The organism is Methyloversatilis sp. XJ19-13, from assembly GCF_024580155.1.
Classification (GTDB): domain Bacteria; phylum Pseudomonadota; class Gammaproteobacteria; order Burkholderiales; family Rhodocyclaceae; genus Methyloversatilis.
In genome coordinates this window covers 277,923-393,265 of sequence record NZ_JANINH010000001.1, presented here as the reverse complement: position 1 = coordinate 393,265, position 115,343 = coordinate 277,923, and the positions used below count along the sequence as shown (strand labels likewise).

104 protein-coding genes (2 of these 104 cut by a window edge) are annotated in these 115,343 nt (G+C 64.6%); 47 read left to right on the top strand and 57 right to left on the bottom strand.

Annotated features, from left to right (window positions below; translation table 11 throughout):
- Both NMQ14_RS01960 and NMQ14_RS01955 read left to right on the top strand, forming a co-directional pair.
- On the top strand, positions 1-253 hold the final stretch of the coding sequence (locus NMQ14_RS01960) for a 2Fe-2S iron-sulfur cluster-binding protein (protein ID WP_373457171.1). 680 nt of this gene lie to the left of the window's left edge; the window shows 253 of its 933 coding nt (coding positions 681-933); its start codon lies beyond the left edge, outside the window; its stop codon occupies positions 251-253.
- Between the two features lie 73 nt (positions 254-326).
- Entirely contained in the window at positions 327-1,409 is a 1,083-nt protein-coding gene (locus NMQ14_RS01955) for an aromatic ring-hydroxylating dioxygenase subunit alpha (protein ID WP_257092980.1), read from the top strand.
- 498 nt (positions 1,410-1,907) lie between these two features.
- On the opposite strand, the gene NMQ14_RS01950 is transcribed toward NMQ14_RS01955, so the two are convergent.
- Both NMQ14_RS01950 and NMQ14_RS01945 read right to left on the bottom strand, forming a co-directional pair.
- Positions 1,908-3,635, bottom strand: coding sequence for a sigma-54-dependent Fis family transcriptional regulator (locus NMQ14_RS01950; RefSeq protein WP_257092979.1), 1,728 nt, complete (start codon positions 3,633-3,635; stop codon positions 1,908-1,910).
- A gap of 242 nt (positions 3,636-3,877) precedes the next feature.
- Complete coding sequence (locus tag NMQ14_RS01945) at positions 3,878-4,330, bottom strand: hypothetical protein (protein WP_257092978.1); 453 nt, start codon at positions 4,328-4,330, stop codon at positions 3,878-3,880.
- 412 nt (positions 4,331-4,742) lie between these two features.
- Here NMQ14_RS01945 and NMQ14_RS01940 point away from each other — a divergent pair, with 412 nt between their 5' ends.
- A complete protein-coding gene (locus NMQ14_RS01940; protein WP_257092976.1) occupies positions 4,743-5,162 on the top strand; it encodes a DsrE family protein in 420 nt (139 codons plus the stop codon).
- 52 nt (positions 5,163-5,214) lie between these two features.
- Positions 5,215-6,195, top strand: a complete 981-nt coding sequence (locus tag NMQ14_RS19680; RefSeq protein ID WP_306441017.1) for a DUF1499 domain-containing protein — start codon at positions 5,215-5,217, stop codon at positions 6,193-6,195.
- 200 nt (positions 6,196-6,395) lie between these two features.
- Here the strand turns inward: NMQ14_RS19680 and NMQ14_RS01925 are convergent, their stop codons facing one another.
- Positions 6,396-8,174, bottom strand: a complete 1,779-nt coding sequence (locus NMQ14_RS01925) for a sensor histidine kinase (protein WP_257092974.1) — start codon at positions 8,172-8,174, stop codon at positions 6,396-6,398.
- Positions 8,175-8,419: 245 nt separating this feature from the next.
- Here NMQ14_RS01925 and NMQ14_RS01920 point away from each other — a divergent pair, with 245 nt between their 5' ends.
- On the top strand, positions 8,420-9,112 hold the full coding sequence (locus NMQ14_RS01920; protein ID WP_257079425.1) for a prepilin-type N-terminal cleavage/methylation domain-containing protein: 693 nt from the start codon (positions 8,420-8,422) through the stop codon (positions 9,110-9,112).
- 37 nt (positions 9,113-9,149) lie between these two features.
- Here NMQ14_RS01920 and NMQ14_RS01915 read toward each other — a convergent pair whose 3' ends face one another.
- On the bottom strand, positions 9,150-11,120 hold the full coding sequence (locus tag NMQ14_RS01915; protein WP_257093221.1) for a monovalent cation:proton antiporter family protein: 1,971 nt from the start codon (positions 11,118-11,120) through the stop codon (positions 9,150-9,152).
- Positions 11,121-11,272: 152 nt separating this feature from the next.
- Between NMQ14_RS01915 and NMQ14_RS01910 the strand changes: the two genes are divergently transcribed.
- The 4 genes from NMQ14_RS01910 to lptA are packed head-to-tail and all read left to right on the top strand — an operon-like array spanning position 11,273 to position 13,969.
- Positions 11,273-12,262, top strand: coding sequence for an SIS domain-containing protein (locus tag NMQ14_RS01910; RefSeq protein ID WP_257092972.1), 990 nt, complete (start codon positions 11,273-11,275; stop codon positions 12,260-12,262).
- A 2-nt stretch (positions 12,263-12,264) separates the two neighbouring features.
- The gene (locus NMQ14_RS01905) at positions 12,265-12,795 is read left to right on the top strand and encodes an HAD family hydrolase (protein ID WP_257092970.1); all 531 of its coding nucleotides are present in this window, start codon (positions 12,265-12,267) and stop codon (positions 12,793-12,795) included.
- Positions 12,792-13,367, top strand: coding sequence for an LPS export ABC transporter periplasmic protein LptC (lptC, locus tag NMQ14_RS01900; RefSeq protein WP_257092968.1), 576 nt, complete (start codon positions 12,792-12,794; stop codon positions 13,365-13,367). The genes NMQ14_RS01905 and lptC overlap by 4 nt, the downstream gene beginning before the upstream one ends.
- On the top strand, positions 13,364-13,969 hold the full coding sequence (gene lptA, locus NMQ14_RS01895) for a lipopolysaccharide transport periplasmic protein LptA (protein WP_257092966.1): 606 nt from the start codon (positions 13,364-13,366) through the stop codon (positions 13,967-13,969). Before lptC ends, lptA begins: the two co-directional genes overlap by 4 nt.
- 9 nt (positions 13,970-13,978) lie before the next feature.
- Here lptA and NMQ14_RS01890 read toward each other — a convergent pair whose 3' ends face one another.
- Both NMQ14_RS01890 and NMQ14_RS01885 read right to left on the bottom strand, forming a co-directional pair.
- Positions 13,979-14,212, bottom strand: coding sequence for a cysteine-rich CWC family protein (locus tag NMQ14_RS01890; protein WP_257092964.1), 234 nt, complete (start codon positions 14,210-14,212; stop codon positions 13,979-13,981).
- The gene (locus NMQ14_RS01885; protein WP_257092962.1) at positions 14,209-15,744 is read right to left on the bottom strand and encodes a malonyl-CoA synthase; all 1,536 of its coding nucleotides are present in this window, start codon (positions 15,742-15,744) and stop codon (positions 14,209-14,211) included. The genes NMQ14_RS01890 and NMQ14_RS01885 overlap by 4 nt, the downstream gene beginning before the upstream one ends.
- A gap of 211 nt (positions 15,745-15,955) precedes the next feature.
- On the opposite strand from NMQ14_RS01885, the gene pqqA reads away from it, so the two are divergent.
- From pqqA to NMQ14_RS01870, 3 genes are all read left to right on the top strand, one after another.
- Complete coding sequence (gene pqqA, locus NMQ14_RS19675; RefSeq protein WP_083224124.1) at positions 15,956-16,030, top strand: pyrroloquinoline quinone precursor peptide PqqA; 75 nt, start codon at positions 15,956-15,958, stop codon at positions 16,028-16,030.
- Between the two features lie 144 nt (positions 16,031-16,174).
- Complete coding sequence (locus NMQ14_RS01875; protein WP_257092958.1) at positions 16,175-17,044, top strand: MBL fold metallo-hydrolase; 870 nt, start codon at positions 16,175-16,177, stop codon at positions 17,042-17,044.
- A complete protein-coding gene (locus tag NMQ14_RS01870) occupies positions 17,041-18,804 on the top strand; it encodes a sulfate permease (RefSeq protein ID WP_257092956.1) in 1,764 nt (587 codons plus the stop codon). Before NMQ14_RS01875 ends, NMQ14_RS01870 begins: the two co-directional genes overlap by 4 nt.
- On the opposite strand, the gene NMQ14_RS01865 is transcribed toward NMQ14_RS01870, so the two are convergent.
- On the bottom strand, positions 18,770-19,846 hold the full coding sequence (locus NMQ14_RS01865) for an ankyrin repeat domain-containing protein (protein ID WP_257092954.1): 1,077 nt from the start codon (positions 19,844-19,846) through the stop codon (positions 18,770-18,772). The two genes, NMQ14_RS01870 and NMQ14_RS01865, sit on opposite strands and share 35 nt — an antisense overlap.
- Positions 19,847-19,920: 74 nt before the next feature.
- On the opposite strand from NMQ14_RS01865, the gene NMQ14_RS01860 reads away from it, so the two are divergent.
- Positions 19,921-20,457, top strand: a complete 537-nt coding sequence (locus tag NMQ14_RS01860) for an energy transducer TonB (protein ID WP_257092952.1) — start codon at positions 19,921-19,923, stop codon at positions 20,455-20,457.
- A gap of 208 nt (positions 20,458-20,665) precedes the next feature.
- Here NMQ14_RS01860 and NMQ14_RS01855 read toward each other — a convergent pair whose 3' ends face one another.
- The 10 genes from NMQ14_RS01855 to glnA form a co-directional block, all read right to left on the bottom strand.
- Positions 20,666-20,836, bottom strand: coding sequence for a DNA gyrase inhibitor YacG (locus tag NMQ14_RS01855; protein WP_069040461.1), 171 nt, complete (start codon positions 20,834-20,836; stop codon positions 20,666-20,668).
- A 23-nt stretch (positions 20,837-20,859) separates the two neighbouring features.
- A complete protein-coding gene (gene zapD / locus NMQ14_RS01850) occupies positions 20,860-21,615 on the bottom strand; it encodes a cell division protein ZapD (RefSeq protein WP_257092950.1) in 756 nt (251 codons plus the stop codon).
- Positions 21,616-21,676: 61 nt separating this feature from the next.
- Positions 21,677-22,300: a dephospho-CoA kinase gene (gene coaE / locus NMQ14_RS01845; RefSeq protein ID WP_257092948.1), complete on the bottom strand. Its 624-nt coding sequence runs from the start codon at positions 22,298-22,300 to the stop codon at positions 21,677-21,679.
- Positions 22,297-22,971: an SPOR domain-containing protein gene (locus NMQ14_RS01840; RefSeq protein ID WP_257092946.1), complete on the bottom strand. Its 675-nt coding sequence runs from the start codon at positions 22,969-22,971 to the stop codon at positions 22,297-22,299. Before NMQ14_RS01840 ends, coaE begins: the two co-directional genes overlap by 4 nt.
- Positions 22,972-23,014: 43 nt before the next feature.
- Positions 23,015-23,755: a type III pantothenate kinase gene (locus tag NMQ14_RS01835; protein WP_257092944.1), complete on the bottom strand. Its 741-nt coding sequence runs from the start codon at positions 23,753-23,755 to the stop codon at positions 23,015-23,017.
- A 1-nt stretch (position 23,756) separates the two neighbouring features.
- Positions 23,757-24,560, bottom strand: a complete 804-nt coding sequence (locus tag NMQ14_RS01830; protein ID WP_257092942.1) for a biotin--[acetyl-CoA-carboxylase] ligase — start codon at positions 24,558-24,560, stop codon at positions 23,757-23,759.
- Positions 24,561-24,616: 56 nt separating this feature from the next.
- Complete coding sequence (gene ntrC / locus NMQ14_RS01825) at positions 24,617-26,032, bottom strand: nitrogen regulation protein NR(I) (protein WP_069038158.1); 1,416 nt, start codon at positions 26,030-26,032, stop codon at positions 24,617-24,619.
- Positions 26,029-27,132: a nitrogen regulation protein NR(II) gene (gene glnL, locus NMQ14_RS01820; protein WP_257092936.1), complete on the bottom strand. Its 1,104-nt coding sequence runs from the start codon at positions 27,130-27,132 to the stop codon at positions 26,029-26,031. Before glnL ends, ntrC begins: the two co-directional genes overlap by 4 nt.
- Before the next feature lie 72 nt (positions 27,133-27,204).
- Positions 27,205-27,684: a DUF4124 domain-containing protein gene (locus NMQ14_RS01815; RefSeq protein ID WP_257092934.1), complete on the bottom strand. Its 480-nt coding sequence runs from the start codon at positions 27,682-27,684 to the stop codon at positions 27,205-27,207.
- A gap of 157 nt (positions 27,685-27,841) precedes the next feature.
- On the bottom strand, positions 27,842-29,254 hold the full coding sequence (gene glnA / locus NMQ14_RS01810; protein WP_257092932.1) for a type I glutamate--ammonia ligase: 1,413 nt from the start codon (positions 29,252-29,254) through the stop codon (positions 27,842-27,844).
- A gap of 326 nt (positions 29,255-29,580) precedes the next feature.
- On the opposite strand from glnA, the gene NMQ14_RS01805 reads away from it, so the two are divergent.
- From NMQ14_RS01805 to NMQ14_RS01780, 6 genes are all read left to right on the top strand, one after another.
- Entirely contained in the window at positions 29,581-30,030 is a 450-nt protein-coding gene (locus NMQ14_RS01805) for a rhodanese-like domain-containing protein (protein WP_257092930.1), read from the top strand.
- Between the two features lie 10 nt (positions 30,031-30,040).
- Entirely contained in the window at positions 30,041-31,144 is a 1,104-nt protein-coding gene (gene nadA, locus NMQ14_RS01800; protein WP_257092928.1) for a quinolinate synthase NadA, read from the top strand.
- A gap of 13 nt (positions 31,145-31,157) precedes the next feature.
- Complete coding sequence (locus NMQ14_RS01795; protein WP_257092926.1) at positions 31,158-31,643, top strand: hypothetical protein; 486 nt, start codon at positions 31,158-31,160, stop codon at positions 31,641-31,643.
- Positions 31,640-32,395 (top strand): endonuclease/exonuclease/phosphatase family protein, encoded by a 756-nt coding sequence (locus tag NMQ14_RS01790; RefSeq protein WP_257092924.1) that lies wholly within the window; start codon positions 31,640-31,642, stop codon positions 32,393-32,395. The genes NMQ14_RS01795 and NMQ14_RS01790 overlap by 4 nt, the downstream gene beginning before the upstream one ends.
- A gap of 29 nt (positions 32,396-32,424) precedes the next feature.
- Positions 32,425-33,615, top strand: a complete 1,191-nt coding sequence (gene clsB, locus NMQ14_RS01785; RefSeq protein WP_257092922.1) for a cardiolipin synthase ClsB — start codon at positions 32,425-32,427, stop codon at positions 33,613-33,615.
- Between the two features lie 138 nt (positions 33,616-33,753).
- Positions 33,754-35,259 carry a CoA-acylating methylmalonate-semialdehyde dehydrogenase gene (locus tag NMQ14_RS01780; RefSeq protein ID WP_257092920.1) on the top strand — a complete coding sequence of 502 codons (1,506 nt, stop codon included), beginning with the start codon at positions 33,754-33,756 and terminating at the stop codon, positions 35,257-35,259.
- Positions 35,260-35,274: 15 nt separating this feature from the next.
- Here the strand turns inward: NMQ14_RS01780 and NMQ14_RS01775 are convergent, their stop codons facing one another.
- Entirely contained in the window at positions 35,275-35,820 is a 546-nt protein-coding gene (locus NMQ14_RS01775) for a hypothetical protein (RefSeq protein WP_257092918.1), read from the bottom strand.
- Between the two features lie 137 nt (positions 35,821-35,957).
- Here NMQ14_RS01775 and NMQ14_RS01770 point away from each other — a divergent pair, with 137 nt between their 5' ends.
- On the top strand, positions 35,958-36,536 hold the full coding sequence (locus tag NMQ14_RS01770) for a histidine phosphatase family protein (RefSeq protein WP_257092916.1): 579 nt from the start codon (positions 35,958-35,960) through the stop codon (positions 36,534-36,536).
- Between the two features lie 8 nt (positions 36,537-36,544).
- On the opposite strand, the gene NMQ14_RS01765 is transcribed toward NMQ14_RS01770, so the two are convergent.
- The 4 genes from NMQ14_RS01765 to NMQ14_RS01750 all read right to left on the bottom strand — a co-directional run bounded on the left by NMQ14_RS01765 (position 36,545) and on the right by NMQ14_RS01750 (position 39,057).
- Positions 36,545-37,087 (bottom strand): cytochrome P460 family protein, encoded by a 543-nt coding sequence (locus tag NMQ14_RS01765; RefSeq protein ID WP_257092914.1) that lies wholly within the window; start codon positions 37,085-37,087, stop codon positions 36,545-36,547.
- A gap of 111 nt (positions 37,088-37,198) precedes the next feature.
- The gene (locus NMQ14_RS01760) at positions 37,199-38,050 is read right to left on the bottom strand and encodes a DMT family transporter (protein WP_257093219.1); all 852 of its coding nucleotides are present in this window, start codon (positions 38,048-38,050) and stop codon (positions 37,199-37,201) included.
- Between the two features lie 46 nt (positions 38,051-38,096).
- Positions 38,097-38,474, bottom strand: a complete 378-nt coding sequence (locus NMQ14_RS01755; protein ID WP_257092912.1) for an SgcJ/EcaC family oxidoreductase — start codon at positions 38,472-38,474, stop codon at positions 38,097-38,099.
- Positions 38,475-38,553: 79 nt separating this feature from the next.
- Complete coding sequence (locus tag NMQ14_RS01750; RefSeq protein WP_257092909.1) at positions 38,554-39,057, bottom strand: MarR family winged helix-turn-helix transcriptional regulator; 504 nt, start codon at positions 39,055-39,057, stop codon at positions 38,554-38,556.
- A 148-nt stretch (positions 39,058-39,205) separates the two neighbouring features.
- Between NMQ14_RS01750 and NMQ14_RS01745 the strand changes: the two genes are divergently transcribed.
- Together NMQ14_RS01745 and NMQ14_RS01740 are read left to right on the top strand one after the other, a co-directional pair.
- On the top strand, positions 39,206-39,802 hold the full coding sequence (locus tag NMQ14_RS01745; RefSeq protein ID WP_257092907.1) for a DUF4126 domain-containing protein: 597 nt from the start codon (positions 39,206-39,208) through the stop codon (positions 39,800-39,802).
- 67 nt (positions 39,803-39,869) lie between these two features.
- Entirely contained in the window at positions 39,870-40,034 is a 165-nt protein-coding gene (locus tag NMQ14_RS01740) for a DUF3149 domain-containing protein (RefSeq protein ID WP_257092905.1), read from the top strand.
- On the opposite strand, the gene NMQ14_RS01735 is transcribed toward NMQ14_RS01740, so the two are convergent.
- From NMQ14_RS01735 to ettA, 6 genes are all read right to left on the bottom strand, one after another.
- Positions 40,016-40,687, bottom strand: coding sequence for a glutathione S-transferase family protein (locus tag NMQ14_RS01735; protein WP_257092902.1), 672 nt, complete (start codon positions 40,685-40,687; stop codon positions 40,016-40,018). The genes NMQ14_RS01740 and NMQ14_RS01735 overlap by 19 nt on opposite strands.
- Entirely contained in the window at positions 40,684-41,427 is a 744-nt protein-coding gene (locus NMQ14_RS01730; protein WP_257092900.1) for a zf-TFIIB domain-containing protein, read from the bottom strand. Before NMQ14_RS01730 ends, NMQ14_RS01735 begins: the two co-directional genes overlap by 4 nt.
- A gap of 85 nt (positions 41,428-41,512) precedes the next feature.
- A complete protein-coding gene (locus NMQ14_RS01725; RefSeq protein WP_257092898.1) occupies positions 41,513-43,453 on the bottom strand; it encodes a U32 family peptidase in 1,941 nt (646 codons plus the stop codon).
- Positions 43,454-43,556: 103 nt separating this feature from the next.
- Positions 43,557-44,498: a PEP-CTERM sorting domain-containing protein gene (locus NMQ14_RS01720; RefSeq protein ID WP_257092896.1), complete on the bottom strand. Its 942-nt coding sequence runs from the start codon at positions 44,496-44,498 to the stop codon at positions 43,557-43,559.
- An 83-nt stretch (positions 44,499-44,581) separates the two neighbouring features.
- Positions 44,582-46,120 (bottom strand): sensor domain-containing diguanylate cyclase, encoded by a 1,539-nt coding sequence (locus tag NMQ14_RS01715; protein WP_257092893.1) that lies wholly within the window; start codon positions 46,118-46,120, stop codon positions 44,582-44,584.
- 97 nt (positions 46,121-46,217) lie between these two features.
- Complete coding sequence (gene ettA, locus NMQ14_RS01710; RefSeq protein WP_257079385.1) at positions 46,218-47,882, bottom strand: energy-dependent translational throttle protein EttA; 1,665 nt, start codon at positions 47,880-47,882, stop codon at positions 46,218-46,220.
- Positions 47,883-48,041: 159 nt separating this feature from the next.
- On the opposite strand from ettA, the gene NMQ14_RS01705 reads away from it, so the two are divergent.
- Positions 48,042-48,197, top strand: a complete 156-nt coding sequence (locus NMQ14_RS01705) for a LiaI-LiaF-like domain-containing protein (RefSeq protein WP_190295055.1) — start codon at positions 48,042-48,044, stop codon at positions 48,195-48,197.
- Between the two features lie 43 nt (positions 48,198-48,240).
- Here the strand turns inward: NMQ14_RS01705 and NMQ14_RS01700 are convergent, their stop codons facing one another.
- The 4 genes from NMQ14_RS01700 to NMQ14_RS01680 all read right to left on the bottom strand — a co-directional run bounded on the left by NMQ14_RS01700 (position 48,241) and on the right by NMQ14_RS01680 (position 54,564).
- The gene (locus tag NMQ14_RS01700) at positions 48,241-49,674 is read right to left on the bottom strand and encodes a mannose-1-phosphate guanylyltransferase/mannose-6-phosphate isomerase (RefSeq protein WP_257092890.1); all 1,434 of its coding nucleotides are present in this window, start codon (positions 49,672-49,674) and stop codon (positions 48,241-48,243) included.
- 364 nt (positions 49,675-50,038) lie between these two features.
- Positions 50,039-51,364, bottom strand: a complete 1,326-nt coding sequence (locus tag NMQ14_RS19670; RefSeq protein WP_306441016.1) for a PAS domain-containing methyl-accepting chemotaxis protein — start codon at positions 51,362-51,364, stop codon at positions 50,039-50,041.
- A 147-nt stretch (positions 51,365-51,511) separates the two neighbouring features.
- Positions 51,512-52,654, bottom strand: coding sequence for a flagellar biosynthesis protein FlhB (gene flhB, locus NMQ14_RS01685; protein WP_257092888.1), 1,143 nt, complete (start codon positions 52,652-52,654; stop codon positions 51,512-51,514).
- A gap of 140 nt (positions 52,655-52,794) precedes the next feature.
- Positions 52,795-54,564 (bottom strand): ABC transporter ATP-binding protein, encoded by a 1,770-nt coding sequence (locus NMQ14_RS01680; RefSeq protein ID WP_257092886.1) that lies wholly within the window; start codon positions 54,562-54,564, stop codon positions 52,795-52,797.
- Positions 54,565-55,006: 442 nt separating this feature from the next.
- On the opposite strand from NMQ14_RS01680, the gene NMQ14_RS01675 reads away from it, so the two are divergent.
- From NMQ14_RS01675 to NMQ14_RS01665, 3 genes are read left to right on the top strand one after another with little or no spacing between them, the layout of a single operon-like run.
- Positions 55,007-57,151, top strand: coding sequence for a carboxy terminal-processing peptidase (locus tag NMQ14_RS01675; RefSeq protein ID WP_257092883.1), 2,145 nt, complete (start codon positions 55,007-55,009; stop codon positions 57,149-57,151).
- A 48-nt stretch (positions 57,152-57,199) separates the two neighbouring features.
- Positions 57,200-57,493, top strand: a complete 294-nt coding sequence (locus NMQ14_RS01670) for an alpha/beta hydrolase (protein ID WP_257092882.1) — start codon at positions 57,200-57,202, stop codon at positions 57,491-57,493.
- The gene (locus NMQ14_RS01665) at positions 57,387-57,728 is read left to right on the top strand and encodes an RBBP9/YdeN family alpha/beta hydrolase (RefSeq protein ID WP_373457165.1); all 342 of its coding nucleotides are present in this window, start codon (positions 57,387-57,389) and stop codon (positions 57,726-57,728) included. The genes NMQ14_RS01670 and NMQ14_RS01665 overlap by 107 nt, the downstream gene beginning before the upstream one ends.
- A 51-nt stretch (positions 57,729-57,779) precedes the next feature.
- On the opposite strand, the gene grxD is transcribed toward NMQ14_RS01665, so the two are convergent.
- The 14 genes from grxD to NMQ14_RS01595 all read right to left on the bottom strand — a co-directional run bounded on the left by grxD (position 57,780) and on the right by NMQ14_RS01595 (position 76,537).
- On the bottom strand, positions 57,780-58,091 hold the full coding sequence (grxD, locus tag NMQ14_RS01660; RefSeq protein WP_257092880.1) for a Grx4 family monothiol glutaredoxin: 312 nt from the start codon (positions 58,089-58,091) through the stop codon (positions 57,780-57,782).
- A gap of 123 nt (positions 58,092-58,214) precedes the next feature.
- Entirely contained in the window at positions 58,215-59,033 is an 819-nt protein-coding gene (prmC, locus tag NMQ14_RS01655) for a peptide chain release factor N(5)-glutamine methyltransferase (RefSeq protein ID WP_257092879.1), read from the bottom strand.
- 38 nt (positions 59,034-59,071) lie between these two features.
- Positions 59,072-60,157 (bottom strand): peptide chain release factor 1, encoded by a 1,086-nt coding sequence (gene prfA / locus NMQ14_RS01650; protein WP_257092878.1) that lies wholly within the window; start codon positions 60,155-60,157, stop codon positions 59,072-59,074.
- A gap of 66 nt (positions 60,158-60,223) precedes the next feature.
- A complete protein-coding gene (hemA, locus tag NMQ14_RS01645) occupies positions 60,224-61,495 on the bottom strand; it encodes a glutamyl-tRNA reductase (protein ID WP_257092877.1) in 1,272 nt (423 codons plus the stop codon).
- Between the two features lie 150 nt (positions 61,496-61,645).
- Positions 61,646-62,407 carry a serine protease gene (locus NMQ14_RS01640; protein WP_257092876.1) on the bottom strand — a complete coding sequence of 254 codons (762 nt, stop codon included), beginning with the start codon at positions 62,405-62,407 and terminating at the stop codon, positions 61,646-61,648.
- Positions 62,400-63,296: a lytic transglycosylase domain-containing protein gene (locus tag NMQ14_RS01635; protein ID WP_257092874.1), complete on the bottom strand. Its 897-nt coding sequence runs from the start codon at positions 63,294-63,296 to the stop codon at positions 62,400-62,402. The genes NMQ14_RS01640 and NMQ14_RS01635 overlap by 8 nt, the downstream gene beginning before the upstream one ends.
- A gap of 2 nt (positions 63,297-63,298) precedes the next feature.
- Positions 63,299-64,345, bottom strand: coding sequence for an SDR family oxidoreductase (locus NMQ14_RS01630; protein WP_373457164.1), 1,047 nt, complete (start codon positions 64,343-64,345; stop codon positions 63,299-63,301).
- Between the two features lie 16 nt (positions 64,346-64,361).
- The gene (locus NMQ14_RS01625; RefSeq protein ID WP_257092870.1) at positions 64,362-65,642 is read right to left on the bottom strand and encodes a nucleotide sugar dehydrogenase; all 1,281 of its coding nucleotides are present in this window, start codon (positions 65,640-65,642) and stop codon (positions 64,362-64,364) included.
- 22 nt (positions 65,643-65,664) lie between these two features.
- A complete protein-coding gene (prsT, locus tag NMQ14_RS01620; protein WP_257092868.1) occupies positions 65,665-68,463 on the bottom strand; it encodes an XrtA/PEP-CTERM system TPR-repeat protein PrsT in 2,799 nt (932 codons plus the stop codon).
- A gap of 17 nt (positions 68,464-68,480) precedes the next feature.
- Positions 68,481-69,830, bottom strand: a complete 1,350-nt coding sequence (gene prsR, locus NMQ14_RS01615) for a PEP-CTERM-box response regulator transcription factor (RefSeq protein WP_257092866.1) — start codon at positions 69,828-69,830, stop codon at positions 68,481-68,483.
- Between the two features lie 11 nt (positions 69,831-69,841).
- Entirely contained in the window at positions 69,842-71,929 is a 2,088-nt protein-coding gene (prsK, locus tag NMQ14_RS01610) for an XrtA/PEP-CTERM system histidine kinase PrsK (RefSeq protein ID WP_257092864.1), read from the bottom strand.
- 118 nt (positions 71,930-72,047) lie between these two features.
- Complete coding sequence (locus NMQ14_RS01605; RefSeq protein ID WP_257092862.1) at positions 72,048-73,394, bottom strand: TIGR03013 family XrtA/PEP-CTERM system glycosyltransferase; 1,347 nt, start codon at positions 73,392-73,394, stop codon at positions 72,048-72,050.
- A gap of 312 nt (positions 73,395-73,706) precedes the next feature.
- Complete coding sequence (locus NMQ14_RS01600; protein WP_257092860.1) at positions 73,707-74,951, bottom strand: pyridoxal-dependent decarboxylase, exosortase A system-associated; 1,245 nt, start codon at positions 74,949-74,951, stop codon at positions 73,707-73,709.
- Positions 74,948-76,537, bottom strand: a complete 1,590-nt coding sequence (locus tag NMQ14_RS01595) for an acyl-CoA ligase (AMP-forming), exosortase A system-associated (RefSeq protein ID WP_257092858.1) — start codon at positions 76,535-76,537, stop codon at positions 74,948-74,950. The genes NMQ14_RS01600 and NMQ14_RS01595 overlap by 4 nt, the downstream gene beginning before the upstream one ends.
- 122 nt (positions 76,538-76,659) lie before the next feature.
- Here NMQ14_RS01595 and NMQ14_RS01590 point away from each other — a divergent pair, with 122 nt between their 5' ends.
- Positions 76,660-76,926 carry an acyl carrier protein gene (locus NMQ14_RS01590; RefSeq protein ID WP_257092856.1) on the top strand — a complete coding sequence of 89 codons (267 nt, stop codon included), beginning with the start codon at positions 76,660-76,662 and terminating at the stop codon, positions 76,924-76,926.
- A gap of 86 nt (positions 76,927-77,012) precedes the next feature.
- Here NMQ14_RS01590 and NMQ14_RS01585 read toward each other — a convergent pair whose 3' ends face one another.
- The gene (locus NMQ14_RS01585) at positions 77,013-78,311 is read right to left on the bottom strand and encodes a hypothetical protein (protein ID WP_257092855.1); all 1,299 of its coding nucleotides are present in this window, start codon (positions 78,309-78,311) and stop codon (positions 77,013-77,015) included.
- Between NMQ14_RS01585 and NMQ14_RS01580 the strand changes: the two genes are divergently transcribed.
- Together NMQ14_RS01580 and NMQ14_RS01575 are read left to right on the top strand one after the other, a co-directional pair.
- Positions 78,285-80,633: a VanZ family protein gene (locus NMQ14_RS01580; RefSeq protein WP_257092853.1), complete on the top strand. Its 2,349-nt coding sequence runs from the start codon at positions 78,285-78,287 to the stop codon at positions 80,631-80,633. The two genes, NMQ14_RS01585 and NMQ14_RS01580, sit on opposite strands and share 27 nt — an antisense overlap.
- Positions 80,630-82,273 carry an asparagine synthetase B family protein gene (locus tag NMQ14_RS01575; RefSeq protein WP_257092851.1) on the top strand — a complete coding sequence of 548 codons (1,644 nt, stop codon included), beginning with the start codon at positions 80,630-80,632 and terminating at the stop codon, positions 82,271-82,273. Before NMQ14_RS01580 ends, NMQ14_RS01575 begins: the two co-directional genes overlap by 4 nt.
- Here NMQ14_RS01575 and NMQ14_RS01570 read toward each other — a convergent pair.
- On the bottom strand, positions 82,252-83,400 hold the full coding sequence (locus tag NMQ14_RS01570; RefSeq protein ID WP_257092849.1) for a glycosyltransferase family 4 protein: 1,149 nt from the start codon (positions 83,398-83,400) through the stop codon (positions 82,252-82,254). The genes NMQ14_RS01575 and NMQ14_RS01570 overlap by 22 nt on opposite strands.
- Before the next feature lie 71 nt (positions 83,401-83,471).
- On the bottom strand, positions 83,472-85,298 hold the full coding sequence (locus NMQ14_RS01565; protein ID WP_257092847.1) for an asparagine synthetase B: 1,827 nt from the start codon (positions 85,296-85,298) through the stop codon (positions 83,472-83,474).
- A gap of 251 nt (positions 85,299-85,549) precedes the next feature.
- Here NMQ14_RS01565 and NMQ14_RS01560 point away from each other — a divergent pair, with 251 nt between their 5' ends.
- The 18 genes from NMQ14_RS01560 (at position 85,550) to NMQ14_RS01475 (ending at position 104,897) form a co-directional block, all read left to right on the top strand.
- Complete coding sequence (locus NMQ14_RS01560; protein WP_257092845.1) at positions 85,550-86,368, top strand: ABC transporter permease; 819 nt, start codon at positions 85,550-85,552, stop codon at positions 86,366-86,368.
- A gap of 1 nt (position 86,369) precedes the next feature.
- Entirely contained in the window at positions 86,370-87,674 is a 1,305-nt protein-coding gene (locus tag NMQ14_RS01555) for an ABC transporter ATP-binding protein (protein WP_257092842.1), read from the top strand.
- A 6-nt stretch (positions 87,675-87,680) separates the two neighbouring features.
- Positions 87,681-88,550 (top strand): bifunctional 2-polyprenyl-6-hydroxyphenol methylase/3-demethylubiquinol 3-O-methyltransferase UbiG, encoded by an 870-nt coding sequence (locus NMQ14_RS01550; protein WP_257092839.1) that lies wholly within the window; start codon positions 87,681-87,683, stop codon positions 88,548-88,550.
- Positions 88,511-89,569, top strand: coding sequence for a glycosyltransferase family 2 protein (locus NMQ14_RS01545; protein ID WP_257092837.1), 1,059 nt, complete (start codon positions 88,511-88,513; stop codon positions 89,567-89,569). Before NMQ14_RS01550 ends, NMQ14_RS01545 begins: the two co-directional genes overlap by 40 nt.
- Positions 89,554-90,591: a glycosyltransferase family 2 protein gene (locus NMQ14_RS01540; RefSeq protein ID WP_257092835.1), complete on the top strand. Its 1,038-nt coding sequence runs from the start codon at positions 89,554-89,556 to the stop codon at positions 90,589-90,591. The genes NMQ14_RS01545 and NMQ14_RS01540 overlap by 16 nt, the downstream gene beginning before the upstream one ends.
- The gene (locus tag NMQ14_RS01535; protein ID WP_257092833.1) at positions 90,584-91,609 is read left to right on the top strand and encodes a hypothetical protein; all 1,026 of its coding nucleotides are present in this window, start codon (positions 90,584-90,586) and stop codon (positions 91,607-91,609) included. Before NMQ14_RS01540 ends, NMQ14_RS01535 begins: the two co-directional genes overlap by 8 nt.
- Positions 91,606-93,546 carry a hypothetical protein gene (locus NMQ14_RS01530; protein WP_257092831.1) on the top strand — a complete coding sequence of 647 codons (1,941 nt, stop codon included), beginning with the start codon at positions 91,606-91,608 and terminating at the stop codon, positions 93,544-93,546. The genes NMQ14_RS01535 and NMQ14_RS01530 overlap by 4 nt, the downstream gene beginning before the upstream one ends.
- A 1-nt stretch (position 93,547) precedes the next feature.
- The gene (locus tag NMQ14_RS01525; protein WP_257092829.1) at positions 93,548-94,729 is read left to right on the top strand and encodes a glycosyltransferase family 4 protein; all 1,182 of its coding nucleotides are present in this window, start codon (positions 93,548-93,550) and stop codon (positions 94,727-94,729) included.
- Positions 94,726-95,685 carry a glycosyltransferase gene (locus NMQ14_RS01520; protein ID WP_257092826.1) on the top strand — a complete coding sequence of 320 codons (960 nt, stop codon included), beginning with the start codon at positions 94,726-94,728 and terminating at the stop codon, positions 95,683-95,685. The genes NMQ14_RS01525 and NMQ14_RS01520 overlap by 4 nt, the downstream gene beginning before the upstream one ends.
- A gap of 201 nt (positions 95,686-95,886) precedes the next feature.
- On the top strand, positions 95,887-96,564 hold the full coding sequence (locus tag NMQ14_RS01515) for a polysaccharide deacetylase family protein (RefSeq protein WP_257092825.1): 678 nt from the start codon (positions 95,887-95,889) through the stop codon (positions 96,562-96,564).
- Positions 96,565-96,580: 16 nt separating this feature from the next.
- Positions 96,581-97,540, top strand: coding sequence for a glycosyltransferase (locus tag NMQ14_RS01510; protein WP_257092824.1), 960 nt, complete (start codon positions 96,581-96,583; stop codon positions 97,538-97,540).
- Entirely contained in the window at positions 97,537-98,628 is a 1,092-nt protein-coding gene (locus NMQ14_RS01505) for a glycosyltransferase (RefSeq protein WP_257092823.1), read from the top strand. The genes NMQ14_RS01510 and NMQ14_RS01505 overlap by 4 nt, the downstream gene beginning before the upstream one ends.
- A gap of 14 nt (positions 98,629-98,642) precedes the next feature.
- Positions 98,643-99,593, top strand: a complete 951-nt coding sequence (locus NMQ14_RS01500; RefSeq protein ID WP_257092822.1) for a glycosyltransferase — start codon at positions 98,643-98,645, stop codon at positions 99,591-99,593.
- A gap of 49 nt (positions 99,594-99,642) precedes the next feature.
- Positions 99,643-100,569 (top strand): hypothetical protein, encoded by a 927-nt coding sequence (locus tag NMQ14_RS01495; protein WP_257092821.1) that lies wholly within the window; start codon positions 99,643-99,645, stop codon positions 100,567-100,569.
- A 54-nt stretch (positions 100,570-100,623) separates the two neighbouring features.
- Positions 100,624-101,547 (top strand): hypothetical protein, encoded by a 924-nt coding sequence (locus NMQ14_RS01490; protein WP_257092820.1) that lies wholly within the window; start codon positions 100,624-100,626, stop codon positions 101,545-101,547.
- A gap of 9 nt (positions 101,548-101,556) precedes the next feature.
- Positions 101,557-101,958 carry a hypothetical protein gene (locus NMQ14_RS01485; protein ID WP_257092819.1) on the top strand — a complete coding sequence of 134 codons (402 nt, stop codon included), beginning with the start codon at positions 101,557-101,559 and terminating at the stop codon, positions 101,956-101,958.
- An 11-nt stretch (positions 101,959-101,969) separates the two neighbouring features.
- Complete coding sequence (locus tag NMQ14_RS01480) at positions 101,970-103,220, top strand: glycosyltransferase family 4 protein (RefSeq protein WP_257092818.1); 1,251 nt, start codon at positions 101,970-101,972, stop codon at positions 103,218-103,220.
- A gap of 30 nt (positions 103,221-103,250) precedes the next feature.
- Entirely contained in the window at positions 103,251-104,897 is a 1,647-nt protein-coding gene (locus NMQ14_RS01475; protein ID WP_257092816.1) for a hypothetical protein, read from the top strand.
- Between the two features lie 61 nt (positions 104,898-104,958).
- Here the strand turns inward: NMQ14_RS01475 and NMQ14_RS01470 are convergent, their stop codons facing one another.
- The 8 genes from NMQ14_RS01470 to NMQ14_RS01435 form a co-directional block, all read right to left on the bottom strand.
- The gene (locus tag NMQ14_RS01470; protein WP_257092815.1) at positions 104,959-106,959 is read right to left on the bottom strand and encodes an acyltransferase family protein; all 2,001 of its coding nucleotides are present in this window, start codon (positions 106,957-106,959) and stop codon (positions 104,959-104,961) included.
- 94 nt (positions 106,960-107,053) lie between these two features.
- Positions 107,054-108,028, bottom strand: coding sequence for a glycosyltransferase (locus tag NMQ14_RS01465; RefSeq protein WP_257092812.1), 975 nt, complete (start codon positions 108,026-108,028; stop codon positions 107,054-107,056).
- Complete coding sequence (locus tag NMQ14_RS01460) at positions 108,025-109,374, bottom strand: putative O-glycosylation ligase, exosortase A system-associated (protein ID WP_257092810.1); 1,350 nt, start codon at positions 109,372-109,374, stop codon at positions 108,025-108,027. Before NMQ14_RS01460 ends, NMQ14_RS01465 begins: the two co-directional genes overlap by 4 nt.
- Positions 109,347-110,732 (bottom strand): phenylacetate--CoA ligase family protein, encoded by a 1,386-nt coding sequence (locus NMQ14_RS01455; protein WP_257093214.1) that lies wholly within the window; start codon positions 110,730-110,732, stop codon positions 109,347-109,349. Before NMQ14_RS01455 ends, NMQ14_RS01460 begins: the two co-directional genes overlap by 28 nt.
- Complete coding sequence (locus tag NMQ14_RS01450) at positions 110,732-111,886, bottom strand: glycosyltransferase (RefSeq protein WP_306441031.1); 1,155 nt, start codon at positions 111,884-111,886, stop codon at positions 110,732-110,734. Before NMQ14_RS01450 ends, NMQ14_RS01455 begins: the two co-directional genes overlap by 1 nt.
- 76 nt (positions 111,887-111,962) lie before the next feature.
- The gene (locus tag NMQ14_RS01445) at positions 111,963-113,174 is read right to left on the bottom strand and encodes a TIGR04063 family PEP-CTERM/XrtA system glycosyltransferase (RefSeq protein ID WP_257092808.1); all 1,212 of its coding nucleotides are present in this window, start codon (positions 113,172-113,174) and stop codon (positions 111,963-111,965) included.
- Between the two features lie 13 nt (positions 113,175-113,187).
- A complete protein-coding gene (locus NMQ14_RS01440; protein ID WP_257092806.1) occupies positions 113,188-115,101 on the bottom strand; it encodes an XrtA/PEP-CTERM system amidotransferase in 1,914 nt (637 codons plus the stop codon).
- A 14-nt stretch (positions 115,102-115,115) separates the two neighbouring features.
- A protein-coding gene (locus tag NMQ14_RS01435; RefSeq protein WP_257092804.1) for a TIGR03088 family PEP-CTERM/XrtA system glycosyltransferase crosses the window boundary here: on the bottom strand, positions 115,116-115,343 show its 3' portion. The gene runs 921 nt beyond the window's last position; 228 of the gene's 1,149 nt are visible here — the last part of the coding sequence; its start codon lies beyond the right edge, outside the window; the stop codon is at positions 115,116-115,118.

Sequence of the window (115,343 nt, the reverse complement as noted above, 5' to 3'; positions counted from 1 at the left end):
CAAACTCGCGCGCAGCGGCCGCCTCGTGCCGGTCGCCACCGGCCAGACGGCGGCGGCCGCGCTGGCGGCACACGGCATCGAAGTGCCGCTGTCCTGCGAACAGGGCATCTGCGGAACCTGCATCACGCCGGTGCTCGACGGCGTGCCGGATCACCGCGACCTGTATTTCAGCGATGCAGAGAAGGCGGCGAACGACCGCTTCACGCCCTGCTGCTCGCGCTCGAAATCCGCCGTGCTGGTGCTCGATCTCTGATCGGCGGCCGACGGCACATCCCGACGCCCGGTGTTCGCCGGGCGCATCACCACAAGACGGAGGAGACAACGCAATGGAAGCAAAGGCACTGGAGAAGAAGGTCGAGTTCATGACGGACTGCTGGTACGTCGCCGCGCTGTCCAGCGAGGTGCCGGCCGAAGGCATGTTTCACCGCCGGATACTCGACACCTCGGTGCTCATCTACCGCAGGGCGGACGGCACGCCGGTGGCGCTGCACGACCGCTGCCCGCACCGCTTCGCGCCGCTGCACCTTGGCAAGCGCATCGGCGACGACGTCGTGTGCGCCTATCACGCGCTGCGCTTCGACTGCAGCGGCGCCTGCACGCACAACCCGCACGGCAACGGCCTGATCCCGAAGGCGGCGAAGGTGCGCAGCTTTCCGCTGCTGGAGAAGTACGGCTTCGTGTGGATCTGGATGGGCGACGCAGCACGGGCCGACCCGGCGAGACTGCCGGACTTCGGTCCGCTGGACGACGGGCACCCGAACGCGCTGGCGCACACCTACATGCGCATGGACGTGAATTACGAACTCATCATCGACAACGTGATGGACCTGAGCCACATCGACCATGTGCATAGCGAAATCATCAGCACCCGCGGCCAGCTGTCGCCGCAGGTGCCGGCGGTGAGCGAGGGCATTGCCAGCGTGAACGCGCGCTGGGAGTGGACGCAGACACCGGCCATGCTCATCTTCGCCGACTTTCTGCCGGAGCCAACCGCTCCGGCCCGCCACTTCTTCGACATCACCTGGACGCCGCCGGCCAACATCCAGCTGTCGGTCGGCGCCCTGCAGGGCGAGGGGTCGCTGGACCTCGATCACTGCACCGGCCAATACGACCTGCATACCTGCACGCCCGAGTCGGCGACGAAGACGCACTACTACTTCGCGACCCGCCGCAATCACGACGTCGACAACGCCGGATACAACGCAATGAAGATACGGGCCATGCATGCCGCCTTCGAAAACGAGGACGGACCGGTCATCCAGGCCACGCAGGACGAGATGGGCACGACCGACTTCTTCTCCCTGAATCCGGTGCTGATGAGCAACGACATCGCCGCTGTGCGCGTGCGCAAGCTGCTGCAGAAGCTGATCGACGCCGAGCGCCTCGGCGCGCTGCGCGCCGTAGGTTGAGCAGGCGCCCTCAGGTGTGCGAACCCGGCCCTCTCCCACCGATGTGGCCGAGGGGCGTAGCCGCGGAGGATTCTTCCCTCTCCCGCATCAGCGGGAGAGGGGGGCGCGAAGCGCCGGGTGAGGGCGAGCGGCCAGTGGTCGCGATGTGGCGGTTGATCAGATGCCGGTGGTTTCTCCAGACCGTATCGCGGGCAGGGCCCGCTCCTGCGAAAACCGTTTCCGTTCCAACCCGGGCTCGCGGCCGGCGCGAGTGTTGTGGTGGGGCCGGATCGGGGTGCCGGGCTCGCGGCCGCGCGGGTTGACGGGTGGCGTTGGGCATCGCTGCGCTCACCCCAACCTACGCATGGGCCACGCCGCCGTAGGTTGGGGTGAGCGCAGCGATGCCCAACACCCACCCTTTCCACTCCGCTAGCCCATGCAAACCCGGCACCTCGCATGCACGGCGACCCCGTCCATCGAGTCATCCGGAGCAGCCCCCGCCCGCCGGGTCGCGGCGGATCACGCCACTCCGGGCACCCGCTTCTTTGCCCGGTATTCGAACTGGCCGCGCCGTAACCCGAGCAGCCGGGCCGCCGCCGACAGGTTGCCGCCCGTGCGCGTCATCGCATGGTCGAGCAGGCGCTGTTCCAGTTCGTCGAAGCGCAGGCCGGCGTTGACCAGCGAAGCGATGTGCGCATCCAGATCGTCCTGCCGATGATCGGCATCCTGCGTCGCGGCGCCCGCTTCGCGCATGAGCCGGCCGCCGGCCGACAGATTGAACATGGGCTGGGTCAGCCGTTCGCCGCCCGAAAAGAGGTGCTGCACATCCAGATTGCCGCCGTCGTCGGCCAGTATCACCGCACGCTCGACGATGTTCTCCAGTTCGCGCACATTGCCCGGCCAGTCGTAGGCCCGGAGCGCCTCGGCGGCGCGCTGAGTGAGGCCGGCGATGCGCTTGCCGAAGCGTTTCGCGTAGCGCTCGACGAACACATTCACCATCAGCGGAATGTCTTCGCGTCGCTCGCGCAGCGGCGGTATCTCGATCGGGAACACGTTGAGGCGGAAGAACAGATCCTCGCGGAAGCGGCCGGCGGCGACCTCATTGCGCAAGTCGCGGTTGGCGGCGGCGACGATGCGTACATCCACCGGCCGCACGCGGGTGTCACCGACGCGCTCGACCTCGCCTTCCTGCAGCACACGCAGCAGCTTGCCCTGGGCCGGCATCGGCAGACTGCTGATTTCGTCGAGGAAGAGGGTGCCGCCGTGCGCGCGCTCGAACTTGCCCGGCCGCGATGCGTGCGCGCCGGTGAAGGCGCCGCGTTCGACGCCGAACAGTTCGGCTTCGACCAGTTCGGCCGGGATGGCGGCGCAATTGACGCCGACGAAAGGTCCTTTCGCGCGCGGTCCGATGGCGTGCAGGGTTTTCGAGAAGCGCTCCTTGCCGACGCCGCTTTCGCCCAGCAGCAGCACAGTGGCGTCGGTCGGGGCGACACGCCGTATCAGGTGGGCGACCGAGTTGAAGCCGGCAGAGGCGCCGACGAGGTCGGGCAGGCTCGCGGCGGCGGCCGCGGCCTCGCCCCCTGTCTGGCGGCCGCGCGGCGCCGACACGAAGTCCTCGATGCGCAAGAAGCCCAGATCGTCGGCGCTGTCCTCACACTCCTCCAGCGGCCGACCGATCACGCGGCAGCGTGCGTGACCCATCGCCACGCATTCCAGTTCGCGCCACAGGATGGGGCGGCCCATCATCGTCGTGGTGAAGCCGTTGGCGTAGCCGGTCATCATCCAGCAGGCGGGCGAGCCGCTGATGCCGAAGTGCTTGAGGTGGGCTTCAGCCTCCCATGAGGCCTGCCAGTAGTAGTCGCCCCAGAACTCGCCGCTGTCGGTGTTGAACTGCATGCGCTCGACCGCCTGATTGCGCACGAAGCCTTCGATCTCGCGCAGCCGCGGACCGAGCGCCAGCGTGCGCGTCAGATCGCTGCCTTCCGCCTCGCGCAGGCAGCGGGCGTCCTCAACGCCCTGCTGATAGCCCATGCGGGTGAACAGTTCGCGCGTCCGGTCCAGCCCCAGGCGTTCGACCAGTTCGTGGCGCAGCGCGGCGACCGAAAAGCCATGCATCAGGAGCATGCGCTGATCGAACAGCAGAATATGGCCGCTGTCCGGCACGAAATGGACGTTCTTCGCCAGCCCGCGATCGTCGATGGTGTCGGTGATGGCGGTCAGCGGGCCGCGTGGCGAGGAGCGTGACATTTCGGACTTGGCGACGATGTGAACATTGCCGGAAATGCGGCAAGGGGAGGACCGGTGCGATTCCGCAAATCATGAGATCACCGACCAATAATGTCGAGATTTTTGTCAAATCTTCGAATACGAAACCATGTGGAACTCGACCGTCCTCCGGTATGCCGATTGCCGATCCTCCCCGCCCGGCCACGAGCCGGGCCACGACAACACGGGGAATGGAGCAATGGCCATGACCGGGCTGCGGCGCCCTATGCCTTGCCCCCACCTGCACCGACGATCAGATTGAACACTTCGCGCGCCAGCAGCAGTTCCACCGGCGCGCCACCGCGGAGCGCGCTGATCGGCCGGAATACGCCGCCGTGTGGTTCGAGTGCGGCCTTGGGCGCCTCGAAGGTGGTGAAGCGCAGCAGATGCACCCTGACCGGGCCGGTTTCGGTGGACGCCCAGTGGTTGAAATCGCTGGCCCGCACCATCTCGGCCGGATTGAGTCCCAGCCGCTCGATGACCGCCGCCTTCACCGCCTCGCCATCATGCGCAGCGGCGAGCTCATCGGCCGCTGACGTCAGTTCGGCGGAAGCGGGAAGCGCTGCCGGCAGAAGCAAGGTGTCATTCCACTTCGCAAACACGAGCGCGGTGCTGTAGCTGTCGAAATGCACGAGCATCACGCGGTTGCTGATCAGCACGTCATCCTGAGTATCCATGGTTCATTCCCTTCCGGCGGGCAAGAATGTCGACCCGACGTCAGGCTCGCTGGCCGATCCGACGGCGTCGCACGATGTATCGATGATCCGATGCGCTGGCGTCAGCCGGGCCTGGATGGCGTGCGCACCGTTCGCTGGCGGACCCCGCTGCACACGCGGGGAGTATGCAGGCTCGCCGGAGCAGTGCAGCATCGGTCACGCCGGGACAGAGCGCTGCGTCGTCCCTCCATTCCAGGGCCTGTCATGACGTGGAAAGTGTCTATCGCGCAGTAATGAGTACCCGACGAGGAACGTCCCCTTCGCAAGGCTGTCCCGACCGAGGCGGTGCAATGCGCGATACTTGCGCGTGCAATGCGCCGTGCAAGCGGCAATTCACGCCTGTCACCCTCGATCCATCGTGGAAGGAAACCAGATGTCTTTTGCCTCACGCCTGCTGCTGCCGATTGCGCTGATCGTCGCCGCAGCGGGCATGCCGGCGTTTGCCGCCGAACCCCCGTCTCTGTTCCTCAACCTGACCTCCGACAATTCGCAGCGCTCGGAGACCGGGCTCATCTTCGCGCGGGACCAGATGGCGCGCGGCCACGCGCTGACCTTGCTGCTGAACGATCAGGCCGTGCGCATGGGCAGCAGCACCAATCTGCGCAACTTCGTCACCCAGCAGAAACTGCTGCGCGAACTGATGGGCAAGGGCGCCGTGGTACTCGTGTGCCGCGTGTGCATGCGCCATTACGGCGTGACCGAAGCCAGCCTGATGCAGGGCATGCTGCTCGACGACCCCGAGCGGGTCGGCGAGGCGCTGTTCCGCGACAACACGCGCACGCTCACCTGGTAGCCACCGCGGACACGCGCTGCGGATGAGCACGCCGGACAGACACTGCATATATATGACGACATCGCTGACCACCCTGCCCGACGACCTGCCGGCGCCGCTCGACGACGGGGCGGCTGCCCATCTCGACGGGATGCATCTGCCCGCGCTGGCGCTGCCACGCACCGACCGCGGCACGACCGATCTCGCGACGCTGCGCGGCCTGCAGGTGATCTATATCTATCCGATGACCGGCCGGCCGGATGCGCCGCTGCCCGACGGCTGGGACGCGATACCCGGTGCACGCGGCTGCACGCCGCAGTCGTGCGCCTTCCGCGACCACCATGCCGAACTGGCCACGCTGGGTGCCGGCGTGTTCGGGCTGAGCAGCCAGCGCAGCGACTACCAGCAGGAAGCGGCGGCGCGCCTGCACCTGCCCTTTCCGCTGCTGAGCGACGACAGCCTGCAGCTCAAGGCCGCGTTGCGCCTGCCCACCTTCACCGCCGCCGGCATGCAGCTCTACCGGCGGCTCACGCTGATCACCGAAGACGCACGCATCGTCAAGGTGTTCTACCCGGTGTTTCCGCCCGATCGCAATGCCGCCGACGTACTGGCGTGGCTCAAGGAGCACACCATGAAACCCCGCGCCACCGCGCTGGCCCTCGCTGCCTGCGCCGCCACCGCCCTCGCCGCCGATGCCGCCACGCGCATGCTGACCCCGTGCCCCGACTCGCCGAACTGCGTGTCGACCCAGTCGGACAGCGCGGCGAAGATGGCGCCGATTCCCTTCAGCGGCGACGCCGCCGCTGCGCAGGCCCGCCTGAAGCAGGTCATCCTCGCCCAGCCGCGCGCGACCATCACCCGCGAAGAGCCCGGCTTCATTGCGGCGGAATTCCGCTCACGCATCTTCCGCTTCGTCGATGCTGCGGAGTTCGCCATCGACGCCGGGGCATCGGTCATCCACTACCGCTCCGGTGCGCGGACCGGCTATTCGGATTTCGGCGTGAACCGGTCGCGCATGGAAGCGCTGGCGAAAGGCTTTGCCGAGGCGAAGTAGGCGCCCGAGGGAGCTGTCCCTGTGGGAGCTGTCCCTGTGGGAGCTGTCCCTGTGGGAGCGGCGGCCTCGCCGCGATAGGCGCGTTGACCAACGATCATCGCAGCATCAATCGCGGCGAGGCCGCCGCTCCCACAGGCCGCCGCTCCCACAAGCCCTTCGCAGCACCCAAAAGCCCGGCGCCGCTCCCGCAACCCCGCTCTTCAGGCCGGGGCAGGCTCGCTTTCCGCTTCCGGCGCCAGCACGAAGCGGACGCAGCCTTCGCGGTTGTGATCGAGTTGCAGGCGGAAGCCGCTGGCGCGGGCGAGCAGTGCCGACTGGTACAGCCCGACACCCAGACCGCTGGCGGAGGCGACCGGTGCCTGCAGCAGGTTTCCGGCCAGATCGTCGGCGATGGCACTGCCGCTGTCTTCGACCGACAGCCGGTCACCGCCGAGGCGCAGCACGATGGCGATGCCCGGTTCGGCAAGCCGCTTCTGCAGCGCGTTGCCGACCAGGTTTTCCGCCACGGTCGTGTACAGCGCGCCGGGCAGGCGCTGGTCGGGATCGGTCATGCCTTCGACCGTCACACCCTGACCGGCGAAATGGGCCGCGGTGGCCTGCAGCCATTCGGGGGCCGGCGTCCATTCGCCGTCGACCGGCTGCGGGCGACGCAGCTTGTCCAGCGTGGCTTCGAGCCGGGCGCTGATGACCGGCAGCTGACGCGCCAGCAGAGCGTTGGCGCGGGCGGCGCTGTCCGGGTCAGTGGCTTCGCGGGCGGCAAAACACAGGGTGTTGAGGGACTGCAGCAGGTTCTTCACGTCGTGCGTCAGACGCGCGCCGGTGTCGTGGATCGCCGACAGATAGGACAGGCGGCGCAGTTCTTCGGTGCGCAGCTGGGCCTGGTAGAACTGGCCGAGCAGTTGCACCAGAAGGTTGAAGTGCCACAGCAGGCCGCCGGACAGCGGGCGCGCGGTGTAGAGCGTCAGGTCGAGCAGCGGGTGTTCGAAATCCTGCCGGTGCGCGGCAACCTCGCCGAAGCGCCGCGGCGGCGCGGCGTTCGCACCGCTGCGGGTGTGCCACTCGCCACTGCGAGTCGTCCACTCGCCACCGCGAGTCGTCCACTCTCCGCCGCTGATCAGCGGCAGGGCGAGCAGGCGGTTGGCCGCGCGGGCGACGAATTCCTCCGGCCGGCTCTCTTCCTGCGACAGCGACGCCAGACTTTCCAGCCAGCGCTCATAGGGCAGTGCCAGCGACAGCACGTAGCGGGTGAAGGCGACGCTGACGCCGCCGAAGCCGGCGCGCGGATTCCACGCCCAGCCCATCACCATCAGCGCGGTGGCCAGCACGCCCAGCGTGGCGAGCAGCGCGCGCAGGTAGTCGACGCCGGCCAGCTGCATCGCCGCCAGCGTGCCCAGCACGAGTACCGCGAGCAGCAACAGCACGAAGGTGCCGGACACGAAGTCGAGCACTTCGCGGTCGCGGTCGACCCGCTCGCGACCGGGCACCAGCAGCATGACGGTCAAGGCGAGCGGCGCCAGCCACAGCCCGAGCGCATCGATGCTGGACGGCACCGGCAGGCCGGGCGGCAGCGCCCGCGGCAGAGCGATCGTCAGCAGCGCCGTGATCAGGTAGGCCAGTGCGCCGAGGTAGTAGATGCGCGGCCCGCGCGAGCGCGAAAAGAACACCTTGCCGCCGACCAGACCGGCCAGCAGCAGCAGCCACAGGCTGAGCGCCAGCGGCCCGTAGAACCACAGGAACACGCCGACCAGCACGCACAGCGCCGCCAGCACCGGCCACTCGATGCGGGACTGCGCGCGCAGCAGGGGTTGCCACAGCAGCAGCAGGCCGAGGTGGGGCAGCAGCAGTGCGCGGCCGAACAGCAGGTCGTCGTCCAGCCACAGCAGCAGATGCAGGCTGGTCAGCACGCCCAGCAGCAGCCAGGGCTGAGCCCGCGTCAGCCACCTGACACGCGTGCGGCGCGGCACGGCACGGCGTCTCATCAAGGTGTCGCCCTGCTTTCATCGGTCGGGGCGCGCCACCGCGAAAGGTGACCGGATCGTGACAGAACTGTCCGGATCCGGTCAGATTGCATGGCATTCACCCCGGAACACCCCGGTTGTGAACGGTCGTTCACCGTCGCCAATGAAAAAAATCGTTTCCAAATCAGCGCAATCAAGGAAACACTCCCGGTATCGTCCGTTCGGGCACGGAATCTGCATCGTCGGGACGCATACGGAGGATTCACATGAAAGCCAATCAACAAGGGTTCACGCTGGTCGAAATCGCCATCGTGCTCGTCATTATCGGTCTGCTGCTGGGCGGCGTGCTCAAGGGGCAGGAACTGATCAACAGCGCCAAGGCGAAAAGTCTGGTGAATGACTTCCGCACGATGTCGACCGCCGTGTACGCCTACCAGGACCGCTTCCGCTTCATGCCGGGCGACGATCCGGCCGTGGTGCAGCACGTGGCCGGCACGCTGGCGACCACCCCGGGCACGCCGGAAACCCAGGGCAACGGTCGCATCGGCGGCAACTGGAACTCGACCACCGCGACCGACGAATCGCGTCTGGTGTGGCAGCACCTGCGGCTGGCCAACCTGCTGACCGGCCCGACCGTCGAAAGCGACCCGGCCTACCTGCCGCGCAACGCCGACAACGGCACCATCGGCATCACCAGCACCTCGCCGATCACGCCGGCCACCGGTAGCGGTCCGGATTCGCGGCCGATGACCGGCGCCTTCTTCATCTGTTCGTCCGGCATCACGGCCCGCCTCGCGCGTCAGGTCGATTCGACCATGGACGACGGCGTGACGAACACCGGCAACGTGCGCGCGATGATCGACGTCAATGGCACGCCGTCGGCCACATCGACCGCGTCCAACATCGACGCCGCGGCCGAAACCGCGGCCGATCGCTATACGGTGTGCGTGGCGTTCTGACGTCGCGTTTTGACGTTGGATTCGCAGCAATGGCCGCTCAGCCCTTGAGCAGGCGCGATTCGGCCTGAGCCAGTTCGGCCGGCGCGCCCAGCAGCACCACCACATCGCCGCTTTCGAACGCCAGGTCGGAACTGGGCTCCAGCGCCCGGATGCCGCGCCGGCGGATCGCACTCACCTCGACGCGGATGTCGTTGAAGTGGAATTCGTCGATGCGGTGTCCGATCGCCCAGGCGCCGGGCGCCAGCGGCACCGAATGCAGACGCGTGTGCTGCTGATCGGACGCCGCCTCCTCCGACAGATGTTCGGCGCCGCGGTACAGCCCGCGCAGCAGGTGATAGCGGTCGCCGCGGAACTGGCGGATGCGCTTGAGCACGCGATGCAGCGGAATGCCCAGCAGCACCAGGGCGTGGGTGGCCAGCATCAGAGACGATTCGAGCGATTCCGGCACCACCTCGGTGGCCCCGGCGGCCGACAGCTTGTCGTAGTCGCGCTCGTCGAAGGTGCGCACGACCACCGGCACTTCGGCATGCAGCTCATTGACCAGATGGATCACGCGCAGCGCCGCCTCGGTGTCGACAAACGTGATGACGACGATGGACGCCCGCGTCAGCCCGGCCGCGATCAGCGTTTCGCGCTTGCCGGCATCACCGAACACCACCGTTTCACCGGCCGCCGCCGCCTCGCGCACCCGCTCCGGATCGAGGTCGAGCGCGATGAACGAAATGCCCTCGTTTTCCAGGAAACGCCCCAGGTACTGGCCGTTGCGGCCGTAGCCGCAGACGATGGCGTGACCATCGGTCGCCAGCGACTGGGCGGCGATCGACGTCAGCTGCATCGAGCGCATCAGCCATTCCGACGGCACCAGCCGCAGCACGATGCGGTCGGCGTAGTGGGCGAGGATGGGTGCGGTGAGCAGGCTCAGCAGCAGCGACGCGAGCACGATCTGCAGGATGCGGTCGGGCAGCAGGTTGGCGGCATCGGCCAGCGCCATCAGCACGAAGCCGAATTCGCCGCCGGCGCACAGCCACAGCCCGACACGCAGCGCCGTGCCGGGCGACGAGCCGAAAAAGCGCGACGCCGCCGCGGCGACCACGAACTTGCCGATCAGGATGAACAGCACCGTCACCAGCACGAAGAACAGCTCCGACAGCACCAGCGCCAGATTGAGCTTCATGCCGATGGTGACGAAGAACAGGCCGAGCAGCACGTCGCGGAACGGCTTGATGTCTTCTTCCACCTGATAGCGGTACTGCGTTTCCGAAATCAGCATGCCGGCCAGGAAGGCGCCAAGGGCCAGCGACAGCCCGGCGTGCTCGGTCGCGAACGCCATGCCCAGCGTCACCAGCAGCACGTTGAGCATGAACAGCTCGGGGGACTTGCGCTGCGCCACGACGAAGAACCAGCGCTGCATCAGGCGCGGGCCCAGATACAGGATGAGAGTCAGCGCCACGGCTGCCTTCACGCCGGCCAGCGCCAGCGCTTCCATGCTTTCCTCGGCGCCGAGCGACAGCACCGGAATCACCACCAGGAAGGGCACGACGGCCAGATCCTGGAACAGCAGCACGCCGATCACCTGGCGGCCGTGCGCGGAATCGAGTTCCAGCCGCTCGACCAGCAGCTTGATCAGCACCGCGGTAGACGACATGGCGATGGCCGCACCGACGGCGATCGCGCCCTTGATGCTCAGCCCGAACAGCCAGGCGAAGGTAATGACGCCCACCACCGACAGCGCAACCTGCATGCCGCCCAGGCCGAACACCACGCGCTTCATCGAAAACAGCTTGGGCAGCGAGAATTCGAGGCCGATCGAAAACATCAGGAACACGATTCCGTACTCGGCGAACTGGCGCGCCTCCTCCGTATCGGGGATGAACGCCAGCGCGTGCGGGCCGGCCAGTGCACCGACCAGCAGGTAACCCAGTATGGGCGGCAGTCCGATGCTGCGGAAAAGGCCGACCACCAGCACCGAAGCGGCGAGCAGCAGCAGGACCAGCTCAAGTGCGGACATGGTGGACAAGAAGGGGCGGCAGGGCCATGAGCGGATGGCCGGCCGCCTGCCGTGGGCAGGTTGTTATAATCCGCGTCGATCATAACCGATCCACCCGAACGCCCGCGCTGCGGGCACCTGCCGGATCAACCGGACTTTCCCCCGCCAGACGCATGACACACAGTCCCCCGCCGGTCACCGAAGACATCGTCGCCGCGGCCCGTCGCGTGCTAGACATCGAAGCCCGCGCGCTCGACGCGCTGTCCGGGCGCCTGGGCGAAGACTTCGCCCGTGCGGTGCGGCTGGTGCTCGACAGCACCGGCCGCGTCATCGTCAGCGGTCTGGGCAAGTCCGGCCACATCGCGCGCAAGATCGCCGCGACGATGGCCAGCACCGGCACGCCGGCCTATTTCGTCCATGCCGCCGAGGCGCTGCACGGCGATCTGGGCATGATCCATCGTGACGACGTGCTGATCGCGCTGTCCAACTCAGGTGAAACCGCCGAACTGCTGGCGGTGGTGCCGCTGGTGCGCCGACAGGGCGGCCGCACGATCGCGATGACCGGAAAGCCGGATTCGACGCTGGCCCGGCTGGCCGACGTGCATCTGGACGCAGGCGTTGCGATGGAAGCCTGCTCGCTGAATCTTGCCCCGACCGCCAGCACCACCTGCGCGCTGGCGCTCGGTGATGCGCTGGCGGTCGCGCTGCTCGACGCCCGCGGCTTCCGCGAGGACGACTTCGCACGCAGCCACCCGGGCGGCGCGCTCGGCCGGCGCCTGCTGACCCATGTGCGCGACGTGATGCGCGCGCGCGCCGACGTGCCGACGGTGGCGGTCGACAGCACGGTGACCGAGGCGCTGCTGCAGGTGACGCGTGGCGGCATGGGCATGACCGTGGTGCTGGATGCGGCCGGCGGCGTGGCCGGGGTGTTTACCGACGGTGACCTGCGGCGCGCGATCGACCGCCTGGGCGACGTGCGCACGGTGCCGGTGGCCGACGTGATGAGCCGTCAGCCGCGCTCGATCAGCGAGGCGAAGCTGGCCGCCGAAGCGGCCGAGGTGATGGAACGCAACCGGGTCAACCAGTTGCTGGTGACCGACGAACACGGCGCACTGGCCGGCGCGCTGACGATGCACGACCTGATGCTGGCCAAGGTGATCTGAACATGGACGGCAACGCAGTACGCGACGTGGCGGGCAAGGTCCGCCTGATGGGTTTCGATGTCGACGGCGTCATGACCGACGGCACGATCTGGTTCGGTCCGGACGGCGACCTGATGAAGGGCTTCAACACGCTGGACGGACACGGGCTGAAGATGCTGGCCGGCGCGGGCGTCGAAATCGTCATCATTTCCGGCCGCTCGTCGGCGGCGGTGCGCCACCGCGCGGCCAATCTCGGCATCACGACCGCGCTGCTCGGCGTCGAGAACAAGCGCGACGCGATGCGCGAACTGGCGGCCGAACGCGGCATTGCGCTGGAACACTGCGGCTACATGGGCGATGACGTCGTCGACCTGCCGGTGATGCGCGCCTGCGGCTTTTCGGCGGCGCCGGCCAACGCCCACTTCTTCGTGCGCCAGCACGCGCGCTGGATCGCCGAAGCCGACGGCGGCCGCGGCGCGGTGCGCGAGGTGTGCGAATACCTGCTCGACGCACGCGGCGCGCTCGACGTACTGCTGCAGGACTGCCTGCGTTGAACCGACGCATCCAGCAGGCGCTGCCGCTGCTCATCCTGATCGCGCTCGCAGGCATGACGATCTGGCTGGAGCGCACGACGCGCATCGACGACAAGCCGTCGAGCGGCAACCTGCGTCACGACCCCGATGTGATCATCGACAACTTCACGCTGTACCGCTACGACGAAACCGGCGCGATACAGCACACGCTGACCGCCCGGCAGATGCGTCACTACCCGGACGACGACTCGGCCGAACTCGACCACCCGACACTGCGCTACGAAGGCAAGCTGGCACCGACCCACATCAGCTCCGAACGCGCATTGCTAACCAAGGATGGCAAGGAAGCCATCCTGCGCGACAATGTGCGCGTGCTGCGCGAAACCAGTCCGGGCCGGGCCGAAATGACTTTGGCGACCACGCTGCTTTATGTGTATCCGGAAGAGGAAATCGCGCGCACCGATCAGCCGGTGCGCATGACGCAGGGCAAGTCGGTGGCGACCGGCGTAGGCATGGTCGCTGACCGCATCAAGGAACAGTACGTACTCGAATCGCGCGTCAAAGCCACCATAGAAAGAGCCCGCCGCCCATGATTTCGCGTCAGATCACTGCCGCATTGACCACCCTGGCCCTGCTGCTCGCAGCCGGCCTGCCCGCCACCGCCCGCGCCGAACGCGCCGACCGCGACAAGCCGGTCAATCTCGAAGCCGACAAGGTGACGGTGGACGACCGCACGAAAACCCATAACTTCGAAGGCAATGTCGTGTTCACGCAGGGCACGCTGACCATCAAGGCCAACAAGGTAGTGGTGACGCAGGACGGGACCGGCTACCAGAAGGGCGTGGCCACCAGTGGCGAAAACGGTCTGGCGCGCTTCCGGCAGAAGCGCGAAGGCCAGGACCTGTGGATGGAAGGCGAGGCGGAGCGCATCGAGCACGACGCCAAGACCGAAATCACCCGCTTCTACGTACGCGCTCACGTGAAGAGCGGCGGCGACGAGGTGCGCGGCCAGTACATCGAATACAACTCGATCAGCGAGAACTACACGGTCACCAACTCGGCCGACGCCAGGGCGGTGCCGTCGGGCGGCGACCAGTCGAAGCGGGTGCGCGCCATCATCCAGCCCAAGAGCGCGCCGGCCACCACGCCGGCGGGCGCACCGGCCGCGACGTCCGAGGCGGCACCCAGGCCCTGAGGTCGTGCGTCAGGCGGGGCCCGCCGTCGGTACATCGGTCCGCGCGTCCGTCCGCGCATTCGTGATTTCGCGCAGGCAGGCGAGACACAGGCAGCCGACGTAGCGTTCGCGCAGCTCGGCCAGCAGCCCGGGATCGAGCGTCAACGTGAAGCAGTCGCAGGGCGCCGGTCCGGCTGCGCCGCAGGTAAAGCGGCCTGCACAGCGCGGACAGCGGTCCGGATCGACGGCGACCGGCTCGTTCATCCGGCGAACAGCGCGCGATGCGCGTCGCGCAGCAGGTTCTTCTGCACCTTGCCCATCGTGTTGCGCGGCAGTTCGGACACGATGAACAGCCGCTTGGGCACCTTGAAGTTGGCGATCTGCGCCTTCAGCCGTGCCGTCATCGCGGCGGCGTCGAGCGTGCTGCCCGGCTTGGCGACCACGATGGCGACCACCGCCTCGCCGAAATCCGCGTGCGGCACACCGACCACCGCCGATTCGGCCACGCCCGGCATGTCGTTGATGACGCTTTCGATCTCGGCCGGATACACGTTGTAGCCGCCGCTGATGATCAGGTCCTTGCTGCGGCCGACGATGGTCACATAGCCGTCCGCACTCAGATGGCCGACGTCGCCGGTCATGAACCAGCCATCGGCGGTGAATTCGGCAGCGGTCTTTTCCGGCATGCGCCAGTAGCCCTTGAACACGTTCGGCCCGCGCACCTCGATGCCGCCGATGTCGCCTGCCGGCAGCGATTGCCCGCGGTCGTCGCGCACCCGAAGGCTCACGCCCGGCAACGCCGGCCCGACCGTGCCGCCGCGGCGCTGGTCTTCCGGCCGGTACGGGTTGGACGTGAGCATCGCGGTTTCGCTCATGCCGTAACGCTCCAGTATCGTGTGACCGGTGCGCTGGCGGAATCCGCGGAAGGTTTCGATCAGCAGCGGCGCCGAACCGCTGATGAACAGCCGCATGCCGCGGCAGGCATCCTTCGTGAAGCCGGGTTCGGCCAGCAGACGCACGTACAGCGTCGGCACGCCCATGAATACCGTGGCTTCGGACAGGCGCGCCGCCACCGCACGCGGATCGAACCGGCTGAACCAGATCATGCGGCTGCCATTGAGCAGCGCGCCGTGCGAGGCGACGAACAGGCCATGCACATGGAAGATCGGCAGCGCATGCAGCAGCACATCGCCCGCTTGCCAGCCCCACACCTCCTTCAGCACCTGGGCATTCGACAGCAGGTTGCCATGCGTCAGCATGGCGCCCTTGCTGCGGCCGGTCGTGCCGCTGGTATACAGGATTGCCGCCAGATCATCGGCGGCGCGCAGCGCCGGCGTGTGGCGGTCGCTGTGCGGCGCGGCGGCGTCGAGCAGACTGCCACTGCGGTCGTCTTCCAGCGTGAACACATACGGCGTACCCAGGCGCGCAGCGAGATCGCTCACCCATCGGACGTTCTTCTCGGTGCACACGACCACCGCCGGTTCCGCGTTGCCGATGAAGTATTCGACCTCACCCGCCTGATAGGCGGTGTTCAGCGGCAGATAGATATGGCCCGCGCGCAGCACGGCGAGGTAGAGCATCAACGCCTCGACGCTCTTTTCCGTCTGCACCGCGATGCGGCTTTCCGGCGGCAGCGCGAGCGAATCAATCAGGTTGGCCAGCATGGCCGTGCCGCGTTCGAGGTCGCGCCAGGTGTAGTACAGCGGATCGGGCGTGTCGGCGGTTTCGATGGCGATTGCATCGACATCGTCCGGGAAGGCTGCGCGCAGTGCGCAGAACAGGTTTTCCTGCGTCATGTTCGGGTGGTCCGTTATTTTGCGCGCGGAGTATGGCGGCCGGCCGGTGGCAGCGTCAATCGGCCGCGATCATGAAAATCATGGGCCTTCTTTCGTGTGCATCATCAGGTGCGCCGACGCAGCCGGGTCCATCATTCAATCCATGCATGGCAGACGCCGATGCAGCGCGAACGACCTGATGCAGTACGCAGCACTTACCAAGGAGACTGACATGAACTGGCAAACCCCGAAGGCGACCGATCTGCGTTTTGGCTTTGAAATCACGATGTACATCGCCAACCGCTGAACGGCGCGGCAGTACAGGCAGGAAAAAAACGGCGGGCACTCCCGCCGTTTTTCATGGGTGACGCCGCATACGAAGGTGACTGCAGTTACTGACGCGGCGCAGCAAGCGATATAAGGTGTTCCCATCCGATTCAAGGGAGCATTCATGTCCAGCAGTTCGATGCAGATCGAAGCCTTCTTCGATGAAGCAACCAGCACGGTGAGCTACATCGTGCTCGACCGCAGCACGCAAGCGTGCGCCATCGTCGACAGTGTGCTCGACTACGATCCCAAGGCAGGCCGCACCTCGACACAGTCGGCCGACCGCCTGATCGCGCGGGTGCGCGAGCTGGGCGCCCGGCTCGAATGGATACTGGAAACCCATGTGCACGCCGACCACCTGTCGGCTGCGCCGCATCTGCGCGCGCAGCTCGGCGGACAGTTGGGCATCGGTGCCCACATCGTCACTGTGCAGAAGGTGTTCGGAAGCCTGTTCAACGCCGGTGACGACTTCGCGCGCGACGGCCGCCAGTTCGACCGGCTGTTCGCTGACGGCGACAGTTTCACCATCGGCTCACTGACCGCGCGCGCGCTACACACGCCGGGTCACACGCCGGCCTGCATGAGCTATGTGATCGAGGACGCGGTGTTCGTCGGCGACACGCTGTTCATGCCCGACTACGGCACCGCGCGCTGCGACTTCCCCGGCGGCGACGCGCGCACGCTGTACCACTCGGTGCGCCGGCTGCTGTCGCTGCCGCCGGCCACGCGGCTGTTCATGTGCCACGACTACCCGCCGGGCGGCCGCGCCCCCGCGTGGGAAAGCACGGTGGCCGAACAACGCGCGCACAACATCCACGTGCATGACGGCATCGCCGAAGACGATTTCGTCGCCATGCGCACGGCGCGCGACGCCACGCTCGACATGCCGGTGCTGATCCTGCCGTCCGTACAGGTCAACATGCGCGCCGGCCACCTGCCCGAGCCGGAAGCCAACGGCACGCGTTACCTCAAGATTCCGCTCGACGTGCTGTGAGCCGGCCGACGCATCCGGTCTCGACGTCCGGCGCGTGGGCGCGCTGGCTGCCGGTGCTCGGCTGGGCGCCGCGCTATGACCGGCCGACCTTCGGCGCCGACCTGCTGGCCGCGCTCATCGTCACGCTGATGCTGATCCCGCAGAGCCTGGCCTACGCCCAGCTGGCCGGGCTGCCGCCGCAGGTCGGGCTGTATGCCAGCATTGCGCCGCTGTTCGCCTACGCTCTGTTCGGCAGCAGCCACGCGCTGTCGGTCGGACCGGTGGCCGTCGTGTCGCTGATGACCGCCGCTGCGGTCGGTTCGCTCGGCCTGGCGGATGAGGCGGCACGACTGCAGGCTGCGCTGACGCTGGCCTTCGTGTCCGGTGTCATGCTTACCGTGATGGGCGCACTCAGGCTGGGCTTTCTGGCCAGCTTCCTCAGCCACCCGGTGGTATCAGGCTTTGTCACCGCGTCGTCGCTGCTGATCGCGCTGAGCCAGCTCAAGCATCTGCTCGGCATACAGGCCAGTGGCGACACGCTGCCCGATCTGCTGCCCGGCCTGATCGCCCACCTGCCCGACACCCACCTGCCCACCGCGGCACTGGGCGCCGGCGTGCTGATCTTCCTGTACTGGACGCGCAGCCGGCTCAAGCCGCTGCTGATCCGGCTCGGCCTGTCGGCCCGCGCGGCCGACACCTGCGCCAAGGCCGGCCCGGTGGTGGCCGTGCTCGGCAGCACCGCGCTGGTGTGGGCCTTGCGCCTCGACCAGTTCGGCGTACGCAAGGTGGGCGACATTCCGGCCGGACTGCCGCCGCTGACGCTGCCCTCCTTCGACCCCGCGCTGCTGTCGCAACTGCTGCTGCCGGCGCTGCTGATCAGCGTCATCGGCTTCGTCGAGTCGGTATCGGTGGCGCAGACCTTCGCCGCCAAGCGCCGACTGCGCATCGAGCCGGACCAGGAACTGGTCGGTCTTGGCGCGTCCAACCTCGCGGCCGCCTTCACCGGCGGCTACCCGGTGACCGGCGGATTTTCGCGTTCGGTGGTGAATTTCGACGCCGGCGCCGCGACCCCCGCGGCCGGCGCCTTCACCGCGGTCGGCATCGCGCTGGCCGCGCTGGCGCTGACGCCACTGCTGCACTACCTGCCGCAGGCCACGCTGGCGGCGACCATCGTCGTGGCCATCATGACGCTCGTCGACACCGACACGCTGCGCCGTACCTGGCGCAGTTCGCGCACCGATTTCGCGGCAGTGGTCACCACGCTGGTCGTCACCTTGCTGGCAGGCGTCGAAACCGGGGTCGGTGCCGGCGTGCTGCTGACGCTGCTCACGCTGCTGTGGCGCGCCAGCCGGCCGCACATGGCGGTGGTCGGGCGCGTACCGGGTACCGAGCACTACCGCAACGTGGACCGTCATCGGGTCGAAACCGATCCGTCGCTGATCGGGCTGCGGGTGGATGAAGGCCTGAACTTCATGAATGCGCGTCAGGTCGAGGACCGCATGCTCGCGCTGGTCGCGGCGCAGCCCGCCGCGCAGCACGTGGTGCTGCAGTGTTCGGCGGTGAATGACATCGACGCCAGCGCGCTCGAAATGCTGGAAAGCGTGGCGCACCGGCTGCGCGACATGGGCGTGCTGCTGCACCTGTCGGAGGTGAAGGGGCCGGTGATGGACAAGCTCGAGCGCACCGACCTGCTGGCGCAGCTCGGCGGCCGGGTGTTCCTGTCACATCACGAAGCGGTCACGACGCTCACTGCGCGCGGATCTTCTCGACCGCCGCCCTGAAGCGCTTGCGCAGTTCCTCGGTCGGCTGACCGGCCGCCTGCGCCGCCTGGATGGCGCGCAGGATGTCCAGCGCACCGGCGTCGGCCGCAAGCGTCTGCGCCGCCGGCGTCGCGGCGCCGGACACCAGTTCGGCCCGCTCGGCGCCCGGCTTGCCCCGCTTTGCGGAAATGACCAGCGCCGACGGCGCGGCCTTCACCGTCTGCCGGGTCGCGCTGTTGCGATGGCTGTCGACCGCAGCGAGGAATTGCTTGCGCAGCGCGGCCGTGGGTTGGCCACGCGCCTCGGCTTCGCGCAGCTTCTTCAGCAGGGCGGCCACATCGGGCGGCGCCGGCACTGACGCCTGCGGCGGCGGTGGCGGTACGGCCTGCACCGGCTGCGCCTTGACGGCCGCCGCCACCTCTTCCGTGGGAGCGACCAGCCCGGCGATGCGCAACCGGTTGTAGCGCAGCGCCCAGGCCAGCGCATTTTCACCACGGTCGGACACCGCATTCGTGCTGGCGCCGGCCTCGACCAGCGCGCGCACGATGGTTTCGTGGCCTTCGCGCACCGCCATCATCAACGGCGTCGACAAATTGGGCGCGCGCGCGTCGAGTTTCGCGCCACGCGCGATCAGCAGGTCTGCGATGCGCCGGTGACCGGCGAACGCGGCGTAATGCAGCGCGCCCCAGGTCTTGTCCGGCGGGTCGAGCGACGCACCGCGCTCGATCAGCCATTCGACCGCCTTCTGATGGCCGCGCCACGCCGCCAGCGCGATCGCCTGTTCGCCGATGCGGCTGATGTAATCGATATGGGCGCCGCGTTCGAGAAACAGCTGCATCAGTTCGATGTTGCCGTCCCAGGCTGCGATCATCATGCCGCTGCCCACCGTGTCGGCTTCGAAATCCGGCGGCAGGCCTTCGTCCAGCCAGCGGGTCGCCGAGCGGATGTCGCCCATCTCCATCGCGCGACCGAAACGCGCCGGATCGGGCAGTTGCGCCCACGCGGGCGGGATCAGGCAGAGCGCCAGCAGCAGCGCGGCAAGACATCGGAAAGTCTGGATCAAGTGCGTCCCCGTCAAGGCAGCCCGGTGGGTCGGGCACAATACAGGTCGCCAGTCTAACGATCCCGTCCGCCGGTTTGTCCCGCCTGAAACTTCATTTCGCACTTGCACTGTCCGCGCTGACGCACGCCCTGTTCCTGCTGTGGCCCGAACGCACGGCCGAAGCGCCGCGCGCCGCGCCGGCGCCGGCATTGCAGGCCCGGCTGCAGACCGCGCCTGCGGCAGCCGCGCCGCGCGCAGCGGAGCCCGAGCCGGCTGAACCGCTGCTGAAGGACACGCGCAGCGAACAGGCTGAACCGGCACCGCGTCCGCCAGCGGTCGTCCGCGCGCCGCGGAGCACGACAACCACCGCCGAGGCGCGCGAGCAGGCGCAGCAGAAGCTGAACCGTCATGTGTTCTACCCGCCGGAGGCGATCGAGCGGGAACTGGAGGGGGAAGTGACGCTGCGCCTGCTGCTCGATGCGTCGGGCCGGGTCATCGACGCCGCCGTGCTGGCCGGCAGCGGTCACGCACTGCTGGACCGCGCGGCGCTCGACGCCGCACGCCAGATCGGCCGCATCAACGCGGGCGGCACTCGCGAATTGCTGCTGCCGGTCGTGTTCAGGCTCGACTGACGCCGCATCACGTCAACACGGCGAAGCCCCCGCGCCCGCCCAGGACAACAATAGAAGCAACAGCTCTGTGGGAGCTGGCCCTGTGGGAGCTGGCCCTGTGGGAGCTGGCCCTGTGGGAGCGGCGGCCTCGCCGCGATACGCACTCTGCACAACGATGGCCGCGGCACTGATCGCGGCGAGGCACCCGGATTCGTTCGGCCAGACCGACCTATGAAATATCTTCGTCCGGCGGCAGTTCGGGCGACGCATCGGGCACGCGGTACTCCTCGTTCGCCCAGGCGACGAAATCGGAATTCTTGCAGCGCGGGCTGCAGAACGGCCGTGCAGGGTTCGACGGCGCATAGACGGCGGGCTGGCCGCAGCGCGGACAGGTGACGATGCGACCGCCGGTGCCCGGAGTGCTCACAGGTTGCAGAAGGTCAGTTCGAAGCCGACGTCGGTTTCGGTCACGCGCGGGCGGGCGTGACCGCCGGGCGCGACGAAGCGGATGTTGAGCGCGTACTTGTTGGCACTGATTTCAGGTGTGACCGCTTCTTCCATCGACACGCGCAGACGCAGCATCTGGGCCGACTTGCCGCCCATCATCTGCTGGAACGCGCCGCTGCCTGCAACATGACGTTCCGGTCGGCCGCTGGCGCGCAGCAGGCGCAGCACGATGGTCAGGCCGTCGCGGATCGGCAGCATTGGCGTCAGCCAGCCGGCGAGGTCGGACTGGCGCAGCGACGGCGCGCGGTGACACCAGTAGTGATAGGACGGGAGGTCGAACTCGCACAGCCCGCCCGGAATCGCCGCGCGGCTCTTGATGCTCATCAGCCAGTCGTTCTCGCGCAGGTACTGGCCGATCTTGCCGGCCATCGACAGCAGCGCCGCGCTCGCCTGCTCTATCTCGTAGAGCGCGCCGGACAGGGCTTCTTCGGAAATGTCGGGGTTGTTGCGGAAGGACATCAGCGTCTGGCGCTGTCGTTCCAGTTCCTGCACAAGATCGACCTTCAGGTCGGCACGCGACGCGACTTCGAGAATCTCGAACAGGCTGACCAGCGCAACGTGATGTTCATGCGCGCCCTCGGCACGCATGAAATGCTGCGTGCGTTCGAACAGGTCCTCCAGGCGCAGCAGCGTGCGGATGCGCTCGTTCAGAGGATATTCGTATGTAATCACAGGGGCTTGTCCGGGACTTGTTCAAGCAAATTCTCATGATTCTGACGGAAAAGCCCCTGAGTCACAACGCTGACGCGGGTTTTTCACGTTCTGCGAACTTCATGTAGCGCGCATGGAGCACATCGACCTGTGGCACCAGCGCAGCACGCTCGCCTGCGTTGTCGATGACATCGTCGGCCACCGCAAGGCGGGCTTCGCGCGACGCCTGCGCGGCGATGATGCGGTCGATCTCCTGCTCCGGAAGGGCGCTGCGCGCACGCACCCGTTCGCGCTGCAGCCCGACCGGACAATCGACCACCAGCACCCGGTCGCAGCGGTTGTTCCAGTCGCCGGATTCGATCAGCAAGGGCACCGCCAGAACGACGTAGGGTGCGGCGCTGGCGGCGACCTCGTCGCGGGCCCGGGCGCGGATCAGCGGGTGCAGCAGGGCTTCGAGTTGGGCCCGGGCGGCCGGATCGGCGAACGCATGGGAACGCATGCGGGCGCGGTCGAGCGCGCCGTCGGCCGTGATGAAGGCATCGCCGAACGCCTCGCGCAGCGGCTCGATGGCAGCGCCGTGCGGTCCGGTGAGCTGGTGTGCGATGGCGTCGGTGTCGACCAGCGCAGCACCGCGCTGCACGAACAGCTCGGCCACCGCCGACTTGCCGCTGCCGATGCCGCCGGTCAGCCCGACCACGAAGGTCATTGGCAGTCGGTCCGCTGGGCCGTCTCGTCGAGCAGCGGGGATCTGTCGAACAAGGCAGCCAGTTCCGGCCCGGTGCCGCGCACCTCGACCCGGTAGCGTCCGGCGCGGCCTTCGCGCGGCGCGATGCGCGCGCTGCGCACGCCTTGCCCGTTCAGCGTGGCCAGCAATTCCTTCGCAGCCGCCTCGGTCTTGAACAGGCCGAGCGACACCGCCAGCTTCTGCGAATCGGCCGGATCGGCCATGACGATCATTTCACGCACGCCCAGCGCGCGCAGTTCGGCCTGCTTGCGTTCCGCCAACTGGCGCGTCTGCATGTCAGGGATGTGCACCCACCAGGCGGTGGTTTCGGTCTGTTCGGCTTCCGACAGCTGCAGCGCGAGCTGCTGCGTGGCGATGCGCGCGGTCAGCGCATCGACCTGCTCACGCGACAGGCCGTCGAACGCCCGGCAGAGCGCCGGCGCGTCGGCGTCGGCGTTTGCCACCTCCGGTTCGGCGGGGGCTGCGGCGACCGGTGGCTCGCTATCGGACGGCAGGATGCGGATGCTGTCCGGCTTCATCTGGCTGGCCATGCGCAGCGGCTCGCTGCCGTCGCCCTTGCCGGCGATCAGGCCGGACACGAAGGGGTAGAGCGCAACATTGATCAGCAGCAACAGAAAGAACGCGAGGCGCATCGTCAATGTCCGTGGCGCGGCGCAATGCCGTCGAAATGGGGGGTCATTCGGATCCGCATTTCATCACATCCTTGCCGTTGTCGGCTGACGCCAGGCGGGCCAGCCCGTGCAGCACCAGATCCTCCACCCTCCGGTGGGCGCAGCGCAGTCGCGGCGCAATCGCCGCGGCTGCACCGCCGGACAGCAGCACGGTCGCCTGCGCGCCCAGCTGTTCGCGCACGCGCTCGATCAGCGCCGCCTGAGCATCGGTGCACGCGTTGTGGATGGCATCGTCGGTGTTGCGTGGCCAGTCGACGGCGTGACCGTCGGCGTGTGGCAGACCGGCGGTGCGGCGCGCCAGCGATTCGAGCATCAGGCGCAGTCCGGGCAGGATGTAGCCGCCGATGAAGCGGTCGTCGGCGTCGAGTGCGTCGATGGTGGTGGCGGTGCCGGCGGTGGCGACGACGAGTGGCCCGGGCTGCAGCGCGCGTGCGCCGATCAGCGCGGCCCAGCGGTCGGCGCCCAGCTGGGCCGGCTGGTCGTACAGGTTCGCAATGCCGCAGGCTGTCGGCCCGGCGAACACGCGGTGCGCCGCACAGGCTGGCGGCAACGCGCGCCGGATGGCGGCATCGACGACGTCGCCCGCCACGCAGGTGTAGTGCGCGGTCGTGGCCGCCTGCCACGCGCGCGCCAGCACCGCCGCATCGAGCGCGGACACATCGAGCGCCGACACCTCGCCGGGATGACCGCGCTCGCACCAGGCCCACTTGATGCGGCTGTTGCCGGCGTCGATCAGCAGTTGCACGTCAGGATGCCGCACGCAGCGATACGTCACCGGCGAGCACACGCTCGATCCGGCCTTCGCAGTCGAGCCGCAGCGCGCCGTCGGGATCGGCGCCCAGGCACCGCCCGTCGAGCTGCGCGCCATCGCCGGACACGGTGACCGCGCGGCCGGCGTGCAGGTTGTAGTGGTTCCAGCGATCGGCGAAGGGTGCGAAACCGTGCGCCGCGAACTGCGGCAGCATGCGCGCCAGCGCGTCGGCCAGCGCTGCACCGACGTCCAGCCACACTTCGCGGCCGGGCGCATCAGGACAGAGCGCGGCCGGAGCATGGGCGTAGTCGCCTGTCGGCGGCAGCGCGAGATTGAGTCCGACGCCGATGACGGCGGTCGTGTCGCCGGCCGGCGGCGATGACAGTTCGATCAGCACGCCGCCCAGCTTGCGGTCGGCCCGCATCAGGTCGTTCGGCCACTTGAGTGCGATGTCGGTGACGCCGCGCGCGCGCAACGCATCGGCGAGTGCGACGCCGACCGCCAGACTCAGTCCGGACAGCGCGTCGGCACGCAGGGCAAAGGTGTGGCGCAGCGAAAAGGTGAGGCTGTCGCCCGGGCGGGCGGTCCATGCGCGCCCGCGCCGCCCGCGCCCGGCGGTCTGTTCGAGCGCGAACAGCAGGCGCGTGTCGCGTCCGGTCTGTTCGAGCAGCACGCTGTTGGTGCTGGTGCAGGCGGCGCACACCTCGACGATCCAGTTTTCGGGGACGGTGCGGGCGCGCTGGCGCAGCGCGTCTGCAAGAGCGGTGTCCGCAACGGCGGTTTCAGCGTGGGCAGTCATGCGGCGGATTGTAGCCGGGCGGCTGCCTGCAGCCAGCCGCCGTCGTGCAGGTCGGACTACTCGAGGTCTGTCTCGACTTCGCGGCCGCCTTCGATGTTCAGTTCCTGGATCTTGCGCGTGATCGTGTTGCGGCCGATGCCGAGCAACTGCGCGGATTCGATGCGCCGCCCGCCGGTGCTGGCCAGCGCGCGCCGGATCAGCGTGCGTTCGAATTCCTGCACCAGATGATCGAACAGCGCCGGCTGCTTGAGCGCGATCAGGCGATCGACCTCGGACGCCAGCGCAGCGCCCCAGTCACCCGCCGCTTCGCGCGCCGGCTGGCTGCGCAGTTCGGCCGGAAGATCCTTCACATCGACCACCTGCCCGGGCGCCATCACGGTGAGCCAGTGGCAGAGGTTTTCCAGCTGGCGCACATTGCCCGGAAATTCCAGCCCCTGCAAATAGCGGGTCGCCGGCTCGGACAGGCGCTTGGCATCGACGCCCAGCTCCTGCGCGCTCTTCGTCATGAAGTGCTGCGCCAGCAGCACGATGTCCTCGCGCCGCTCGCGCAGCGGCGGGATACGCAGCCGGATCACGTTCAGCCGGTGGAACAGGTCTTCGCGGAACAGCCCCTGCTTCACCCGGTCTTCCAGATTCTGGTGGGTGGCGGCGATCACCCGCACATTCGATTTGATCGGCGAATGGCCGCCGACGCGGTAGAAGTGGCCGTCGGACAGCACGCGCAGCAGGCGCGTCTGCAGCTCGGACGGCATGTCGCCGATTTCGTCGAGGAACAGTGTGCCGCCGTCCGCCTGTTCGAAGCGGCCGCGACGCATCGCGGTGGCGCCGGTGAAGGCGCCGCGTTCGTGGCCGAACAGTTCCGATTCCAGCAGGTCGCGCGGAATGGCCGCCGTATTGATCGCAATGAAAGGCGCGTCGCGGCGCGGGCTGTGGCGGTGCAGCGCACGCGCTACCAGTTCCTTGCCGGTGCCGGATTCGCCGTTGATCAGCACCGTGGCGTGGCTCTGCGCCAGGCGGCCGATGGCGCGGAACACGTCCTGCATCGACGCTGCCTTGCCGAGAATCTCGGGAGCCATGTCGGCTTCGGCCGGTGCACTGGCCTGGTGCATGCTCTCTTCGATGGCCCTGCGCACCAGTTCAATCGCGTGATCGACGTCGAACGGCTTGGGCAAGTATTCGAACGCGCCGCCCTGGAAGGCGGCGACCGCGCTGTCCAGATCCGAATAGGCGGTCATGATGATGACCGGCAGGCTGGGGTGGCGCGCCTTGACCTTTTCCAGCAGCGACAGACCGGATTCGCCCGGCATGCGGATGTCGGACACCAGCACCTGCGGCTGGCCGCCGGCATCGAGCGCGTCGAGCGCCTCTTGTGCGGTGGAAAAAGCGGAATACGGGATCGACTCGCGCGCCAGCGCCTTTTCGAGCACCCAGCGTATCGAGCGGTCATCATCGACTATCCAGACCGGATTCATGGTTTCTCCGAAGTGCCTTGCTTGAAGGGCAGCAGTATTGTGAAAACGGTGTAGCCCGGCCGGCTCTGCACCTCGATGGTGCCGTGGTGCTGATGCACGAAGCTCTGCGCCAGCGTGAGCCCGAGTCCGGTGCCGTCGTCGCGGCCGGACACGAGCGGATAGAAGATGCGATCGAGCAGGTCTTCCGGAATCCCCGGGCCGTTGTCGATCACTTGCAATTCGAGTGCCAGCTTGTGCCGTCGCTTCACCAGCGTCGCCTGCCGGTGGGCACGTGTGCGCAGCCGGATGCTGCCGTGGCCCTTCATCGCCTGCGCGGCGTTGCGCGCGATGTTCAGCACGACCTGGATCAGCTGTTCACGATCGGCGGTGAGGTCGGGCAGGCTGGTGTCGTAGTCGCGCTCGACCTCGACGTCCGGAAACTCCGAGGCGATCAGCAGGCGGACGCGCTCGAGCACTTCATGGATGCTCACCGTAGTCACCTGCATCGCGCGATGCGAATGCAGCAGGCGGTTCATCAGGTCCTGCAGCCGGTCCGATTCGTTGATGATGACCTGCGTGTATTCACGCAGTTCGGGCCGATCGAGTTCGCGTTCCAGCAGTTGGGCGGCGCCACGGATGCCGCCGAGCGGATTCTTGATTTCGTGCGCGAGGTTGCGGATCAGTTCGCGGTTGGCCTGTTGCTGCTGCAGCACCTGTTCTTCGCGTGCGATGCGCAGTTGCTGGTCGATCGGGCGGAACTCGAGCAGGATGCGGGCATTCTCCGTATGCACCGGCGACACCGTGCAGTCGAGCTGAAGCGATCCGCCGATCTGTCTATCCACCGACAGGTTGTGACCGGTATAGCTCCAGTTGTTGGCAAGCGCGTTGTCGAGCGCGGTATCCAGGCCGTGCATCGGGCCGATCAGCCGGTCGCAGTGCTTGCCGTGCAGTTTGGCGAGGCTGGCTGCGAACAGGTTTTCCGCTGCCGGGTTCAGGAAGACGATGTGCCGCTCGGCATCGAGCAGCGCCACCGCGCTCGCGAGCAGTTCCAGCCCGCTGAAGCGTTCGGACCATTCGCGGGAGGGTTGGCGGGACGACCTGCCTGGCTTGGATGCAATCATGACCGCGATCCACGCAAGAAGCGCGCCAGCATTGCCCGCCGGTCCATCGGCAGGCTCGCACATGCCCTGCGGTCAGGGCAGCTTGGACAGCTCCTTGCGCAGCGCATCGACATTGCGTTCATGCAGAGCCACATTGTCCTTGAGCCCCTGTATCCGGTCGAGATACTTCTGGTAATTGCGCTCATTGCCCAGACGGACCGCTTCGCCTTCGGTCAGCGCCTTGCGCGCTTCTTCAAGACTGCCGGTTTCGGTCGCAAGTTCGGCTTCGAGGATGCGCCTGCGCTCGGAATCGCGCGCCTTCTGCTGGTCGTTGCTGACGTTCGGAAAACCAGCCGGATTGGCGGCCGGCTTGGGCGTGGCGGCAGCCGGACCGGGTACCGAACTGACCGGCACGTCGCTGGCGAGCACCTTGCATCCGCTGGCGCGCGACTTTTCGTTCGTGTACGTGGTGTGGCCTTCGGCGTCGACGCACTTGTAGATTTCTGCCGTGGCGGGCGCTGCGACAAGCAGGCTTGCCGCGGCAATCAGGATACGGTTCAGACCTTGTAGCATGTGGATCACCTGGGCGTTTCGGGTCGAAGCAGCACGAGTGTAGGGCGCACACTTGCGCAGTGACAATGAAAAAGGACGGCTAATTGCCGTCCTTTTCCTCAACGCTTCACATGCCGCGCGGGCTGACGCCACGCCGGCATGTGCTGATCGGTGGCGATCAGAGGCTGTAGTACATCTCGAATTCGACCGGGTGGGTCGTCATGCGGGTGCGATTCACTTCGGTCATCTTCAGCTCGATGTAGGCCGCGATGAAGTCTTCCGAGAACACGCCACCCTTGGTCAGGAAGGCATGGTCTGCGGCGAGCGCATCGAGGGCTTCGTCGAGGCTGGCGCACACGGTCGGGATCAGCTTGTCCTCTTCCGGCGGCAGGTCGTACAGGTTCTTGTCGGCCGGCTCGCCCGGGTGGATCTTGTTCTGCACGCCGTCCAGGCCCGCCATCATCAGCGCGGCAAAACACAGGTAGGGATTGGCAAGCGGATCCGGGAAACGCGTTTCGATGCGGCGGGCCTTGTCCGACGCGACGTGTGGAATGCGGATCGAGGCCGAGCGGTTGCGGGCCGAGTAGGCCAGCTTGACCGGTGCTTCGTAATGCGGCACCAGACGCTTGTACGAATTCGTACCCGGGTTGGTGATCGCATTCAGCGCCTTGGCATGCTTGATGATGCCGCCGATGTAGTACAGCGCGAATTCCGACAGGCCGGCGTAGCCGTTGCCGGCGAACAGGTTCTTGCCGTCCTTCCAGATCGACTGGTGCACGTGCATGCCTGAACCGTTGTCGCCGACGATGGGCTTAGGCATGAAGGTCGCTGTCTTGCCGTAGCTGTGGGCGACGTTGTGCACGATGTACTTCAGCGTCTGCGTCCAGTCGGCGCGGCGCACCAGCGTGTTGAACTTGGTGCCGATTTCGTTCTGGCCGGCGGTCGCGACTTCGTGGTGATGCACTTCGACCGGGATGCCGACGGCTTCCAGCGCCAGCACCATGGCGGCACGGATGTCATTGTGCGAATCGACCGGCGGGACCGGGAAGTAGCCGCCCTTGACGCCCGGACGGTGACCGGTGTTGCCGCTTTCGAACTTCTCGCCCGACGACCATGCAGCCTCTTCCGAGAAGATCTGCACGCGGCAGCCCGACATGTCGATGTTCCACTCGACGCTGTCGAAGATGAAAAATTCGGGTTCCGGGCCGAAGTAGGCGGTATCGCCCAGGCCGGACGACTTCAGGAAGGCTTCGGCGCGCTTGGCGATCGAGCGCGGATCGCGGTCGTAACCCTTGCCATCCGACGGCTCGACGACGTCACAGCTGATGACCAGCGTGGTTTCGTCGAAGAATGGGTCGATGAAGGCGGTTTCCGGATCCGGCATCAGCAGCATGTCCGAAGCCTGGATACCCTTCCAGCCGGCAATCGACGAACCATCAAAAGCGTGGCCTTCGGTGAACTTGTCGGCGTCGAAGGCGCTGACCGGCACACCCACGTGCTGTTCCTTGCCACGGGTGTCGGTGAAACGGAAATCAACGAACTTGACCTCCTTCTCCTTGATGATGTCGAGTACCTGCTTCGCGGTCGTCATGATTTCTCCTACGATGGATGTATGGATGTTGCTCGGTCGGCTTGAACGGGGTGATTCCTGTTTTTTGGGCGAGTCTGAGGCACGTCTCAACAGTTCAGTTGCGGCGGCTGTCGCAGCGCTGAATAAAGCAGATCGCGTGCCACGCACCGGATTTCGCCCCGGGATTGTGCCACAGGCCGCGTTGACGTCGGCGGCGCGGGCAGCAGGCCCGAAAACTGCACCGATTTGATGCGCGCCTGTTTTTGTAAGCACTGATTTGGTGCGTGCGGGCGTCGACTGCAGCGGACGATATACTTCGACCACTTTTATTCGCCTGAACATCAGCCATGGCTACACTCGGACAGATACTCGGTCTCGCACGGGAACGTGCGCAACAGCTCCAGCTGCCTTACGCCGGTGCCGTGACGCCGGTCGAAGCGCACGAATTGCTCAGGCTCGCGCCGGGCGCGCGCATCGTCGATGTGCGCACATCGGCAGAGTGGCAGTGGGTCGGCGAGGTACCGGATTCTGTGCAGATCGAATGGAACCAGTCATCCGGCCAGCGCAACCCGGATTTCATCACACAGCTCAAGCACCAGGTCGATCCCGAAGCGCTGGTGATGTTCCTGTGCCGCAGCGGCGGACGCTCGCACGGCGCCGCGGCGGCCGCAGCGGAAGCGGGCTACAGCAACGCCTACAACATCCTCGAAGGGTTCGAGGGAGACATGGACGCCAACGGCCATCGCAACACCGTGGGTGGCTGGCGCAGGGCCGGCCTGCCGTGGAGCCAGACCTGAAGGACACCCGATGCAAGTTGCCAACATCACGTTTGACCGATTCAACGCGCTGGCCGACGATCAGGCGCAGTCGCGCATCCTTGCGGCGCGCGAAAAGCTCGGCCCGCGCGCGGTCATCCTCGGTCACCACTATCAGCGGGCAGATGTCTATCGCCACGCCGACCTGACCGGCGATTCGCTGAAGCTGGCACGGCTGGCCAGTCAGACCGATGCGGAATTCATCGTGTTCTGCGGCGTGCATTTCATGGCCGAAGTGGCCGACATCATGTCGCGCCCGGAGCAGATCGCCATCCTGCCCGACCTGGCGGCCGGCTGTTCGATGGCCGACATGGCCAGCCTGGCCAAAGTGGAACGCTGCTGGCGCGAACTGCGCGACATGACCGGCGACCCGGACGCGCTGATCACGCCCGTAACCTATATCAACTCGGCAGCCGACCTGAAGGCCTTCTGCGGCGAACACGGCGGCATCGTGTGCACCTCGTCGAACGCGGCCAGCATTCTCGAGTGGTCGCTGGCGCGACGCGAAAAGGTGCTGTTCTTCCCCGACCAGCACCTCGGACGCTGGACCGGCTACAAGATGGGCATCCCGCTGGATGACATGGTGGTGTGGGACCCGGACCTGGAAAACGGCGGCCTGACCCGCGAGCAGGTGGCGAAGGCGAAGATCCTGCTGTGGAAGGGCCACTGTTCGGTGCACCAGATGTTCCAGCCGGCGCACATCCTGCGCTGGCGCAACCAGCATCCGGATGGCCTCGTCATTTCGCATCCGGAAAGCGCACTTGAAGTGTGTCGCCAGTCGGATTACGTCGGTTCGACCGAATACATCCTCAAAACGGTGAAAGCAGGCGCGCCCGGCACGAAGTGGCTGGTCGGCACCGAACTGAACCTGGTGAATCGCCTCGCCGAAGAGGTGAAGCACGAGGGCAAGACCGTGCAGTTCATGGCGCCCACCGTGTGCATGTGCTCGACCATGCAGCGCATCGACCCGCAGCATCTTGCCTGGTGCCTGGAAAACCTCGCCGAAGGCCAGGTGGTGAACCGGATCAGCGTGCCGGAACACGAAGCAGTGCCGGCCAAACTCGCGCTCGACCGCATGCTGGCCGCCTCGCCTTGAGGGCGGCTTCCCCATGGACTGGATGCAGCGCTGGGAACTGGCCAGTTACGTCGTGACCGCGCTGGGCCTGCCGCTCGCCGTCGTCACCTTCATCTATCAGCAGCGGCGCGAGCGCGACAACGAAGACGAAGAGGCGTACCAGATGCTGTCGGACGCCTACATCGATTTCCTGAAGATCGTGCTGGCCAATCCGGACCTGCCGCTGCGCGAAACAGCAGCACCGCAGCACCTCAGCGAAGAGCAGGAACGGCGCATGCACATCATCTACCAGATGCTCATTTCGCTGTTCGAGCGCGCCTATCTGGTCGCCTGGACCGATGAAGCCGAAGGGCTGGCCGCGCGCCGCTGGGCGTCTTGGGACGACTACATGCGCGAGTGGCTGGCCTGCGACGCCTTCCGCAACCAGCTCATGACCCTGCTGCGCGGCGAAGACCCGGCGTTTGCGCGCCACATGATGAAGCTCGCCGAAGCCGGGCGCGGCCACCCGCTCGATCCATGACGACAGACCTGCGCATCTGCACCTGGAACATCCACAAGGGCTTCTCGCAGTTCAACCGCCGCATGGTGATCCACGAACTGCGCGACCGCCTGCGCTACCTGTCATCGGATCTGGTGTTCCTGCAGGAAGTGCAGGGTCAGCACCACGGACACGCGCTGCGCCACGCCGACTGGCCGATCGAGCCGCAGTACGAGTTCCTGGCCGATGAAATGTGGCCGGCGACGGCCTACGGCCGCAATGCGGTGTACGACCACGGCCATCATGGCAACGCCATCCTGTCGCGCCACCCGATCTCGCAGACCGACAACCACGACATGTCGGCACACCGCTTCGAACAGCGCGGCCTGTTGCATTGCGTGATCGAGCCGGCGCCCGGCCGGCGCGTGCATGCGCTGTGCGTGCATCTGGGCCTGACCGCACGCGGCCGGGCGCAGCAGTACGCCATGCTGGCCGAGCACGTTACTTCGACCATACCTGCCGCCGAAGCCTTGATCGTGGCTGGCGACTTCAATGACTGGCACAACCGCGCCGAAGGCCAGTGGGCCGACGCACTCGGCCTGCAGGAGGCGCACAGCCTGTTTCACGGCCGCCCGGCGCGCAGCTTTCCGGCAGCGTTTCCGCTGCTGCGACTGGACCGCATCTATGTGCGCGGCCTCGACGTGGGGGAAGTAAAGCTGCATGCCGGCCGACCCTGGTCGCGCATTTCCGATCATGCGGCGCTGACCGCCCGACTGTCGCTGACTGTCGCGTGACGACGCCGTGAGACCACAGTGAGCCTGGAATGAGTCGATTCCTGCCCGGCAACGACATCCGCCTGCTGGTGTGCGGCGAACAGTACTTTCCTGCGCTGGAAGCGGCGATCGACGGGGCGCGCCAGGAAATTTTTCTGGAAACCTACATCTTTGCAAATGACGGCATCGGCGAGCGCATCGCCGCCGCCCTGGCGAGAGCGGCGCAACGCGGTGTGCGTGTGCGCATTCTGGTCGATGGCTTCGGTGCACGCGAATTCGAAAGCACGCACCGGGTGGCGCTGGAGTCCGCCGGCGCGCATACGCTGATCTTCCGCCCCGACATCAGCTGGGTCACGCTGCGGCGCAACCGACTACGCCGCATGCACCGCAAGCTGGCCGTCATCGATGCCGGCACCGGATTTGCCGGTGGCATCAACATCATCGATGACATGCATACGCCCGGTCACACGCCGCCGCGCTTCGACTTCGCGGTGCAGGTGCGCGGCCCACTGGTGGCCCGCATGCATGCCGAATGCCAGAAGCTGTGGGAACGCGTGGCCTGGGCGACGCTGCAGTTCAGGCCACGGCTTCCGCGCCTGCGCGAATATGCCAACCGGCAAGCCGGACAGATCCGCGCCACGCTGCTGGTGCGCGACAACCTGCGTCACCGGCGAGACATCGAGGACGCCTATCTCGAGGCAATCAACGGGGCGCGCAGCGACATCATCATCGCCAACGCCTATTTCCTGCCGGGCCGGCGCTTTCGCCAGGCGCTCGTGCGTGCTGCGGAACGCGGCGTGACGGTGACGCTCATCCTGCAGGGGCGGGTCGAATACCTGCTGATGCACTACGCCTCGCAGGCGCTGTACGGCGCGCTGCTGTCGAAGGGCGTGCGCATCGTCGAGTACCGCCGAAGTTTCATGCACGCCAAGGCGGCCGTCGTAGATGACGAATGGGCCACGGTCGGCTCCAGCAACATCGATCCGTTCAGCCTCATGCTGGCACGCGAAGCCAATGTGGTGGTGAGCGACGCCGGTTTCACCCGGGAACTGCGGCAGAAGTTGCTGCAGGCGGCCAGCCATGGCGGCCGCGAGCTGCGGCATCGGCAGTGGAAGAACCGACCGATCCACGAACGCGTGCTGCGCTGGATGGCCTACGGCTTGGTGCGCGTGATGATCGGTCTGGCTGGTGACCTGTTGGCACGGCGCCGGGCAGGACGCGACACACGGCAAAACCTCTGAGCACCGGGCACGACGGCAGCGACACTTGCGCATCGGGATCGACTGTAAGGACGGTAGCCGTTTGGATGCTGCCCTGCGGCGGGACCTTCGCCCGGGCGTGACGCACAATATTGGATTCGACTGCCGCAACGGATGATCATGAATACACCCGACCACACCCTGCCCCACTGGATTGACGGCCGGCGTACGACGCTGGACAGCACCCGCCATACCGACGTGTTCGATCCGGCCCACGGCCGGGTTGCGCGGCGCGTGCTGCTGGCCTCCGCAGGCGACGTGTCGGCAGCGGTGGCCAGCGCTTCCGCCGCACAACCCGCATGGGGCGCGCTGCCGCCGCTGCGCCGTGCGCGCGTGCTGTTCCGCATGCAGGAGCTGGTCGGGCGCTACAGCACCGACCTTGCGCGCCTGATCACGCGCGAGCATGGCAAGACGCTGCCTGACGCACAGGGCGAGGTGCAGCGCGGGCTGGAGGTGATCGAATTCGCATGCGGCATTCCGCAACTGCTGAAGGGCCAGCATTCGGACAACGTCGGCGGCGGCATCGCCAACTGGAGCCAGCGCATGCCGCTGGGTGTCACGGCAGGTATCACGCCGTTCAACTTCCCGTTCATGGTGCCGATGTGGATGGCCCCGGTCGCCATCGCCTGCGGCAACAGCTTCATCCTGAAGCCGTCGGAACGCGATCCGTCACCGTCGCTGCTGACCGCCGAACTGTTCCGCGACGCGGGGCTGCCGGATGGCGTGTTCAACGTCGTTCAGGGTGACCGCGAGGCGGTCGACGCGCTGCTGGTGCATCCGGACGTGCGTGCCGTGAGCTTCGTCGGCTCGACGCCGATCGCGCGCCACATCTACGAAACCGCGGCACGTCACGGCAAGCGTGCACAGGCACTGGGTGGCGCGAAGAATCACATGGTGGTGATGCCGGACGCCGACATCGCCCAGGCGGCCGACGCGCTGATCGGCGCCGCCTACGGCTCGGCCGGCGAACGCTGCATGGCGATTTCGGTGGCCGTCGCGGTCGGCGACATCGCCGATGCGCTCGTCGAGGCGATCAAGGTGCGCGCGCAGACACTCAATATCGGCGACGGCGAAAGCGCGGGCGCCGACATGGGGCCGGTGGTCACCGCCGCGCACCGCGAACGCATCGTGTCGCTGATCGACAGCGGCATCGCGGAAGGTGCGACGCTGATGCTCGACGGGCGGCGACACACGGTGGCCGGACGGGAGAACGGCTACTTCCTGGGTGCGACGCTGTTCGACCATGTAACGCCCGGCATGCGCATCTGGCAGGAAGAAATCTTCGGCCCGGTGCTGTGCGTGGTGCGAGCGGCGAATTTCGCTGATGCCGTCGCGCTGGTGAATCGCCACGAATACGGCAACGGGGTATCGCTCTACACGCGGGACGGTCGCACCGCGCAGGAATTCGCGCAGCGCATCGAAGCCGGCATGGTGGGTATCAACGTGCCGATTCCGGTGCCGATGGCGTGGCACTCGTTCGGCGGCTGGAAACAGAGCCTGTTCGGCGATCTGCACGCCTATGGCGAAGAGGGCGTGCGCTTCTACACGCGCTACAAGAGCATCATGCAGCGCTGGCCTGACAGCAGCTCGAAAGGACCGGAATTCGGCATGCCGGTCAATCAGTAGGCCGAGCAGCCGCGTTCACTCGATGGTGAGCTGCGGCAGCCAGTGCGAGCGCTCGTCGGCGAGGGTCAGATCCTCGTCGCGCAGCGGCCGCTTGCGGCGTTCGAGCGGCACGCTGGTCGGTGCGATGAACGGATCCATGTCGACATCATGCTGCCGCCCGTCGATGCGCTCGCCATCGATCTTCATGCGGTAGTAGGCACCGTTGAATGGATTGACGTGCAGCGCGGCAGGCAGCGTATGCATGAACATCAGCGCGTATTCGAGCGGCGTCAGATCGGCCGGGCTGACCAGCGGTGCCTCGTTCTCGACCGGGAAATTGCACAGGCGCTGCTTCGGGCCGGTCAGGCAGCGGAACGGCCGCATCGCCAGAAAATACTCGCCCAGCTTTTCGTCCAGCACGATGCTGAAGCGTGACTTGCCGTCTGCTTCAGGCGTGAAGGTGATCTGACCGATCACAATCCGCTCGCCCTGCGCATTGCCGAGCGTGATCGTGCGCGTACCTGTCAGCACGTCGGCGTGCGCCGCCGTGCTGACTAGCAGGCTGAACCAGACTGCATTCATTGCTGCATTCATCCATCGCTTCATGCTGCGCTCCCCGATGTCCGTTGTTGTGCGGTCACCATGAAAACCATGGAACCCGAGCGATCTGACCGGTCGAAGCCTGCATACCTTACGCCGCAACCGAAAGCGATACTGCCATGAACCGTCGTCGTTTCACGTTCGCTGCCGGTGCGGCGCTGCTGGCCCCGGGACGGGCACATCCGGACGCACTGGCCCCTGCTTTGCTCGCGCTGCAAACCGGAGGCTGCGCCCTGCTGATGCGCCACGCGGCCACCGAGCCGGGCATCGGCGATCCGCCCGGCTACCGGCTAGACGCCTGCAGTTCGCAGCGCAACCTGTCACCGGCCGGACGCGAACAGGCGCGACGCGCGGGCGTATGGCTCGCACAGCGGGGCGTCGCATTCGATTCGGTGTTCAGCAGCCGCTGGTGCCGCTGCGTCGATACGGCATCGCTGATGTTTCCGGGGCAACCGGTCGAGGTGCTGGAGGCGCTGAATTCGTTCTTCGACGACGGCAGCCCGCGCGAACGCCAGACCGCTGCGCTGCGCAGCTGGCTCGGAACACTGGAAGGATCGCGTCGGGTGGCGCTGGTGACGCACCAGGTCAACATCCTGGCATTGACCGGTGACAACCTCGCCATGGGCGGGGCGGTGGTGGTGCAACCCGACCGGCGCGGCGGCGTGCGCAGCGTCGGCCGGATCGACCCGGGCGGCTGAGCGCCTGCCTACTTCACTGCCGCAAAGTGCTCGTCGTAGCGGAACACATAGTCCTTGGCCTTCAACGGCGTGTGACAGGTGCGACAGGTGTCGTACTTTGCTTCGCCGTTCAGTTCGCCGGTGCCCTTGAACGCGCTGTAGATCCAGTCGCCATTCTTCTGCGCTGCGGGTACGTCGGCGCCCCAGCCCGGGTTCTTGCCCATGACGAACACCGCGGCCAGCTTGTCCTTCACCAGCTTGCCATCCGCACCCTTGACCGGCTTGCCGGCGCCATCGAGCTTGACCGACCAGTTCTCCATGACGAAGGTCGATCCCTGCGGAAAAGCCTCGCCCGGCGCGGCCTTCTTCGCCTGCGCATTCATGTAGATGTCGCGGATCTGTTTCGCGTCATCGCGCTGCACCGCGCCGAGGAAGGTCGGCCAAGTCCGGTAGTCGGCCGGCAGCGGCAACTGACCGTCGTTCAACGCCGCCACCGGCGGCGGTGCGCTCATCTGACTGCAGCCGGCGATGATCAGTCCGGCGACAACGGCGCCAAGTATCTTCTTTTGCATGGATGGACTCCTGATTGGCTGTGGACACAACATCTGCGCGAGGCCCGGTCAGGCGCCCCACATGCGTCTACTACCCGCGCATCCATGATCCGGATGCAGCCGGCGCCGAAATCAGGCTGTCCGGCCGCGGCGCCATGCCTCGGCCGACAGCAGCAGAAGGCCGATGCCGATCAGCAGCATGCCTGCCAGCTCGCCGGTGCCGGGCCGCTCACCGAGCTGCCAGGCGGCCGACAGTACGCCGATGACCGGCGTCACCAGCGAAACCATGCTGGTGGTGCCGGCCGACAGACGGCGCAGCGCGTACAGCCACAGCAGCCACGCAATCACCGTTCCCGGCACGATGTTGTAGAGCAGCGCGCCAATCAGTGAAGGCGTCCAGTTGATCGGCTCGGCCGGCCACCACAGCGCCACGACAGCCAGCGGTACGGCACCGATCAGCGACTGCCAGGCGGCGATGGCCAGCACGTCGAGGTCGGGCTCCCGGGCTTGCAGCCTTTTCGCGACGATCACCGCCAGCGCCCAGCACACGCCGGCCAGCGTCGCCAGCACGCTGCTCAGCAGATCACCGGCCAGATGCAGCGGATCGAGAATGCACAGCAGGCCGACCAGCGTGGCGACAGCCGACGGCCATTGCCAGCCGTGCAGGCGATCGCCGAGCAGCGGCCAGGCCAGCAGCATCACCCAGAAGGGCATGGTGTAGGCGAGTACGGCCGTCTTGCCTGCACCGCCGCTGACCAGCGCAAGAATGATCAATCCGGTGAAGCCGGTGGTCTGCAGCAGACCCATCAAGGCCACCGCGCGCATTTCGACGATGCGCACCGGACGGCGCATCGCGAGCACCAGGCCGAACAGCACCAGCGCACCGAACAGCGTGCGCAGCGCGCCGAACTGGAAGGGGCCGATGTCGACCAGCGCGATCTTCATGACCACCCAGTTGTAGCCCCAGATCACGGCCAGCAGCATCAGCGCTGCCAGCGCGCGCGCGGACGGGCTGTGCAGCACGGACGCCTCAGTTCCAGATGTGGGTGATGAGGCGCCAGCTGCGGTCCGGCTGGCGACGGTAGACCATGGTCAGGTGGCCGCTGAACGTTTGCAGGCCGCCCTCGCCGTTGGCCTGTGCGCTCCAGCGGCCACGCTGCGTGGCCACTTCGCTGTCGCCGATCACCGCATGCTGTTCGATGCGGTGGTTGTGCAGTCCCTGATCGATGGCACCGGCGAACAGCGCCTCGATCTGCGCCGAACCCAGCGCGGCGTTGCCGCCGGCAGGCAGCACGGCGCCCTGCTCGTCGTACAGCGCGGCCAGTGCGGCGGCGTCGCCACGGTTGAAGGCCGCGTCCCAGCGCTGATTGAGGTCGGCAACGGCGGCTTGAAGGGCTTGCAGGGTCACGTGAATCTCCTTGGGGAAAGTCTTGAAAAAATGAGTCGGTGAAAAATGATCTGCCGGCAAAATTGAGCGGCGAAAAAATTCAGGCAAAGGCGCCCGTACCGGACTGCACGACACCGAGCATCGCCTGCAGCGCAACACGCTGTTCTTCATCGAGCCCGGCCATCAATGTGCGCACGCGGCGGTAGTAATCGGGCATGACCGCATCGAGCACGGCTTGCCCGGCCGGCAACAGGCGAACGGTCAGACGGCGCCGGTCAGCGGTATCGAACACGCGCTGCACCAGCCCGTCGCGCTCCAGCCCGTCCAGCAGGCCGGTCATCGTTGCGCGCGTGATGCCGGCCTTCTGCGCCAGCGCCGAGGGCGAAGATTCGAATGCCTCTTCGCGCATCAACAGGATGAGCACCCACCAGCGGCCCTGTAGCAGCCCGTGGCGGGCAAGAAATCCGTCGAGCGCCTGCGACAGTTCAGTCGCGACACGCAGCAGGGTCAGAAAGGACGCCACCGCGCTGACATCCGCTTCGGGATAGCGGGCGGCAAACTTGCGCAGGACGTCAGGGGTCGGGAGATCGCGGAGCTGAAGCATGATTAGTTGCATTATAGTTAGGCGCCTTATCTTGTCAACGGCGAACTGGAGCACGGGCCCGATGTTGGGCTAGGATTGAAGGGAAGGCATGCCGCGTACGTTAATCGTCTTTTGCGCGCAGTTGCCTTGCGACCCGGAAAGTGACCGCATGGACACCATCGACACGATAGCCGCTGCCGCAGGCCTTGCCTGGGCCAGTGGCCTGCGCCTGTATGCGGTGATCTTTCTCGCCGGACTGGCCGGTCGCCTGGGCTGGGTCGACTTGCCTGGCGACCTCGACACGCTCGAGCATCCGCTTGTGCTCGCAGCGGCCGGTCTGATGCTCTGTGTCGAGTTCTTCGCCGACAAGATTCCGGCGCTCGACAGCCTGTGGGACGGCGTGCACACCTTCATCCGCATTCCTGCCGGCGCCTTGCTCGCCGCATGGGCCCTCGCCGACCAGAGCACACCGGTCGTGCTGGCAGGCGCCCTGCTCGGCGGCTCGCTGACGGCAGGGACGCATCTGACCAAGGCGGGCAGCCGAATCGCCATCAATACCTCGCCGGAACCGGTCAGCAATCTGATCGCCTCCACCAGCGAAGACGGCGCTGCAGTCGGCGGCCTTTGGCTGGCGTTCGCCTACCCGATCGTGTTTCTCGGCTTCCTCGGCGTATTCCTGCTGTGCATGCTGTGGCTGCTGCCACGTGTCTGGCGCTTCCTGAGCGACCTGCTGTCCTGGGTGGCCGGCAAACAGGCACCGGGTTGACCTGAATCAGTCTGCCCCGATCGGCGCAGCAGTCCAATGATGCCAACCATCCACCGAGGTCTGCATCATGAAAGCGCTGACTGATCTGCTATCCACCGACTACGGACTGATGAGCCTGCTGGTCATTGCATTCACCCTCTTCATGAGCTTCTGGTTCGCGCGCTTCTTCAAGCGGCACATGGACGAGGATGAAGCGCGCGCCAAGCAAGCCGATCAGTCGGCGAAGCGGTAGGGGCCGCCACGTTCGCGCGCCCGCTGCCAGGCTGGGCGGCTGTGGATGCGGGCCAGAAAATCGGCCAGATGCGGATGTGTCGAGCCGAGGCCGGCCCCCTTTGCCGCCGCTTCGACCGGAAAACTCATCTGGATGTCGGCCGCGGTGAACGCGTCGCCGGCAAACCACGGCCGCGTCGTCAGTTCCGCTTCCATGAAGCACAACTGGTCGTCGATGTTCGGCTGCACGAAGGTTTTCAGCACGTGGTCGGCCAGACCGCGCGCCACCGGCTTGATGAAAAAAGGCACCGGCGCGTTGCGCACCTTCTGGAACACCAGATGCATCAACTGGTACGGCATGGCGGAGCCTTCCGCAAAATGCAGCCAGTACGTGTAGCGGCGCGCATCTGCACTGCCGGGCGCAGGCCTGAACCGACCTGCGCCATACACCTCGACCAGATATTCGATGATGGCGCCCGATTCGGCGATGACCTGATCGCCGTCCGTGATGACCGGCGACTTGCCCAGCGGATGCACGGCGCGCAGCGCCGGCGGCGCATAGGACGTGTCCGGGTCGCGCTCGTAGCACTTCACTTCGTAGTCGAGCCCGAGCTCTTCGAGCAGCCACAGCACGCGCTGCGAACGCGAGTGCGCCAGATGGTGGACGGTGATCATGTGAGTATTTTCCAGACCAGCGAAACGCCAGCCATCACCAGATCGCCGACATCGAGCGATGTGGCGTCCAGCGCCGGGTTGGCGCGCGACGAACGCGCTGACGTACCACCGGGCCGGCGCGCCTGCTGTTCGCGCCTTTCGGTTTCGATCAACGCGTCGGCGATCGCCTCCGGATCGCGGTTGGCGCGCTTTTCCTCTGCCGCACGATAACCGTTAAGTGCACTTTTCACCGCATCCGGATCGATCAGCGAGAAGGCGGACCGGCAATGCGGGCAGGCGTGGTCCTTGCGGATGTCGACCGGCGCGCCACAGCCGGTGCAGTAGATGGCGCCGACCCGCTTGCTCAGATCATGGATTTCCGGCTTGGTGAGCTGACGGACGAAACCCTTTTCGATCATGAACGAAGCAAACGTGCTGAAGCGGCCGTGGCGGTGCGGGCAGCGACTGGTGGCGTAGCGGCCGCTGCGCACGATGTCGTAGCCATGTTCGAGCTTGCTGCTGCAGCGCGGGCAGGCCATCACCGGCGCTACCGGATTTCGCTGCACATCGCGGTGCTCATGCAGCTGCTTGAACAGGTCGTTCACCGATGCCGGCGACAGTTGCTGGTTCTCGTGCGTATCGAACCAGATGCCCTGGCAGGCGTAGCAGATGTCGAGTTCGAGCGGCCCGCCGCCATGGTGCGAAAAGGTATGCACGTCCATCGGGACGCGGCAGGAGGGGCAATTCGGTTTCGGGCTCATGTTTGAATCGACAGGCGGGCGGTTGAACGGTCGGCATGCCTTCGCGCGGCATCCATCGTCTTCAGCGGCATCCGCGGCTGAAACTTCAGCGCGCGCTGCGCGTCACCTTGACGCCGGCAGGCGCACTTCGATGGAAGGTCACCGGTATCGCCGGCGCCTGCGGCACCGATCTGCGCAGGCTGCCGACCACATGCATTTCGCACTTCTTGCAGTCGAAGCGCAGGGTGAGCCGGTCGTTGCCATTCATCAGCGTCATCGGTTCCGCCTTCACCATGCCGCGCAGGTCGTAGTCCTTCAATTCCTTCGGACACAGGTTGTGGCTGTAGCGCAGGCAGTGTTTGGTGATCATCAGCGACACTTCGCCCGGCTCATGATTGAGCTCGTAGGCGTCGGCGATCAGCTGCACGCCATGCCGGCGATAGAAGGTGCGCGCCTTTTCGTTGTACACGTTGGCGAGATAGCTCAGTTCGGTGTCGGTGAACGGCACCGGCGGCTCGACCGGCGCCAGCGGCTGCGGTCGTGCATGCACCTTCACGCGGGCCGCTTCCAGCTTTTCGCAGGCATCGCGGCGCAGGCCGTTCAAAACCGAGGCGGGCAGGAACCACGCCCGCTGCGTGTCCAGCGTGACCGTGCGCGCTTCGAACATCGTGTTGCCGAGCTTGGCGATGGCTTCGCGGATGCCGGCCAGCGCGCGTTCGGCGTCGCGCGCCGGCTGGCGTTCGAATGCGATGTCGGCACGCGCCGTACAGCCGTCCTCGTCGGTCAGCGTCAGCGCAAAACCCTCCGGCGTATCGGCAAACCGCAGATCGACCGCAACCCGCCGTTCGCTCGACTTCTTCTCCAGCGCGCGCTCGAACGCCTGATCCCGATTGCGGAACAGCGTCAGTCCCGGCTTCAGGTCATCCGGCATGAGGTTGGGAAACAATTGCTTCCCCTGTACGGTATTGATGCGCAGGCCCTGCAGTTCGCGGTGGCTGTCGAAATAGCTCAGACCGTCGCCGTTGTGGATGTCGACCTGCGACTCGACTTCGATGTGGTCGACCGCGACCCGGGTCACGGTCGCGGCTTCCTCGCCGACGAAACCGGGGGCTTCGAACGCTTCGATGCCGTGCTGCCGGCCATTGACGAAGTAGTCGGTCGCGCCGCGGTTGAACGACTTTTCCGGCTGCGGCGTGAAGAAGAAGGTGCAGCGGCCGCTGGACGCACGCCGGTGCGCCGGCAGATCGTCGAGGATGTCGTCAAGCAGCGTGCGGTAGTGGGCGGTGATGTTCTTCACGTAGGCCAGATCCTTCAGCCGCCCTTCGATCTTGAACGAGCTGATGCCGGCGTCGATCAGCGCGCGCAGGTTGGCGCTCTGATCATTGTCCTTCATCGACAGAAGGTGCTTGTCGTGCGCCACGACGGCACCGCTGGCATCGGTCAGCGTGTAGGGCAGGCGGCAGGCCTGCGAACATTCGCCGCGGTTGGCGCTGCGCGCCGTGTGCGCATGGCTGATGAAGCACTGACCGCTGAACGCCACGCACAGCGCGCCGTGCACGAAGAACTCAAGCGAACACGAGGTGTTCGATGCGATGTCGCGGATCTGCTCCAGCGTCAGTTCGCGCGCCAGCACGATCTGCGAAAAGCCGACGTCCTGCAGGAAGCGCGCCTTGGCCGCGTCCCGGATGTCGGTCTGCGTGCTGGCGTGCAGCTGGATCGGCGGCAGCTCCATTTCCAGCAGGCCCATGTCCTGCACGATCAGCGCATCGACACCGGCGTCGTACAGCTGGTGAATGGTGTGCCGCGCCGGCTCCAGTTCGTCGTCGCGCAGGATGGTGTTGAAGGCGACGAACACCTTCGCATGGAAGCGGTGCGCGTGTGCCGTCAGGCGCGCGATGTCGGCCACTTCATTGTCGGCACCCTTGCGTGCGCCGAAGGACGGGCCGCCGATATACACCGCATCGGCACCGTGGTTGATCGCCTCGATGCCGAAATCGGCGTTCTTGGCGGGTGCGAGCAGTTCGAGGATGCGGCGGTCTGAGGTCATCGTGAAGCGCGACAGGGCGGGTGCCGGAAAGGCGCGATTATCCGCGAGCGCGCCACAAATGAAAAACCGGCCGAAGCCGGTTCGTGTCGCAGCGGGTGCGGAATCAGGCGCGGCGACGCGCCATCATGCCGATCAGCATCACGCCGCCGAGCATCATCGCCCAGGTGCGCGGCTCGGGTACCGGCGCCGGCACCGTGGCCTGCAGGCTGGCCACTTCCCAGCCGATGTCGTCCAGCGCCGCCCAGTCGAGGTTGGTCATGAAGCGTCGCTGGCCGGACGGAATGAAGGGCGAAAGCAGCGGAATCTGCGAATTGCCATTGGCGACGCCGCTCAGGCTGGTCGCGAAGTGCGCATCGGTGTTGTCGGCCTGAAGCGCGACAGCGGCACCGCCATTCGTGGCCGTGGTGACCGCGCCGGTGAAGGTATCGCCGACCACTGCATCGAACCAGCTGTCGGCCGTGCCGAAGCCGAACACATGCGCGGTTTCGTGCATCGCCACGGTGTAGAAATCAAAGCCGGAAAAGCCCTCGACGGTCGACACGTCGCTGTCGAAGTACCAGTTGACGTTGGCACCGAAGCTGATGGACCCGCCCCACGGCCCGAAATCGGTTTCGACCTGCGTAAGCGCACCCGGCTCACCACGCGAAAGCGCGTTGTTGATGAATGCCGTGCTGCCGCTGACGCTCTGGAAGCCCGGGCCGCCGACGCCCAGCGTCTGGCCGCTGAAAGCGTGTGAGCCGACGAAAATGCGGATCTCGTTCTCGGGGATGCTGAAGTTGTTGATCTGGAGCTCCGTGCCGAACGGATCCTGGGGGTTGTAGAGGCGCGCCGTGAAGGCATTGCTGCCGGACGGCGTGATCGCGCTCAGCGTGTCGAGCAGGTTCAGGCTGAATACCTGGGCCACCTGATCGAGCACCACCCGCTTGTCGCTGGTGAAGAAACCGGCACTGTCGTAGGTGTAATCGAACACCACATCAATGGCCTGGGCCGGCACGGACAGCGTGGCAATCAGCACGGCACTCGCCGCAATCAGGGACTTTTTCAACGCAATCTCCTCAAGGTTGCCGCAGGGTATCGCAGTCCGGCTGCAACGCAGCGTGCAATTGTGCACGGCCCTCGTTTCCCTTTTCAGGCAGCCCTCGTGCAGTTCCGCCCGGCGTGCTTGGCGGCGTACAGCGCGTGATCGGCACGCTCCACCAGCGTCTCCGGCGTGTCTTCGGCCCGCCAGGTGGTGACGCCGGCGCTCACCGTCACGGCCAGCGCCTCCCCGATCGTCGGCAATGGGCAATCGGCAATCCTGCGCCGGATCGTGTCTGCCAGCAGGAGCGCGTCCGCTTCGCGGCAATCGCGCAGCACCAGCAGAAATTCTTCCCCACCCCAGCGGCACGCCAGGTCCGACTCGCGCAGGCTGGCGCGGATCAGGCCGCTGACGTGCTCGATCATGCGATCCCCGGCCAGATGTCCATGACGATCGTTCAGCGCCTTGAAATGGTCGATGTCGAACAGGATCGCGGACAGCGACTGACGCGCGCGCCGGACGTCCGCCAGCGACTGCACCATCATGATTTCGAAGGCGTGCCGGTTCAGCAGACCGGTCAGGCGGTCCGTGGTGGCCATCTTTTCCAGGCGGAGCTGGTAACGATCCAGCGTCAGGCTGGCCAGATAAACCGTCGCCAGCGTGAACAGCACGCACAGGCAGAGGTTGATGTAGAGGGTGCGCCGGATGTCGGCCAGAGCGTCGTTCTCGACCTTCTCGACCACCAGGAACCATTTCATTTCCGGCACATAGCGCACATTGAGCAGATAGTCGCGCCCCCCGCTGCGGTACTGGAAGGAACCTGACTCCGCCGCCAGCATGGCGGGCGCGATGTCCCGCAGGCCGTCGACTTCGTCCAGACGATCCGCGCCATGCCAGGGGGCCTCGCCGAACAACACGACCTTCCCTTGCTGATCGACGAAATAAATGCTGCGCTGATAGCGCTGCTGGTAGCTGGCGAGCAGCTTGCGCACGGTGTCGACCGTCAGGCCGACGCCGGTCACGCCCATCAGGCCGCCGTCGTAGTCGTACACGCGGTAGTTGATGAACACGGTCAGCGTGTCGCGGCTGCGCGTATCGGTATCGACATTGATCTCGTAGGGCTCTTCCAGCCGACGCACCCTGAAATACCAGCTGTCCTGCGGGTTATCTTCGCTCACCTTGCGCAGCAATCCGTCCGGGTGATAGTAGTTTCGCGTGCGCTCCGATACGAAAAAGCTGGTGAAGGTGCCGTAACGGCTGCGCACTGCGCCGAGAAACTTGGTCAGCGCCGGCACATCGCGTTCGCTGCGCAGCACCCAGTCGCGAAGAAAGGTGTCGCCGGCCATCATCGACGCAATGAATACCGGGCGGATCAGATCCTTCTGGATTTCCGAATAGATGTTGTCCGATGTGAGCGGCAATTCGCTGTCGACGATGGAACGATGGATCCCGTTCTTCGACACGTGGTAACTGACCAGTGTCGTCATGACAAAACCGAGCGAAAGCAGCAGGCCGAGCAGCAGCAGCAGCCGGTGCTTGCCGGTCACGCGACCACGCATGCGACGGCTCACGGTCTGGGCGGGCAACGGCGTCGAGGCCGCAGACGCGTCGGCATCGTTGCGCTGCAGTGGAGTCTGCCGGGAAGTCATGGAATGGAAAGCAAGTAAGACGCTGCAGCCTTAACGGCAGATCGCCGGACGTCTGCAACGTGAGTGTCGGCCGGTACCGCTACCGGCCGACACCGGCTCAGCGCGCGATCGGCTTGTAGCGGATGCGATGCGGTCTGGCGCCGTCTTCGCCGAGGCGCTTCTTCTTGTCGGCTTCGTATTCCTGATAGTTGCCGTTGAAGAAGGTCCACTGCGAATCCCCCTCGGCAGCGAGGATGTGCGTGGCGATGCGGTCGAGGAACCAGCGGTCGTGCGAGGTGACGAGCACGCAGCCGGAAAATTCGAGCAGGGCATCTTCCAGCGCGCGCAGCGTTTCCACATCGAGGTCGTTCGACGGCTCGTCGAGCAGCAGCACGTTGCCGCCGGCGATCAGCGTCTTGGCCAGATGCAGCCGGCCACGCTCGCCGCCCGACAGGTTGCCGACGATCTTCTGCTGGTCGCCGCCCTTGAAGTTGAAGCGGCCGATGTAGGCCCGGCTGGGCATTTCGAAGCGGCCCACGGTCAGGATGTCGGCGCCGTCGGCGACCGCTTCGAACACGGTCTTCGTGCCGTCGAGACCTTCGCGTGTCTGATTGACCGCGGCGATCTTGACCGTCGGCCCGACCACGATTTCGCCGGAATCCGGCTTGTCGAGCCCCTGGATCATGCGGAACAGCGTCGATTTGCCGGCGCCGTTCGGGCCGATCACGCCGACGATGGCGCCCGGCGGAACGCTGAAACTGAGGTTGTCGATCAGCAGGCGATCGCCGAAGCCCTTCGACACGCCGTTGAATTCGATCACCTTGTCGCCCAGGCGCTCGCCCGGCGGAATGAAGATTTCGTGCGTTTCGTTGCGCTTCTGGTACTCGACGCTGCTCATTTCCTCGTAGCGCGCCAGACGCGCCTTCGATTTGGCCTGGCGCGCCTTCGGATTGCCGCGCACCCATTCCAGTTCGGTGGCGAGCGCCTTCTGGCGCGCCGATTCGGTGTTCTCTTCCTGCTTCAGACGCGCACCCTTCTGGTCCAGCCAGCTCGAATAGTTGCCCTTCCACGGGATGCCGTGGCCGCGGTCGAGTTCCAGAATCCATTCAGCGGCGTTGTCGAGGAAGTAGCGATCGTGCGTCACCGCCACCACGGTGCCCGGGAAGCGCACCAGGAACTGTTCCAGCCATTCGACCGATTCGGCGTCGAGGTGGTTGGTCGGTTCGTCCAGCAGCAGCATGTCCGGCTTGGACAGCAGCAGCTTGCACAGCGCCACGCGGCGCTTCTCGCCGCCGGACAGCGGCGCGATCTTCGCGTCCCACGGCGGCAGGCGCAGCGCGTCGGCGGCGATTTCCATCTGGGTTTCGATGTCGGCGCCGGCGGTCGCCAGCACGTTTTCGTACTTCGCCTGTTCTTCGGCCAGCTTGTCGAAATCGGCGTCCGGCTCGGCATAGGCGGCATAGATCGCGTCCAGCTTGGTGCGCGCTTCCATGATGTCGCCGAGGCCCGATTCCACCTCCTCCTTGACCGTTTTCGCCGGATCGAGCTCCGGTTCCTGCGGCAGATAGCCGATGCGGATGCCCGGCAGGTGCTGCACTTCGCCCTCGAATTCCTTGTCGGCACCGGCCATGATGCGCAGCACCGTCGATTTGCCCGAGCCATTCAGACCGAGCAGGCCGATCTTTGCGCCGGGGAAGAAGGAAAGCGATATGTCCTTGATGATCGTGCGCTTCGGCGGAACGACCTTGCTCACGCGGAGCATCGACATCACGTATTGGGCCATGGTGTGCTGCGGGGATGACTGGAGAAGCCGGAAGTATGCCGCAAGCCGCACGGCTGCAGCCGCAGTCGCCTCAAACGTGCCGACTCGCACTACCATCCGGCGTCGGCGTGTCGTTCAGGCGCCGGCTTCAGACCACCCAGACCGCACACAGGACACCCCATGATCGGTTCGATCGGCCTCATTCTCATCGGCGCGCTGCTGCTGGCGTCGAATCTGGAGCTCTTTTCGCTGCGTGACCTGGGCGAGATTCTCGGCACCTGGTGGCCGGCCGTGCTGATCGCCATCGGCGCCGCCGGGCTGATCAAGCGGAAGTAGACCTCGGAACATCGCGGGCAGGCGTCGCGCCTGCCCACCCGGCTCATTTGCGGCCGTACGTGTCCTCGAAGCGCACGATGTCGTCTTCGCCGAGATAGCTGCCTGACTGCACCTCGATCATTTCCAGCGGCAGCTTGCCCGGGTTTTCCAGCCGGTGCGTCGTGCCCAGCGGGATGTAGGTGGACTGGTTTTCCGACAGCAGCAGGATGTTCTCGCCGCAGGTGACGCGCGCGGTGCCGCTGACGACGATCCAGTGCTCGGCACGGTGGTGGTGCATCTGCAGCGACAGCGATGCGCCCGGATTGACGACGATGCGCTTCACCTGGAAACGCGAACCGGCGTCGATCGAATCGTAGTAACCCCACGGGCGATACACCTTGCGGTGATTTTCGGCCTCCGGGCGCTTGTTTGCCTTCAGGTGGGCGACGATGCGTTTCACGTCCTGGGTACGGTTCTTCGCGACCACCATCACCGCGTCGCAAGTTTCCACCACCACGACATCCTTCATGCCGAGGCAGCTCACCATGCGGGTTTCGGCAAATACCAGACTGTCCTGCGTGTCCTGCAGCAGCACGTCGCCGCGCGACACATTGCCGTCGGCGTCCTTCGCGGCCACCTGCCACAGCGCGTCCCAGGCGCCGACATCAGACCAGCCGGCATCGAGCGGCACGACGACGGCCGGCGCCACACGCGGCTCGCCGGCAGCCAGCGGTTCCATGATGGCGTAGTCGATGGAATCGGACGGGCAAGCCGCGAACGCGGCCTTGTCGATGCGGTAGAAGTCGTGGTCGGCGGCGCCCCGCTCGTAAGCCGTGCGGCTGGCGGCTTCGATGTCCGGCCGGAACCGCTTCAGCAGGGCCAGCGCCACGCTCGCCTTCATCATGAAGATACCGGCATTCCACAGATAGTCACCACTGGCCAGGTAGGCCTCGGCAGTCGCGGCATCGGGCTTTTCGACGAAGCGGTCCAGCGTGCGGGCCGGGCCGCCGGCCAGCTGCGCCCCGGTGCGGATGTAGCCGTAACCGGTTTCCGGCTTGTCCGGCGTGATGCCGAAAGTGACCACCGCCCCCGCTTCGGCCTGCGCCGCGCCCAGCGCCACCGCTTCGCGGAAGGCCCCGGTATTGCGGATCACATGATCGGACGGCATGACCAGCAGCACCGGGTCGGCCGCGCTGGCTGCGAGCGCAGCAAGCGCCAGCGCCGGCGCGGTATTCCGGCCGACCGGTTCGAGCAGCAACGACGCCGGCTGCACGTCGATCTGGCGCAGTTGTTCCGCGGTCAGGAAACGGTATTCCTCGTTGCACACGACGAGCGGTGCGGCAATCGTCACGCCGGGTGCGCCGGCACGCAGCGCCGTGTCCTGCAGCAGGGTGCGCTCGCCGTCCAGCGGCAGCAGTTGCTTCGGATAGCGTTCGCGTGACAACGGCCAGAGGCGGGTGCCGGAGCCGCCGCACAGGATGACGGGTTGCAGGGTCATGACGGGAACCAGATTGGAAATCGGAGTCACGAAGTCTACGTCATGCCCCGCGGCGCTTCGCGATAAATCCGTTACAGCGCAACGTGTTCGGCGGACGTATCCGATCGAAGACGGCGACCGTGACGCTGCGAACAACCGCGGCACGAGGCGCGAGCACGCGGCTGGGGGTGCCCTTCCGGCCCGTGCATTCGACGTCGACGCGGTCTCACCTGGAGGGTGAGGGCGCAAAGAACAGCGATCTCCATGATGAGCAAAGCTCGCCGCAATAACACCCGCGGCCAACCGACGTGTTCAGGTCAAATGATGAAATCCGTCGGCGACGCTGCGACGCGCACATCAACCGTCAGCGCCGGTCTGCGCCCCCTCATCCGTCCACAACTGACGAGAACTTGCTGACCGCCTGTACCACCTCTCGCGCGCCGTTGCTGATGCGTTCGATGGCCTGCCTGGCGCTGCCCGCAAGTTCGACGCCGCTTCCGGCCTTGAACAGGCTGGATTCCATGCTCTGAATGGCGCTGCGCGTACCATCCTGAATGCGTTGCACCGTGTCGCCGATCTCCTTGGTGGACAAGCTGGTGCGTTCGGCCAGCTTGCGCACTTCATCGGCCACGACTGCAAAACCGCGCCCCTGCTCGCCGGCTCGTGCCGCCTCGATCGCGGCATTGAGCGCCAGCAGATTCGTCTGGTCGGCGATCTCGCGTATGGTCTTGACGATGCTGGTGATCTGGTCCGATTGCTTGCCCAGTTCGCCCACCCGGTCCGAAGTGAGCTGAACGGTTTCGGCAATGGCACGCATTTCCGACGATGCCCGCTCGATGATGGCCGCACCTTCGGTCGCGATGGCTTCGGTTTCGCTGGACACCCGCCAGGCAACGCGCGCGCTGTCCTGCTCAGCCAGTTGCTGCACCTTCTTTTCAGTGATGTCGGCAGCGAACTTCACCACCTTGTAAAGCTTGCCCGCCGGGTCGAACACCGGGTTGTAGCTCGCTTCCAGCCAGATCACCGTGCCGTCGCGCGCAACGCGCCTGAAATCGCCGGAAACGAACTCTCCTGAGGCGAGGCGCTGCCAGAAGGCCGCGTACTCCGGCGATGCGGTCAGTTCAGACTCGCAGAACATCCGGTGATGACGGCCGACGATGTCTTCCTTTGCGTAGCCCACCGTCTTGAGGAAATTGGGGTTCGCGTCGAGTATGGTGCCGTCCGGGTTGAAGGAAATGACTGCCATCGAACGGTTGATCGCAGCCAGCAGCGCATTCGATTCACTCTCCGCGCGCACCTTGTCGGTGATTTCACTGGCCACTTTGACCACCTTCACCACCCGGCCGTCAGCACTTAGCACGGGGTTGTAACTGGCTTCCAGCCAGACTTCGCGTCCGTCGCGTGCAAGCCGCGGAAAGCGGCCGGACACGAAGTCGCCACGCGCCAGGCGTGCCCACATGTCACCGTAGGCGGCCGAAGACGCGAAGGATGGCTGACAGAAGCTGCGGTGGTGCATACCCGCAAGCTCCGCCGCGCTGTAGCCCATCGCACGGGCGAAGTTGGCATTGGCCGTGATGACCTTACCGTCGGGTTCAAATTCGATGATGGCCATGGAGCGATCAATTGCATCGATCAGTGCCTTCGTGGCAGCCGCCCGCGTCTCGCACTCGCCGAGAGCCGCTTCAAGTTGTTTGCTCTTTTTTCCAAACATGTTCTTGTCTCCTTTTTCTCCACCGCACTGAACGCAAGGCGTTGTCCGGGCCTGCCGGACATAACCGACGCAATATGCCGCTTTGAGGCGAATAACGGGTCCGTGAGATACAACTTTAGTAAACTTTGTGGCACCCGGCAGGATCGCTCAGGCGACGTCGCTTCCCGGATCGAGATCGGCGGGCACAGGCAGGTCGTCGGGCGGACGGGGCTTCTCGACGCCCTTGGCGAAGGCGTCGTTCAGTTGGTAGACGTAAGCGAGCACTTCGGCGACCGCGCGGAACAGCCGCGCCGGCACCTCCTGCTCCAGATCCACGTGCTTGTGCAAGGCACGCGCCAGCGGCGGCGCCTCGACCAGCGGCACGCCGGCTTCGGCGGCCAGCGTGCGGATGCGCAGCGCCACTTCGCCGGCGCCCTTGGCCACCACCCGCGGTGCGCCACCCTTGGCCACGTCGTATTTCAGCGCCACCGAAAAGTGGGTCGGGTTGGTCACCACGACGTCGGCCTTGGGTACATTGGCCATCATGCGGCTGCGCGCCATTTCGCGCTGTTGCTGGCGGATGCGGCCCTTCACCTGCGGGTCGCCCTCCTGCTCCTTGAACTCCTGCCGCGCCTCTTCCTTCGTCATCTTGAGCTCGGACTGGAAATGCCAGAGCTGGAACGGCACGTCGATGGCAACGATCAGCGCCATGCCGGCCACCAGAATCACCGTAGCGGTCATGATCAGGTCGCCGGTCGCCGCCAGCGCCACGTCGACCGGCGCACTGAACATGGCGAACAGCATGTCCTGGTCACGCAGCACGACCCAGGCCGCGACGCTGCCCACCAGCGTGGCCTTGCCGACGCCCTTGCCCAGCTCGACCAGCGCGGTTTTCGACACCATGCGCTTGAGGCCGGCCAGCGGATTGAGCTTGGAGAACTTCGGGCCGAGCGCCTTGGGCGCAAACACCACGCCGCCCATCAGGAAGGGGGCGGCCAGCGCGGCGACCATCAGCGCGAGCATCAGCGGCGCCAGCACGATCAGCCCGTCGATGATGCGGTCGATCAGGATGGCGAACATCGCAGACGGATCGAAGATGGCGCGCCGGTCGACCGTGAGCCCGTCACGCAGCAGTTGCGCGCTGCGCGGCCACATCCAGCCCGCCAGCCCGTAAAGCCCGGCCACACCGGTCATGGTGACGAGAAAGGTCGCCAACTCGCGCGAACTCGGTACCTGCCCCTCTTCCCGCGCCTTCTCCAGCTTGCGCTGTGACGCAGGTTCGGTTTTTTCGAGATCGCTTTCTTCTGCCACGTTCGCAGATCAGCCGTGAGATGAACAGGAAGCCGATTCTGCAATCGCCGCGCACCGGGCAATCGGCGGAAAAGACGGGAAAAAGCACGCCGAAGCGCGCCCGCGTTTGTCCGCCCGCCGACGCGGCGCGCCGTTCCGCATCAGGGAGGCGATCGCTCGCCGGTCTGCAGCCGCCACAGCGACGCATAGATGCCGCCCTGCCCAACCAGCGCGTCGTGGTCGCCGGATTCGACGATGCGGCCGCCGTCGATGACGTGAATGATGTCGGCCTGACGCACGGTGGACAGCCGGTGCGCGACGATCAGCGTGGTGCGGCCGACAACCAGGCGGTCGAGCGAGCGCTGGATGGCGGCTTCGGTTTCGTTGTCCACCGCCGACGTCGCCTCGTCGAGCAGCAGGATGGGCGGGTCTTTCAGAATGGCGCGCGCCAGGGCCAGGCGCTGCCGCTGGCCGCCGGACAGCTTCATGCCGCGCTCGCCGACCTCGGTGTCGTAGCCCTGCGGCAGCGCGCAGATGAAGTCGTGCGCCTCGGCCAACTGCGCCGCCCGCACGATGTCGTCTCGCGGCACGTCGGCCATGCCGTAGGCGATGTTGTCGGCGACCGACGCGTCGGCGAGGAAGGTGTCCTGCGCGACATAGCCGATGGCGCGCCGCACGTCCTGCAGGCGCAGCGCCGAAATCGGCTGGCCGTCGAGCAGCACCCGGCCCTGCTGCGGTTCGTAGAAGCGCAGCAGCAGCTTGATCAGCGTGCTCTTGCCGCCGCCGGTGCTGCCGACGAAGGCCACCGTCTGGCCGGCCGCAATGCGCAGGTCGATGCCATCGAGCGCCGGCCGTGCGCTGCCATCGTAGGCGAAGCTCACCTGCTCGAACGCCAGTTCGCCGCGTACCGCCTCGCGCGGCAGCGCATTTCCTTCGTAGCCGATGCTCACTGGCGTGTCGATCAGGTCCATCACGCGCTGGATGGACGACATCGAGCGCTGGTAGAGATCGGTCAGTTCGGCCAGCCCGGTCAGCGGCCACAGCAGGCGCTGCGTCAGGTAGACCAGCACCGAATAGCTGCCGACGCCGATGTCGCCCTCGAGCGCCAGGAAGCCGCCGTACAGCAGCGTCACCGTGAAGCCGGCAAGGATGGCCATGCGGATGACCGGCGTGATGGCCGCCGACAGCCGGATCGCCTCGCCGTTGCGACGGCGGTAGTCATTCGAGCCATCGCGGATGTGCCCGGCTTCGAACTCTTCGGCCGCATAGGCCTTGACGGTGGCGATGCCCTGCAGGTTGTTGTTCAGCCGCGTGGCCAGCGCACCGGCCGATTCGCGCACCGCCGTGTAGCGCCGCGCCAGCCGGCGCTGGAACCAGAAGGCGCCATACAGGATGAGCGGTACCGGAATCAGCGCGAGAAAGGCCAGTTCGTGCGTCAGCACGAAAAACACGCCGCCGACCATCAGCGAGCCGACGAACACCTGGATCAGCTCGTTCGCGCCGCCATTGAGGAAGCGCTCCATCTGGTTGATGTCCTCGTTCAGGATGGACAGCAGGTTGCCGCTGCGATTGCGCTCGAAGTAGGCCATGTCCAGCTGCTGCACATGGCGGTAGGCCTCCATCCGCAGATCGTGCTGCAGATTCTGTGCAAGCGAGCGCCAGCGCACGTCGTACAGGTACTGGAAGGCCGATTCACCGACCCAGATCAGCACCGTCAGGATGGCCAGCAGCACCAGCTGGTCCTTCGGATCGACGATGCCGAGCCCGGCGAGAAAGGACGCCTTCTGGTTCACGACGACATCGACCGCCACGCCGATCAGGATTTCCGGCAGCACATCGAAGAACTTGTTCAGCACCGAATAGAGCGAGGCGATGCGCACATCTCGGCGGTACTGGCGGGCGTGCGAAAAAAGGCGGGAAAGCGGGTGCATGGCAGAGTCTTCGCGCAAGAGGGCGGCAGCGGACGGTGGAAGCGGTCCAGGTGGCATGAGCCAGCCCCGGATGATGCCATTCGACCTGAAGAAAGCCGCCGGCAAACCGGTCAGCATCGTCAGTGCAGCGCGGCGTGTCCCGTTTTTCGCAAAGCACATGCGTTCTTGTTGCTTCCCGCGATCGAACGAAACACTTGACCTGCGCAGGCAATGACTGAATTCAGGCGCTGATCAGCCCGACAGGCGCGGGAAGCATGGCTTTTGTATTGCATCAGGGCAGATGAGGCATCTGCCCGCCCCGCACGGCCGTAGCGGTGGGTAACATGGCAGCGCTGGCATCGGAAGCGGGTCTTTGCCAGAGTTTCCGAACGATTTGCCCTGAACAGCGGTCTGTGGAGGACGTCTGCAGACATTGTTCGATCATCGCCCCGGAGTACACCTGATGAAACTGAAAACCTTCTGGATGGTATTTGCACTGGCCACTTCGGCGCAGGCAGCCACAACCGCGACCATGGCGCCGCCGCTGCGGCCGGTCGAGGCGCATGCGCTGGCGGCGCAGGCCAGCGCAGAATTGCTGTCGCGTTTTCATTATCAGAACGTACCGCTCGACGATGCGATGTCGATCCGGATTTTCGACCGCTACCTGAAGACGCTCGACCCGGATCGCATCTATTTCCTGCAGTCCGACATCGACACCTTCGGCGCGGTGCGCACCCTGCTCGACGACGCCATCCTGCAGCAGAAGCTCGACGCGCCCTTTGCGATCTTCACACGCTACACGCAGCGGGTGCGCGAACGCATGGCGGGTGCGCGCGAACTGCTGGCCAACGGCTTCGATTTCAACAAGCCGGACAGCTACCGCTATGTGCGCACCGATGTGCCCTGGGCCAGTTCGGAGGCGGAACTGAAGGAAATCTGGCGCAAGCGGGTGAAGAACGACTGGCTGCGCCTGAAGCTGGCCGGCAAGGACGACGCCGCGATCCGCGACACGCTGACCAAGCGCTATGAGCAGGCCATGGCGCACACGGCGCGCTCGAAAAGCGACGACGTGTTCCAGCTGTTCATGAATGCCTACGCCGAATCGATCGAGCCCCATACCAGCTATCTCGGCCCGCGTGCGTCGGCCGACTTCGCGATCACGATGAAGCTGTCGCTCGTCGGCATCGGCGCCGTGCTGCAGGAGCGCGACGAATACGTGACCATCCGCGAACTGGTGCCGGGCGGCCCGGCCGCGCGCTCCGAGCAGCTCGCGATCGGCGACCGCATTGCCGGCGTGGCCAAGGACGAAAACGCGCCGATGGCCGATGTGCTCGGCTGGCGGGTAGATGATGTCGTGCAGTTGATCCGCGGCAACAAGGACACGAAGGTGATCCTGGATGTCCTGCCGGCGGACGCCGGTCCGGACGGCAAACACAAGCGCATCACGCTGGTGCGCGACACCATCAAGCTGGAAAAGCAGGCCGCCGCCAAATCAGTGATCGAGGTCGGTGGCGATGTGAAGCAGAAGGTCGGCGTGATCACGCTGCCCACCTTCTATCAGGACGTCGACGCCCGTCACAATAACGACGAGAACTTCCGCAGTGCCAGCCGCGATGTGGCGAAGCTGCTGGCCGAGCTGAAGGCGGAGAATGTCGGCGCGGTGCTGATCGACCTGCGCAACAACGGCGGCGGTTCGCTCGACGAATCGGTGCGGCTGACCGGTCTGTTCATTGATCGCGGGCCGGTCGTGCAGCAACGCAATCCGAAGGGGCAGGTCCGCATCGAGCAGGACCGCGACCCCGGCGTTGCCTGGGACGGCCCGGTCGGCGTGCTGATCAACCGCGCGTCGGCGTCAGCGTCGGAAATCTTCGCCTCGGCGATCCAGGACTACGGTCGCGGCATCGTCATCGGCGAACAGAGCTTCGGCAAGGGCACGGTGCAGACCCTGCTCGACATGGACGAAATGGCGAAGAGCGAAAAGCCGACCTATGGCGAACTGAAGCTGACCGTCGCCCAGTTCTTCCGCGTATCGGGCGGCACGACACAACTGCGCGGCGTGACCCCTGACATCCCGCTCGCGTCGTTTGCCGACCGCGAACGCTTCGGCGAATCGAGCTACGACAACGCGCTGCCCTGGACGCAGATCGAACCGGCTGACTTCAAGCCGGTGGGCAGCACGCGCGAACTGCTGCCGGCGCTGACCACGCGGCACAGTGCCCGGGTGGCGAACGACGCCGGCTACCGTGAACTGCTGGAAGACATCGCCGAAGTCGAAGCCATCCGCAAGCGCACCGAAATATCGCTCAATGAAAAGGAGCGGCGCAAGGAACGTGAAGCGCAGGAAGCCCGGCTGAAGGCCCGTTCGCAGATCAAAGGCGTCGGCGATGCCGACAACGACGGTCCCGCGCTGCCGCGCGACGACGGACTGCAGGCCGGCGAGCGCAGCCTGAGCGCGGAACTGGCCGCAGAAAAGTCACGCAAGGCGGCGCGCGACGTATTGCTGGACGAAGCTGCGCACATCATGGGTGACATGGTGAGCCTGACGAAGTCCGGAACGGAACTGGCGCGCAACGGCAAGACCACTGCGGGCGTCGCGCCCGGGCAATGAAGGGGCGGCCCGATCCGCGGTCCGCTTGTCACGGCAAGGAAGCTGGAAGTGAGTGGAAGGGCGGACCCGGTAATTGTCGTACCGGGACTCAACGGCAGCGGGCCTACGCACTGGCAGAGCTGGATCGAAGCGCTGATCTGTGCGCAGTGCGTCGAGCAGGATGACTGGGCCCGACCCGACATAGACCTCTGGTCAGCGCGGGTCGAACAGGCCATCTTCGCGCAGACGAGGGCGGGTGTGGCTGTTAGCGCACAGTTTTGGCTGCCTGGCGTCTGTGGTCGCCGCCCGCAGGCTGGCGGACCGGATTGCCGGCGCCCTGCTGGTTGCACCAGCGAGGCCTGACAAGTTCGGCATCACGGCGCGCATTCCCGACACGCCATTTCCATTCCCGACGGTACTGGCCGCGAGCCGGAACGATCCATGGATGAAGTGCCTGTCGGCCGCGTATTGGGCCGACAGATGGGCTGCGCGCCTCGTCGACCTGGGCGAGGCGGGGCACGTCAATACCGAATCCGGCCACGGACCGTGGCCGGATTCGAACTGTTCTGCCACCTCAGGGCGAGCGCGCCGGTCGTGACCGGATTGCAGAAGGACTGACGCCTGCAGCCCTTTGCCCCAGGTACCTTCCTCAGGTGCCTTCCAGCTCCTTCTGCAGTTCGCCGGACTGGAACATTTCCTTGACGATGTCGCAGCCGCCGATGAATTCGCCGCGCACATAGAGTTGCGGAATGGTCGGCCAGTTGGCGTATTCCTTGATGCCCTGACGGATTTCCGCATCTTCGAGCACATTGATCGTGTGCAGGTTCTGCACGCCGACGTGCTTCAGTATCTGGATCACCGTGGCCGAAAAGCCGCACTGCGGAAATTGCGGCGTGCCCTTCATGAACAGCACCACGGGGTGGCTGGTGACGGTTTCCTTGATCTGTTCCTGGACGCTCATGGTGTTTCCTTTCGATGGTTCAAGTCAAAGCCCTGCCGCGCATGACGCAGACAGGGCGAAATCGGCCCGGATGAAGCGACACATCCATCCGCCTGCGTGAATCGATCCGCGCATCTGCGCAGTTTACCGGCCCATCGCGCCGCCGGTGACGCGTTCGATGCCGGCGAGGTCACGCCACGAGCTTACATCTGCCAGCCCGGCACAGCGCATCAACGCACGCACCGCCGGTGCCTGATCATGGCCATGCTCGCACAGCAACCAGCCCCCGGGCGCGATGCTTTCAGGCGCGCTGCCGCACAGGCGGCGCAGGTCATCCAGCCCGTCAGTTCCGCCGACGAGCGCCGCTTCGGGTTCGAAGCGCAAGTCACCCTGCGCAAGGTGCGCGTCGCCAGGACGAATGTACGGCGGATTCGACACGATGCAATCGAATTCGTGCCCGGTCACGCCATCGAGCCAATTCGAGGCGATGAAGCCGATTTCAAGGCCCAGTCGCTGTGCATTGGCGCGCGCGATCTGCAGCGCGATGTCCGACCGGTCGAGCGCCGTCACCTGCGCCTGCGGGCAGTTCGCCTTGATGGCCAGCGCGATCGCTCCGGAACCGGTTCCCGCGTCGAGCACACGTGGCGCATCCAGGTCGCGGATGCGTTCCAGCGCCAGTTCGACCAGCAATTCGGTGTCCGGCCTCGGAATCAGGACGCCGGGGGCAACCGCAAGGTCGAGCCCGAAGAACTCGCGCCGACCGACCAGATAGGCCACCGGTTCGCCCGCTGCACGCCGTTCGAGCAGCGCATCGAGCGCGACAACCGAAGGTTCCGCCAGCTTCTCGCGGCCACGCGCGATCAGCCCGGCGCGGTCACAGCCCAGCGCATGCGCGGCCAGCACCTGCGCATCCCGCCCGTCGATGCGGCTACGGGCGCTGCGCAACCAGTCGTCCAGCGTCATCGGAACCCGTTACCCGGCACGACGCGGAAAAAGAGCCTTCACGCGCCTTCCTCCGCCAGTTGCGCAAGCTGTTCGGCCTGGTGCTCGTGCGCCAGTGCGTCGAGCAGTTCGGTCAGATCGCCGTCCATGATGGCGTCGATCTTGTACAGCGTCAGGTTGATGCGGTGGTCGGTGATGCGACCCTGCGGAAAATTGTAGGTACGGATGCGCTCCGAACGGTCTCCGCTGCCGACCAGGCTCTTGCGCGTCGAGGCGATCTGGCTGTCGCGCGCGCGCACCTGCGCGTCGCGGATGCGCGCGGCGAGCACCGCCATCGCCTGCGCCTTGTTGCGATGCTGGCTGCGGTCGTCCTGACATTCGACGACGATGCCGGTCGGCACGTGGGTGATGCGCACCGCCGAATCGGTCTTGTTGATGTGCTGACCGCCGGCACCCGACGCACGGAAGGTGTCGATGCGCAGGTCGGCCGGGTTGATGTCGATCTCCGCCACTTGATCCACCTCGGCCATCACGGCCACCGTGCACGCGGAGGTGTGGATGCGGCCCTGCGTTTCGGTGACCGGCACGCGCTGCACCCGGTGGCCGCCCGATTCGAACTTGAGCCGCGAATAGACGCCGTCGCCGGCCACACGCGCGATGATTTCGCGGTAACCGCCGAGGTCGGATTCGCTCGCCGATACGACCTCCACCTTCCAGCGGCAGCGTTCGGCGTGGCGCGAATACATGCGGAACAGGTCGGCCGCGAACAGTGCCGATTCGTCGCCGCCGGTGCCGGCGCGGATTTCCAGGAACACGTTGCGGCCGTCGTCCGGATCCTTCGGCAGCAGGGCGCGCTGCAGGTCGGCTTCGAGCCGTGCCATGTCGCTGGCGGACTGGTCGATTTCCGCCTGGGCCAGTTCCTTCATGTCGGGATCGGTCAGCAGGGCGCGCGCCGCCTCGCCGTCGTCACGCGCCTTGCACCAGGCCTGGTACAGCGCGATCACCGGCGTCAGTTCCGCATGTTCACAGGTGAAGCGGCGGTAGCGGTCGATGTCCGACGTCACGTCGGGATCGGACAGCGCGGCGTCGAGGTCGGCCAGACGTTGCGACAGATGTTCGAGCTTGTCGGCGATGCGCGGTTTCATGCGGGGTGTTCGGAAAAGTATCTGGGCGCCGGTTAAGCCGGCGGAAAGGAGAGACGGCGGGCGCCGCTAGCCTTCGCGGTCGTGCAGCGGGTATAGGCGTTGCACCAGATCCTCGATCTGGCCGCGTGCTTCCGAGGGCGCTTCGTTGAGCAGGCGGGTCGGGCCGTGCATCAGCTTGTTCGTGAGGTTGCGCGACAGCGTGTCGAGTACGCGGTCCGGCGCTTCGCCGCGGGTCAGGGCACGCAGTGCGCGTTCCAGTTCCAGCATGCGCATGTCTTCGGCGTGACCGCGCAGCGCACGGATGGCCGGCACCGCTTCGCGAGCCTGCACCCACTGCAGGAAGTTGGCGACCCGCGCATCGATGATGCCCTGCGCCTCCACCACTGCCGCCTGCCGCGATTCGAGGCCCGAATCGACGATCTGCGCGAGATCGTCGACAGTGTAGAGGAACACGTCGTTGAGCTTGCCGACCTCGCCTTCAATGTCGCGCGGCACCGCCAGATCGACCATGACGATGGGACGGTACTTGCGCGCCTTCAGCGCACGTTCCACCAGACCGAGACCGATGATGGGCAGCGGACTGGCCGTACAGGACAGCACGATGTCGAACTCGGACAGCCGTTCGCCGATCTCGTCGAGCTTCACCGCGGCCACCATCAGGTCGGCCCGGGTGAAGCGTTGCGCCAGCGCCTGCGCGCGTTCGATCGTGCGATTGGCGATCACCATGCTGCGCGGCGTACAGCCCGCGAAGTGGGCGGCACACAGTTCCATCATTTCGCCGGCGCCGATGCACAGCACGCGCTGCGACGACAGGCTGCCGAAAATGCGTTCCGACAGATGAACGGCGGCCGCAGCCATCGACACGATGTTGGCGCCGATCGCGGTCGTCGAGCGCACTTCCTTGGCCACTGCAAAGCTGCGCTGGAACAGCTTGTGCAGCAGCGCCCCCAGCGTGCCCGCGTCTTCGGCGACGCGCACTGCCTGTTTCATCTGGCCGAGGATCTGCGGCTCGCCGAGCACCATCGAATCGAGACCGCTCGCCACGCGGAAGGCATGGCGTACCGCCTGGGGCTGCTCCAGCCTGTATACGTAGGGTGCGATGTCGGACGGCGCGATGCGGTGGTACTCCGCCATCCAGTCCAGTGCGCTGTCGGGGTCGTTGGTCGCGCAGTAGAGCTCGGTACGATTGCAGGTCGACAGTATCGCGGCTTCCTGCACCGGCCGGCCGCGGGTGAGTTCGCCCAGCGCGTCCGGCAGTGCTTCCGGCAGGAAGGTCATGCGCTCGCGCACCGCCAGGGGTGCGGTGTGGTGATTGAGACCAAGCGCGAACAGGGACATGTACGGGGAGCGACGCCTGCGTGATTGCCGATGGGTCGGGACGACACCGTCAGGCGCGCACATTATAACAGCGGCCGTCGCAGCACCAGACCGGCCACCGTGTGACGTCTGCCGACATCAAACGCGGACCGCACTTGGTGTCGGCAGACCCTAGCGCTGCGCGGCAATCATGGCAGCGAGATGCGACGCCGGGATGGCATAGGTGATTCCGCTCGGTTGCGACAGCACGCTTTCCTTGCCGGCCTTGACCAGCACCATGTTGATGATTCCGATCACCTCGCCGGTGTCAGGATCGAATACCGGGCTGCCACTGTTGCCCGGATAGGCAGTGGCATCAAGCTGGAACACCGGGAAGCTGCCGCGCGCCAGCCGGTTGCGGTTGGGCGCATTCAGCTGGCTCACATTGTCGACCGGAATCACGATGGGGGTGATGGCCGACACGATGCCGCGATGGGTGACCGGGGTGAAGCCCAGCACGCTGCCAATCGGGAAGCCGGTAAAGGCGATCGACTGGCCTTCGGCCACCCGCGCCGAATCACCCAGTGCAAGCGCCGGCAAAGGCGCGCCCTGGATCAGCAGCAGCGCGAGGTCATGCTCGGGGCTGGAAGCCACGATGCGCGCCTCGCGTATCTGCGGTTTGCCATCGACCTGCGCCAGCACCGACAGGACTTCGAACTTTTCGTCGTCGAGCTTCACGCTGGCCACGTGCGCATTGGTCGCGACAAGCGTGCCGTTGCCGACGACGAAACCTGTGCCCTTCAACTCGAAGGCAGGTGCTCGCGAACGCATCAGCGTGCCGACGACGACAATGGACGGCTTGATGCGGACGATGGCCTCGCGCAATGCGGCATGCACCAGCAGCGGAGCCGACAGCAGCGCTGCGCAGGCGAGACGGCGCCGGGCGTCAGCCACGGCGTGACACGATCTTCGGCAACGCTGGCGATGGCGTGGTGACGCGATGATCGTAGGGATGGTCCGGCTTGTTGAACAGGCTGCGGATGCGCTTCACGTATTCGCGCGTTTCACGATATGGCGGCACGCCCTTGTAGCGGTCGACCGCACCTTCGCCCGCGTTGTAGCCGGCGGTCGCCAGCTCGACATCACCTTCGAAGTAGGCCAGCAGCCAGCGCAGATAGGCCAGCCCGCCGCGGATGTTCTGCACCGGATCGTAGGCATCGCGAACATTGAAGCGCTGCGCGGTTTCCGGGATCAGCTGCATCAAGCCCTGGGCGTTCTTCGGCGATCTCGCCTTCGGGTTGAAATTCGACTCGATGCCGATGACCGCCAGGACCAGATGTGGGTCGATGTCGAAGGTCGGCGCCAGTTCGCGCACGATTTCGATCACCTTTCGCCGGTCCGGCGTGGTACCGAAGGCGGCTTCGAGATCGGGGGCTATGCCTGCGATCGCAACCGGCTCGGGCTCCGGAGGGTCGCGCATGCAGTCGGGCAACTCGCGCGTCGGCTCACCGGTGAAGCGCAGCATGCGCTGCGCGTGTTCGTGCCCTTGCCGCGCGGCGAGGTCGAAGAAGGTGGCGGCCAGCGCATCGTCGCGCTCGACCCCGCGGCCGTTGGCGTACATCCAGGCCAGATTGAACTGCGCCTCCGCTTCACCGAGCTTGGACGCCTGGCAGTAAAGGGCTGCCGCGCGCGCCGGATCACGACTGACGCCTTCGCCGTGTTCGAACAGGCGTGCCTCAGCCAGCAGCGCGCGCGCGGCGGCCTCAGGTTCGAGTGCGAACGCGGGTACCGCCGCGCACAGCGCGATGGCAAATGAAAAGTTGCGACGCGCCCGGGCACTCATGATCAGGCCGTCGCAACGGGCGCAAAGCGCGCGATGTACCAGTCCATCGCTTCGGCCAGACCGCGAGTCACGTCGTGACTGGGCACATAGCCCAGCAGCGTCTTCGCGCGGCCGATGTCGGCCAGCGAATGACGCACGTCACCGGCGCGGAAGTCCTGATGCTGCGCCTGCGCCTTTACAACGTCGGGAAAGCGAGCAACGAGCTCTGCGCGCATGGCGTCGAACAACTGGTTCAGCGTGGTCTGGCGATGTGCCGCCACGTTGTAGACGGTGTTGACCGCGTCGGCGCGCGTCGTCAGCGCGGCGAGCAGGTTGGCCTGCACCGTGTTGTCGATGTAACAGAAGTCGCGGCTGCTTTCGCCGTCGCCGTTGATGCGCACGATGTCACCCAGCAGCAGTGCGCGCGCCCATTTCGGAATCACCGCCGCGTAGGCACCCTCCGGGTCCTGGCGCGCACCGAACACGTTGAAGTAGCGCAGACCAACGCATTGCAGGCCGTAGCAGCGGCCGAACACATCCGCATACAGCTCGTTCACGTACTTGGTGACGGCATACGGCGACAGCGGCCGGCCGATGACGTCCTCCACTTTCGGCAGCGTCGGCGAATCGCCGTAGGTGGAACTGGACGCCGCATAGACAAAGCGTGACACGCCGGCATCGCGCGCCGCCACGAGCATGTTCAGGAAGCCATTGATATTCGAATCGTGCGTCGCCAGCGGATCGGCCAGCGATCGCGGCACCGAACCGAGCGCGGCCTGATGCAGCACGACATCGACACCGGCGCAGACCGACGCACAGGTGGCCAGATCACGGATGTCGCCGCGCACGAACTCGAGCCGGGAACGTTGCGCAGCCGTTACGCCGGCCGTGACCTCGTCGAGGTTGCGCTGGTGACCGGTCGAGAAGTTGTCGAGCGCAACCACCTGCTGATCGGCCTGCAGCAGCACTTCGACCAGATGCGAACCGATGAAGCCGGCGGCGCCGGTCACCAGCCAGCGGCGTGGCCGTGCCGCCAGCGCTGCGACAACGCCTGCAGGGAGTGCGGACAACCGCGTCACGCCGGACTCACAGACGCCAGACCGCGACGCCCTGCGCACGCAGCGCCTCGGCATCGAACTGGCACTTGATGTCGGCAACGATGCCACCCGGCTTCAGCTTGGACACGAAATCGCTCAGCGGGCGGGCTGCAAATTCCTTGTGAGACACGGCGGCCACGATGGCCTCGACCTTCGGCAGATCGTCCCACGACTTCAGCGACACGCCATACTCGTGTTCGGCTTCCTTCGTTTCTGCGACCGGATCGTGCACGAGCACTTCTATGCCGTAGGTTTCGAGTTCGCGGATCACGTCGATCACGCGCGAATTGCGCAGGTCGGGACAGTTCTCCTTGAAGGTCAGGCCGAGCACCAGCGCCCTGGCGCCCTTGACCGACGCACCGCTGCGGATGAGTTGCTTTACCGTCTGTTCGGCGACATATTTGCCCATGCCGTCGTTGATGCGACGGCCGGCCAGAATGACCTGCGGGTGATAGCCCAGCATGTCGGCCTTGTGCGTCAGGTAATACGGATCGACGCCGATGCAGTGACCGCCGACCAGACCCGGACGGAAGGGCAGGAAATTCCACTTGGTTCCGGCGGCACGCAGCACCTCTTCGGTATCGATGCCCATCTTGCCGAAAATGATGGCCAGCTCGTTCACGAAGGCAATGTTGAGGTCGCGCTGCGTGTTCTCGATCACCTTGGCGGCTTCGGCCACCTTGATGCTCGATGCTTCATACACGCCGGCGGTGATGACGCTCTTGTAGAGATCCGACACCTTGCGCAGCGTTTCCGGACTGTCGCCCGACACCACCTTGACGATCTTGGTGACCGTGCGTTCCTTGTCACCCGGGTTGATGCGCTCGGGCGAATAGCCGACATTGAAATCCTGCGGCCACTTCAAACCGGAAAACTTCTCGATGACCGGAATGCACATTTCCTCCGTCGCCCCCGGATAGACGGTCGATTCGAATACCACGGTGGCGCCGCGCTTCATGTGGCGACCGCAGGTTTCCGAGGCACCCACCAGCGGCGAGAAATCAGGCTGGTGCGCTTCGTCGACCGGCGTCGGCACGGCAACGATGATGAAGTCAGCATCCTTCAGTGCAGCCCCGTCGGTACTCACCGTCAGCTGCGTCGCAGCCCGCAGGTCCTCCGGACTGACCTCGCCGGTCGGATCATAGAATTCCCGGTAGGCCGCAATCTTGGCGGCCGACATGTCCACGCCGATGGTCGGCATCTTCTTTCCGAACTCGACTGCCAGCGGCAATCCCACATAGCCCAGACCAATCACTGCAACTGTCGTCATCGCGCTATTCCCCAATGCCAGATCAAAGTTTTTTCATCAGCTCGGCAACTTCCGCTGCGCGCCCGTAGTCCTTGCCCAAGGCCGCGAGCACTTCAAGTTCCTTGCGCGCATCCGCCCTCATTCCTGCCCTGACCAGACGCGCCGCAAGGTTGAAACGCAGTTCATGCGCAGCAGGCGCCGCACCTACTGCCTTTCGCAACATGCTCAGCCCCTCTTCCGTCCTGCCCGAATCAAACAGGATCGCGCCATAGGTATCGAGTACCGCCGGATTGTTGGGCGCTGCATCCAGCGCCTGTTTTGCGTAGTCCAGTGCCCTGCTGTCTTTTCGTTCCGCCGCCAGCCAGGCAAGGTTATTGAGCACTATCGGGTCTTTCGGCGTGCGCTTGAGGATCGCCTCATATCGCCGCCATGCCTCGTCGTAACGCTTCTGGGACAGCGCACGCTCGGCAAGGTAAGAGAGCACTATATTGTCGGCGGGTTTCTCTTTCACCCAGTCATCGACCAAACGGCCCGCAGCATCTGCACCGTTAGGTGAGCGGCTGAGCGCCGCGTGCAGCCGCATGACGTTGGCAGCTCCCCGCTCGCGCGACAGCGCCTCGCGGTAAGGGCTCACCGCCGCCTCAAACCTGCCCGAGTTCGCCAGCAGGTCGCCTTCCATGGCATAGCCCAGGGCCAGTTTCGGCTTCTGCTTCTGTATATCCTTCGTGACCCTCAATGCATCATCGAGTTCGTTGCGACTTAGATGAATCGAAATCAGCATGTTGTGGGCATCCATCAGCTCCGGCTCAAGCGACAACGCCTTGCGCACATTCTGGATGGCCTCCGACTCGCGTTTCGCGGTCATCTGCGTGGCCGCCAATCTCAGCAATGGTTGTGCACTCGAAGGTGACTGAGCGACCAGCTTTTCACGGGACGCAATAGCGGCATCGGTCTGACCGGCCAATGCCTGAGCTGACGCAAGCAATTCAAGCACCTGCGCATCGTCAGGAAACGCGAGCGCTGCGTCATTGGCCGCAGCAAGCGCCTTGGTTTTTTCGCCACTGGCACTGTGCAGCTGAACCAATGCAACACGCGGAGCCACGAGCTTCGGGTTACCGGCGACCGCCTTTTCAATCAATTTCTGGGCCTCAGGCGTACCGGCCTTCGTCCGCGCTTTCAAACCGGCGAGAGCCAATAACGCATCCGCGTGTTCAGGCGACTTGTCCAGCACGCCGCGGAAGCGCGACTCTGCAGCATCGGGCCTCTCCTGCAGCAAATCCATGCGTGCAAGATTGGAGGCCGCGGGAAAGAAGGCCGGCTCAATCTCTAGCGCCTTCGCAAAGCTGCTACGCGCCGCGTCCATCTCCATCTTGACCAAATGCGCCGTGCCGCGCAGATTGAGCGTTCCCGGGTCGCCGGGCTTTTTCTTCTCCAGAGCATCGATCGCCAGAAGAGCCTTATCCGCATCCCTGTTTCGCAAATGCGCTACGATCAGCAAAACATCCGAACGCGTGTCGTCCGTTTCGAGGCGCACCGCCTTTTCGAGTGCCGCAATGCCTCCGCTACGATCACCGGCAGCAAGACGGCTGAGACCCAGCCTCGACTGGGCTGCTCCATCTTCGGGTTGAAGCCGTACCACAGCTGAAAACGCCTTTTCGGCCTTCGCAGTATCTCCGGCAGCCAGAAACACCTGGCCGGCAAGTGCCTGCACTTCAGAATTGTCCGGCAATTTCTGAAGCAGCGGTTCAAGCGTTTGCTGCGCCTTTTCGACCCGACCGGTCTTCAGATATGAGCCGATCAGTATCTTGCGGATGAACAGCGAATCTGCGCCTGCAGCCGACATCTTTTCACAATGCTGTACAGCGATGACATACGACTTGAGCTCGAATTCAACCCACGCAGCCAATCCAAGCGCCGGCAGATAGTTCGGCGCAATCGCCAGCAGCTCGTTCAGGACTTTTCGCGCCTCGGGGAAATTGCGTTCCTTGATGAGCAGAAGGCCTTCGAGATAGGACACTTCGAGCGCCTTGGGAACCGCTTTCCTGAACGCCGCATTTTCAGCCCGTGCCTGTTCGAGCTTGCCCTGATTGACAAGCGCGGAAACGACGACATACCGGGCGCGCCGATTGTCCGGCTTGATCTCGTACACCTTTCGATAAGCTGCAAGTGCCGCCTCGGAATCGCCCGTAGCGTCTTTCAGCTCGGCAGCGAGAAACCATGCATTTTCATCCGCTGAGCCTGACGCCAGAACGCTGTCGAGCATGCGCTGGGCACCTTCCATATCCCCAGTGACAGCGGCAAGACGCGCCCTGCCAGTTTTGGCATATGCATGCTGTGAATCAATCGCAATCGCGGCGTCAAAAGCTTTAAGCGCGCCTTCGTTGTTCCACAATGCCATGTACGCATAACCCAGCGCGGCTTTCAGATCCGCCTCAGCTTCGGGCGTCGGCATGCTGGCGGACGAAAACCGCGAAATCGCCCCCTCAAAATTGCCTATTTCGACCAGGACCCGCGCCAGCTTCGGCACAACGTCACCCACGTCGTGGTTCAGTTCAAGCGCCTTTTCCAGCTCCTTGATCGCCGACGGAAAATCGCCGAGCTTCAGATGGACTCTGCCGAGTTCATAGCGCGCGTTGGCGTTGCTGGCATCCTGCTGCAACGCGTTCTTCAATTGGATGGACGCCGTCTGGTAATCGTCGCGCGCTATGGCTGCGCGCGCCTCGGCCACGAGTTCGGAAGGCGGCAGAGTCCTGTCGCAGGCGGCAAGCAAGGCGGCGCAGCACAGTGCGGCCGCCAGACGGCTCAGCGATAGTCGCTCCTGAAATGGAAATCGATTCAGCACAAGAACTCCTCGCGCATTCAGCGCAAACCGAAACGGTTCATCAAGTCATACAGGGTCGGGCGGCTGACGCCGAGCACTTCGGCCGCCTTCACCATGTTTCCATCCACCCGCGCAAGCACGCTGACGACAGCGCGTCGTTCAGCCTCCTCGCGGATCTGCCTCAGATTGAAAAAACCGTCCTCCTGATCGGCCGGCTTCAACCCGAGATCGGCCGCCGTGATCTGGCTGCCATCGGCCATGATGGTCGCCCGCTTGATGCAGTTCTCGAGTTCGCGCACATTGCCGGGCCATTTGTGCGCCTCGATCGCAGCAACCGCCTCGCGGGACAGCGTCAGCGCGCTGCGCCCCTGCTCGCCGGAAAACCGCTTTGCAAAGGAGTGCGCAAGCAACGCGGCGTCGCCTTCGCGTGCGCGCAGCGGCGGAATCGTGACGACGATTTCGGCCAGGCGGTAATACAGATCCTCACGGAAACGCGCTTCACCGATCAGGGCCTGCAGGTCCTGGTGCGTGGCACAGACCACGCGCACGTCGATCGGAATCTCGTCGCGGCCGCCCAGGCGTTCGATGACGCGTTCCTGCAGGAAGCGCAGCAGCTTGGCCTGCAACGCGCCGGGCAGGTCACCGATTTCGTCGAGGAACAGCGTGCCCTTGTTGGCGACCTCGATCTTGCCGGGAGTCTGCTTGGTGGCGCCGGTGAATGCACCCTTCTCGTAGCCGAACAGTTCGCTTTCGAGCAGGTTGTCGGGGATGGCCGCGCAGTTGATCGCAACGAAGCGCTCGTTCGCCCGATCCGAGCGGTCGTGCAGGGTCTTCGCCAGCACTTCCTTGCCGGTCCCGCTTTCGCCAAGCAGCAGCACGGTGGCGCGCGTCGCCGATACCTTTTCGATCGTCCGCAGCACGCGCAGCATGTCCGCATCGCGCGTGATGAACCGCCCTTCGACACCCAGGTGCTGGTTGGCCAGACGGATGTTTTCCGACTGCAGGTCGTGCAGCCTGAATGCTCGCTCGATCAGCAGCGCGAGCATGTCGGGCTCGAACGGCTTGGCGTAGAAATCGTAGGCACCCATGCCTATCGCCCGCAGCGCGTTGGCACGGTCGTTCTGCCCGGTCAGCACGATGACCTTGGACTGCGGCGCCAGCGCCATGATTTCGCCGAGCAGCGCCATGCCTTCGGTCACGTCGTCGGGCGCTGGCGGCAACCCGAGGTCCATGGTGATCACGGAAGGTTCGTGGCGCCTGATCTGCGCCAGCGCGGATTCGCGGTCGCTGGCCAGTACGACTTCGTAGTCGTCGAAACTCCAGCGCATCTGCTTCTGCAGCGCCGGATCATCTTCGACGATCAACAGTGTCCGCCCCTTGTCTGCCATGTCACTCCCGGTCAAGCAACGGCTGCCTCAGCCGCCTGCAGAGGAAAAACGAGCCGGAACAGACTGCCCCGACCCGGCTCGCTGGTCACTTCTATCCGCCCGCCCAGATCGTGGACATAGCGGAAACTTTCGTATGCGCCGATACCCATCCCGTTCGCCTTGGTCGACTGGAAGGGCTTGAACAACCGCTCGCGCATGAACTCTTCGGTCATGCCGCAACCAGAGTCTTCGACCTCGATCACAACCCCCGCTTCAATGCGGCGCGCACGGATACTGACTTTACCGTTTTGCGGCGTGGCATCCAGTGCATTCTGCACAAGATGCCCCACAACCCGCTCTATACGATCTTCATGGGCGCGCACCATCAGGCCGCTTTCCGCATCGAGTTCCAGGTCGCAGCCGCTGCGCGCCCGGGCACGATGCAGTCGCTCGAGCAGCGGCGTCAGTTCGACCGGTGAAGCCTGCTCGATCGGCTGGGTGCCGGAACGCAACTGCAGCAGCATGCCGTTCATGCGACCGACGGCATGTTCGATGGTGTCCATCATGTCCTGCTGGAACTCGGGGTTGTCGTGATGCTTTTTCGCATTGCGCAGCAGCAGGGACAGCTGGGCGATGAGGTTTTTCAGGTCGTGCACCACGAACGCGCTCATCTTGGAGAAGGCTTCGAACTTCTTCGCCTCGATCAGCGCCTCCATGGTCTGGGTCTGATTGAGCACGCCCGCCACCTGGCGCCCGGCCGTCTTCAACAGATCGCGCACTTCCCAATTCAGATCCAGCAGCGCGCGCGGACGGCACAGCACGACGAAGCCGAGCGGCATGTCCTCGCTGCCGAGCGGGCAGATGAGCCAGACGTCGGGCGTCTGCGCGACCCACGCAGGCAGCCTCAGATTGCCGTAAACTCCGGGGCGCGAGCGATGCTCTTCCACGTTGATCACCCACATCTTGCCGAGCAGCAGCTGGATCAACGGGCTGTCGGCCGGCTCCCGCGCATCGATCATGGGCACGTTCAGACGCGCCGCGGGTGCGTAATGACCCGCTTCGCTGCGCAACCACAGCATGCCGCCCGGACTTTCGACCAAATCGGCCATGACGCGGATCGAGGCCTGCCGGAGTGCATCGACGCTGGATGCGCTGTACAGGGTATCGGCCAGCTTCAGCCATTCGGCACGGTAGTCGTAGCGCAGGCTGAAGAAGTGCTTGTTGATGAATACACGCAGCCAGGCCCGCACGCTGCCGGAGGCGATCGAAGCGAGAAACCCCAGCGCTCCGGCCGCCAGCACGACCGTCTGCAAGGCCTGGCCCCACTCGCCCCCGAAGTAGCGCACGTAGTAACCCGCCAGCGCGATGATCAGCAGCGCGCCGCCCGATATGACCAGTGCCGAGGTGTGGAACACCGCGTCGCGCGACACATTCAGCCGGATCGACCACTCGCTGACGCGGGCTGAAGACACGGCGAACAGCGGAATCGCGAGTGCATGCACCAGGCCGCGGGACGCCCACAGCGTCGAGTCCTGCTGCCTGAACATCAGCGATTCGGAGAAGAAATAGAGATCGAAGGTGATCGAGAACGCGAGCCCCAGCGTCATCGGCTTGATGCCCCAGCGCCACTGCTGCGGGGTGTTGCGGTAGAACTGTTCGATCATCACCGCGCCGAGCAGACTCAGTCCGAGTCCGCATGCCATCAGCCACATCACCGATGCCACACCGGTCGGCACCAGCCACGACAGCGCGACGTAGCCCACGCCGCAAGGCAACACGGAAATCAGTACGAAACGGATCAGCCAGGACCGCCGCTTGAGCAGCGTCGGTAACGGCCGGCGGCCTTCAGGATCGATGACGCAGGCCGCGAGGAAAAGCAGGAAAAGAAGTGTATGCAGCGCATCCGCCGCATAGACCAGCGTACGCAGTACCGGATGGCCATTCAGCACGCTCAGGGCTGCAAGCGTGCACCACGCAGCACCCGACAGCATGCAGACGGACAACAGACGGGCGCGCGGCGATTGACGCGCGCCCATGATCAGCTGCAGTCCGAACAAGGCGAAACCGACCGCTGCCACGCCATAGGCGTACAGCGCGAACGTTACAGGGAAGGATTCCATCGACGGGCCGGTAGCGTAAGGGGTAACCGCTGCATTGTGCCCGCCGGCCGAGGGATCGTCACCGCAGGCGCGTCACCGGACGCGCCTTGCCGCGCGCCTGGCGATGTGTCGCGCCGGTTCAGCGCGCGCCGTCGCCGGTGAGCACGACGCGCACCGTCTGCAGCAGCACCAGCACATCGAGGAACAGGGTGTGGTTCTTGACGTAATACAGGTCGTACTGCAGCTTCTGTACCGCGTCGTCCACCGAGGCACCATACGCGTAGCGGACCTGGGCCCAGCCGGTGATGCCCGGCTTGACCGAGTGACGTGCGGCGTAGAACGGAATCTGGTCAGTCAGCTGATCGACGAAGTAGGGACGCTCGGGACGCGGGCCAACGAAGCTCATGTCACCGTGCAGCACATTGAAGATCTGCGGCAGTTCGTCGATGCGCGTCTTGCGGATGAAGTGACCGACGCGGGTGATGCGGTCATCGCTGTTGCTCGCCCAGCGCGGCTTGCCGTCCGCTTCGGCATCGAGGCGCATGCTGCGGAACTTCAGTACCTTGAACGTACGGCCACCCTGGCCGACACGCTCCTGCCGATAGATGACCGGAAAACCGGATTCCAGCGCAATCGCGATGGCGGCCAGCAACATCACCGGCGCCGTGACAACCAGCAGCACCGACGCTGCGAGCACATCGAACAGCCGCTTGACGACCGTCCGGCCGACGCCCTGGCGGAAGCCGTCACCGTAGATCAGCCAGCTGGCGCGCAGCGAATCGAGGCGCACCTGACCGCGCATCCGCTCGAAGAAACTCGACAGGTCGTTGACCGTCACGCCAGCCAGTTTGCAATCCAGCAGTTCGCGCAGCGGCAGCACACCGCCCCGGCGCTCGCGCACCGCGACCACGATTTCATTTGCGCGGTGATCCCGGGCCAGCTGCATCACGCAACTGCCTTCGGGCATGACCATCGCACTCGGTACTTCCACCGAGGTGTCGGCCCCGACCGACACGAAGCCGACAATGGTGTGCGTCGCACTGGCCGACGTCGACACGCTTGCCCACACCGACGCCGCCTCGGAACCCGTACCAACGACCAGGATACGGCGGGTAAACATGCCTGCGCCGTCGGCCTGCACGAAGGACGCCGCGCGCAGCAACAGGATGCCGCCGAAGCCGAGGCACAGCGAAATGTCGAGCGCCGGCATGGCCATGCTGCCCTGCGGCATCAGGCGGAACACCATGTAGGCCACCGGAAGACCCAGCAGGAAGGCAAACAGCACGCGTCCGACCAGTTCCGACAGGTTGCGCGGTTGTTCGCGCTGATAAAGGCCGAGCGTGCTCATCAGCACGGTCATCACGGCAGCAAAGACCGCAGCCGGCACCAGCGCCGGCAGCAGCGACTGAACGCTCCCCGGTGCGCTGATCCACGCCGCGCCGAAACCGGCAATCAACAGCACCAGGGCTTCGGCAACAAGTCTCATGAGCGTTACGGACGGAACATAGTGACTGAACAACCTGACCACGGTAGACCCCTTTTCGAGCTGCTCATATTGATTCGCGTCGTGTCATGCAACGGGTTGCCGGTAACGACGCCTTGAGCGGTGGAGCGCGAACGATATGTGTGGCCGGGCCTTTTGAGCGTGAATACCATCACAAGAGGAAGCCGCACCAAGGGGATGTGATAACTGAAGCACGTTGCGACGCCGTTTCAGCGTGCTTCCCAATGTCTCAAGACACAAAACTCCACAGAAATGGGGCCCCGCAAGGCCGCTCTCACGTGTCGCTGACGGACTTCAAACAAGCAGTTGGGCGGGCTCGGGGTGCCCGAGGAAGGCTGTAGGGCTGGAACTGAAGCCGTAGGCACCCGATTGAAATACGGCTATAAGGTCGCCGGGCTGTACTTCGGTCAGCTCGACCTTGTCTGCCAGGACGTCCAGCGGCGTGCACAGCGGGCCGACCACATTGACCTGCCCGTTCGAAGGCGCACCGATCCGGTTTGCCGCGACCACCGGATAATTGCGGCGTATGACCTGGCCGAAAAGCCCCGCGGCCGCGAGGTGATGATGCATGCCGCCATCAACCACGACGAATCTCTGGCTACGGGATACCTTGCAGTCGATCACCTTGCATATGAAGACACCGGCTTCTCCGACCAGATAGCGTCCGAGTTCGAGCACGAGCTCGGCCCCCGGAAGCTTCGTCGGTACGTCATCGACAATGCGTGCAAGCGCTTCACATACGGGTTCGAGGGCAAGCGGACGGTCGTTTCGGAAGTAGGGAATGCCGAATCCGCCACCCAGATTCAGTATCTTTGGCATCGCGGGCGCATCCTCCGCCAGGCGCAGCATCAAGTCGAAACTGCGCCGCTGCATGTCGATCAGAGAATCGGCATTCAGATTCTGCGATCCGGCGTACAGATGAAAGCCTTCGAACGCGAGGCCAAGCGCGCCGATGCGTCTGAGCAGCGCGGGCACCGCTTCGGCATCGACACCGAAGGGCTTGGCACCACCGCCCATGCGCATGCCTGAAGCACGCATTTCGAAATCCGGGTTGATGCGCACGGCCACGCGTGCCGGCCAGCCGGATTCTCCGGACAAACTGGCCAGCAATTCAACCTCGCGCGCCGACTCCACGTTGAGCAGCACGCCTGCCGCCAGCGCCTGACGCAATTCGTCCGCGCTCTTTCCGGGGCCTGCAAAACTGATGCGCGACGGAGCCATGCCGGCGTCCAGCGCAACCCTCAGCTCGCCACCTGATGCCACATCAAGCCCGTCGACGCGCTGCGCCATGAATCCCACCAACGCCGGCATCGGATTGGCCTTCATGGCGTAGTGCAACTGGACCCCGGCAGGCAGCAGGCTGCGCAACAGCTCCACCCGCGCCTCGATCCGGCTTCGATCGTAGGCGTAGAAGGGGGTACGCCCCGCCATCGCGGCAACCCGGGACACCTTCAGGCCATTGATCAGCAATTCGCCGTCAGCGCTGGAAAAATCGTCTGCCGGCGAATAGGGTGCGGCTTGCTCGGGCGTAACGGTCACGATTCGCGTCCTGCTGGAAGATTCAGGCGGCAACGAGACTCCGCCTCGATGGCGGTCCGGTCCAGCTTGCCGTTCGGATTGCGGGGCAAGGTGTCGTCGAACACGATGAAATGGGCCGGCACCTGGTAGGCGGGCAGCTGCGTGCGGCACAGCGCGCGCAGCGCGTCCACATCCGGCGCGCCAGCAAGGTACAACGCAACTGCGATGACCTGTCCACGTTCGGCGTCTTCGATACCGAACGCGACGCATTCCGAAACGCAGCCAGTCATCAGCAGCGACTCTTCGATCTCGGTCGGACTGACGCGGTATCCGGACGTCTTGATCATGTCGTCGCGACGACCCACGAAGTAAAGGAAGCCGTCCTCGTCCATGCGCACCGTATCGCCCGAAAACACGGCGACTTCCTCCCGCATCAGACCGGACGGTCGCACGCCCGAAGTCGGCGGCAGAGGACGGAAGCGCTCCGCCGTGCGCGCGGCGTCGTTCCAGTAACCCTGCGCCACCAGCGCACCGCGCTGTACAAGCTCGCCTGCTTCCCCCGGCGCACACGGGCTACCGTCTTCCCGCAGCACGAGAACCTCGGCATTCGGAATGGCACGCCCGATGGAATCCGGCCGCACATCCACCTGCTCGGGCGGCAGATAGGTCGCACGGAAGGCTTCGGTCAGACCGTACATGAGGAAAGGCCTGGCCGATGGCGCGCGCGCCCGCAGCGCATCCAGCGTGACACGCGGCATGCGCCCGCCGGTGCTGGCGAAGTAACGCAGGTGCGAGTCGATGGATTCCGGCCACGGCAGCTGCACGATCTGCATATATAACGGCGGTACGGCGGTCAGACCGGTCACCTGCTCGGCAGCCAGCGCATTGACGACATCGCGGGCCATCAGGTAGTTGATCAGCACTACCCTGGCCCCGCTCAGGAATCCGGTGGTCAGCTGCGAAAACCCTGCATCGAAGGACAGCGGCAGCGCCGCCAGCAGCGTGTCGCCCGCGTGGTTGCCGAGATAGCCGGCGACGCTGCACGCGCCAGACACCATGTTACGGTGCGACAGCACCACACCTTTCGGCTGCCCGGTACTGCCGGATGTATACAGAATAGCGGCGATATCGCAGTCGATCACGCAGTGCAGCCCACGCGCGGGCGCATCCATGAGGGACGCCCACGGCACGGCGCCTGGGGCATCGCCATCGACGAGCACGGTGTGCGCCAACTCCGGGCATGCCTGCTGCAATGTTCCGAGCGCAGCAAGCCGTGGTGCCGACGTGATGAGCACACGCGCGCCGCTGTCGCGCATGATGTGACCGACCTGCGCTGCCTTGAGCAGCGGATTGATCGGCACGAACACGGCGCCGCAGGCTGCGGTCCCGAAACTTGCCACCACTGTTTCGAAACGCTTTTCGAGGAAGATGCCCACGCGGTCGCTCCGGCGCACGCCCAGCGCCAGCAGGCCGTGTGCACAGGCCTGCACCTGCTGTGCCAGCATCGCGTAGGACATGTCGACGCCATTGGCGCGCAGTGCGCAGGCATCGCCGTCACGCGCAGCAGCGTGCTCGACCAGCTGGTTCAGCAAAATTGGAACGGACATGAAAGGCAATCGGCGGGACGCGAAGAGGGCAAAACCTATACTATCGTGCCCCCGGAGTGGCACCCCGGAGCGACAAATTCAAACCACACGCCCTCGAGACGGCGGAATACAGGGAGAGCAGAGTGGATACGCGGCATACCTTGCGCGAACTGCTGCGGCAAGAGCTGGACCTCGGTGAGCGTGCCGACGCTCTGGCCGACGACACGCCGCTGCTGGGCGCCCTTCCCGAACTCGATTCGATGGCGGTCATTGCAGTGATCACGGCGCTCGAAGAGCAGTTCGGCCTGACGCTGGACGACGCAGACATCGACGGCAGTACTTTTGCGACGTTCGGGGCGCTGTATCGATTCGTGACCGAACGTCTGGCGGACGGGTCGCGCGAAGGATAGCCCTCGTGACGTCCGGAAGCAGTGCCGAGCCCTGTGGCCCGCCTGCGGGATGCCGGAGCTTGCGCACGCCGTTGAGTCATCCGCCTTCACCGGTCAGGCGCGGAACTTCTTGCCGGCGCCCCGGGGCTGCGCTGCACAGCGCCGTGCAGCGGCTTTGAGCCGACGGGCCACACGAACCCTCGCGTGGGCTGCACCAAGCCTGGACCGGGCAGCACCTCTGCCCGGCTTGCCTGCGCATCCGGCCGGAGCCTGAAATCGAACGCCGCGGGATGCATGAGTGCGGATTCGGAGATCCATACATTGCCGTTGCCTGCCTGATCGCCCAAGTCCGGCGGCAAGGATCCCGGCGAGGCAAACAGATTGTTGTCGCTTTGCTGCGCGATCAGGCCCTGAAAGCGTTTGCTGTCTGCCAGGTGAACGAAGCGCACCGACGGCGTGGCCGAGTGAAGGGTGTTGTGCGACAGCACAATGCGGTTTGTGGTCCATGCAGCCCCTTCCATGCCGTAGCTGATGATCGCTGGATTTTCGCCCGTCTCGGACTGGCTCAGGATATTGCCGACCATTTCCACATCGCCGCCGTTCGGGAACTCTGCTTCATAGGACGCCGCACCGCCCGGTCCATCCGCCAGCATGTTGTATCGGAGCACGGTGCGCGCCGCACGGCTCTTGAGCAGATGCCCGTTGTAGCCGCTCCGGAATCGCGAGCCAATCACGGTCAGCGATGCGATGCGGCCCGCGTAGAGAAGATGAAAAAAGGCGTCCCGACTGCGGGTGGAATTTTCGAACAGGGTATCTTCGATCGACAGGTGAGCCGCGCCATCGTTGGACGTCAGCAGACCCATTTGATTGTCACGAAATTCGCAGCTCACGACGTGCAATCGCCCCGATTCATGCCGTATGCCCGCTCCGTTGCGTTCGGCGACGCGAGCCCCTTCGAATACGATGCCCTCGACGCGCACATCTTCCCCCCGGATGACCCAGATGGCCTTCCTTTCGGCACTGGCGCCAGCCGCCCTGAGCACCACCCGGCCTCCTTTTGCCGCAATGGTCAGACGACGCTGCGTCCATACCGCCGCATCGCCCTCATAGAGGCCGGATTCGATCAATACGGTATCGCCGGACAGTGCGACCCGAGCGGCCTCGGAAGGCTTCTTCAGCGTATGCTCAGGACCGACCAGCCAGCTGGCAGCGTGCGCCACCGTCACTGCGAAGAGCAGGCAGAATGCAAGCATGGCGCGTGCACTGCATGAACATCCTGTGCAGCGGTCGGCGCGTGGCATCCTTGCATCCGGATCGCTGCACCGCCCGGCGGCAAACTGATCGGCGCGCTCCCCGATCAAATCGACAACAGCGTCACCATGATCCAGCCCGGAATCAAGTCGCACATCGCACTCCTGAATGGCCTGCTGTTCGGGTATCTCGTATTTGTGGTCTACGGCAGTCTGGTGCCGCTGAACTATGTGCCTCGCGATCTGGACAGCGCCATCCGAGCGTTCCAGCAGCTGCCCTGGCTCGATCTGACCGTTCATTCGCGCGCTGACTGGGTCGCTAACGCGCTGCTTTTCATCCCGCTGACCTTCATGTTCGCAGCCCGGCTCGAAGCGGGTGGATGCGGCCGATCACTCCAGCTCCTGGTGGCACTATTCGGCGCCTCGCTGCTCGCCGTCGCGGTTGAATTCTCCCAGTCCTATTTCCCTCCGCGCACCATATCGCAGAACGACATCTTTGCCGAAGTCGTGGGCGCGCTGTGCGGCGTCCTGCTGTGGTGGAGCCACGGCAGGCGGACACGGCAGCTGGTCACCATGCTCGCTCCGCACAGCGAAGAAGACGCCAAGAAAAAGGGCATCCTGGCCCTCTACTCGCTGGCATTCTTCATCTACAACGTCATGCCGCTGGATCTGACCATCAGCGCCGCCGAACTGCACGAAAAGTGGAAAGGTGGGCGGATCATTTTCAATCCGCTGATCCAACTGATTCCCGGATCGCTGACCCATGCTCTTGAAACAGGCATCGATCTTGCGGTGTGGACGGTGTTCGCGATTCTGGCCTGTCAGGCCTATCCCGGATCTGCCACACGGCGCCGAAACGTGTTGCTGTCCGGCGCGCCACTGTTCATCGAAGCGGCCCAGCTCTTCGTGTTCACCCGGGTGACGGACAGCGCCGACATCGTCGTCGGACTGCTGGGCGTACACGCAGGTCGCCTGCTGGCCGAACGCCGGAGCCTGCCTTCCGCAGCCCGGACTTCAGGGGTCGAACCTGGCCTGCCACGAGCGCTGCGCGCCGTCCTGATCATTCTGGTGCTTTCGATACTGACTGCCCTGCCCTATCTCTATCCGTTCAATTTCAGCGCAGATCTGGAGGGTGCGCGCGAGCGGCTTACCCGAGCGGCCGGTCGAACCCTGTTTGAGGCCTACTATTTCGGTTCCGAATATCGCGCCCTGACCGAAGTCCTGCACAAGGTCGTGCCCTTCTTCATCTTCGGGGCCGTCGTCACCGCCCTGAGCCCGCTCCGGCACGGGCATCTGCAACGAACCGTCACCGTCCTGCTCGGTGTGATGGTCGCGGGCGCGATCGAAATCGCCCAGATTTTTCTGCCCGGAAAGTTTCCCGACCTGACCGATCTTGTGCTGGAAACCTGTGGAGTGCTGGCTGGCGCCATGTTCTGGCACTGGCGTTCGGGCGCCGGCGACCAGGACAGAGCAGACACGCGCCGTCCATTGCAGGCTGATCGTCCGGCGGCTTTGCAGCCGTTGGCCAATCCGCTGATGACCCTACTGCTGGCCATGGCAGCAACGGCCGCCTTCGCCTACGGACCGATCAACAGTTACAACGTAAGAGAACTGCTTCCCGCGAACGTCGCACTGCAGATGCTGGCTGTGCCGCTGGCCATGTTCGTGTTCGGCTTTCCCGCCTACACGCTGTTCGGCGTTCGACAGCCTGGCAACGGGCTTCGGTTCGGACTACACCTGCTTCTGTGGGCGGCCATCGCGGTCGCAATGGAAAACCTGCTGCCGCGCGAAAGCATTGACGACATCATCGGCAGTGCGCAACTCTACGATACAGTTCTGGAGCGTCCGGTGCGCATCTTCTTCACGCTGTCGATATGGTTCGTGCCCGGCGCGCTGGCGGTTCATCTGTCGGCCCGCGGAATTCGCGTCGGTGCAATCCTTTATGCTGCTCTGGTCATGCTCGTCAATGCGGTGATCGCCCAGTTCGTGGTGGTGGAGTGGGCGACCACGGACAACATCACCGAACTGCTCGCTCACACCGATTCACCCCTTTCGCTAATTGCTCTGAGCTTCAGCGCCTTCTGCATCGCACTGGCCGCCTGCGTAATGGTGCGCCTGAGCCGGCAGCCCGGGCTGCGCAATCTGGCGATGGCTGCGCTGCAGATCAGCCTGCTTTTTGGCGCCGCCCTCGTGTTGGCTGATGTTGCTTTCGAGCGGTTCGTGCTGAAGTATGACCGCGTCTTCCCGGCACTGCAGTTTCTGCTGACCGGGCTCCGCTTCCCGCAATTGAGTTACACCGACATCATCGGACATTTCGCGACCTGGTCATTATTCATCGCGGCGCTGGTTGCCGTGTCGTGCAACCTGAACAGCGGGCTGCACCGCCTGCTTTCGGGGCTGTTCCTCCCGCAGCACAGAGGTCAATCGCACGCCACCGATGTGGTCAGTCGCACGCTGGATGAGATCCCGCGTTCATGATGCAGACACCGGCGTACCTTCCAAGCGGTCACTTTCTCGCCCAAGGCAAGCTTGAAGCAGCCGGTGCCCCGCGCCTGGGCGCCGACTCGATGGCGAGCCGGGGCTCGGCGGACAGTGAATCGATGCGCGCTGCACTGGACCAGTCGATTGCGTCGCTTGGACATGTACCGGGCAGCTTTGCCCTGGCGGCAGCCGATGAACGGACTGGAGTATTGTGTCTCGCACGGGACGCCAGTGGTAGCCACGGGCTGTATTTCCGCCACGATGAACACGGCCGGGTGCACTACGCGAGCCGCCTGAATCTGCTGCTGGCCGAGCTGCCGGAACCGCCACGCATCAGCGCAGACGGCCTCGCGGAATACCTGCGCTTCCTCGACATCACTGCGCCGCAGACCATCTACGACGGCGTGTTCGCGGTACCGCCCGGACAAGCCGTGCTGTTCGAACGTGGTCGATGTTCGTTCATCGAACTGGACATGCGCCCGGACACACCGCTGCCCGGCAGCTACGCAGAGGCGCTCGACTGCGTCGAGCAGCGCATTCGAAGCAGCATCAACCATGCTGCGCACGGCGTCCGGTCACCGGCGGCCTTCCTCAGCGGTGGCGTCGATTCCGCGCTGCTGTGCGCGCTCGGCCGACCTGTTGTCAGCGATGCGATCACCCTGGGTTTCGACGATTCGCGCTACGACGAATCGGGCATCGCGTCATCGGTCGCCACCTCCCTCGGCATGCGTCACACCGTGCTGCGACCGAGCGAAGACGACTATTTCAGCTTATTCATGCTCACGCACGGTCAATCGGAGCAGCCCTTCTGCGATCCGGCCGCCATGGCAACGCGCTTTGCCTTCGATTACTGCACGCAGAGGTATGACTTGCTGATCGACGGCACCGGCGCGGAAATCCTGCCGGGTTCGATGCCGGCACGCTGGCGGCGCTGGGCCTACGACTACACGGCATGGATGCCGCGCCGACTGCGCCAAGGGCTCGCCAGACTGCCGGGTCTTCGCCAGCATCGCCGTCTGTTCGACTACGATGATCAGGAAGACCTGTTCATACGCTGGCAGGGCTTTCACAGCGCTGATATCAAGCGGCTGACCGGGCACGCAACCGACCTTTCTCACACCCGCTTCTATCGGACATTTCGCATGTTGCGCAGCACGGATCATCTGCGTCGTTGGTCGATACTGCAGGGCACCTTGCTGCCGGACGACCGGATCCGTCAGGCCTCATCGGCGAGCGGCCTGCCGTGCGCGCACCCCTTTCTGGACGCCTCTGTGGGACCGCTGATGGCGGCGCTCCCGCGTGAGTGGTGCCACGCTCCGGGACGTCCCAAGCGCCTGTTGCGCGACATTCTCGGACGTCACGTCCCGTCAGCGCTTTGGGAACAACCCAAGCACGGCTTCGAATTCGACTTTTGCGCATTCATGCGCCGCAACCGGTCGCGCCTGACCGAACCCTATCTGATCGGAAGTCACGCGACGCTTGATCGACTGCTTTCCCCCGTGGCGACGCGGCAGGTGTTCGACGACTGGTGTGCCGGCAACGACGCGCTTTCTTTCCGGGTCTGGGCTCTGCTGATCCTGTCCGCATGGCTCAGGCACGGACCGCTCGTTACCGATCAGCTGAACAGGTCACGGTAGAGCCCTGCGTAACGTTCGGCAAGCGAACGGATCGAGTATTTCCGCTCCACCAGTTGCCGGGCCCGCCCGCCCGCCTCGCGACCTGCTGCGGACAAGGCCCATGAACAGGCTGCCGCCAGCGAGTCGACATCTGCCGCCTCGTACAGCACACCTGTTTCTCCATCGACGACCAGTTCTGCATTGCCACTGGAGCGCGCCGCCACGCAGGGCAGGCCGCACGCCATGGCTTCAAGCAGCGCATTGGGCAGGCCTTCCTTGAGTGAAGGAAGGATGAAGGCATCGGCCGCTTGCAGCCGGTCCCGGGGATCGTCGCAACTGCCTGCCCACATCAGACGGTCCGGGTACTGCGCCTGCAGCGCCTGCAGCCTGCAAGTGAGCAGGCCCGATGGGTCGTCGCGACTTTGCGGCCCCAGAACAAGCAGCAGACCCTGACTGCCGAACGCATCCTGCGCGCACCATACGTCGGCCAGCCAGTTGATGTTCTTGCGCTCGTCGATCACGCCGGCAAACAAGAAGATGGGGCGGTCCGGCGGAAGACCGAAACGGACTCGGTGCCGCGCGCGCTCATCGGCCGAAACCGGATGGAAGTGCACATCATCGACCGCATTGGGCAGACTTTGAAGACGTTCGGGACGGATGCCGAGCGCCTCGAATTCCTGTTTCAGTTGCCTGCTGATCGCAACGCATACATCGACGCGTCGCAGAAATAGTCGGTGTGCCCAGTTGACGAGGCTGCGCGGCCCCTGATGGAGGTCGTCCTGCGCAAGACTGGCTTTCACGACGGAACGCTTGCCGAGCAGACGGGCGAACGGTCCGACGATCGCATTGGTGTAGTACGCACCATGGCTGTGCAGTACGTCGAAGTCGCCACGGCGCGCGAACAGAAAGCACAGCATGTTCCACCAGAGTTTCAATTCCCGGTGCTTGCGCCCCCGCCCGGCCTCCAGTCGCGTCACCTGGAAACCGTCGATCTGCTCCCGAGCAGCGAGCCCAGCCCTGCGTACGGTCAGGAATTCGACCGAATGGCCAAGCCTGCGCAACTCCCGAGCGAGCAGCAGCGCCTGCCTGGCAGCGCCGCTGAATTCGGGCGGGAAATAGCTCGAGTACATGAGGATTCTGGAAGTCATTCGCGCTGGAATATCTCTTGAATTTTGCGGCTCTGCCTTGCGCAAGATTGCAGCAGCGGGCTCGGCGGCAATCAGCCTTGTCCCGGTTCGTTGGCCTGCAGCCACTGCTCCAGCATCATGAGCACCCAGATCATGACCCCGTAGTAATTGGCATCATCGGAACGGTGCGATTCGATCAAGGCATCGACATAGGCCGACTGCAGCACGCGCCGCTTCCGAAAAGTGATCAGGCTGTCGTAGGCCAGTTCCCTGAGCCTGTCGTCGGTGCGCATCCAGGCTCCGAACGGGAGGCCGAACCCGTGCTTCGATTTCGTGATGATTTCCTGCGGCAGGAAATCCTTCAAGGCCTCCTTGAAGAACCAGCGCAATTGTCCGCCATTCACCTTCCAGTCTATCGGCACGCGGGCGGAGAACTCGACCACCTCGTCGTCAAGCAGCGGGTAGCGGACCTCGACGCCAGCCAGCGCACACATGCGGGTGACCTTTCGAAGATCATTGTCTGCCAGGGTCTGCTTCAGGTCGAGATGCATCATGCAATTGACCGGCTGATCAGGCGGCGCCCTGCCGTACACCTCGCGTGCAATCATCGCGGGTTCGGAATGGTCGATGCTTGCCAGAAAGTCAGGGGCGAACATGTCTCCCAGCCTGCCCCGCTCCAGGAAATTGTAGCTCTCCAGCCGATCCGGGAGCGGAATGCGAGCTTGCTCGATGTAACTGCGCACCTTGCGCAGCGGTCCCATCCTCGTCAGGTCGTTACCAAGCAACAGCGGTTCGAGCAATCCGCTGCGCAGGCCAGCCGGCAGACGCTGATAGATTTCGAATACCTTCTGTTTGGCGTATCGCGCGTTGCCGCCAAACAGTTCGTCACCGCCGTCGCCGGCAAGCAGTACTGTCTTGCCATCGGCCGCTGCCATTTCTGAACAATACAGCGTGGGTACCGCGGACGCATTGCCGAAGGGCTCGTCGTAGGCTGCCGCCACCCTCGGCACCGCTTTCACGACATCGGCCGGCGTCACGTAATACTCATGCGGGCGAAAGCCGAACCGGCGCTTGGCGATGCGCGCATACTCCATTTCGTCATAGCCTTCGACGTCGAAGCCGATCGAATAAGTATCCACCGGCTCACTGCACTGCTGGCTGAGCACCCCACTCACCGTCGTGCTGTCCGTGCCGCCGCTCAGGAAACAGCCGGTCTGCCCGTCGCCGGCGGCGCGGCGCACCGCCCCGGCAAGCACCGCCTTCAGTTCATCGGAGGCCGGCTTCAGCGCCCAGCCCCGACCGTCCTCGTAAGGCATCCGCCAATAGAAGTCGCGCTCTGTCCTTCCCCCTTCCCGGAGCAGATACTGCGCCGGCAAGAGCTTGTCGACCCCGTTGAAGATTGTGCCGGGCGAAGGCACCATGTGCGCATACAGATAGTTGAAGATGCCCTGCGACGACACCCCGGCGGAAACCAGCGGATTTCTCGCCACGTGACGCGCGTCGGAGGCAAATACCAGCGCCCCGCCACAGTCGGCGAAAGCCAGTGGATACACACCCATCCGGTCTGTCGCCAGCAGAAGCCGATCGGCTCGGGCATCATGCGCAAGCAGCAGGAAGTGTCCGCGCAGCATGCCCAGAACCGCTCGGAAGTCCGATGCGAGAGCGACCCGCAGGGCCGGCAGCGACCCGGCTGCGAGCAACTCGCCTCGCCAGAAAGCGCGGCCCACGATGCATAGCCCCCCGTCGGAATCGACATGCGCGTGGTGCGCACCGACGCCACTGCTCACCTGCCAGCCAAACCCCGCACCGAATGCCTGCTGCGCCGGGATCGACTGGCCAGGCGGTGTGCCAAGCCACGTCCGCCGTGCCGATTCATCCCGGTTCCCGATCGCGCCAAACCATCCACAAATTTCTGTCATGTCTATCCGGCAATCATCGTCAAACGGGGTGCCCTGCGAGGCTCGAATCCGTGCCCGTCCATGGCTGGCGAACCTAACACAGGCGGCCGAGATCGCGTGAGCCGCACATCACGGCTGCAAGGTTTGCGGAGCCACGCTCCGCTGCGTGCCGCTCTTCACAGCCCCGCAGTGCCGAAGAGCCTACAATGGTGCTTCTTTGCGTACTGTGCGCCCCCCGTAATTTCGTCTGCCAAGGACGACATAAAATCAAGATGACTTTGCGACGTAACAGTCTGCTGGCCCACCACGAACTGATCACCACGTTGGCTTGGAAGAGCGTGGTTGTGCGCTACAAGCAAGCCTACCTTGGCCTAGCCTGGACAGTGGCTAAACCCGCGATGTTGATGGCCATCTTCACGGTGATGCGCAGCTTCATCGGCATTGACAGCGGCAACGTGCCCTACCCGGTGATGGCCTACTGCGCGCTGATTCCCTGGATGTTCTTCCAGGAGTCGGCCGCCGAGGGCGTCAACAGCGTGGTGGGCAATGCGCACCTGATCAAAAAGGTGTACTTCCCGCGCGAGATCCTTCCGCTCACCGCGGTCGTCACCAAACTGGTCGAACTGGGCATCAACCTGGCCATCGTGCTGCTGCTGATGGCTTGGTACGGCATTCTTCCGGGCGCCCAGGCGCTGTGGGTGCCGCTGCTGGTGCTCTACACCGTGCTGGTGGCGCTGACCGTGGCGCTGATCGGTGCGGCGATCAATGTGCACTTCCGTGACGTGGGCCAGATGCTGCCGCTGCTGATGTCGCTGGCCATGTACCTGTCGCCGGTGATCTACCCGCTGGCCCTGGTCAAGCAGCGCCTGATGACCGAGGGCATGGCGGGTGAATATGGCCCCTGGCTGTACACGCTGTACACCGCCAACCCGCTGGCCGGCATCATCGATGCGTTCCAGCGCGTGCTGCTGGCCAACCAGCCGCCTGATCTGCAGGCCATGTTGCCGGGCCTGGTGCTGGTGGCGGTGTGCCTGCCGCTGAGCTACCTGTTCTTCAAGCGGGCTGAGTCCCATTTTGCGGACGTGATCTGACATGAGCACCCCGGTCATCGAGGTTCAGCATCTCACCAAGGAGTTCCGCCTGGGCCAGCTCAGCGGCCTGGGCAAGAGCCTGCGCGACGGCCTCGCGCGCCTGCGTGGCCAGACGGTGGTGCCGCGCGAGATGTTTAAGGCGCTGGACGATGTCAACTTCAGCATCCGCCAGGGCGAGGTGGTGGGCATCATCGGCCACAACGGCGCGGGCAAGAGCACCCTGCTCAAGACCCTGGCCGGCATCAGCCAGGCCACGCGCGGCAAGGTGCATGTTGAGGGCCGCGTTGCGCCGCTCATCGAGGTGGGTGCCGGCCTGGTGGCCGACATGACTGGGCGAGAGAACGTGTTCTTGAACGCGGCCATCCTGGGTATGAGCCGGCGCGACATTCGGCGCAAGTTCGACGAAATCGTCAACTTCGCCGAGATGGAGAAGTTCATCGACACCCCGATAAAGCGCTACAGCTCGGGCATGCAGATCCGCCTGGCCTTTGCGATTGCCACTGCAGTGGACGCCGACGTGTTGATAGTCGATGAAGTGCTGGCAGTTGGCGATCTCGCCTTTCAACGCAAGTGCTTTGATCGCATGGAAGATCTCATTCGCCGCCAGGGGCGCACTGTCTTGCTGGTGAGTCACAACATTCGGCAGGTCGAGCGTCTTTGCACTCGCGCCATCCTGCTCGACCATGGCAGGGCAATTCTGGATGGCGAGCCACGCGATGTGTGCAACGTCTTCTACGACACAATGGATCAAAAGGTGCACGAAGGCTTGGCAAGTGCTGGCCCTGGTCTCGGGCGCCGGGAATCCAGCGGCGATATCGAACTGCAGGCCCTGAAGATTTTCGATACCACTGGACGCGAGATCGAGCGCACCGAGTACATGGGTGACTTCAACATTGAGGTTACATTCCAGGTTCGCCATATGATCCAGCGGCCGTCTTTCGGCATTGGCGTTCACACGACGGACTTTCTTTATCTTGCTACAAGCCAGAGCATCGACGTGCTTAAAGTACCCCAACTTGAGCCTGGTGTGCACACCGTCCGCTATGCAATTCGCGGTTTCCCCTTCTTGCCAGGCGTCTACTCCTTCCGTGTCGGAGTTGCGCTCGGCGACTCCTTCCAGGCGTTGCTGTACGTCGAGAATGTTGGAAAGCTGCTCGTGACATCCGCGCCGGGCAGTCGTGCCGTAGCATCTCAGAAGAGTGAAGGTTTTGTTGCCCTTGAAGGCGAATGGTCACTCTCAACACTACCGAAGGATGCGTGCGCTGTCGGTCCCCAGCTCGCTACCGGGTCCTTAGGTCAACGCTGAAAGAATATGGATCAGAAACTTTACGAATACGATCTCGACCTGACATCACCGATCGCGCCGGCTCGCGTGGTTCGCTTGGTGGGAGATGGCAAGCGCGTGCTCGAGGTAGGGTGCTCCTCGGGCGCATCTACGAAGGTGTTGACTAGCAAGATGAACTGCCGTGTCACTGGACTTGAAATCAATCCCGAGGCAGCCGAGGTAGCCAAGCGCTTTTGTGATCGCGTCATCACTGGCGATATCGAGCAGATCGACCTCGCGTCGCTGCTAGGTGAAGCACGCTTTGACGTCATCACCTTCGGCGACGTACTTGAGCATTTGCGCAACCCACTGGCGGTGCTGCGCAAGGTGCGGCCCTTTCTTGCCGACGGTGGCTGCCTCGTTGTCTCAGTGCCTAATATGGCGCATGTGTCGATCGCGTTTGAACTGCTGCACGGCCGCTTTGATTATCAGCCGAAAGGGTTGCTAGACGACACGCATGTCCGATTCTTCACCCGCAAGAATCTGCTGCGGATGTTGGAGGACGCTGACTTCACAGTCACCGTACTTGAACGTGTCGAAGTCGCGCCGGAAAGGACTGAGTTTGGAACCAATATCTCTACGCCCGAGCAGCACGCGATCCTCGCCTACGCTAATCGGCACAATCTTGAGGCCTGTACCTACCAGTACGTCGTGAAAGCGATCCCCGTTGCGCCGGGCGCGGGACTCGGCTCCAGTTCGACTGCTCAGGTACGGGAAAGACTCTCCGATCTTGAGGCGCTGTCGCACAAGCGCGAACGTGAGATTGCGGCGCTTGAATCCAAGCTGTCGTGGATTGAAAGCCGGCCGCCTTTGCGCGCATGGCGCTGGCTTTCGCGTATCGTCGGTTCGCGCAAATGACAAGTGCACCGAAAGTTTCGGTCTGCGTTCCGGCGTACAACGGGCAGCGCTGGCTGCACGATTGCCTAGCCAGCGTACTCGCGCAGACCGAGACTGACTTCGAGCTTCTTGTCGTCGACGATGGCTCGAGTGACGCCACGTTCGCGATAGCTCAGGAATTCGCTGTCGGTGATGATCGTGTCCGTGTGTTACGCAATGAGCGCAACCTTGGCCTTGTTGGCAACTGGAATTGCTGCATTGAGAACGCACGTGGCGAGTGGATAAAATTTGTTTTCCAGGATGATTTGCTTGATTCGCACTGTTTGCACGAACTACTTTCCCTGGCTGAACGGACCAAGCGAGAAGTGGTTTTCTGCAGCCGAGAGTTCTTGTTCGAAGAGGGCATTGCGGCAGACATCGTCGCCCACTACCAAGCTCTCCCTACGTTGAAGTCGGTGTTTGGCAATCGATTCGAACTTGATGGCCCAGCGGTTGTAGAGGCTTATTTCGTCGCAGCTCGAGGGTGGTGTAACTATTTTGGCGAACCGACCTGTGCCCTAATTCACCGTCGTGTCTTCGAACGATTTGGCAGATTCAATGCCGACCTCATTCAATTTTGTGACGTCGAATACTGGTTGCGGGTGTGCAGTCAGCTTGGCATGGCATGGCTGCCCGAGTCGCGCGCTTCATTTCGCGTGCATGGGGCGTCCACTTCGCAGCAAAACGCCCAACGCAAATCATTCCGTAGTTCGACGCTCGACCGATTGGTCCTCTTGCATCAGTTCGCCTACGCAGCTGAATATAAAGCGCTGCGCAAGGCCGCAGCAGCGTTGCTCGAGCCTGTCAACTTTCAACGCAAGCTTGCAAAGGACGCGTTTTGGGCCGGCAACCACGCGCGTGCCGCCGGCACTGACGCTGGAATCATGGACGACTGGAACAATTTGGCACGCCGCTACCCGCACCTGCAGCACTCAATATGGCAGCTACCGATGCAAGCACGAGCATGGCTGAACCGACACCTGCTATGGCGACTGTCGTAGCCGCCAGCGAGACTACGAGTACCGTTTCATCCGTAGCCGTCGTCGTCCTCAATTGGAATGGCAAGGCCGACACTCTGGCTTGTCTCGCATCGCTGCGTCTGGTGTCGCCTGCGACGCCCCGGATTATCGTCGTAGACAACGGCTCGGTCGATGACTCGGTACTGGCAATTCGCCAGGCTTTCCCGAATGTGGATCTGCTGCCGACCGGCGAGAACCTTGGCTTTGCGGAAGGCAACAACGTCGGCATCCGGCATGCGAGATCATTGGGTGCCAGCCACGTGCTGCTGCTCAACAACGACACTGAGGTGGCGCCCGACCTGATTGAACAGCTGCTGGCTGCCCACGCTCGGCATCCACAGGCCGGCATCATCGGACCAAAGACCTATTACCACGCCGATCCCAAACGGATCTGGTGGGCCGGTGGGCGTTGGGACGAGGCCGGCCAATGCTTCGCGCAGATCGGTGACGGCGAAATCGACCAGGGGCAGCGTGACCACGAAGTCGCCACGGAGTTCATCGTTGGCAGCGCAATGTTCGTGCCCAGCGAGGTGTTGGAGCAGGTGGGCTTGCTGGACAGCCGCTACTTTCTGAACTACGAAGAAATTGACCTCTGTACGCGCGTGCAACGTGCTGGCTATTCGCTCGTCTACGCGCCACAGGCCCGAATCTGGCACAAAGTTTCAGCGAGCTTCGGCGCGGAGGAGTCGCCGTTGAAGGTGTACTACACGTTCCGCAATCGCTTGCTGTGGGCGCGCGAGAACCTGACCTGGTCGCGGCGGCTGAAGATCATGCGGCGCATGGCAGCAATCGTCTGGAACCGCCTCGGGCGGCCGCTCTTCCAGTGGCGCGTGCTGGCGTCGCGCGGCCTCAAGCCCTTCTTCTGGCAGGCACGCGATGCCTTCACTAGCCCGATCAATCGGGCGATCCTGTGCGGCATACGCGACCATGCTCGACGACGCTTTGGCCCTTGCCCGCCCGATGTAATGGCGTTGCATCAGCGCTGGAAGGCGGCACGTGACTGACGCGATGTCAGATCGGCAGGGCCTGTCGCTGGACTCGACCTTAGAGGCGCCAAACGCCGCTGCAGGCGCGCCGCGCAGTGCGTCGGAGCATCCCGGTTCTGACGCCGAGCCGGCTTGCACCCACCTGCGCGTAGAGGCCCCCCTGGTGCTGCGTTTGCCGGAAGGTCACCGGCTGAGGATGCCGCCTGACGGGGGTATCTGTATCGAGCCACTGGAGGGCCAAGATTGGCATTACTGGCTGCCTCATTTGCCGCAATTGGTGGTGCGCGATGCATTGGGGCGGCTGCTCGGCATGACAAAAGTTGGAATGACGGAGGCGCGTCCGGAGGTTGGGCAGACGCTGCTTTCATTTGGCCAGACCGGGGTTGTCGAGGTTGACGTTTGGCGCATGCTGGCGAGCCTTGCACACAGCCCAATCGGTGGTCCCGAGCGCCCGCGCTGGTTCATGCAGGGCTCGCACACCGTGGTGGCCAGCGGTGCCGATGTCTACCAGCGCCTGGTGTCGGGCACTGTGTTCGAGAAGCGCAAGGCCTGGCCCAATGACTTGCGGATGTTCTCCGAGAACGACGGCAATGCGCTGCACCAGACCCTGCAGGGTCTGGCACGAGCCAGTTGCGGTGTCCTGCTACACGCGCTGCGCCACCAGGCGCTTGAGGCGGTGCTGGCGCGCCGATCGGATGATGGCGGCTACCGCCACGTCAAGATCTGCTTCACATTCCGCAATTGCATGCTGTGGGCGCGGCGGAACCTGCCCCTGCGCGGACGCATCGCGATCCACCTTTCCGTTTTTCGCTGGTTCCGTCCGCACTTCCTGCACGGACTCAACCACTTGACGGGAGGTGCCCCGTTGCCGGAACGATTGCGCAGTCTCTACCGGAGTCTGTGCGCGGCTTTCAACAGTCCGGTCAACCACGCCTGGTTGCGTGGCATCGCGGACTTCTGGCGCGGACATTTTGGTCCGTGTCCACAAGGCATCTGGCAACTGAATCGTCGCTGGGCGGAATCGCGCAGGAAATGACGAGCACAGCCGACCACTTCATGCAGCCACCGGCTGCAGATACCATTCCAGCGTTCTCTTCCCTGGCAGGCCTGTTCGCCTTGCCCGGCCGTGTCGTCGCGACCACCGCCCGCATGACGCGGTTCCTGGTCGAAGATCCGCCGACAAATGTGCTTCTGGACCGGCACGAAAGCGGCGCCGTGGCCGCTTCGATCGACTGCGCGTGCCAGGCGGGCGAAACGCTGCGCCTGCATGTCGACGGCCGCTACCGGTTGACGACAAGTCAGTGCGGCGGCTGGTTGCTGCAACCCGGTGACGAGCATGCCCCTCTGTACTGGCTGCCCCGCTTGCCGGTGGTGCGCGTCTTCGGTCCGCATGGGCACATAGTGCGCGAGTCCACGGTTGGCGTCGGCGCTCTCGCGAGCGCGCCGGACGGACTCGATGTCGAGTTCGTGTTGCCGGAAACCGGGCGCTTCCAGGCGGTGGTCTGGTCCGTCCCCCAGGCCTGCAAGGCACTGACAGACAGTCTCGTCGCCGGCCGTCCGGACCCGTGTTACCTGTGGGGATCGCACAGCCGGATCGACACACCGGCCGACTGCTACATCCATATTGTCCATGGACAGGTCCACGAATCCCGCTTTGCCTGGCCTCACCACCGCAAGATCTGCTCGGAGAACGATGCCCACGCCATTTTTGTCGCACTGACCGGCTGGCTTCAGGGCATGGGACTGTCCATCGCCGAGCCCTTACGGCAGCAGGTGTTGCTGTCGGTACTCGCCCGTCAGGGCGAAGACGGCGGCTGGCGGCACGGGGAATGGACCGAACACAACGAATCGCACTACCGGCTGCATTGCAGCGCCATGCACCTGCTGATGGATGCGCTCGACGAGCGCGATGATCCTGTCCTGCGCCACGCGCTGACCCGTGCGGCAGCCTTCGTTGCCCAAGGGACCGACACACTCGATTGCGGCACTTGGTTACTGCACGACGAACTCGAGCGCAGCGAAGCCGCCCTGCGCAGCGGTCCGGGCCGCTGGTTGCGCTCGACGGCACTGGGCAAGTCGCCGTCGAACCTGCTGGTCCTGAATTCCCATCTCGACACCACGGTCGCGCTCGATCGCTACGCGGACACGACCGGTGACACGCAGTACGCGGCACTGGTCGCATCCGCCAACCGGGCCACCGAAGCGGTGCTCGCGCTGCGCCCGGCCCAGGCGCTCTACGGCCTGTTGTTCCGGGTCATCGGCCTGAGCTTCCTGCCGACAGACCGTGCGCGGGCACTGCCGGTCTGGAAGCGGGCACTGAAACGTCTGGGCTGGAAATATCTGATCCCCCTGCTACCCCGTATCAAGCGACTCTTTCCGCGACTGGTGATGCCCGGCGGCTACATCGACCGCGAACTATCCGCCATCGGCTTCGCGCATGATTATCATGCGGTCAATCTGATGGATCTGGCACGCCATCAGCGCCGTCACCCGAGCGCGATGCGCGACCAGGTGCTGACCGAAGGGCTGCGCTTCGTGCATCAGAGCGGCCTGGACAAGCGCTGGAAGGACATGAGCTACCACCGCTATGCGCTGGGCTTCTGGGCGGAAGCGCTTTACCAGGCCTGGCTGCACGAAGCGCGAAGCGAATGGCTGCACTGGCTGGCGGACGTCGTGCTGGATCTGGATGAACTGAACATGGGTCTGCCACCTTCGCTGCTCGGCGCCAATGCCGAATGCACTCCAGTGGCCAGGCAGCACTTCTTCCGGCTGCCCGAACAATCCGGTCTGCGCCAGATCAATCTCGGACGCGACGGCGTACCCGCGCTGCTGCTGGTCAACAGCGGCGCCGAACCGGTGCGCTGCCCGCTGCCATCAGACTGGACCTGGCAGGATGGCGTCGGCATGTCGATCAGCCAGACCCAGATCGAGCTTGCACCACGGGGCTGGATGATCGGCCACGGGAATCGCTGACATGCACATCGGCGTGGTGGCCCCCGAATTTCCGCCCGAACTGGGTGGCATGCAGACCTACGCGGTCGAGTTCGTGCGCGCGCTGGCGGCTCGCGGCCATACGGTGACCGTATTTACACGTACCGGGCCGGATACCGAAGCGGGCATACCGGGCGTCGAGGTACGCCGCGTGCTGCGCGAACGCCGCCATGCGGATCGAGCCATCCTGGCCACCCCGGGCATCGACGCGTGGCACGTAATGAACGCCTGCTATGCGTGGGTCGCAGCGGAGGTCGCTCCGGTGGTCATATCCGTGCACGGCAATGATTTTCTTGATCCCTACCTGCCCGTGGAGCGGCCCAACCTGGGCCGCATCCCCCTGCTGTGGAAATCCGACTCCCTGCGTCCGACGATAGAGTACTGGCTGGCACGGCCGCTGACCCGCCGGAGTGTCGCGCGCAACTTGCCCCGCGCGCGCGCCATACTGGCGAACAGCCGCTACACCGCAGACGTGCTGCTCGCGCAGCTGCCGGCCTGCCGTGGCAAGGTGATTCCGGCAATGGTCGGGGTATCGCCCGCGTTCTTCGATGTGCAACCGGGACCGCGTCTGCATCCCGATATGGAGCTGGTAACGGTGTGCCGGCTCGACGAGCGGCGCAAGAACATCGACCAGGTACTGCGGGCACTTGCCCAGCTTGCACCCGATCATGCCTTCAATTACCGCGTCGTCGGAGAAGGTGCCCGCCGCACCGAATTGCAGGCGCTGGCAGCCGAACTGGGCATCGCGGACCGGGTCGAGTTCACCGGTCGCCTTGCCTTCGATGCGCTGCGCAGCGCACTCGCCCGGGCTGATCTTTTCGTGCTCGCCGCCTCGATCGAGCAGGGCAGCCATGAAGGCTTCGGCATCGCGTACATCGAAGCGAACGCGGCCGGCACACCGGTGCTCGCCGCCCGTCTCGCCGGCGCAGCCGAAGCAGTCGATGAAGGCCGTTCCGGCCTCTTTGTCGACGACACCGACGTAACCTCGCTGGTCAGCGCGCTGCGCAAGGTACTGTCCGGCGAACTTCGTTTCGATCCGGAAGCCTGCCGTGCCTTCGCCCGGCGCTTCAGCTGGGACAGCGTCGTCGAGCAGGCACTGCCCTTCTACGGCGTCGACGCACCACGCTCCGACCCCACACAGAACACAGCTGGCCAGGCAGCATGACCGATATGCCAGACACCACCGCAAGCCGCCTGATATCGGTCGTGATGCCGTGCTACAACGCTGCCGCCCACGTTGAGCAAGCGGTGCGCAGCGCGCTCGACCAGCAGGCTGTCGAGGTCGAACTGCTGGTGGTGGACGACAGTTCCACCGACGAATCGGTGGCTATCGTGCAGCGTCTGCAGAGCGACTACGGCCCGCGGCTGACGCTGCTACATGCACCGCACGCCGGTCCCTATCCGGCGCGCAATCTGGGCCTTCGGCACGCCCGCGGCGACTTCATCGCCTTCCTCGATGCCGACGATTACTGGGAGCCGGACTGTCTGCACGCATTGCTGCACACGCTGCTTGAGCGGCAGGCCGATCTCGCCTACTGCGGCTGGCAGAACGTCGGCGCCGTCATGCAGGGCAGTGAGCCTTATGTACCGCCCGCCTATGAATATGAGGACACCTGCTCGCACTTCCTGACCGTGTGCCCCTGGCCCATCCATGCTGCGCTGGTTCGACGTCAGGTGGTGGACGCGATCGGCGGCTTTTCCACCCGGCGTTTCGCCTCCATGGACTACGACTTCTGGTTGCGCGCATACGCCCACAGCCAGAACATCGTGCGCGTTCCGCGCGTGCTCGCCTACTATCGCTGGCATGGCGCGGGGCAGATTTCAGCGGTGAAGTGGCGTCAGGTAATCGACGCCTGGATCGTACGGCGTGATTTTGTCCGCGAGCATCCTCAGCGGATGGCCCATCTGGCGCCCGACGTTTTGCAGGACATGGTTGATGGTGCGCTGCTGCGCGCCGCGTATGCGGCGTTCTGGAAGCGCGACCTCGTGTCGGCGCAGAAGCTGTTCAGGCAGAGCCTGCGCATCGGCGCCTGGCGGCCGGGCGACCTTCCCTACCTGCTTCCGGCGCTGCTGCCCTTGCCGCTGTTCCGGCGGGTGGTTTCGGGACTTGAACGAAAGTAGATCCGATTTGGCAAGCGTCACAGCCGGCATCGGCGAAAGTCTGTAAAAGAACAGGCTGAACTGTGCTTCCGACCGCCGTACTTCGACCACATGATGACACAACGCATTTCCGTGCTGATGTATCACCGCATAGGCGAACAGAGATCCGGATGGGACGGGCATTATTCGGTTTCACCGTCCCTGTTCGCGGCGCAGATGAACATGCTGTCGCGGCACGGCTACCGCGCGTGCGGCCTGACGGACTTTCTCGACTGGCTGGACGGACGAGCCGAATTGCCACAAGACAGTTTTCTGATCACCTTCGACGACGGTTTCTGCGGCGTTCTGGATCACGCGCTGCCAGTGCTGTCCCGGCTCGGCTGGCCGGCAACGGTATTCATGGTGAGCCAGCGTCTGGGGCAGCCCGCCGACTGGTCGATGGCGCCTGACGCCGAAGATCGCAGCCGCCGGCTGCTCGATGCGGCGGAGCTGGGCACGTTGCGGGATGCCGGATGGGCGGTGCAGTCCCACGGACGCCGCCATGTCGATCTCACCGAACTTGATGACGAAGCACTGAACGACGAATTGAGGGGATCGCGCGCCGACCTCGCAACCCTCGATGAAGCCGTCGATGTGCTGGCCTACCCTTACGGACGCCACGACGACAGGGTGATGACACGAGCCCGTCAGGCAGGCTACCGTGCCGCATTTTCGGTTCAGCCCGGATTCAATCGACGCGATGCGGATCGTCTTGCGCTGCGTCGTCTCGATGTGTTCGGCAGCGACAGCCCGACTGCGCTCAGGCGCAAGCTCGCGCTGGGCACCAATGACGGCAGCCTGGTCAAGCAATTGCGCTATCAGGCAAGGCGCGTGCTGGCACGCCTTCATGTCGCAGCCTGACCGATCCGGAACCACCATGACTGATCATCCGACCCCGCGCACGCCACCAGACGCCAGCGTCATTGTCTGCACCTATAATCGATGCGCGTCGCTGGCCGATACGCTGGCTGCGCTGGCGGCACAGGATGTCGGGACCGGGCAGTGGGAACTGCTGGTGGTGGACAACAATTCGCGCGACGACACGCGGTCCACCGTGGAGCGCTTCTGCGAGGCGCATCCCACCCTGGACTGCCGCTACCTGTTTCAGCCGGCACAGGGCCTGTCGCACGCACGCAACCTTGGCATCACCGAAGCCCGCGGCGCGCTGATCGTATTCACAGATGATGACGTGCTGCCCGAGAAGGATTGGCTGCGGCGCGCGATGGCGCTGATGCACAGTCATGATTGCGCCGCTTTCGGCGGTTACATTGCACCGATCTGGGAGCACGCGCCGCCTGCCTGGCTCACCGAGCGCTTCCACGGCTTCATCGCGATCCGCATGGACACGCGCGGTCCGTTCGAACTGGGCGAAGCCGATGAACTGCCATTTGGTGCGAACATGGGTTTCAGGCGCGAAGTATTCGACCAGCTCGGCATGTTCGACACCGCGCTCGGACGCAAGGGCAATGTGCTGGCTGGTGGTGAGGAATGGGATCTGTTCAGGCGCGTGCAGGCCTCCGGCGGACGGATCATCTATGCGCCGGACATCCGCGTGCACCACAAAGTTGAAGCGTTCCGGCTGCGCAAGAGCTATTTCCGGCGCTGGCGCTACCAGTGCAGCCGCAACGAGGCGCTGTCGGCGCCATTGCCGGACGCGAATCTGCTGTTCGGCGTTCCGCGTTACCTGATCATGCAGTTGCTGCGTGCGGCCGCGCGCACGCTGTCGATGACCCTGTCGCGTCCCGCGGACGAGGCATTCCGGCAGGAAATGATCATCTGGCATTTCATGGGCGTCATTTCCGGATCCAGACAGATGTCCCGGAGCCGTACACCGTGACCATCCCCTTGCTGGAATTTTCGGTGATTGCCACGGTGCGAAACGAACGGGAGTCGATCGCCACCTTCATCGACTCTCTTCTGATGCAGACCTTCGCGCCGGCGGAAATCATCATCGTCGACGGGGTGAGCACCGATGGCACGCTGGACATCCTGCAAGGCTACGCCCGTGATGGCCGCATTACGCTGATCAGCCAGGACTGCAATATTTCGCAGGGCCGCAATCTGGGCATCGCAGCGGCGCGCCACGAATGGATCGCCGCGACCGACGCCGGCTGTCGTGCGGAGCCGACCTGGCTTGAGCAGTTGGCGCGCACCGCTGCCGGCCCGGACACACCGGATGTGATTGCCGGCAACTACGCGTTCGAAACGCACAACGACTTCGAACTGGCCAGCGTGCTGGCGACTGATCCGCCGGACCGGGAGGACAGCGAACAGGCGCGCTACTACCCGTCGAGTCGATCTATCGCCTTTCGCAGATCGGCATGGAACGCGGTCGCCGGTTACCCGGAGTGGCTCTACGCCGCCGAGGACACGCTGTACAACATACGTCTGCGCGAACTTGGCCTGCGCTTTGCCTTCGCTCGGGAAGCTCGCGTGTGGTGGCGTCCCCGGCAGTCGCTGCGCGGTCTGTATCGCCAGTACTTCAACTATGCACGCGGCAACGGACGTATCGGACTGGCCCTCTACGGCTACTGGTCGAACATCAAGACCCACGGATTTTTCGCAGCATTTGCCTTGCTGGGCATGCTGCACCCGGCATTCCTGCTCGCTGCGGCGGCAGTCGGATTCAGCCATGTTCATCGCAATCTCTGGCCACAGGCCCGTCACGCTGGACTGTGCACCGGTCGCTCCGTGATGATCTGGAAAACCCTGTGGCTGATGGAAGTCGTGCGCATCGCCGGCATGTACGGATTTCTGGCCGGACGTGCCGATCGCAGGAAGGATCCGGTATTCATCCGCGAGCAGGCAGCATGGATGGGCCGGGATAGTCTGGAGGTCGAACCCACCGTATTCGGCTGGCAGGCACGAATGTTGATCGCCGCCTCGCTGGCCGCGGCCGCTTTCCTGGCCTGGCAACGGGTCTAGGAGAGGGCGTGCGCATGCGAATGTCAGTGATCATTCCTAGCTACAACTGCGAGCGCTACTTGCCGATGGCGCTAGACAGCGTGCTTGCGCAAACCCATGCCGCGGATCAGATCATCGTGATCGACGACGGCTCGCGCGACGACAGCGAAGCACTGGTGCACCGACTCTATGGCGATCGGGTGCAGTACGTGAAGCAGGCCAACGCCGGGCCATCCGCTGCACGCAACCATGGCATCAGGCTGGCCACCGGCGACATCATCGGCCTGCTCGACGCAGATGACACATGGTTTCCGGACGCGGTCGCCCGCGTGCTCGACAGCTTTGCCTGCCATCCACAGGTCGCGCTCGTGACCGCGGACAAGCAGGCGATAGACAGCGAAGGCACGGTGACCATCGAATCATGGTGGCAACGTCACGGCGTGCGCGACATGCTGGTACAGGCGCGCGCCGAGCCGCTGGACAACGCGCTCGGGCGGCTCGCGCGGGTTAATTTCATCAATACCAGTCTGGCGTTCATGCGACGCAGTGCGCTTGACCAGTGCGGGCTGTTCGATGAGTCGATACGTTACGGCGAAGACTACGAACTTTGGCTGCGTCTGACGTCGGCGCACGGATTGATCTGCCTTCCGGAAGTGCTCGGACAGTACAGGCTGCACGCGAACAACAGCACGCGCGCCACTGAGCCAATGCTGAAGGACTTCGTCGTGGTGGCCGAGCGGATGCGGCTCTGGGGGCAAGACGCTTTCCGTGCCGCTGGCGTCGACACCGACCGCATGGTCGCCGGGGCGATCAGCGATCTGGGTTACTGGTATTTTTCGGTCGGTCGATTGTCCGAAGCAAGACAGGCCTTTCGCGACAGTCTGCGCGAATGCCCCACCTCCCGAGCGCTGAAGTATTCAGCACTCAGCCTGCTTCCGGCCGCACTTCTGGCGCGCCTGAAGCAGAGCCGCTACCCGACCTCATGATCCTGGACACGCCACGCCGATGAATCCGATCGCCCGCGTCAGACAAGCCTTGAAATGGCGATTTCGCAACCGCCAACTGGAGCAGTTCGCAGAGCGCCTGCGCGCGTTGCGAACTTCCCGACCGTTCGCCGTCATCGTGATGCCCGGCAGCCTGCACGTAGCGCGACTGGCACTGCAGAAAATGCCCGCGCACATCGACCGGCTGATCGTGCTGAATGGCCTGCCGGCATGGGAAGTGAAACTCGCCCGGCAAGTGTTCCCCGGCCAATGCGTCGTGGCGTGCGAAGCCCTGATGGAGCACGATCAAGTGCTTGACCTGCTTTTCGACAACCTGGATGGCGATTTCGGCATTCTCGACTACGACTGCTTCGTACTGGACCCGGTGCATTTCGACCGCATGCGCGAACTGCAGGCAGGCAGCGTGATGAACGCCTGTTTCTCGCGCCGGCACCCGGAGTCGGGCTTGCGGGTACCGGAAACCTTCTTCCTGTTCTTCAATCGCGCAGCGATCCAGTCACTGAAGTCGCGCTATGGCGTCACCAGCCGGCCGATCCGCTGGACACAACTGCCCGATGCATGTCAGCAGACACTCTCCCGGCACGGCCTGGCGGAGGACCGTCTGCCGGAAGTGCACAAGGATTACTTCGATACGCTGCGGGTGCTGATGATGCTGGGTCAGGCGGAAGGTCAGACACTGACGTTTCTGGCTGACTTCCCCGCATCGCCGACGCCCAGCGGCGAAATATTCCATGTCGGAGGGATTTCCACGCCCAATCTGGTTGATGGCCTTTGGCGCTTCCGTGGCGCCTACTTCTGGCGCATGGTGCTGGAGCGTTGTGCGCTGAGTGAATTGAAGGAACGTTATCTGCGCATTTACGGCCGACAGAGTGCGGAGGATCTGCGCGCCGCCCATCCGAACTGGTCGCGCGAGGTCAGCGATGAATTTTTCGATTTCTGCCGGCGCCTCGTGGCCTGACGGCCCGCCTGACCTTCCTGTGCCGCCCGCCATGTCACCAGGCCTTCACTCATCATGATGTTCAGACTGAAAAATTCGATCGCACGCACCTGCTTCGATTACCGGACGCGGAACATTTATGCGACCGGGCCGCTGCGCCTCGATCCGTCATCCGGTTTCGGACTGCTCAGCCAGATCCGGCATGCCGACCTGACGATGTACCTGCTGGCGGTGAAATCGTTCAGCAGCAGGCTGGCGCCGGCGAGCGTACACATCGTCGATGATGGCAGCCTGACCTGCGAAGACAGACGACTACTGGCGCAGCATGTACCGGGCCACGTGATGCTGCGCGCGGAAGATTTCCGGAGAAGCGATTGTCCGCGCGGAGGGACATGGGAAAGGCTCATCGCCATCGCACATCTGGTCAAGGACCGCTACACCATCCAGCTCGATGCAGACACGCTCACACTGGACACAGTGCCGGAAGTCGCAGAGTGCGTACGCACCAACACATCCTTTGCGATCGGCACCTGGGACCAGCAGACGCCGGAAACCATGAAGGAGCGGCGCGAAGTCGCGCTGCGTCATGTTCAGGGCGAGCGGCCGCACATCCAGCTGATCGCGGAATCCCGCCTCGATGCGCTGGACAACTTCGACTCCATGCTTTACATAAGGGGGTGCTCCGGTTTCAGCGGATTCGCAAAAGGATGCATCGTTCCGGATCGGCTGGGCGCATGGTCGAATCAGATGCGCGCCGTCACCGGTGATCGATGGTCGGACTGGGGCACCGAGCAGTTCATGTCGAATATCGTGGTCGCGAATTCGCAATCATCGAGGGTGCTCCCGCATCCCAGATACTGCGATTGCACGCGTTATGTTGCCGGCCAGGCAGCCTTTGTCCACTTCATCGGCACCTGCCGATTCAAGGGCGGGCATTACGCGAAGACCGCCGGTCAGCTGATTGCCCGATTGTCCGACATCACACGCAAAGGCAGTTGAGGCAATAACATGCACCGCGCGAGCCATTTCCTTTTCTACTTCGCCTTCATGCTGTGTGCGTCTTCGGCCTGGGCCGGAAAGTACAAGGCGCCCGCAGTCATCATTGCGACGTTGCCGCAATACTGCCTGGCGCAGTACATCGATGGTCTCGAAAACGACAGCCGTTTCCAGATCATCGGCTGCGGCGCCTATTCGAATCACTACTGCCCCGGTCTGGTCGAAATCGCCCAAGCGCGCAAAACCCACGTCATCAGCAAGAAGTCCGAACTGCTGAATTCGGCGCGAAAGAACATGGAGTACACGCTGCGCGGCACGCGGGATCAACCAAACTGCTTTCTGCGCCAGGAAGCGGAGAGCAATCTCAACCTGATCAACACCATGCTCAAGTCGATACCGAGCAAAGCTCGCTGACCGCCCCCATCGTGAATTCTCCGGCACGCATCCTTTTCGTCGAAAACGGAATCGGCTACGGTGGTGCAGTCATCTGCCTGCGCCATCTGGTTCGCAATCTCGATCGGGAACAGTTCGTACCGGTCGTGCTGACCGGCCGCGGCGGACCGCTCTACCAGGACATCAGCCGCGATTCGGAATGGCTCTGCATTTCGGACCGGATCATAGACATTCCATACTGGCGCAACAGGCTGCTCGCCAGCCGTCTGGCCCGGTCGCTGCCGTGGCTCGGCACACTGCTGAACCAGGCCCTGTCCCGCATCGACGACCTGGTGAATTTCCTCCCGAGCTTCCTGAGGACTACATTGTTCATGATGCGCTGGAAGCCGGATCTCGTACATGTGAACAACGAGCCGTTGTGCAATCGCGCAGCAGTGCTTGCGGCGAGCTTGCTGCGTGTGCCGCTGGTCTGCCACGTACGCGGCGAACAGCGTGGTTCGTTCATGATGCGTAGCCTGTTCCAATTGCCCCGCATGTTCATTCCGGTGTCTGACTGGATCGCTGCCGAAGTCGAAAAGATCGGCATTCCTCGCGCCCGCATACGCCGCATCTACGACGGCATCGAACTAGACAAGCTCGACCCGGAGGCCGACGCAAGCCGGCTGCGTGCAGCCTGGGGCATACCGGAGGGTGGCTTCGCGGTGGGGCTGGTCGGACTGCTCATTCCGTGGAAAGGACAACGGCTGTTCCTTGATGCCGGCCGCAGGCTGCTGCAGGTCAACCCGCGCATGTACCTCATCATCGTCGGTGGTACACCCGACGAATGCGAGCCCTATGAACAGGAGCTTCGCGAACTGGCCGCCCACCCCGAGTTTCTTGGACGGGTCGTGTTTGCCGGCCACCTGAGCTCAATGTCCGAAGCCTACAACGCACTCGACATCGTGCTGTCAGCTTCGATTTCGCCCGAGCCCCTCGGCACCGTGGTGATCGAGTCGATGACCCTGGGACGACCGCTGATCGCGCCGGCCCACGGGGGGGCCCTAGAAATGGTTCAGCATGGCAGCACAGGATTGCTGTTCCGTCCAGGCGACGCCGACTCACTTGCCGACACCATTCAGGAACTGCACGACTCGCCCGAGTTGCGCATCCGGCTTGGCGAGGCCGCCCGACGCATGGCCTATGAAACTTTCGCTATTCGCACGCACGTCGAGGCGGTGCAGGGCACTTACCGCGAACTGCTGCAGCTTGATGCAAGGTCCGGCATTGCGCCGGGTGGCCGATGAGTGCGGACAGGGCGCGCGCCTGACCTTGCCATGCACCCGCTTCTATCGAAGACACTGCGCCGGGTTGCAGGCCTGACGCTGGCCCTGCTGTCGCGCCTGCCGTGTCTGGCGCGCTTCGAACACCGGCAGTACCGACAGCTGCTGTCGTACGCCCTCGGTGAGGGCGGCCAAGGCTCGAAACCCCTCTACGCCCAGCTCCCACTGGACCAACACCGGGTAAGGGCGGTACTGCGCCGTTTCGAGCAGTACCGCGTAATTGACCCTACCCACCTGTCTGCGGACGACGGTGAGTGGCTGAAACAGGCCGGGTTGAAGCTCGAACACATCCTGCGTAGCATTCCTTTAAGCGATGACGATGCCACCGTGGTCCTGCAATGCGCTTCGATGCGCAGCGGACGCATGCACTGCATTTGTCCGTTCAGTGGAGAGAGGATCGAAAGCAGCAGTTCTCTGCTCGCGCAGACCGGTCAGCCCATCTATTACGTGTTCCGCGCCGGGGGCCACCCTCTGCTGCTCGCAGTCGGCAGGGATACGACTGGGTTTTCGCCGCTGTATTTCTATCTCCCAGCGCTTGATCTGGTCGTTCTTCTGGGTAGCAGCGCGTGGGCCTGGCTGGGTCGCAACGAACTGGACCAGATTCGTTCCTTCACGATTGTGAGGGCCGACGCCGTCGTTGCCTATCTTGGTCACCCGACCCGGTCGCTGGCTGCACTGGTCGACCACACCCATTTCGCCCATCAGATATGGAACGTGCTGCCCGGCATTCATGCACTGCTCGATCGTGGCGTGGATCCGGCGATCGCAAGCTGGCGGGTGGTGCACGAGCCGATCGCCCCCCTCGACAGCGTGTTCCCGGAACTGAGCACGGTGGATATTCAACGGATGAGCGAGGCAGCGGTTCCGGAGGCAGTGCTTTCGGAGCGGCTTTTCTTGCTGCGCCCGGGATCGCGCCGACTGACGCCGCAGCTGATCCAGCGTGTCAAGCAGGCAGTGGCGCCGCTCTCGCCCCCCGATCTTGTCCAGCGCATGCAATTTCTCCGACAGCAGTACTGGCCCATCCTGTGGCTGACCGTGCGCGCCGATACGCGCACTTGGCAGGACTTCGCGTCGGGCATGGCATGCGTCCTCGATACGCTGCACGCGCGCTATCCGAAGCTTGGCGTGGTGCTCGATGGTTACGCGCTCCCACGTACGCAATCGGCAGCGAATGTACGCCAATCTGCTGCCATCGCGGCCGAACGAGCCATCGCCGAAGCACTGACTGCGCACTGCGCGCATCCGTACGTGATACTCGAAATGATCGGCGATCCGCTGCCGGTGAGCATCCACGCAACGTCGCTTGCCGATTGCTATGTGGCCCATCACGGAACGCTGCAGCACAAGGTCGCCTGGTTCGCTGATGCACCGGGCATCGTGCATTCGAACCGATGCATGCTGGCCGGCAGCGACGGCTCGCTGCGTCACTACCCTGCTTTTGCTGCCAGCCCGTCCACACGTTCGCCGCATTACCTGCCTCCGGAGGCGGTAACCGACCTGCCCGGTACGTCTTCACCGGGCAGCGCAGGCTGGCACAATCCGCTCGAGAACTACTCGGTCGACCCCGCGCAACTGCTCGCCGCCCTGCAGTGGATGCTGGACGAACTGGACGCGCGGCCGATGGAGAACCGCAGCACCTGAGCCGCCGTTTCAGCTTGCTCATTCATCTGCAGAACGCCGGCAGGGTCGGTGCGGACGCGCACTATCGAAGCGGGTCGATCCGACCGACGAGCGCACGATTCAGCTTTTCGCCGATCAAGCCCGCTGCATGGTCCGACACATGATCCGTGTTCCCGTAAAGCATCCGGCCGTCGCGGATGCTGTAGCAACCGCCCCGCTTCTGGTCGCACAGAACGGACAGGGTGTCGAATACGGTCACTTCGCCCGCCGGATGATCGCTGCGGATGCGCTCAAGTACACGCCTGTACTGCGCCGACGATTGAAGGTGTTCGTCGATGCCAATCCTGCAGGGCCGGTTCTTTTCGGCGAGCGACAGCAGCGCATTCAGTCCGTCGAGTGCGGTCCGCCTTTCGAGGCAGTTCTGCGGGTAAGGCAGGGTCGGGTTGTCGACCACCAGCACCACCCTCTTTCCCGCGGCAACCAGTCTGCTCACGACGTTTCCGAGCCCGACGTAGGCTGTCTCCGCATGCGGGCTGTCGGGCAGATCCGCAATCGTGCGGTCGGACCGCAAGTCGAACAATGTCCGTGTCGCCACGGCTACCGCGACGACATCGACCTGACGGAGCGAAGACACGTATTCGACAATGTGTTCGGTCGCATCGCGATGACGCTCGTGACGCGCGTACGGCGACAGCAACGGCGCAGCCGGCGCACCATCGCTGGCGGTGCCGCCGACATAAGCCCAGCGCATCCCCGGGATCGACGTGCGCATGAGCCCGGACGCCAGTGCCATGGCCTTGCTGTCACCGATGAGCACGAGGCGGATCTGATCGCGCAGGTCGGCCACACATTCAAGATCTGCTGCAGCGGGGTGTTCGCCGAGCGGTGCACAGTCACGCCCGGTCGGAAAGCCGGCATCGCCGCCGTCACGCCCTGATGAGAGCGATCGATTCATCGACACTACCGGCCGCTCGGGTAAGCCCTGTAAAAAGTAGATTGCTGCGCCAGCCAGCGTCAGTGCCGCCAGTACCCCCATACAGATCGCGATGGACAGACGACCTCCGTGAACTCGCACCGGTGTTTCGACAAATCGATAGAGCAGATACGACATCGCCAGCGCCACCAGCAGGCACATAACAAGATCGGTTGCCGAAGGCATCGGCGTCGCAATGCGAACAAAGGTGAGCAAGGGCCAGTGCAGCAGGTAGAGCGGATAGCTGAGTAGCCCGAACCACACCAGAACGGGGGCGGACATCAAGCGGCGGTTGATTGAGCTGCCGGATGTCACAATCAGTAGCACTGCACCGAGCACAGGCGGCAACGCCCAGACGCCCGGAAAGGCGAAAGAACGGTCCAGCCACAGAAAGCTGCACACGATGAGCGCCAGCCCGGACAGCGAAACCGCCGAACCCAACCGCCCGCTCAACCGGATGCGTCCGCTCGCCAGCGCGTGCGCCGTCAGGCCACCTGCCGCAAGTTCCCAGAAGCGACTGAATGGCATATAGAACGACGCTGACGGCTTCAACCAGACCAGCGTTTCGCTGATCAGCAGCGACAGGCCGGCCAGTACCGAAACCCATGCGACGAATGACCGCTGGCGACGCCAGATCGCCGCCAGCAGCAAGGGCCAGACGATGTAGAACTGCTCTTCGACCGCAAGACTCCAGAGGTTGAGCAGAGGCTTGCTCTCCGCCGCGTGGTCGAAGTACCCGCTCTCGAGGAAGTAGATCAGATTGGACGTGAAGCTGGCGCTGGCGACCACATGCTTGCCCACCTCGCGGTACTCGTCGTCGAGACAAATGAACCAGCCCAGCGCCAGGACCAGCGCAAGTGAAGTCAGCAATGACGGAAAGATGCGCCGCACGCGGCGGGCGTAAAACCCGGCCAGGCTGTAGCGTCCGGTCTGCAGGTCCTTCTGCAGGATGGAGGTGATCAGAAAGCCGGAAATGACGAAGAACACATCGACCCCGACGAAGCCGCCAGGCAGCCAGGTCGGAAAGGCATGGAAAATGCAGACCGACAGCACAGCGAGCGCCCTCAGCCCATCAATGTCGGGGCGGTAGGCGTGCGCGTGGCCAGGCATTGCGTCGTTCCTGTGTCGGAGCCAAGTTAAAGTCTGAACGATCAGACACTCTGCTAGAGCACACTATCGTCAGGGTGGTCGAAAGTGCCGGTCATCAGGCAGAGCGTCGTCCGAGGCCCAGGAGATTCAGCCCCAGACGGCCGATGAACCGCAGACGCTGGACGGAAAAATGATGGCGCTGACTGTTCAGCCAAGCCTTGAAGGGCGTCGCAACTTCGCCCCGTTGCGCCAGTTCATAAGCCAGATCGAACCATGACTTGGCCGCGGCGACATGCAGGATGTCCATGCGGTCCTGCGCATGGCTTTCGGTTTTTGCACGCTGAATCAGGCGCTCGATCAGATCGACTCCGGCCCACAGGAATTCGACGAAGCGGTCGCTGCGCGAGGCGTAGCTCTGACCATCGCAACGCTGCAGGTAGAGCCCCTCCTCGATCAGGCCGACGCGCAGGTAAAGGGCGGCACGGATGGCCCAGTCCGAGCGGTCCAGGATGCGTCCTTCGCGGAACTCGCCCAACCGGGCGGCCGCTTCGGTGCGCAGCACCTGTTGCTGAAGCGCCATCGGCACCCGGCGGAGGATGGCGGGAAGCAGTGCGGCACCGAACTCGCGTACTCCGGGTTCCAGAACCACCCCGCCCGCCTCATCGAGGAATCGCTGCGTCGAACTGACGAAATCGGCTCTTGATGCATCGGCGTGCTTGCCGAACCAGGACACCCCCAAGCACACCAGATCGAGCGTCGGATAGCGATCAAGGGCAGACCGCGCAGCGGCCAGAAAACGCGGCGCCAGCAAGTCATCATCATCGAGGAACGCCAGAATCCGGCCTCTGGCGTGCCGTATGGCGGTGTTGCGCGAGGCGGCACTGCCGCGCGGCGCGTCGTGGCGCAGCACCTGGATGCGTGAACCGTAACGTGCGGTCATTGCCTCGGCATCGACCGCCGGTGTCGATCCATCGTCGACGAGCACGATTTCCCAGTCGGACTCCGTTTGTGCCACCACGCTGTCAAGCGCTTCGACCAAAAGGACCGGACGATTGTGCGTGGCCACCAGCACCGAAAGAGTTGGGTTCACTGCGGACCTCGTTGCGAAGACGTGACGATGCGTGACGACAATTGACCGGTCGGCGGGGGTACCGGGTGAGGCGGGCCGACCAGGCCCGCCGCCCGCTCGCGCTCCCGCTCGTCGAGCTTGGCGTCCAGCAGATGGGCAGACACCACGATCAGCGCTACCAGGTGGTAGTACAGATCGAAGTAGGCAAGTCCGAGAAAAGCCCCCCCGGCGGCATAGCCCGCCATGCTCACCTGAACCATGGCCATCAGATCGGCCATCCACTTCAGCGCCGGATCCTTTGCACTTCGTTTGCGCACACGGGTGGCGGTCCGCCAGGCCATCAGGGCGAGCAGAAGGAACATGAACAGTCCGACGAATCCGTGCTCACCCAGCACTTCGAAGTAAATGCTGTGCACGTCGTGGTAGTCCAGCGGGTTGGGCGCAAGTCGATAGAACAGATGAGGATGGAAAGTCTCGAATCCGCCTCCGACAAGCGGTCGCTCCATAGCCAGGTTGTATGCGAACCACCACGCGTTGATGCGACCCATCGCCGATTCGTCCTCGTCGTAGGTCTTGATGGTGTTCATCCGCTCGTAGTACTCGGCCGGCATGATCGCAATGACCATGCCGACAGCGGCAACGATCATGCAGGCAGTCATGAATTTCTTCCGGCTCTTCAGCCAGAAAAAACCTCCCATGATGCCCATGGCGAGCAGCGCACCGCGCGAATGGCTGCCGATGGCGGCGATCGCGCTGAACAGGATGGCGCCACCCAGCCCCATTCTCAGCCAGGCCTGCGAGGTATTGAGCTGCAGGAAACGGATCAGCGGAATGCACATGACCAGTGCCAGGGCCAGTTCGTTGTTGCCACCGATGAAGGTGCCGGGCGGGCCCTGTACGCGATAGGCGCCCCCGTTGATCAGGGTGAAAATGCCGCCCTTGATGCCGAAGAAGCCCAGCGACAGCGCAATCGCCCACACCATCGCGATGACGCGCTCGCGGGAATTGATCAGTATCAAGGTGATGAAGGTCATGAACTGGATCTTCAGTACCTTGACCAGCTGCTCCCATGCCGCGTCGGGGTAATAGGCAAACCCGGTGGTCACGCACATCCACAGGACGAACGCCAGCAACCACTTGCTCTCACGCGTCCAGGGTATTTCGAATTTCACCTTCTGCGACACCATGCCGATCAGGGTCGCCAGCACGATGACCTGTGCGAATGGAAAGTTGTACGCGAAACCCCAGGACAGCCGGTGCGGATTCATGTAGCTGATCCAGCACCACAGCAGGATGCCTATCCACGGTCGCCGCAGAATGAGCGGAATGCTGCCGAAGATCACAAGGGTTGTGAAGATATCGCGCACGCGACCTCCGGACTGACATGGCTCACGACGTAGCGGAACTTGCCCGATTTTTCTGCCGGAATCTGATCGACGATCTGCACGTCGATGTGAACCGAAGCACCGAGGCGTGCTCCGAGGCCGGCGCGAATGAACTCGACCGCATCACTGCGTAGTTCCGGTCCGGCAACGATGAATACCGTCGTGCGATCAAGCGCTTCCTGCACGATCTTGAATGCCGACACACCTGGCAGATCGCGCAACACGTAGATCAGTGCAAGCCCGTGCATGATGGTGCCGTCGGCGGCAACGATGAAGTCAGTCGTGCGCCCCTGAATTTCCTTCATGACCGGCAGGTTGCGCCCGCACGTGCAGCGCTCGGCCGAGAGCGTTCCGATGTCGCCTGTTCGATAGCGGATGAACGGATAGTCGCCGGTGGCCAGGTGCGTGACTACAATTTCGCCGGGCTCGCCCTGCGGCAGCACGCGCCCGTCGGGCGACACGATTTCGACCACCACGTCCTCGGCCGTGATGTGCATCGAACCGGCCGGGCACTGATGGGCGATGAAGCCCGCGTCGCGACCGCCGTAGCCATTGGCGACCGGCGCGCCGAACGCCTCGCTGATGGCGTGGCGCTGATGGTCGTACAGCCGCTCCGAGGTGACGAACACGACCCGTATGCCGACATCGTCAAGACGTACGCCCCGCTTCGACGCATGCGCAGCGATCAGCGAAAAGGCAGAGGGGTAGCCGAACAGCATGGCCGGCTTCATGCGGCGTATGTCGTCCAGAAAGCCATCGAGGCGATCTTCCGACATTTCGAACGCGGGCAGCAGGCGCGTGCGCATCAGTGCGTCGCGATAACGCCGAACGCGATCCTGCGCGCCAATTTCGATCGGGCTGCCCCACAGCACGATTTCCCGATCGCCAATGTCAACGTCCCACCAACGCGTCGCGCGCCATTTTGCCGCCACGTCGCGGCTGACGCGCTCGGCGCCGATGAAGAAGATCAGCGGTTCGCCGCTGGAGCCGCCGGTATTGAAGCGCGCCAGTCCGACTGCATCATCCGCCCGCAGGGCATCCTGGTTGGCGCGAATGACCGCCTTGGTGAGGAAAGGCAGCCGGGCCAGATCGGCCTTCGGATGAGCCGTCATAGGATCGAATCCGATCCGGGCGAACAGGTCGCGATAGTAGGGGACCTGGGTGGCTGCACGTTTGAGCAGACGACTCAGGCGCTCGGCCTGCAACGCTTCGATCTGAGCCGGCGACCACCACTGGCTCGCTTCCAGCGCCTTGCGGTCGGATACCGTGGAATGGTGCTTGATGCGTTCCTGCAGCGGAAACACCAGGCCGGATATCAGGCGTGTGTAGAGCGATGCCATCATGCTCCGCCGGACAATCCGGTCGCGCAGGTGCGACCTGCGCGCGCCAGCGTCTCGAATTCAGCGATCAGCACCTTCACCCTTTCATCCCACGTATTGGCACGGGCATGAGCGATGATGCGGTCCCTGTCCCAATGCTGTACCAGCGCATCATCAAGCGCATGGCCCAGCGCGGTAGCGTCCCCGAAAGGCACAATGCGGCCGAGTGCCGGATCGCTGACCACTTCGCGATTGCCGCCTACATCGGTGGTGATCACCGGCAGACCGCACGCCATCGCCTCAAGGAACACGTTCGCCCAACCTTCATTGCGAGTGGCCAGCACGAAGACGTCGGCGGCGGACAGCACCATGCTCAAATCCGCCGGCTTCATCGGGCCGCAGAACACGACATGCGCCTGCAGAGACAGGCTATCGACCTGCGCACGAAGTTCCGCTTCCATATTGCCCTCCGGGCTTCCCCCCCCGACCACCAGGTAGCGCAGGCCGGGATGGCGGGCGATCAGCGAGGGCAGGCATTCGATGACGCGATGCACGCCCTTGCGTTCAACCAGGGCGCCGACGCTGATCAGCACCTTCGCGTTGTCCGGCAGGTTCCACCTGCGTCTCGCGTCGCGACGGTCGACCGGCGAAAACTTGTCGATGTCTACGCCATTGCCGACCACGCGACCTTTGGCGGCCGGCATACCCAGTTCTATCGCCAGCTGACGCAGCGACTCGGAGACCGCAAGGACGCGGTCGGCTCGCAGCAGTGCCTGCGCGAGCAACGGCCGGATCACCGAATTGCGGCTGTGCGGCACTTCGGTTCCGCGCAGCGTGATGGCGCATGGCACGCCGAACCAGCGAGCGAGCAGCGTCGCAGCGTAGCCGTCGGGATAGGCGAAATGCGCGTCGATCAGGGCGAAATCAAAGCCCTGCTTTTTCAGGCGCCGCATCGTGGGCCATGCGCCAAGCGCCATAAAGAAGCCATCGAAGCGGCGCAGCAAGCCAGGCAAGGCGAAGAACAGCGGAAAATGCACCTGCACACCGTCCTGGACTTCGTGTTCCGGCGCCGGCGGGCGATATCCGGGTCGAAAACGCCGGATCAGGGACTGCCCCGGACACCACGGCCTCGGCGAGACCACGATCAGCGGCAGGTGCCGGCCGACGCGGAACATCCTTTCGCGGATGAACAGGCCGGTCCCCGGCGCACCGGCATGCGGGAACAGGCTGGACAACAGCACGATGGGCGTGTCAGACACCGGGTGCTCCAAGGGCGCGATATACCGACTTGTAACGCACCACCGACACCGCCCAGTTGCGCTCCGTTTCGACATAGCGCCGGCCCGCATCGCGCATGCGCGGCCAGCTCTCCTGAAGGGAGAGCATGCGCAGCACGCTGCGTGCGAGATCATCGGCGTCGCCCGCTCGAAACAGCAGACCGGTTTCGCCGTCACGTATCAGTTCCTTGTGCCCGCCGACGTCGGAGGCGACCAGCAGCAGGCCCTGTGCCATCGCTTCCAGCGGCTTGAGCGGCGTCACCAGCTCGGTCAGGCGCATCGAATGGCGAGGATAGACCAGCACGTCGACCAGGCTGTAATAGCGCTGCACCTGCGCGTGCGGCACCCGGCCGGTGAATTTCACGTGGTCCTGCAGGCCCAGCTCGGCCGCAAGTTTTCTCAGATTGTCGTCCTGCGGACCGCCACCGGTCAGCAGCAGCGCAATGTCGGGCGCCTCGCGCAGAATGGCCGGCAAGGCGCGCAACAGCAGATCGAGCCCTTCGTAGGCGTAAAAGGAGCCGATGAAGCCGAGCACCCGCCTGCCGGTCAGGCCCAGTTCGGCGCGCAGCGCATCGTCGCCGGGCACGCCGAAGGCGAAATTGTCGATGTCCACCGCATTCGGAATGACGGTGATCTTCGATTCCGGCACGCCGCGCGACACCAGATCCTTGCGCAGACCTTCGCAGATAGTGGTGACCGCGTCTACCGCCCGCACGGCTCGCGTTTCCATCGCGCGGGTTGCGCGGTAGCGCAGGCTGCCCTCTGTGGTGGTGCCGTGGTCGACCGCGGCATCTTCCCAGAAGGCACGAATTTCATAGACCACCGGAATGCCCAGTTGGCGCCCGACACGCAAAGCAGGAAAGGCGTTGAGAACCGGCGAATGCGCATGCAGCACGTCCGGCCGCACTTCGCGTGCCACCTCGAGCAGACGCTGCTCGAGCACGCGCATCTGTGTCCGCTCGCGCAGCACCGGCACCTGTTCGAGCGTACCCGGAGACCACTGCGTGCGGTGAAAGATCAGCCCGTCAACCTCCTCGACCAGCGGCCCGGGCGCGGTGTGCTTGACGCCGGTGACGTGATGCGTGTCCCAGCCCAGCTTGCGTTGTTCACGCAGGATGGCGGCTGTGCGGAAGGTGTATCCGCTGTGCAGCGGAATGGAATGGTCGAGTACGTGCAGGATGCGCATCGCGGTCGAGTGCTCAGGCGGCATCGCGTATGGTCTGGCCGTCTTGATTGCGCAGGAAAGCTTCGAACATCAGCAGTGACCACAGCGACGCGCTGTAATCGCTGCGCCCGGATTGATGGGCGTCCACCAGATGTTCCAGGTACGGCCGATTGAACCAGCCAGTATCTGCGAGCCGGCTGCCGAGCACGGCTTCGCGCACGCGCTGCTTCAGCGGACCGCGGAACCAGCGGGCCAGCGGCACCGAAAACCCCATTTTGGGGCGGTACATGATGTCGTTCGGAAGATGCGTTTCAAGCGATTTCTTCAACAGGTACTTGCCCTCCTGGCCGCGTATCTTCAGCGAAGAAGGCAACGTTGCCAGCCATTCCACCAGCGGATGGTCCATCAGCGGTTCGCGCACCTCGAGCGAATGCGCCATGCTGGCGCGATCGACCTTGGTGTTGATGTCGCCGACCAGGTAGGTGTTCAGGTCGAGGTACTGCACCAGCGACAAGGGCTCGTCGGAATGATGACGCGCGGCGTGGCGGTGGAACACCTCGACCGCGTTGTAGCCGCCGAGCGCCGACTTCATCTTCGGGCTGAACAGCCGCTCGCGCATCGGATCGCGCAGGATGGACACGGAGTGGAAATAGGCCTCGACCGAGGTGCGCGCCAGCGATTCGAAGGTGCTCTTGGCGCGGAACATGCGCGGCGCCCAGTCGGCCTTCGGGTACAGATGGCCGAGGGTGCCGAACAGCGGCCGGCGCAGGCCCAGCGGCAGGCGCGAGCGCAACTGTTCTTCCATCACGTGCAGGCGGTAGCGGCGGTAGCCGCCGAAGCTTTCGTCGCCGCCGTCGCCGGACAGCGCGACTGTCACGTGCTTGCGCGCCAGCTGGCACACGCGGTAGGTCGGCAGCGCCGAACTGTCGGCGTAGGGTTCGTCGTACAGCCAGGCCAGCGTGTCGATCAGGTCGAAGTCGTCGGAGGCGACCATCTCGACCCGGTGGTTGGTGTGGTAGCGGTCGGCCACCTGCTGTGCGAAGCGCGACTCGTCGAAGGCCGGGTCGTCAAAGGCAATGGCGCAGGTATTGACCGGCGTGTCGGCGGACTGCGCCATCATCGCCACGACGGCGCTCGAATCGACGCCGCCGGACAGGAAGGCGCCCAGCGGCACTTCCGAAATCATGCGCAGGCTGACCGATTCGCGCAGGCGGCGGATCAGTTCTTCTTCCGCTTCGACCTCGTCGATCGCGTTGACCTGGCTGAAGTCGACGTCCCAGTAGCGGCGCGGCGCCAGCGGCGTGACACCGCGGCGGATGCATAGACTGTGCGCCGGTTCGAGCTTGAAGGCGTGGCGATAGATGGTGCGCGGATCGGCGACATAGCCGAGCGCGAAGTATTCCTCGACCGCGTGCGGATCGAGCGCGAGCGACAGACCGCCATGCGCGGTCAGGGCCTTCAGTTCCGATCCGAAGATAAGCTGGCCGTCCGGCAGCAAGGCATAGAAGAGCGGCTTGACGCCGAGCCGGTCGCGGGCGAGGAAAAGCGTACCGGTGTTGCGGTCGAAGAGCGCGAACGCGAACATGCCGCGAAAGCGCTGCACGCAGTCTTCGCCCCACTGCTCCCACGCGTGCACGATCACTTCGGTGTCGCTGCGTGTGCGGAAGGTATGACCCAGCGCCGTCAGTTCGGGAATGAGCGACTGGAAGTTGTAGATCTCGCCGTTGAACACGACGATGACCGATCCGTCTTCGTTGGCCAGCGGCTGCTGGCCGCTCGCGACGTCGATGATGGACAGGCGGCGATGCCCGAGCCCGACACCGGGCTCGATGTGCAGGTCACCTTCGTCCGGGCCGCGGTGATGCTGCGACTCGTTCATGCGGTGCAGTACGTCACGCACGATGTCGCGACGGTTGCGCGTGTCGAAAATGCCAACGAAACCGCACATGCAGGAGGATCCGATCAGGTGGTGGATGCGCCAGGGCGACCTTGCTTGCCCGACAGCGTGAGATAGGTATTACGGTAAGCCGCAACCATCGCTTCAATGCTAAAGGACGACTCGATTTTTTGCCGTGACGCACTGCCGTGCGCGGCGAGCAGCGCAGGTTCGGCTGCGTAATGTCCGACGATCGCGGACAGGTCGGCAACGTCACCGGGGTCGAACAAACGCCCGTTGACCGCATCATCGAC

Excerpts from the sequence above, each read along its gene's own strand:
- NMQ14_RS01715 (WP_257092893.1), bottom strand. The coding sequence starts at position 46,120 with ATGACTTCCCGGCAGACTCCACTGCAGCGCAACGATGCCGACGCGTCT.
- NMQ14_RS01750 (WP_257092909.1), bottom strand. The coding sequence starts at position 39,057 with ATGCTTCAGCTCCGCGATCTCCCGACCCCTGACGTCCTGCGCAAGTTT.
- NMQ14_RS01490 (WP_257092820.1), top strand. The coding sequence starts at position 100,624 with ATGATGTTCAGACTGAAAAATTCGATCGCACGCACCTGCTTCGATTAC.
- NMQ14_RS01485 (WP_257092819.1), top strand. The coding sequence starts at position 101,557 with ATGCACCGCGCGAGCCATTTCCTTTTCTACTTCGCCTTCATGCTGTGT.
- NMQ14_RS01565 (WP_257092847.1), bottom strand. The coding sequence starts at position 85,298 with ATGACAGAAATTTGTGGATGGTTTGGCGCGATCGGGAACCGGGATGAA.
- NMQ14_RS01700 (WP_257092890.1), bottom strand. The coding sequence starts at position 49,674 with ATGACCCTGCAACCCGTCATCCTGTGCGGCGGCTCCGGCACCCGCCTC.
- NMQ14_RS01945 (WP_257092978.1), bottom strand. The coding sequence starts at position 4,330 with ATGGATACTCAGGATGACGTGCTGATCAGCAACCGCGTGATGCTCGTG.
- ntrC (WP_069038158.1), bottom strand. The coding sequence starts at position 26,032 with ATGAATCCGGTCTGGATAGTCGATGATGACCGCTCGATACGCTGGGTG.
- NMQ14_RS01885 (WP_257092962.1), bottom strand. The coding sequence starts at position 15,744 with ATGACGCAGGAAAACCTGTTCTGCGCACTGCGCGCAGCCTTCCCGGAC.
- NMQ14_RS01540 (WP_257092835.1), top strand. The coding sequence starts at position 89,554 with ATGGCGACTGTCGTAGCCGCCAGCGAGACTACGAGTACCGTTTCATCC.
- NMQ14_RS01510 (WP_257092824.1), top strand. The coding sequence starts at position 96,581 with ATGACTGATCATCCGACCCCGCGCACGCCACCAGACGCCAGCGTCATT.
- NMQ14_RS01915 (WP_257093221.1), bottom strand. The coding sequence starts at position 11,120 with ATGTCCGCACTTGAGCTGGTCCTGCTGCTGCTCGCCGCTTCGGTGCTG.
- lptA (WP_257092966.1), top strand. The coding sequence starts at position 13,364 with ATGATTTCGCGTCAGATCACTGCCGCATTGACCACCCTGGCCCTGCTG.
- NMQ14_RS01605 (WP_257092862.1), bottom strand. The coding sequence starts at position 73,394 with ATGAGACTTGTTGCCGAAGCCCTGGTGCTGTTGATTGCCGGTTTCGGC.
- NMQ14_RS01625 (WP_257092870.1), bottom strand. The coding sequence starts at position 65,642 with ATGACGACAGTTGCAGTGATTGGTCTGGGCTATGTGGGATTGCCGCTG.
- NMQ14_RS01840 (WP_257092946.1), bottom strand. The coding sequence starts at position 22,971 with ATGCGCCTCGCGTTCTTTCTGTTGCTGCTGATCAATGTTGCGCTCTAC.
- NMQ14_RS01560 (WP_257092845.1), top strand. The coding sequence starts at position 85,550 with ATGACTTTGCGACGTAACAGTCTGCTGGCCCACCACGAACTGATCACC.
- NMQ14_RS01475 (WP_257092816.1), top strand. The coding sequence starts at position 103,251 with ATGCACCCGCTTCTATCGAAGACACTGCGCCGGGTTGCAGGCCTGACG.
- ettA (WP_257079385.1), bottom strand. The coding sequence starts at position 47,882 with ATGGCCCAATACGTGATGTCGATGCTCCGCGTGAGCAAGGTCGTTCCG.
- NMQ14_RS01525 (WP_257092829.1), top strand. The coding sequence starts at position 93,548 with ATGCACATCGGCGTGGTGGCCCCCGAATTTCCGCCCGAACTGGGTGGC.
- NMQ14_RS01470 (WP_257092815.1), bottom strand. The coding sequence starts at position 106,959 with ATGCCTGGCCACGCGCACGCCTACCGCCCCGACATTGATGGGCTGAGG.
- NMQ14_RS01595 (WP_257092858.1), bottom strand. The coding sequence starts at position 76,537 with ATGTCCGTTCCAATTTTGCTGAACCAGCTGGTCGAGCACGCTGCTGCG.
- NMQ14_RS01635 (WP_257092874.1), bottom strand. The coding sequence starts at position 63,296 with ATGAGTGCCCGGGCGCGTCGCAACTTTTCATTTGCCATCGCGCTGTGC.
- NMQ14_RS01555 (WP_257092842.1), top strand. The coding sequence starts at position 86,370 with ATGAGCACCCCGGTCATCGAGGTTCAGCATCTCACCAAGGAGTTCCGC.
- NMQ14_RS01740 (WP_257092905.1), top strand. The coding sequence starts at position 39,870 with ATGAAAGCGCTGACTGATCTGCTATCCACCGACTACGGACTGATGAGC.
- NMQ14_RS01445 (WP_257092808.1), bottom strand. The coding sequence starts at position 113,174 with ATGCGCATCCTGCACGTACTCGACCATTCCATTCCGCTGCACAGCGGA.
- nadA (WP_257092928.1), top strand. The coding sequence starts at position 30,041 with ATGCAAGTTGCCAACATCACGTTTGACCGATTCAACGCGCTGGCCGAC.
- prmC (WP_257092879.1), bottom strand. The coding sequence starts at position 59,033 with ATGACGCTGGACGACTGGTTGCGCAGCGCCCGTAGCCGCATCGACGGG.
- NMQ14_RS01575 (WP_257092851.1), top strand. The coding sequence starts at position 80,630 with ATGATGCAGACACCGGCGTACCTTCCAAGCGGTCACTTTCTCGCCCAA.
- coaE (WP_257092948.1), bottom strand. The coding sequence starts at position 22,300 with ATGACCTTCGTGGTCGGGCTGACCGGCGGCATCGGCAGCGGCAAGTCG.
- NMQ14_RS01940 (WP_257092976.1), top strand. The coding sequence starts at position 4,743 with ATGTCTTTTGCCTCACGCCTGCTGCTGCCGATTGCGCTGATCGTCGCC.
- NMQ14_RS01705 (WP_190295055.1), top strand. The coding sequence starts at position 48,042 with ATGATCGGTTCGATCGGCCTCATTCTCATCGGCGCGCTGCTGCTGGCG.
- NMQ14_RS01675 (WP_257092883.1), top strand. The coding sequence starts at position 55,007 with ATGAAACTGAAAACCTTCTGGATGGTATTTGCACTGGCCACTTCGGCG.
- NMQ14_RS01580 (WP_257092853.1), top strand. The coding sequence starts at position 78,285 with ATGATCCAGCCCGGAATCAAGTCGCACATCGCACTCCTGAATGGCCTG.
- prsR (WP_257092866.1), bottom strand. The coding sequence starts at position 69,830 with ATGGCAGACAAGGGGCGGACACTGTTGATCGTCGAAGATGATCCGGCG.
- NMQ14_RS01550 (WP_257092839.1), top strand. The coding sequence starts at position 87,681 with ATGGATCAGAAACTTTACGAATACGATCTCGACCTGACATCACCGATC.
- NMQ14_RS01780 (WP_257092920.1), top strand. The coding sequence starts at position 33,754 with ATGAATACACCCGACCACACCCTGCCCCACTGGATTGACGGCCGGCGT.
- NMQ14_RS01450 (WP_306441031.1), bottom strand. The coding sequence starts at position 111,886 with ATGTTCCGCGTCGGCCGGCACCTGCCGCTGATCGTGGTCTCGCCGAGG.
- NMQ14_RS01455 (WP_257093214.1), bottom strand. The coding sequence starts at position 110,732 with ATGGCATCGCTCTACACACGCCTGATATCCGGCCTGGTGTTTCCGCTG.
- NMQ14_RS01790 (WP_257092924.1), top strand. The coding sequence starts at position 31,640 with ATGACGACAGACCTGCGCATCTGCACCTGGAACATCCACAAGGGCTTC.
- NMQ14_RS01515 (WP_257092825.1), top strand. The coding sequence starts at position 95,887 with ATGCTGTCGCGGCACGGCTACCGCGCGTGCGGCCTGACGGACTTTCTC.
- NMQ14_RS01795 (WP_257092926.1), top strand. The coding sequence starts at position 31,158 with ATGGACTGGATGCAGCGCTGGGAACTGGCCAGTTACGTCGTGACCGCG.
- NMQ14_RS19680 (WP_306441017.1), top strand. The coding sequence starts at position 5,215 with ATGACGACATCGCTGACCACCCTGCCCGACGACCTGCCGGCGCCGCTC.
- NMQ14_RS01680 (WP_257092886.1), bottom strand. The coding sequence starts at position 54,564 with ATGCACCCGCTTTCCCGCCTTTTTTCGCACGCCCGCCAGTACCGCCGA.
- glnL (WP_257092936.1), bottom strand. The coding sequence starts at position 27,132 with ATGATTGCATCCAAGCCAGGCAGGTCGTCCCGCCAACCCTCCCGCGAA.
- NMQ14_RS01545 (WP_257092837.1), top strand. The coding sequence starts at position 88,511 with ATGGCGCTGGCTTTCGCGTATCGTCGGTTCGCGCAAATGACAAGTGCA.
- NMQ14_RS01760 (WP_257093219.1), bottom strand. The coding sequence starts at position 38,050 with ATGCTGCTGGCCGTGATCTGGGGCTACAACTGGGTGGTCATGAAGATC.
- NMQ14_RS01725 (WP_257092898.1), bottom strand. The coding sequence starts at position 43,453 with ATGACCTCAGACCGCCGCATCCTCGAACTGCTCGCACCCGCCAAGAAC.
- NMQ14_RS01730 (WP_257092900.1), bottom strand. The coding sequence starts at position 41,427 with ATGAGCCCGAAACCGAATTGCCCCTCCTGCCGCGTCCCGATGGACGTG.
- NMQ14_RS01920 (WP_257079425.1), top strand. The coding sequence starts at position 8,420 with ATGAAAGCCAATCAACAAGGGTTCACGCTGGTCGAAATCGCCATCGTG.
- NMQ14_RS01745 (WP_257092907.1), top strand. The coding sequence starts at position 39,206 with ATGGACACCATCGACACGATAGCCGCTGCCGCAGGCCTTGCCTGGGCC.
- NMQ14_RS19670 (WP_306441016.1), bottom strand. The coding sequence starts at position 51,364 with ATGTTTGGAAAAAAGAGCAAACAACTTGAAGCGGCTCTCGGCGAGTGC.
- NMQ14_RS01570 (WP_257092849.1), bottom strand. The coding sequence starts at position 83,400 with ATGACTTCCAGAATCCTCATGTACTCGAGCTATTTCCCGCCCGAATTC.
- NMQ14_RS01500 (WP_257092822.1), top strand. The coding sequence starts at position 98,643 with ATGCGAATGTCAGTGATCATTCCTAGCTACAACTGCGAGCGCTACTTG.
- prsK (WP_257092864.1), bottom strand. The coding sequence starts at position 71,929 with ATGGAATCCTTCCCTGTAACGTTCGCGCTGTACGCCTATGGCGTGGCA.
- NMQ14_RS01735 (WP_257092902.1), bottom strand. The coding sequence starts at position 40,687 with ATGATCACCGTCCACCATCTGGCGCACTCGCGTTCGCAGCGCGTGCTG.
- NMQ14_RS01805 (WP_257092930.1), top strand. The coding sequence starts at position 29,581 with ATGGCTACACTCGGACAGATACTCGGTCTCGCACGGGAACGTGCGCAA.
- NMQ14_RS01890 (WP_257092964.1), bottom strand. The coding sequence starts at position 14,212 with ATGAACGAGCCGGTCGCCGTCGATCCGGACCGCTGTCCGCGCTGTGCA.
- NMQ14_RS01440 (WP_257092806.1), bottom strand. The coding sequence starts at position 115,101 with ATGTGCGGTTTCGTTGGCATTTTCGACACGCGCAACCGTCGCGACATC.
- NMQ14_RS01875 (WP_257092958.1), top strand. The coding sequence starts at position 16,175 with ATGTCCAGCAGTTCGATGCAGATCGAAGCCTTCTTCGATGAAGCAACC.
- NMQ14_RS01815 (WP_257092934.1), bottom strand. The coding sequence starts at position 27,684 with ATGCTACAAGGTCTGAACCGTATCCTGATTGCCGCGGCAAGCCTGCTT.
- NMQ14_RS01770 (WP_257092916.1), top strand. The coding sequence starts at position 35,958 with ATGAACCGTCGTCGTTTCACGTTCGCTGCCGGTGCGGCGCTGCTGGCC.
- NMQ14_RS01520 (WP_257092826.1), top strand. The coding sequence starts at position 94,726 with ATGACCGATATGCCAGACACCACCGCAAGCCGCCTGATATCGGTCGTG.
- clsB (WP_257092922.1), top strand. The coding sequence starts at position 32,425 with ATGAGTCGATTCCTGCCCGGCAACGACATCCGCCTGCTGGTGTGCGGC.
- glnA (WP_257092932.1), bottom strand. The coding sequence starts at position 29,254 with ATGACGACCGCGAAGCAGGTACTCGACATCATCAAGGAGAAGGAGGTC.
- NMQ14_RS01775 (WP_257092918.1), bottom strand. The coding sequence starts at position 35,820 with ATGAATGCAGTCTGGTTCAGCCTGCTAGTCAGCACGGCGGCGCACGCC.
- NMQ14_RS01955 (WP_257092980.1), top strand. The coding sequence starts at position 327 with ATGGAAGCAAAGGCACTGGAGAAGAAGGTCGAGTTCATGACGGACTGC.
- NMQ14_RS01530 (WP_257092831.1), top strand. The coding sequence starts at position 91,606 with ATGACGAGCACAGCCGACCACTTCATGCAGCCACCGGCTGCAGATACC.
- NMQ14_RS01910 (WP_257092972.1), top strand. The coding sequence starts at position 11,273 with ATGACACACAGTCCCCCGCCGGTCACCGAAGACATCGTCGCCGCGGCC.
- NMQ14_RS01950 (WP_257092979.1), bottom strand. The coding sequence starts at position 3,635 with ATGTCACGCTCCTCGCCACGCGGCCCGCTGACCGCCATCACCGACACC.
- NMQ14_RS01830 (WP_257092942.1), bottom strand. The coding sequence starts at position 24,560 with ATGACTGCCCACGCTGAAACCGCCGTTGCGGACACCGCTCTTGCAGAC.
- NMQ14_RS01925 (WP_257092974.1), bottom strand. The coding sequence starts at position 8,174 with ATGAGACGCCGTGCCGTGCCGCGCCGCACGCGTGTCAGGTGGCTGACG.
- grxD (WP_257092880.1), bottom strand. The coding sequence starts at position 58,091 with ATGAGCGTCCAGGAACAGATCAAGGAAACCGTCACCAGCCACCCCGTG.
- NMQ14_RS01765 (WP_257092914.1), bottom strand. The coding sequence starts at position 37,087 with ATGCAAAAGAAGATACTTGGCGCCGTTGTCGCCGGACTGATCATCGCC.
- prfA (WP_257092878.1), bottom strand. The coding sequence starts at position 60,157 with ATGAAACCGCGCATCGCCGACAAGCTCGAACATCTGTCGCAACGTCTG.
- hemA (WP_257092877.1), bottom strand. The coding sequence starts at position 61,495 with ATGTCCCTGTTCGCGCTTGGTCTCAATCACCACACCGCACCCCTGGCG.
- NMQ14_RS01905 (WP_257092970.1), top strand. The coding sequence starts at position 12,265 with ATGGACGGCAACGCAGTACGCGACGTGGCGGGCAAGGTCCGCCTGATG.